Genomic DNA, 108,401 nt, shown 5'->3' with positions numbered 1-108,401 from the left:
CTGCCGGGTGCGAAGGGCAGGGCGCTTTTCGATCCGGTAGAGCGGGTTCTCGGCGGTGCGCCGGAAGACCGAGAAGATCGCGACATCGGACAGTGACGAGATCCCGTAGTCCCGCCATTCCCCCGCCGCGACCATGCGGCCGTAGAGCGAGAGGATCACCGAGAGTTCCGTGCGGTGGAACGCGACGCAGTCCTGCGAGGATTTCGGAAACGGGGTCGGTGGATGAACCGTCATATCATCAGAGTTGCGCCGATCGACCATGAAATCAAGCGTCTTCGGCATTGCCGGACCGCATCGCGGAATGCACTTCCGCGTGACTTGACCGCGCGTTCGGTTCGTCGCAGGTTGCCGGAGCATCAGAACCGGGAGGATCCAAGGATGACCGAAGCTTACCTTTGCGATGGCCTGCGCACGCCGATCGGGCGCTATGGCGGGGCGCTTTCGGCGGTCCGTCCCGACGACATGCTGGCCCATGTGATGCGCGACCTGATGGCCCGGAACGAGGGTCTGAAGGTCGACGAGGTCATGATGGGCTGCGCCAACCAGGCGGGAGAAGACAATCGCAACGTCGCACGGATGGCCACGCTGCTCGCGGGTCTCGGCGAGGACGTTCCGGGGATGACGATCAACCGGCTCTGCGGGTCCGGTCTGGACGCGGTCGGCACGGCGGCGCGGGCGATCAGGACAGGCGAGGCCGAGGTGGTGATCGCGGGCGGCGTGGAATCGATGAGCCGCGCGCCCCTGGTGATGCCCAAGGCCGAGACCGCCTTTTCGCGCAGGGCCGAGATCTATGACACGACCATCGGCTGGCGGTTCGTGAACAAGGAGATGCACAAGCACTTCGGCACCGATTCCATGCCCGAGACCGCCGAGAACGTGGCCGAGCAGTTCCAGGTCGGTCGCGAAGCTCAGGACGCCTTTGCCCTGCGGTCCCAGCAGCGCGCCATCGCGGCCATCGAGGGCGGCCGCCTGGCCGAGGAGATCACGCCGGTCACCATTCCGCAGCGCAAGGGAGACCCGATCGTCGTGGACCGCGACGAGCACCCGCGCGACACCACGCTGGAAAAGCTGGCCAAGCTGCCGACGCCCTTCCGCGAGGGCGGGACGGTCACCGCGGGCAACGCCTCGGGCGTGAACGACGGGGCCTGCGCGGTCATCGTCGCCTCGGCGGCCGCGGTCGAGAAATACGGGCTGACGCCGCGGGCGCGGATCGTCGCCATGGCCACCGCCGGGGTTCCGCCCCGGATCATGGGGATCGGTCCCGCACCGGCGACCGAGAAACTGCTGGCCATGACCGGCACCTCGATCGGCGAGGTGGATCTGATCGAGTTGAACGAGGCCTTCGCCGCGCAGGGGCTGGCGGTGACGCGGCAGCTGGGCCTGCCGGATGACGCGGATCATGTGAACCCGAACGGCGGGGCGATCGCGCTCGGCCATCCGCTCGGCATGTCCGGGGCCCGGCTGGCGCTGACGGCGGGGCTTTCTCTGGGTCACATGGGCGGTAAGCGCGCGATCTGCACCATGTGCATCGGCGTCGGCCAGGGCATCGCGCTGATGCTCGAGGCGGCCTGATCGACGCGGCGGGCCGGTCCCGAAGGGCGGTGCATCCTCGGGCCTGACCCAAGGAACTCCCGGCCCCGCCGCCAGACCGGCGACAGGAGAGGCCGGGTCCGGACCGAGGATCGTGCCGGCGCGGTGACGGCCGGACCTTGCCCGGCGGGGCGAAGGTTGGTGACAACCGCGCTGCGGGTGCCGTCATCGGACCGTCGGCGCATGCGGGCAGCAAGTGCAGCCCGACCGCCTCAGGCGTAGGTCGGGTGGAAGGTTCCGGCGGGCGACAGGGTAAAGATGTCGACGCCATCGCGGGTCACGCCGACGGAGTGTTCGAACTGGGCCGACAGCGACTTGTCCCGCGTCACGGCGGTCCAGTCGTCGGCCAGCACCTTGGTCTCGGGGCGGCCGAGGTTCACCATCGGCTCGATGGTGAAGAACATGCCCTCTTCGAGCACGGGGCCGGTCTTTTCCCGGCCGTAATGCAGCACGTTGGGCGGGGCGTGAAAGACGCGGCCCAGTCCGTGGCCGCAGAAATCGCGGACAACGGACATGCGGTTCGCCTCGACATAGCTCTGGATGGCATGGCCGATATCGCCGAAGGTGGCGCCGGGGCGGACGACCTCGATCCCCTTCATCAGGGCGTCGTGCGTCACCTGGATCAGCCGCTCGGCCTTGCGCGAGAGCTTGCCCGCCACGAACATGCGGCTGGTGTCGCCGAACCAGCCGTCGACGATGACGGTGACGTCGATGTTCAGGATGTCGCCGTCCTTGAGGCGCTTGTCACCGGGAATGCCGTGACAGACCACGTGGTTGATCGAGATGCAGGAGGCGTGTTCATACCCCTTGTAGCCGATCGTCGCCGAAGTTGCGCCGGCCGCCGCGACCTTGGCCTCGATGAGGCGGTCGATCTCGGCCGTGGTCTGGCCGGGAAAGACATGTTCGGCGATCTCGTCCAGAATGCGGGCAGCCAGTGCGCCGGCTTCGTGCATGCCGGCAAAGTCCGCCTCTTCGTAGATGCGGATTCCGTCGCGGGTGATCTGGCGTTTCTGGTCCAACAAGCGGCCTCTCGTCGTTCAGGGTCTAGATAGGTCAATTCCTGCGCATGTTCAACGTGAAGCGGCCCGGTTCGCGCCGGAGTCAAGTGGTTTAGCCCCGGGGCGCGGCGGTTTCGGCAAGGCTCTTCCGACCGGTTCACCGGGGCGTGAGGGCCTCGCCGACCGGCAGGGCCGGTCCCACCCCGACGGCTTCGGGCGAGAGGCGGGTGGAGAAGGCCATCGCCTCGACGCCGGCCCGTCGCGCCGCATCGAACGCGGCGGCATAGACCGGGTCGATGTCGGCGGCGACGCTCACCCGCGCCGCATCCGTCCGCTGAACGAGATAGAGGAGAACGGCGCGATGTCCCGCGGCGGCCATCGCGGCCAGTTCGCGCAGGTGGCGGGCGCCCCGGGCGGTGACGCTGTCGGGAAATTCGGCCAGCCCCTCGCGGCGCGTCAGTGTCACCGACTTCACCTCGATATAGCAGTCGGCCCGGCCGGGGCCGCGCAGCAGAAAGTCGATCCGGCTGTTGCTGCCGTATTTCTGTTCGGGACGGATGTCGGGATAGGCCGTGAACTCGGCAAGGTCCCCGGCCAGCAGCGCCTCTTTCAGGGCGCGGTTCGCCACCGACGTATCGACGCAGGTCATGTGGCCGTTTTCGTGATCGACCAGCCGCCATCCGAACTTCAGTTTCTTCCTCGGATCCGCGTTCGGTTCGACCCATATGCGCGTTCCGGGATCGGCGAGGCCCGTCATGGCGCCCGGATTGGCGCAATGGGCCGTCGCCTCGGTGCCGTCCCCCAGCCGGATGTCGGCGAGAAACCGTTTATACCGGCGGATCAGCCGGGCTGGCACGAGAGGGGTTTGAAAGCGCATGGGGCGGGCCTATACCCTTGATCAGCCAAAAGACAAGCCGGAGGCCTCATGCCCAACCCAACCGCCGCGATGCTGGTCATCGGGGACGAAATCCTCTCGGGCCGGACCCGGGATTCCAACATGCACCACCTGGCGGGGGAACTGGTGAAGGTGGGCATCGACCTGAAGGAGGTCCGGGTGGTGCCGGACGAGGCCCCGGCGATCGTCTCGGCCCTCCGGGCGTTGTCCGAGGCCCATGACAACGTCTTTACCTCCGGCGGAATCGGGCCAACCCATGATGACATCACGGCGGACTGCGTGGCCGAGGCCTTCGGACGGAATATCGACGTGCGGCCCGATGCGCGGAAGCTGCTCGAGGACGCCTACGGCGCGCGCGGCGTCGAGGTGACCGAGGCGCGGCTGCGCATGGCGCGGATCCCCGACGACGCGGTGCTGATCGAGAACCCGGTATCGACGGCGCCGGGCTTCACCCTGGAGAACGTCCATGTCATGGCCGGGGTCCCCGCCGTATTCGAGGCGATGGTCGCCTCGGTCCTGCCGGGGCTGACCGGAGGAACGCCGCTGCTGAGCCAGACCTGGCGCGTCATGCGGCCCGAAGGGGACATCGCGGGGCCGCTGCGGGCCCTGTCCGAGGCGTACACGGACCTGTCCTTCGGCTCGTATCCATTTCAGATGAACGGGGTCTTCGGCTCGAATGTCGTGGTTCGGGGCACCGATGGCGCGCGTGTGGACGCGGCGATGACCGAACTGCAGGAGGTCTTTCCCGATGCCGGAGCTTGAGGCCCATTTCGCCGCGGCCGAGGCCACCTGGCCGCCGGCGGAGACGGTCGCCTGCGGCCCGTTCATGCTGCGCCGGTCCCCGGGGGGCGGCAAGCGGGTCACGGCCGCGACCGCCCGGGGTGCGGTGGCCTCGACCGATATCCTGGCCGCCGAGGCGCAGATGCGCGAGATGGGGCAGGTGCCGCTGTTCTCGCTTCGTCCGGGGGATGCGGCGCTGGACGACATGCTGGCGGCGCAAGGGTACGCCATCGTGGATCCGACAGACGTCATGACGATTCCCGTGAACGAACTGACCGGCTTGCCGACCGACCCGGAACAGGCGAGTCTCGCCGTATGGGAGCCCCTGGCCATCCAGCTGGAATTCTGGGCCGAGGGCGGCGTCGGAGCCGACCGCATCGCCGTGATGGAGCGGGCGGAGTGTGCCAAGACCGCGCTGATCGGTCGTCACGAGAATTCGCCGGGGGGCACCTGCTTTGTCGGCGTCAGCGGCGGGATCGGCATGATGCACGCGCTCGAGATCGTCCCGGCCGCCCGCCGGGCCGGGATGGGCCGGGCCATGACGATTCAGGCCGCGCAATGGGCGGCGCAGCAGGGGGCCGAGCAGTTCTCGGTCCTCTGCGTGCAATCGAACGAGGCGGCCAGCGCCCTCTATGCTAGATTGGGGCTGGCGACGATCGGACAGTATCACTACCGGATCAAGGAGAGCTGAGATGAGCACCCGCGACCTGCCGACCGCACTGGATCTTCCGATGGTTGATCCGTTGCCGGAGAAGACGCAGAAATATTTCAATGTCTGTCAGGACAAGCTTGGAATGGTGCCGAACGTGCTGAGAGCGCACGCCTTCGACATCGACAAGCTGAACGCCTTTTCGGCGCTCTACAACGATCTGATGCTGGCCGACAGCGGCCTGACCAAGCTCGAGCGCGAGATGATCGCGGTGGTGGTCTCGTCCATCAACGGGTGTTTCTACTGCCTGACGGCGCATGGGGCCGCAGTGCGTGAATTGTCGGGCGATCCGAAACTGGGCGAGATGATGGTGATGAACTACCGCGTCGCCGATCTCGAACCGCGCCAGCGCGCGATGCTGGATTTCGCCGCCAAGGTGACGAGCGACAGCCGCAGCATCGAAGAGCCGGACCGGCAGGCGCTACGCGACCATGGGTTCACCGACCGCGACATCTGGGACATCGCCAATGTCGCCGGCTTCTTCAACATGACCAACCGGGTGGCCAGTGCGACGGACATGCGCCCGAACGACGAGTATCACGCGCAGGCGCGGTGAGGCATGTGGCGGATCGGGGCCCTCTGCATCGCGTGGCTGCTGGCGGCTCCGGCCCACGCATTCGACCCGCAGAGCCTCCCGGCCGGCGCCGAGCAGACTTATGACCAGACCGAAGAGGCGGGGTCGGTCTTCCTTCCGGTCGGCACGATCACCGCTGCCAGCCCGTTCGAGCGGGTCGAGGGGAGCATCCGCTGGCGCGCCTGGCGCATCTCTTCGCCCGGCTTCTCGACGCTGACGCTCCTGCGGCAGCTGAGGGAGGACCTGGCCGAGGCCGGTTACGAGACAGTGCTCGATTGTGCCACGGCGGAATGCGGCGGGTTCGATTTTCGATACGGGCTGCCGGTCCTGCCGGCGCCCGAGATGAATGTCGACCTGTTCGATTTCCGCGTCATCACGGCACGGAACGGCGATGCGCAGGTCTTTCTCCTGGTCAGCCGGGGGCGGCTGCACGGCTATCTCCAGCTGATCGAGGTGCAGGGCGGTGGCGCGCCGGTGGAACCGGAGGCCACGGGCGACGCGACCGGGCCGGACGCGCCGGAGGAGCCGGAGGCGGATGCCGAGTTGATCGACGTGCTCCGGACGGCCGGTCACGTCGTTCTGGACGATCTGGATTTTCAGTCGGGCGCGGCCGCGCTGGCCGACCGGGAGTACACCTCGCTCGCGGAACTCGCGGTCTACATCAAGGGTGATCCCGCCCGCATCGTCGCGCTGGTCGGGCACACGGACGCCGTCGGGGCGCATGATGCGAATGTCGCTCTGTCGCGGCGGCGGGCCGAGGCGGTGCGCCAGCGACTGATCGACCGGCACGGGGTGGCCGGCAGTCAGGTGTCGGCGCGCGGGGCCGGGTTCCTCGCCCCGGTGGCCAGCAACCTCACCGCCCTGGGGCGGGAGCGGAACCGGCGGGTCGAAGCGGTCCTGCTGGCGGCGGAATAGGAGGCGCCGGAATGGCACATGAAAACAGGGTGATCCGATCGGTCAACTTCGACGGCGAGACGCTTTGCGTCGATATATTCCAGCGCCCGGACGGGAGCTACGGCTTCGACGAATATCGACGCGATCCCGAGGACGGGCGCGGCTGGTACAGCATCGGCCTTCAGGGGGACCGCCGGTTCTCAAGCTGTTCCGACGCGATGGAAGAAGCCCTCTCGGTCGTGGGCTGGCTCGCCGACGCGATCACGGATCGGCGCTGAGCGACGGCCGCGGCCGCACCCGTCCGTCAGCAAAGAAACGCCCGGCGGAACCGCCGGGCGAGGTGGCCTGAGACCAGGCTGGGGAAGGAAACCTATCCGGTGGTCACCACCTGTCCGGGCCTTTCTCGGCGAAGGAGCGAACGAGGAAGTCGATGAAGGCGCGCACCTTGGGCTGGGTGAACCGGCCCGGCGGGTAGACGGCGTAGATGCCCTGCGTCTCGGTGGGCAGTTCGGGCATGGCGTCCATGACCTGGCCCGTTTCCAGCGCTTCCGCGTAGAGGAACGAGGGCAGGTAGGCGATGCCGAGACCCGCGATGGCCGCGTTCAGCAGCGACTGCCCGTCGTTCACCGACAACCAGCCGGCGGTGCGGACCTGGCGCTTTTCGCCCGAGGGGGCGGTCAGCTTCCAGACATTGCCCGAGGCCTGCGAGGAATAGTGCAGGAGCTTGTGTTCGTTCAGATCGTCGATCTTGGTGGGCCGGCCATATTTCTCGAAATAGGTGGGCGCCGCGATCATGCGCTTGGAGGTCTCGGTCAGCTTTCTGGCGCGCAGCGTGCTGTCCTCGAGTTCGCCGATGCGGATGGCCATGTCGAAGCCTTCCGAGATCAGTTCCACGTAGCGGTTGTTCAGCACCATGTTCACGGTGATGTCCGGGAACTCGGCCAGGAATTCGCCCAGCACGGGACTGAGGTGGTTCACGCCGAAATCCGTCGCCACCGAGATGCGGAGCAGGCCCGATGGCGCGGATTGCATGGAGGTGACAAGGGCGTCGGCCTCGCCGGCGTCGTTGAGCACCCGGCGGGCACGGTCATAGTAGGCCAGCCCGATCTCGGTCGGGGACACGCGACGCGTGGTCCGGTTCAGAAGACGTGCGCCCAGTCGCGCCTCGAGCGAGGAGACGTGCTTGGACACGGCGGATTTCGAGATCCCCATCTTCTTGGCCGCGTCGGTGAAACCACCTTGATCCACGACCGTCGCGAAAGCTTCCATCTCTGTCAGACGGTCCATTGAACTAACCTTTCTGCCTGTAGCTTCTGTCTGCCTTGGCATCGGGTTATCGGGGGGAAATTGGGCGCAATCCGGGCGCGCCATCGTCAATTGAGGGGTAAAGTCAGGATCGTTTAGCGACCGGAAACAGGGAAACACCCCGTTTCCCGCCATATTGTGGAGAATTCAGGCGGTTTCGACGCAATGTCGCCGGAAAGCCCGCTTGAGCAGGTCCAGTTCTTCACGCAGTAGGTCGATCTCGGCCTGCATTGTTTCATTGGCGGGCTCTCCCGCGATTATGGCAAGACTGTCCAGAACCTCGCCGGTATTCGCCTCGACCACCGCGATTGTCTGGATCCCGTCGCTGATCGCCGAGGCCGGAACGTCGAAGATCAGCCGCCAGGTGCCGTCGCCCATGGGCGTGACCGAAAGATCCTCGACCGCCCGGTCGCGGACCCTTGCCGCAACGCCAGGGCGGATGCCCTCGGGCACGTCCGAGATGACGCCCTCGTAGCGGCCGTTGACGAGGCGGGTCTTGGTGACGGTCAGAACGCTCATCCGGGGGTCCTTCAGAATTCCGCGCGAGGGCAGCGCGCCAGTGTCAGGTCGCGGATCTCGATCTGGTTCATATCCGGCCTCTCGAAGATCAGGTCGATCCAGGCCTTTTCAAGCCGCTTCTCGTTGAGCTCGGAGTAGGCGAGGTCGAATTCCACCATCTTCTCCTCTCCCTCGGCCGGCAGCTCCCGCACGATCTGTTCGGTGTTGGGTCCATGCAGGATGTTGAGCCGCGCGAAGATCTCGAGCGGCTTTTCCAGCGCGACCGAGAGGGACAAGCGGATCAGATGACGTCTTTCGAGCCCCTTCAGCGCCTCGGGTGGGAGTTCGGCGACGAGCGAGAGGAACGAGCCTTCGAAGGAAAAGACCTCGAGGCGCAGGCCGAATGGCGCGAGATCCGCCTCGCGCGTGTTGCGCACCTGCCGCAGCGAAAGTTCGGACCGGATGCAGTCGTGATGCACCGAAACCTGATCGTCGATCTGCGACGTGCCGTCGACCGAGGCCATGCCGCGGCGTGCGAGCGGAGCGCGCCAGAGCGAAGGCCGCCATGACCAATCCGTGCCGTGGGGGACGGGGAAGACGTCCGAACCGATTGCCGGCAGGGCCAGCCGGGCTTCGGCTTCGCGCAGGGCCTCGTCTATGCGGCTCCGGAGGGCGTGGGCCCGGGTGCGCCTTGCGCGGAGTTGGGCGAAACTCATGGTCCTGGCATTCCGGGCCTCGGCCGACCAGCGACGCAGCTCGCGATGCGCGATCAGCCGCTCCAGAAGTGAGGAAATGACATTTGCCATCGCTGCCTGTGTCGTCTTGCGTGCTGCCGGTCTTGTCGCCGTTGCCGAGTGTATGACACGGAACCTGTTCGATCCATAACGTGAATGAGACCCGGGCGGTGATTTTGGGCGCCTGACCCCTATTCGCTGGCGCTGCGGATGTTCCGGGCCAGCGCAAGCAGCAGATCGCGCCCCTCACGTCCCGCACCAGATCCGTCCTGCATGCTGTATGCGGCCAGCCCGACGGCGTGGCCCTTGAGGTGCATGACGCCCCGCCAATGCACCGGATCGGCCTGCTTGGTCGCGGTTTCGCCGCCACGCGACAGCTGAACCACCCGGATCCCGTCGATCATGGAATCATAAAGCAGCGTCGCGGGGCCGAAGGTCGATGCGATCTGCCCGCCCGTGGGAAGCTGCGCATCGGGCGTCGTCCGCACGACCGTGACCGTCAGGAAGGACAGGGACGATATGCCCGCGATCGCATCGCGCCGCAGCAAGTCGCATTGCGCGACGAGCGCGAAGTGCCTCTCGCCCCGGACGCGGAGCGAGGTCCGGTCGATGCAGAAACCCGCCGGGCCCTGTACCACGATCTCGCCGTCGTCGAAGGCCACGGCTTCGAGCGCGGAGGCCGCGGGCGGACCGAAGAGACCGGGGGCGCCGGTCTCGTCGCACGCCGCAAGCAGCAGCATTGCCAGGCCGCCGAGCAGGGCCGGGAGCGCCCTGGCTCTGCGCCCGGCCTCGGTTCGATCAGAGATCGGCATAGATATGTTTCTCGGCCTTGCCGCCGGGATGGGTGACAGCGCCGAGATAGGTCTTGCCGACCAGCTGCGCATATTTCCAGAGCGCGCCCGAGGCGTAGATCGTCTCGCGAGGGCCCGTCCAGTCGGCCTTGCGCGCCTCGAGTTCGGCCTCGGAGAGGTCGACCTCGATCGAACCCTCGATGGCGTCGATGGTGATCATGTCGCCGTTCTTGAGCATCGCGATCGGGCCGCCATGCGCTGCCTCGGGGCCGACATGGCCAACGCAGAAGCCGCGCGTCGCGCCGGAAAAGCGGCCGTCGGTGATCAGCGCGACCTTCTTGCCCATGCCCTGGCCGGACAGGGCGGCGGTGGTGGCCAGCATCTCGCGCATGCCGGGACCGCCCGCGGGGCCCTCGTTGCGGATGACGATGACCTCGCCTTCCTCGTATTCCCGTTTCTGCACGGCGGCAAAGGCGTCTTCCTCGCATTCGAAGACCCGGGCGGGGCCGGTGAACTTCTGATCCTCGGCCGAAATGCCCGCGACCTTCACGATGGCGCCTTCGGGGGCGAGGTTGCCCTTGAGGCCCACCACGCCGCCGGTCTTGGTGATCGGCGTCTCGATCGGATAGATCACCTTGCCGTCGGCCTTGCGGGTGACGGTGTCGAGTTCCTCGCCGATGGTCTTGCCCGAGGCCGTGACGCAGTCCTCGTGGATCAGGCCGGCCTTGCGCAGTTCGTTCATCACCACCGGGATGCCGCCGACGTCGAACAGGTCCTTGGCCACGTGGTCGCCGCCCGGCTTGAGGTTCACGAAATAGGGTGTGTCGCGGAAGATCTCGCAGACGTCATCAAGGTGAAAGTCGATGCCGGCCTCGTGCGCGATCGCGGGCAGGTGCAGGCCGGCGTTGGTCGAGCCGCCGGTGCAGGCCACGACGCGCGCGGCGTTTTCCAGCGACTTGCGGGTGACGACATCGCGGGCGCGGATGTTCTTCTCGATCAGGTTCATGACCGCGCGGCCCGAGGCCTCGCCGTACTGGTCGCGGCTCTCGTAGGGCGCAGGCATGCCGGAGGAGTTGAGCAGCGCCAGCCCGATCGCCTCGGAGACGCAGGCCATGGTATTGGCGGTGAACTGGCCGCCGCAGGCGCCGGAGGAGGGGCAGGCCACCCGTTCCAGCATGTCGAGCGCAGCGTCCGACAACTCCTTGTTCTGGTGACGGCCGACCGCTTCGAACATGTCCTGCACGGTCAGGTCGCGGGTGCGGAAGTCCTCGGGGATCTCGTCGACCTGCGGTGCCTTGCCGGGCAGGATCGAACCGCCGTAGATGAAGACCGAGGGCACGTTCAGACGTACCATGGCCATCATCATGCCGGGCAGGGACTTGTCGCAGCCCGCCAGTCCGACGATCGCGTCGTAGCAGTGGCCGCGCATGGTCAGCTCCACCGTGTCGGCGATGGCCTCGCGCGAGGCGAGGGAGGATCGCATCCCCTCGTGGCCCATGGCGATGCCGTCGGTGACGGTGATGGTGGTGAATTCGCGCGGCGTGCCTTCGCGCGCCTTCACGCCCAGCTTGACGGCCTGCGCCTGGCGGTTCAGCGCGATGTTGCAGGGCGCGGCCTCGTTCCAGCAGGTCGCCACGCCGACGAGCGGCTGGTGGATCTCTTCTTCGGAAATCCCCATGGCATAGAGGTAGGAGCGGTGCGGCGCGCGCTCGGGTCCTTCGGTGACGTATCGGCTGGGCAGCCGGGATTTGTCGAATTTCGTCATCTATGCCTCCCCGGAATGACTGGCTGGAACGGGGATAAATGACGCCACGGGGGCAGACAAGGCCGATTGCGGTGCGGTGCGGGCGCGGATAGCGTCGCCGCCATGCAGTACGACGGGCAGCAGAACCTCTCCGACCGGGCGCGGCCGAGCGCCGAGATCTGGCGCACCGTCATGGGAACCGCGCTGATCGTCGCGCTCAGTTTCGTGATGATGACCCTGTGGATCATGATCCAGGGGGCGCTGTCCGACCGGTACGGCATTGCGGCGTTCCAGCCCGGGGCCACGCCGACGGGGCTGATCTGGACGCTGTCGACCTTTCTTTGCCCGCTGCTGGCCATGGCGCTGGTGATGCACGGGGCGCACAGGCGGAGCCTCTGGTCGCTCTTCGGACCGGCCGACATGCTGCGGCGCCAGTTTCCGCGTATTCTCGGGGTGCAGACGCTGGTCGTCGCGCTCGCCCTGTTGCTGCCGGCACCGGACGGGCTCCGGGTGGAACAGCACCTGGCGCTCGCGCGCTGGCTGTCCTGGCTGCCGCTGGCGCTGCTCATGCTGGCCGTCCAGGTCGCGGCCGAAGAGGTGGTGTTCCGCGGCTATCTGCAATCGCAACTGGCCGCGCGGTTCCGGTCGCCGCTGATCTGGATCGTGATGCCGGCGGCGCTGTTTGCGGTGCTGCACCTCGATCCGACGGCCGATGGCAACCGCTGGCCGATCGTCGGCGTCACCTTCCTCTTTGCCCTGGCGGCCGGCGATCTGACGGCACGGGCCGGAACGCTCGCGCCCGCGCTGGCCCTGCATTTCGTCAACAACTTCGCCTCGCTGATGGTCGTGGGGGCGGCCGGGCAGATGGAGGGGATGGCGCTGTATGTCTTTCCCGTGGACATGTCCGATCCCGCGCTCCGGCCGAGCTTCGTGCTCGAGGCGCTGCTGATCCTGATCGCCTGGCTGGCCGCGCGGATCGTGCTGAGGCGCTAGGGTGGCGGCTTACGATCCGCACGAGGGTTTCGTCGCACCGGCCCGGCCCGCATCGGCGCTGATCCAGACGGCGGCGGGGTTTCTTGCCATCGAGTTTCTCTTCGGCCTGGGACGCAGCGGTCTGGTCTGGATTGCCGCCGGGATCTCGCCCGGGTTCGCACAGGTGCTGGTCGCGCGGGCCACGGGCGCAGCGATCCTGATCGACCTCTTCAGCTTTGCCCTGCTGGCGGCGCTGGTCATCTGGGTGGCGCGGCGCAATCACGACAGGGGGGCGCGCAGCCTGATCGGACCGTCGGCGCTGGCGCGGCAGGATTTCCCCCGCGCGCTCGGCGGCGCGCTTCTAATTCTGCTCGCCATCGAACTCGTTCTGTTCGCCCCGGCCGAGAGCGGCGCGGACATGCAATCGCTGCCCGGCTGGCTTCTGCTGCTTCCGGTCTCGGCGGCCGCCCTCCTGGTCCAGACCGGGGCGGAAGAGCTGTTCTATCGCGGCTATCTCCAGCAGCAGCTGGCGGCGCGGTTTTCCCAGCGGTGGATATGGCTGGTGGTGCCGAACCTGATCTTCGCTTCGGTTCACTGGTACGCCGACCAGGGTCATGCCGCCTCGGTCCGCTATGTCGTCTGGGCCTTCTTCTTCGGGCTTGCGGCCAGCGATCTCGTGGCGCGCAGCGGCAGTCTGGGCGCAGCGGTCGGGTTCCACATGGCGAACAACATCTTCGCCTTCCTGGTGGTGGGCGAGGCCGGGGCGCCGGACAGCGGCCTGGCGCTCTTTCTCTTGCCGCCGCGCGTCGTGCCGGGCGAGGGTGCCGCCGCACCGGCCGAGCCGATCCTCGGGCTCGCGATCGGGGTGGATCTCTTTCTGGTCCTGCTGCTCTGGCTGGCGGTGCGGGTGGCGATCAGGCGCTGATTGCATTTCGCCGGCCCACGCCCTATCTGGAGGGCCAGCGCAACCGCCCGGAAAGCGACATGAACTGGATCAACAACTACGTCCGGCCCCGGATCAACTCGATCTTTTCCCGCCGCGAAGTTCCCGAGAACCTCTGGTCCAAATGCAGCGAATGCGGGACGATGCTGTTCCACCGCGAGTTGTCGGATAACCTGAATGTCTGCACCTCGTGCGGGCATCACATGGCCATTTCGCCGCGTAACCGCTTCAAGGCGCTGTTCGACGGCGGTGTCTTCATCGAGGTAAAGGTGCCCGAGCCGGTGCACGACCCGCTGCATTTCCGCGACCAGAAACGCTATCCCGACCGGATGAAGGCGGCGCAGCGCGACACCGGGGAGCACGAGGCGATGCTGGTGGCCGAGGGCGAGATCGGCCAGACGCCGGTCGTCGCGGCCGCCCAGGACTTTGCCTTCATGGGCGGGTCGATGGGGATGTATGTCGGCAATGCCATTATCGCGGCGGCGGAACGGGCGGTCGCGATGAAACGGCCGCTGATCCTGTTCTCCGCGGCCGGTGGCGCGCGGATGCAGGAGGGGATCCTGTCGCTGATGCAGATGCCGCGTACCACCGTGGCGGTACAGATGCTGAAAGAGGCGGGCCTGCCCTATATCGTCGTGCTGACACATCCGACCACCGGCGGTGTCACGGCGTCCTACGCCATGCTCGGCGATGTGCATATCGCCGAACCCAATGCGCTGATCTGCTTTGCCGGCCCGCGCGTGATCGAACAAACCATCCGCGAGAAACTGCCGGAAGGGTTCCAGCGGGCTGAATACCTGCTGGACCACGGGATGCTGGACCGGGTGACGCCCCGCACCGAGTTGCGGGAAGAGCTGATCACCATCACCCGTATGCTCCTGGGGCTGCCTCCGGCGGTGAAGGGCAGCCTGCCCCGGCCCGATCCCGAGCCCGAGGCGCTGCCCGATCCGGCCGCGCCCGATCCGGAGGCCAAGGAGTGACCAAGCCGGGGTCGGACCTCATCCTGGACAGGATGATGGCGCTGCATCCCAAGGTGATCGACCTGGTGCTCGACCGCGTCTGGCGGCTGCTCGCGGCGCTGGACGATCCGCAGGATCGCCTGCCGCCGGTCATCCACGTCGCGGGAACGAACGGCAAGGGGTCGACCCTCGCCATGATCCGCGCGGGGCTCGAAGGGGCCGGGGGCCGCGTCCATGCCTACACCTCGCCGCATCTGGCCCGTTTTCACGAACGCATCCGCCTGGCGGGAGAGCTGATCTCGGAGCCCGACCTGCAGGCCGTTCTGGACGAATGCCTGGCGGCCAATGGGGATCACCCGATCACCTATTTCGAGATCACGACCTGCGCGGCGCTGCTGGCCTTTTCCCGGGTGCCGGCGGAGTACACGCTGCTCGAGGTCGGACTGGGCGGGCGGCTGGACGCAACCAATGTGGTCGCGGCGCCGGCGGTGACGGTGATCACGCCTATCTCGATCGACCATACCCAGTTTCTCGGTGACACGGTCGAGGCGATTGCCGGGGAAAAGGCCGGGATCATCAAGCGGGGCGTCCCCTGCGTGGTCGGACCCCAGACCGAGGCCGCGCTCGCCGTGATCGAGGCGCGGGCCGCGCGGCTCGGCGCGCCGCTCCTGGTGCAGGGGCAGCATTGGCATGTCTGGACCGAACGCGGCCGCCTGATCTTTCAGGACGAGACCGGTCTGCTGGACCTTCCGATGCCGGTGCTGCCGGGTGCGCACCAGATCGAGAACGCCGGCGCCGCTCTGGCCGTGCTGCGCCTTTTGCAAAAGGACGAAACCGCCTGCGAGGCGGCGATGACCGGCGCCAACTGGCCGGCGCGGATGCAGAGGCTGGTGAGGGGGCCGCTGATCGAGACTGCGCCGCAGGCCGAGCTCTGGCTCGACGGGGGGCACAACCCTTCGGCGGGCGAGGCGCTTGGCCGCCATCTGGCCGATCTGCCACAGCGACCAACCTATCTGGTCTGCGGCATGCTCAATACCAAGGACGTGCGCGGCTATCTGCGCCCGCTCGCGCCGCATGTGACACAACTGAGCGCCGTGACCATCCGGGATGAGCCGAACACGCTGCCCGCGGCCGAGACCGCCGCGGCGGCGCGGGATGTCGGCATGGCAGCGCGAGAGTGCGAGAGCGTCGAAGCCGCCCTGGCCGAGATCGTGGCGCGCGAGCCCCGGGCGCGCGTATTGATCTGCGGGTCGCTCTATCTGGCGGGGCAGGTGCTGCGCGAGAACGGGTGAAACCGGGAAGCTGATTCGCGGAACGATGCAGCGAACCGCGAGCGTGACGAAAATCTTACAGAAGCGAATCACTTTGGGTTGACTGATTCGCGGCGATTCGCCTAATGTGAATGCAGCAGCACAGGCAGTTCAGCCACTCCAATTCTTACCTAATTCAGTCGGTTCAGGGCCGGTCGCGCCGGTTTCTGACGGACACAGGTGGCGGGCAAGAGATCTGCGGGCAGTAAAAATCGGGGGCCGGTCAACGGCCCCCTTTCACGTGGCCCGACCCCATCCCCGTAACCTTTTCCGCACTCCGCCACCAAGCGGATCACCCGTCCGAGGCCGCGCCCTTGCCCCAGTCCGCATCCTGCATCTCGCGCAGGCGGCTGGCGGTCCGTTCGAATTCGAAGACGCCTTCCCCCTCGACGTAGAGCGACTCGGGCTGGTCCGCGGCCGAACAGATCAGACGCACCCGCGCCTCGTAGAGCGCGTCGATCAGGGTGACGAAACGCTTGGCCTCGTTGAAGTTCGAACGGCCGAGGCAGGGGATGTTCTCGAGGATCAGCACCCGCACCGCCTCGGCAATGGCGAGATAGTCGCCCGGGCCCAGCATCTGGCCGCAGATGTCGTGGAACGACGCCCGTCCGACGCCGTTGCGAAAGGCGGGTATCTCGACCTTGCGGCCCTTGACGGTGAGGACCAGCGGTTCGGCCGAGCCGCCGGTCAGGTCCTGCCAGATCGCCTCGATCGCCTCGCGCGCCTCGGCGTCGGCGGGGGTGAAATAGACCTGCCCGCCGGAAAGCCGGTTCTGGCGATAATCCGTCTCGCTCGCCAGTTCATGCACCACCATCCGCTGCTTGATGAGGTCGATGAAAGGCAGGAAAAGCTGGCGGTTCAGCCCGTTCTTGTAGAGATCGTCCGGCACGCGGTTCGACGTGGTCACGATCACCACGCCCCGATCCATCAGGGCCTCGAACAGCCGGCCGACGATCATCGCGTCGGCGATGTCGGTAATATGCATCTCGTCGAAGGCGAGCACGCGCAGACCTTCGGCCACCTCTTCGACCACGGGGGCGAGGCTGTCTTCGATGCCGGCCTTGCGGGCCTCGTGCAGACCGTTCTGCACCTCTTGCATGAAGGCATGGAAATGCACGCGCCGGACGGGCACCTCGAGGCTCTCGACGAAGAGGTCCATCAGCATGGACTTGCCGCGCCCGACGCCACCCCAGATGTACAGCCCCTTGGGCGGTTCGGGGGATTTGCGGAAGAAGCCGCGCTTCTCCGACATGGCCTCGATCCCGGTCAGGATGCGGTCGAATTCGGGCAGGACGGCTTCCTGCGCCGGGTCGGGGTGCAGGTCGCCGCTGGCGATGCGGGCGTCGTAGAGGTCGCGCATGACGTTGCTCATGACGCCTGTTACCCCGCCGCCCCGACGGGGAAAAGAGCAGCGGTGCAAATGCGGGCCTTCACAAAGACTGATTTGCTCCCCGGGCAATAATTGGAGAATGTGCCGCGTGTCTTCCGGAGCCGCCGCCATGATCCAGTCCGCCCGCCTGATGAATCCGGTCCTGCTGGTCGGCTGCATCATCATCCTCGTGAGCTTTGCGATCCGCGCCTCGTTCGGCGTGTTCCAGATCCCTATCGCGGACGAGTTCGGCTGGGCGCGGGCCGAGTTCTCGCTGGCCATCGCGATCCAGAACCTCGCCTGGGGGATCGGCCAGCCGATATTCGGCGCCTTCGCCGAGAAGCTGGGCGACCGGCGGGCCATCGTTCTGGGTGCGATCGTCTATGCCGCTGGGCTCGTGGCTTCGTCCTTCGCGGTCACGCCGGGGGCGCATCACCTGCTCGAGATCCTCGTCGGGTTCGGCATCGCCGGCACCGGGTTCGGCGTGATCCTGGCCGTGGTGGGGCGGGCCGCCTCGGACGAGAACCGGTCGATGTCGCTGGCCATCGCCACGGCCGCGGGCAGCGCCGGCCAGGTCTTCGGCGCACCGCTGGCCGAATGGCTGCTGACCCGGATGCCCTGGCAGGGTGTCTTCGTGGTCTTCGCGGTGATGATCCTCTCGGTCATCCTGCTGCTGCCCTTCATGCGGGCCCCGGTGACGGCCGGCCGGACGGAACTGGAGGAGAGCCTGGGGCAGATCCTGCTCCGCGCCGCCAGGGACCCGTCGTTCACGCTGATCTTCCTGGGCTTCTTTTCCTGCGGGTATCAGCTGGGCTTCATCACCGCGCATTTTCCCGCCTTCGTGACCGAGATGTGCGGGCCGATCCTGCCGGGGGGCGTGCTGCACAACATCGGCATCACCACGACCTCGGCGCTCGGCGCGGTGGCGATCTCGCTGATCGGCCTCGCCAATATCGCCGGGACGCTCGCGGCGGGGTGGCTGGGCAACCGCTATGCCAAGAAATACCTGCTCGCCGGGATCTACACCCTGCGCACGATCACCGCGGCGGCCTTCATCCTGATGCCCATCACGCCGGTCAGCGTGATCGTCTTCTCGCTGGTCATGGGCGGGCTGTGGCTGGCGACGGTGCCGCTGACCTCGGGCCTCGTCGCGCATATCTACGGGCTGCGCTACATGGGAACGCTCTACGGCATCGTCTTCTTCTCGCACCAGCTTGGCAGTTTCCTGGGCGTTTGGCTGGGCGGGCGGCTCTACGATACGCACGGCGATTACACGCTCGTGTGGTGGATCGGGGTCGGGATCGGAGCCTTTTCGGCGCTGGTGCATCTGCCGGTCCGGGAGAACCGGGCGCCGGCTGCCGTCATGGCGGCGTGATCATTCCATCCCGTCCTTGAATGCGTCGACGATCTCGTCCGGATGGGTAAGCGGCAGCCAGTGGTTGGCGCCCGCGACCTGGGTCTGGACGGCCGCACGGTTCCATTGCGTCAGCCGGCCCATGCCCGACAGGGGGATCACGTCGTCCTCGGTCGCCCAGATGGCAAGGATGTGCAGGTCCTCGCGGGCCAGCTTGCGATGTTCGCGCTCGAGATCGTCCCGCAGCATGTGCCGCAGCGACGAAAGGACAGCCGGGATGAACCCCTTCCAGTCAAGCTGCGCGGCCTGACCGTGTGCCGCCTCGGCCTGAAGCGGGTTCGTGCGCGCCAGCGCTGTGGCCGCCTGCCTGTGGCGGCGGGGGAAGAGCGTCAGGGCCAGCCAGTCGCCGACGGGGGAATGGTCGCGGATCGTCCGGACAAAGCCGGTCGGGAAGCCGCCGAAGCCGGCCGGGGCGATCAGGACAAGCTGGCGCAGGCGTTCGGGATGCCGGGCGGCAAAGGCGGCCGCGATGGCGCCGCCCATGGAATAGCCGAAGAGGGTGATGTCGTCGGTCAGCCGCTGATCGGCCAGCAGGTCTTCGAGCTGCCGGACGAAGAAGGCGTCCTCCTGTTCGCCCGCCGGACGGTCCGAATACCCCCGCCCGAAGAGATCGTAGACGAGTACCCGAAAGCCTATCAGGGCGAGACGGCGGGCCAGGGGATCCCAGACGAACGAGGGGGTGGTCAGGCCGTGGACGCAGACCACGACCGGACCCGTCTCGCCCCCGTACCAGCGGTAATGGGTGATGCCCTGGCTCAGTTCCGCAAAATGTCCCGGGGCCTCGACGCGCGCCTGGTCGTCCATTTTCGGGCGCCGGTGCTCGACCCAGAACGGCAGCAGGACCACCGCCGCCAGCGCGAGACCCGCGACGACCAGCACGGTGTCGATCATCGCGCGGCCTGCCAGGCCGACAGGATATGCCGCGCCGTCATCAGGTCGAGATGCGCGCCGCCGCCGTTCTTGAACAGGGTGATCTCGTCCGGGCCGCGCCGGAAGTCGGAGAGTTGGTAATAGTCGGCAAGGATGTCGTCCTCGGAGATGACGCCCCGTTCCAGCGGGATCGCGATCTCGCCGATGTGGTGGAGGGTCGTGTCCCGGCTGTCGACGAAGATCCGCGCGCGCTTCAGAGTCTCGTCGTCGGCTTCGCGCATGTCGGGCTTGAACGCGCCGATCAGGTCGACGTGCTGGCCGGGCCTCAGCCACTCGCCTCTCAGGACGGAAACGCCGCCGGAGGTGGCGCAGGCGACGATATCGGCCTCGCCGACCGCCCGGGCCAGATCGGTCACGGCCCGCGTGTTCGCGTGGTGGGAGGCAAGATGCTCGGCCCGGGACGTCGTCCGGTTCCAGATGGAAAACTCCGCTCCGGGGAACACCGCACCATAGGCCTCGCGCAGGCTCTGCGCGACGGTGCCTGCTCCGATGATCAGGATACGGGCGCTGTCGGGCCGGGCCAGACGCCGCGCGGCCAGCAGGCTGTCGGCGGCCGTCTTCCACTTGGTGACGAGGTGGAAGTCGATCATCGCCTCGAGCGTGCCGTCGGTGTCCGACAGAAGGCTCATCATGCCGTTGACCGTCTCGTGCCCCCGGTCGGGGTTGCCGGGGAAGATGGTCGCCGCCTTGATCGCGATTCCCAGCCCGTCGATCCAGGCGGATCGGGTCAACAGCGTGTCGCCGCCGCGATAGAGAAAGCTGTCCGCGACCTCGGCCCGGGGCAGGTCGTGGCCGGCGGCAAGGGCATCGGTCAGCGCGATCCAGTCCAGGACGGCCTCGCCCGCGTCAAAACTGATGACCGGCGCGCTCATGCGGCCTGCTCGCGCGCGAGAAGCCCCTCGGACACCAGCCGGTCGGCCCAGCCCTGCGGCCCCCGGAACAGGTGGGTCTGCCACCCGCGGGAGGACGCCATGGCGATGTTGTCGGCGCGGTCGTCGGTGAAGAGCAACGCCTCGGGCGGAAGGCCGCAATCCTCCTCGACCATGCGGTAGAATGCGGGATCCGGCTTGATGACGCCCTTGTGGCCCGAGATGTAGCGGCGATCGAATTCGCCCAGGAAGTCGTAGGCCGTCTCGGCTTGTGCGAAGGTGTCGATGCCGAAATTGCTCAGCGCGAAGACGGGGACGCCATTCGCGCGGAGCCTCCGCAACAGGCGGACCGACTGGTCGATCGCCGGCGAGGCCATTTCGATCCAGCGGTCGTGCCAGAGCCGGATAGCCTCGCCATGATCGGGATGCGCCTCTGCCGTGTCATGGACCGTCCGGCGGAAATCCTCGCCCCGGTCCACGCGGTCGTTCATGCCGTGCAGGTCGACCTGCTCGAACAGCGCCTTGCGGCGCTCCTCTCCGATCTCGGCGTCGTAGAACTGCTCGGGGTTCCATTCGATGAGGACGTTCCCGATGTCGAAGATGACCGCCTGGATACCCATTCACCTGCCCTGACTGTCCCGCCTTGCCGCCCGGATCTCACGTTCGAGCGCGTCCAGAAAACGGGAGCGGTCGGTTTTTGTAAAGCCCTTGCCAGCCCCGCGCGCAAACGGATCGGCGGCGCGGATGTCGGTCATCAGGTCCCGCATGGCGAGCTGCGCGCCGATGTTGACCGCTGTCAATTTTTCCCCGTTGTGACGCAGGACCCGCGCCCCCGCCTCGACGCAGCGCGCGGCCAGCGGCATGTCCGAGGTCACGACCACATCGCCCCGCCCCGCCGTCTCCGCGATCCACTTGTCGGCCTCGTCCGGGCCCTCGGCGACGATCACCACCTCGACCAGGGGGTTGGCCGAGGGGCGCAGACCGCCGTTGCACACCAGCTTCATCGGCACCTTGTTGCGGGACGCGACCCGCTCGGCCTCGGCCTTGACGGGGCAGGCGTCGGCGTCGATGAAGAGCGTGGTCACGCGTAGAGCGCCTCGGCATGGAAGGCGACGTGCTCCTCCATGAAGCTCGAGACGAAGAAGTAGCTGTGGTCGTAACCCGGCTGCATCCGGAAGGTGATAGGCTGGCGGCGTTTCGCGGCTGCTTCGGCCAGTGTCTCGGGGCGCAGCAGGTCGAGGAAATTGTCGGCCGTGCCGGTGTCGGTCAGCACGGGGCCGTCGAACCCCTTCTCGGCCATCAGGACCGAGGCGTCATGGGCCCGCCAGGCAGTTTCGTCGTCCCCGAGGTAGGCGGTGAACTGGGCGCGGCCCCAATCTCCGCCCGTCGGGTTGCAGATCGGCGAGAAGGCCGAGACCGAGCGGTAGCGGCCCGGCAGCGACATGGCGAGGGTCAGGGCGCCGTGGCCGCCCATGGAATGGCCGGTGATCGACTGCCGGTCGGGGTCGATGGCGAATTCCGAGGTCAGCAGCGCGGGAAGCTCATCGGCCACGTAATCCCACATGCGGAAATGTGGCGCCCAGGGGTCTTGGGTGGCGTTGACGTAGAAGCCCGCGCCCTTGCCGAGGTCGAAGGCCTTGTCATCGGCCACGTCCTCGCCGCGCGGCGAGGTGTCGGGAAAGCAGAGCGCGATCCCCTGTTCGGCGGCCCATTGCTGGGCGCCGGCCTTGGTCATGGCGTTCTCATGCGTGCAGGTCAGCCCCGAGAGGTACCACAGGATCGGCACCGGGCCCTCGCGCGCCTCCTCCGGCAGGAACAGGCCGAAGGTCATGTCGCAGGCGGTCGAGGTGGCGGCATGCCTGTAGACGCCCTGGGTGCCGCCGAAGCAGCGGTTTTCAGAAAGGGTCTCCATTCAACGGCCCTCCGGGTTGACGGTCAGGATTTCCGACAGCGGTTTCTTGCGCTTCGCCGCGGCGGGAACGGTCGCCCCGGCGGCCGCGTGGCCGACGGCGAGGATCATGAGGGGTTTCTCGTGATCCGGCCGGCCGCAGATTTCCGTGAGGAACCTCATCGGGTTGGGCGTGTGCGTGAGGCAGTAGAGGCCGGCGTGATGCAGCGCCGCGATCAGAAACCCGGTGGCAATACCCGTGCTTTCAGGCACGTAGTAGTTCTTGTAGCGCTCTCCGTCCGGGTTCACCCCGTAGCGCTGTGCGAAGATCACGATCAGCCAGGGTGCGATTTCGAGGTGCGGCTTCGAGATGCCGGTCCCGATCGGCTCGAGCGCCTGAAGCCACGCGTCGCTGGCGCCGCCGGAATAGAACCGTGCTTCCTCGTCCTCGGCGGCCGCGCGGATGCGGGCCTTGAGACCGGGATCGGAAATCGCCACGAAATGCCAGGGCTGGTGGTTGGCGCCCGAAGGCGCCAGTCCGGCGGTCGCGATCGCGGCCTCGATGACCTCGCGGTCGACCGGGCGGTCGGAGAAGTCGCGTAGGGTGTGGCGGGTCTTCATGCGATCGCGAAAGGCCTGTGCCCCTGACAGGCACTCGGCCTGCGTGACCTCCTGCCGGTCGGGGAGGGGGAGCGGCTGGTAGGCGATCCTGTCCTTGGAATACATGGGCTGTCTCCTCGCCTCGCTTGTCCCTGACATGGCGCTGGCGGTCAAGGCCGGGCAGGGGGGCTTCGCCCCCGCCGCCTGCGGCGTCTCCCCCAGGATATTTGCAAGACCAAAGAAGGATGGCGCGCGCATGATCTTCTTTGGTCCCGAAAATATCCCGGGGGGAGTCCGAAGGACGGGGGGCAGCGCCCCCCTGCCGCGGGCTGGTTGTTGCCGACGTTTGGTGCCCCAGCCCGCATGATCGCGGCTGAAGAGAGGCCCCTGCCTTTCAAGATGACGGTTTCGTGCGCATCTCGCTCCGCCCGTTTCCCTTGCGCGCGTGCAGTCCGGACACCAGGTCGGACGCATCGTGTCCGGCCAGGCCTTTGCTTGCCGGATGTGAACCGTGCGGTCTAGACTGTCAGGACCTGTCAGGGAGGAGGGGTCATGGGTGTCACTCGCCCCATCATGCGGAACGGGCGCAAATTCGCGCAGGTGCTCGACGGGGCTCGGGCGGTGTTTCTCTCCGAGGGGTTCGAGGGGGCGAATGTCGACGACATCGCGCGCGCCGCCGGGGTCTCGAAGGCGACGCTCTACAGCTATTTTCCCGACAAGCGGGTGTTGTTCATGGAAGTCGCCCGTGGCGAATGCCAGCGGCAGGCCGAGGCCGCGATGCAGCTCGTGCGGCCCGATCTGCCGCCGCGTGACCTGCTGCTGTCCGGCGCCCGGCAGATCGTCGACTTCTTCAATTCGCCCATGTCGTTGTCGATCTTCCGGATGTGCGTCGCCGAATCCGAACGGTTCCCGGAGATGGCCCGCGAATTCTACCGCAACGGGCCGATGATCGCGCGGGACATGCTTGCGGATTACCTGCGCTGCGCCACCCAGAGCGGCGTCCTGAAGGTCGAGGACCCGGTGCTGGCGGCGGATCAGTTCGCCGAACTTTGCAAGGCCGGGATCTTCACCCAGAGACTGTTCGGCGTCGCCGAGGAGCTTTCCGAGGACTGGTGCGAGACCGTCGCGCGGTCGGCCGTGGACATGTTCCTGGCTCGGTACGGTGTCGCGGACTAGTCCAGTCGGCGGACCATGAGCTGGTTGCCGGGGCCGCGCCGGGTCTCGAGCACCTTCAGGTCCGCGACGAGATCGGAGAGCTTGCGCTTGCCATAGGAGCGGGTGTCGAAATCCGGGCTTTCCGCGGTGAGATACTGGCCGAGCTGCCCCATGGTGACCCATTCGTCGTCGGTGTCGATCTTGTCCATCGCGCGCAGGATCAGGGGCTGGGCCTCGACCGGCTTCATCTTGTCGGCGGGCTTGGCCTTGTCCTTCTGGCCGGCGGGCTCCTCGACGATGTTCTCGATCAGGATGAAGCGGTTGCAGACGTTGCGCAGGCTTTCGGGGGCCTTGGATTCGCCGATGCCGATGACGTCGAGACCCTGTTCCCGCACGCGGTTGGCGAGCGCCGTGAAATCGCTGTCGGAAGAGACCAGGACGAAGCCGTCGAAGCGGCCGGTGTGCAGGATGTCCATGGCGTCGATCACCAGGCCGATGTCGCTGGCGTTCTTGCCCTTGGTGTTGGCGGTTTCCTGATGTGCGACCAGCCCCAGTTCGCGGACCTGTTCGGTCCAGGGGCGCAGACGCTCGGCGCCCCAGTCGCCATAGACGCGGCGCAGGGCCGGTTCGCCGAAGCTGGTGATCTCCTTCAGGATGGCCTGGGCGAAGCGGGCGGGAATGTTGTCGGCGTCGATGAGTACGGCGTAGAGCGGTCTGGTTTCGGGCATGGGGCCTCCTGTCGGGCGCAGTTACCGCGATTCCGGGTGCGGCGAAAGGGTCAGCCTGCGGGGCTGCGCGCCTCGATGCGGCGCAGGTGGGTCGTGATCGCCTGGGCCAGGTGGTCATAGACGACGCGTATGCGGCGCGCGCTGTGCAGTTCGCGATGGGTGACCAGCCAGATCGGGTAGCGGAAGGCCACCTCGCGCGGGAAGAGCAGTTCGACGTCCGGCGTGGTGAGGCCGAGGTCGGCCGTCATCACTCCGATCCCCAACCCCGCGCGCACCATCTCCCACATGGCCAGCCCGTTGTCGGTGCGGTAGCGGATATTCCGTGCGGCGACGGGGATGCCGAATTCGCCCAGCGTCCGGCCCATCCGGTTGACGTCGAGAAAGCCGACGAAGTCGTGGGTCGCCAGGTCGCTGCGGGAGGCCGGACGGCCCCTGCGGTCGAGATAGGCGGGTGCGGCGTAGAGATGTCCCGTACCTTCGCCCAGCAGGCGGGCGGTCAGGGCGGGCTCGGTCGGGCGGACGTGGCGGATTGCTATGTCGGCCTCGCGACGTGACAGGTCCCGCAGGTCGTTCGAGGCGACCACTTCGATCTCGATCTCGGGGGCGATGCGGGACAGTTCGGCGATGATCGGCGGCAGGAGCGTGACCGAGAAGACGTCGCTGGCCGTGATGCCGACCGTGCCGCGCAGGGCCTGGCTCTGGCCGCTGGCGGTCAGGGGGACGCGGGCGGCCGCCTCGGCCATCTCGCGCACGTGGGAGAGCAGTTCCCGGCCCGCCTCGGTCAGGATCAGGCCGCGGCCCGCCCGGTCGAAGAGGGCCACGCCCAGCTGGTCCTCGAGGGCGGCGACCTGGCGTCCGAGGGTCGGCTGCGTCTGGCCCAGTTCGCGCGCCGCCGCCGATAGGGATCCCAACTCCGCCGTCGCCAGAAAGGCGCGGGCCTGGTTCCAGTCGAAGGATGCGGCGGGCCAATTCATGCGTTTTCGTATATCATCGTTGCAATTTGCGGCAATTCCTATGTGATGCGGGCATGGGTATGGTCTGCCAGTAGGATGACCTTTTGCGGATTGGATGACCGATGAATGCCGAAGCCTTCTGGGATGGCGTGGCCAAGAGCTATGCCGAGCGGCCGATACAGAACACCGACCAGCACGAGAGGACCGTGGCGCGCGCCGCCTCGTATCTCGGGCCCGACGCGCGGGTGCTGGAGGTCGGCTGCGGCACGGGCACCATCGCGCTGAAGCTCGCCCCCCATGCGGCCGTGGTGCTTGCCACCGACCTGAGCGGCGCGTTGCTGGACATCGCGCGCCAGCGGGCAGCCGACGCCGGCGTGGAGAACGTGGGTTTCGCCCGGCACGCGGTCGACGATCTGCCGGAAGGCGGGTTCGACGCGGTGATGTCGTTCAACGTGGTGCATCTGATCGAGGACATGGATGGCGCGCTCGGGGCGATGGCATCGCGTGTCCGGCCGGGCGGTGTGCTGGTGCTCAAGACCGGCTGCCTTGCCGAGAACTGGACGGGGCGTCTGTTGCGGCCGGTGATCGGCGCGATGCGCCTGGTGGGGAAGGCGCCCTTCGTCGCGTTTCGCCGGGTGGCCGAGGTCGAGGCGGCGGTCGAGCGGCAGGGGCTGCGGATCGTCGAGGCCGAGAACATGGGCGGCGCGGTGGTGACCCGGTTCCTCGTCGCGGAAAAGCCGGCCTGAGATACAAAAAGGGGGGCGGCGGAGCGCCCCCCTTCCCACATCTTCCGTCGCCCGGATTTACCCCGCCTCAAGCGGTGCGAAGTAACGGTAGTAGACGACCGGCGGCGTCCGGCTGCCTGCCGTGCCGCGGTTGCCCTCGGTCTGGTTGTCCGCCTCGGAGGTGCGGGTCGACGTGCCCGAGGTCTCCTGAGCGCTGCTGGTCGTCCCGCTCTGCCGGGTCGCGTTGCGAATCGCTTCGCGCGCGGCGTCCCAGTCGTTCGTGCCGGCGTCCGAGAATTCCTGCCGGTTGACCGTGCCGGAGGCATCGGCATCGAGCCGGTCGTATTCCATGTTCAGCACGTCGGAGATATCGTTCTGCATGGTCGAGGCCTCTGACCACTCCCGCTCGGAGATGTCGCCGCTGCGGTCTGCGTCGAACCTCTGGAACTGGCGTGCCGCACGGGCCGCGGTTTCCTCTTCGCCCATGTCGCGTACGTCCGCGTCGGTATAGCCGACCGGTGCGACGATGTAGCGGCGCAGGAGAAGCACGGCGCCATCGTCGGTGCCGGCCGAGGCCTGCTGCTGCGCGTCATGGGTGGCGCTCATGTATTCGTCCGTATCGACCGTGCCGCTGCCGTCGCGGTCGGCGGTCGCCAGATCCGGCAAGTCGGTGTTCTTGCCACCGGATTTCGCCGCGGTATCGCCGACGGCGCTGCGGGCGCTCTGGTTCATGCAGTCGACGTATTCGGCGCGGGACAACTCACCGTCGCCGTCGCTGTCGAGGGCGCCGAACATCTGTTCGCGCGCGGTGTTCAGTTCGTCGCGGGAAACCGTGCCATCGCTGTTGCTGTCGGATGACGCGAAGCCGCTCTTGCAAAGATTGTCGATGCCGGCCGTCGCCTGGACGGATGCGGAATTGCCTGCGGACGCGCTGGACGAACCTTCGGTCGCGGCGGCCACCGGACCGGCAAGCACGATCGAGGCGAGCGCGATTGCGGTTTGCGTGGTGCGGATCATGTGACTGTCCTCCTCTCGAGTCGGGTCGGGAATATCCCGGCCCTCGCCCCCTCAACAGGGACGGGCAGGCGTTGTTCCAATCTTGAAAACAAGGTGTTTCCGGTCAACTTTGCCGGACCGATCCCCTTGGCTGCGCGTTGAGGTGGACGGGCTGAGGAAACATGAATGCCGCGGCGGCAGGACCGGCGACGGGCAGGCGCATGGCCTGCCCGAGGGGCTCAGTAGGTGACGACCGAGCGGATCGATTCCCCCGCGTGCATGAGGTCGAACCCCTTGTTGATGTCGTCCAGCGACAGGGTGTGGGTGATCATCGGGTCGATCTCGATCTTGCCGTCCATGTACCAGTCGACGATCTTCGGCACGTCCGTGCGGCCGCGCGCGCCACCGAAGGCGGTGCCTTTCCAGACCCGTCCCGTGACCAGCTGGAAGGGGCGGGTGGCGATCTCGGCCCCGGCGGGCGCCACTCCGATGATGATCGATTCGCCCCAGCCCCGGTGCGCGCATTCCAGCGCCTGACGCATCACCGAGACGTTGCCGGTGCAGTCGAAGGTATAGTCCGCCCCGCCGATCAGGTCGCCGCGCCGCTTGGTGAGGTTCACGAGATAGGGAACGATGTCCTCGTCCAGTTCCTTCGGATTGACGAAGTGGGTCATGCCGAAGCGCTCGGCCATTTCCTTCTTCGAAGGGTTGATGTCGACGCCGATGATCATGTCGGCCCCCGCCAGCCGCAGGCCCTGGATCACGTTCAGACCGATGCCGCCCAGACCGAAGACCACGGCCGTCGAGCCGATTTCCACCTTGGCGGTGTTGATCACCGCACCGATGCCGGTGGTCACGCCGCAGCCGATATAGCAGATCTTGTCGAAGGGCGCGTCCTCGCGCACCTTGGCCAGCGCGATCTCGGGCAGGACGGTGTGGTTCGAGAAGGTCGAGCAACCCATGTAGTGCAGGATCGGGTCGCCATCGAGCGTGGTGAAGCGCGAGGTGCCGTCGGGCATCACGCCCTGGCCTTGCGTCGCGCGGATCGAGGTGCAGAGGTTGGTCTTCTGCGAGGTGCAGGAATAGCATTCGCGGCATTCAGGCGTGTAGAGCGGGATCACGTGGTCGCCCGGCTTGACACTGGTCACGCCCGCGCCGACCTCCATCACCACGCCCGCGCCCTCGTGGCCGAGGATGGCGGGGAACAGCCCCTCGGGATCGGCGCCGGACAGGGTGAATTCGTCGGTGTGGCAGATGCCGGTGGCCTTCACCTCGACCAGGACCTCTCCGGCCTTCGGCCCGTCGAGGTTCACCTCCATGACTCCCAGCGGTTTTCCGGCTTGAGTGGCGACGGCGGCCTTGGTGCGCATCGGATGCTCCCTTGTTCGGTTTCGGGCAGCTTGGGCGACTTTCCGCGAAGGATCAACGGACAAGCTTGCAGTTGCGTGTGCGGCCCCTACCTCGGGGGCATGAAAAGGTTTCTGCTTCTCCCTGCGCTCATCCTGCCTCTCGCCGCCTGCCAGATGGCGGACGAAGGCGCTTCTTCCGGGGCCGAAAACGACCTCTGTTCCGCCTCGGCCCACCAGGATCTCGTGGGTGCGGATCGTGCTGCCGTCGCGGCGGCCGGGCTGGAACCGGGGCCGAAGACGCGGATCATCGGTCCGGGCCATGCCGTGACGATGGATTTCCGCGTAGACCGGATCAATGTCGAACTGGACGAGAACGACCGCGTCATCCGCGTCTATTGCGGATAGGCCATCGCCGCCCGGGCGGTCAGAGGCGGTAGGGCCTGTGGCACCCGCGGCAGGCCGCGCCGATCTCCTGCAGGCCGCGCTGAACACCTTCTGCCGACGCCGGGTCCAGTTGCCGGGCCGCGTCTTCCAGGGCCGAGGCGCGGGCGGTGAAGTCCTCCCAGTCGTCCCAGATCTCGCGTCTGGATTCGGACTTCGGATCGTCGGCGGGATCGCGGAAGGCATCGGGAATATCGCCGGAAAGGGCGATCAGCCTGTTGCGCGCCGCTTCGGCCTGTTCGGGAGAGTGGCTTCCGGGCTGGCGGGCCATGCCGCCGAGGATCCCGGTGGCCTGCTTGATCTCCTCCATCAGCGACATGCGGGCCATGACCTGCGGGTCCTGGACACCTTGGTGGGCAAGTGCCGCCGAGGCGGTCAGGCACAGGATCAGTGCGAAATGGCGGGCGGTCATCGGTGCTCCTTGTCTTGGCTGTGTCTCATGTCTTGGCTTCTCCCTTAGACACGAAACGGGGGAGGGACTCGACTCCGGTTCACGGAAATTTATACTGGAACGTAAAAGGAACATTTATCCCGCCATGCCATCCTCTTCCTCCTCCCGCCGGTTCCTGTCGCTGTGGTTCCCCCGCCTGGGGGCCGAACGGCTGCTGCGTCGGACGGGCGGCGATCCGGCGCGGCCCTTCGCGGTGATCGAGACGGCCGGCCCGGCGCAGCGGCTGCATTCGCTCTCGGCCGGCGCCACGGCGGCGGGGCTGGTGCGGGGCCAGCCGCTGCGCGATGCGCTGGCCATGTGCCCCGAACTGACCACCCGTCTGCGCAATCCTCAGGCCGAGGCCGCGTTCCTGGCCGTGCTGCGCAGGTGGGCGGGGAAATACTCGCCCTGGGTCGGGACGAGCGGCGAAGAGGGCCTGAGCCTGGACATCACCGGCTGCGCCCATCTCTTCGGCGGTGAAGAGGGGCTGCTGGCGGCGATCGACGGGGATTGCGCGGGCGCCCGGCTGAGCCTGCGCGCCGGTGTGGCCGACACGCCCGGCGCGGCCTGGGGGCTGGCGCGTTTCGCGGGGCAGGATGCCGGGCATCACCGCAGCGGCGACGCGGTGGACCAGGAGGCGCGGGCGACCCGGTCCCGGGCGGCGAAACGGCGCCACTGGGAGCGGGGCGGCGCGGCGCCGGGCGCGCGGATGGCGGGGGTCGAGGCACAGCGGATCGCGCCGCCGGGGCAGACGCGGTCGGCCATCGCGGGGCTGCCGCTGGCGGCGCTGCGGCTCGACGGAGAGTCGCTGGCCCAGCTCTCCCGCCTCGGGCTGCGCCGGGTGTCGGACCTGATCGACCAGCCGCGCGCGCCGCTGGCGCGCCGCTTCGGGCCGCAGGTGGTGCTGCGCATCGACCAGGCGCTCGGCCAGGTGCCCGAGCCGGTCTCGCCGGTGGCCGAGGCGCGGCCCTTCGCGGTGCGGATGACGCTGCCCGATCCCATCGGGCTGGAATCGGACATGCTGGCGGGGCTCGACCGGCTGCTGCCGCGTCTCTGCGAGACGCTGGAGCGCGCCGGGCGCGGGGTGCGGCTGATCCGGCTGCAGGCCTTCCGGACGGATCACACGATGCAATGGGTCGCGGCCGGGCTGGCACGGCCAAGCGCCGATCCCGACCGCATCCGCCCTCTTCTGGCGATGAAGATCGAGGAGATCGAGGCCGGCCACGGGATCGACATGCTGCGGCTCGAGGCGGTGCAGACCGAACCGCTTCCGGCGCGGCAGGCGGTCGGGCACCTGGCGGCAGGCCGGGTGATCGCCGACCGGCTGGCCGACACCACCGCCCATGACGACCTGGTTGCGCGGATCGGGGCGCGCGTCGGAATGGAGGCGATCACCCGCTGGCATCCGGCCTCGTCCAATATCCCGGAAAAGACGGCCCTGACCCTCGCCGCCGCCTGGTCCGAGCCGGCCTCCGACTGGCCCGCGCCCCCCGCGCCGCGCCCGCTCCTGCTCTGGCGCCCCGAACCGGTGACCGCGCCCGGGGCGTCCCCTCCGCCCGGGCGCTTCCGCTGGCGCGGCCGCGACCTGACGCTGGCCGAGGCGGCGGGGCCGGAACGGATCGCCCCGGAATGGTGGCTGGACGAGCCGGACTGGCGCAGCGGCATCCGCGACTACTGGCGGATCACGACCGGGACCGGCGACCGGCTGTGGCTCTTCTTTGCTCATGGGGCCGCGCTGTCGCCGGGCTGGTTCTGTCACGGGCAGTTCGCCTGACATCCCGCGCCGCGCCCCTGCTTCTTTGGTCCGGAAAATATCCCCGCCGGAGGCTCCCGCCCTCACCGCCCGCGCCGACCGGCACGGCCCCGCGCGCCGCCATTCTCGGGCTCGACCCGAGGATCTCGCGCCGACCGCCGGCGCGTCTTGGCCGGGGGCCCGTGCAACCACCTCACCCCCGCAACAGGGTAATCACCGTGTCGCCATAGCGCTTGTGTTCCAGCGGCGAAAAGCCCTCGGGGGCCTCCTGGGGGCCCCGTTCCTCCCAGACGACAAGGGCGCCGGGCGCGATCCAGCCGCGGGTCCGGGCGACGCCCAGGGCCCGGCCGCCCAGGTCCTTGCCGTAGGGCGGATCGAGAAAGACCAGCCCGGCCGGTGCCGACGCTTCGGGCAGGCGGAGGGCGGATGTGCGGAGCAGGCGGGCGCGATCGGCCAGGTCCAGGGCGCCGATGTTCTCCGACAGGAGCTTCTGCGCCACGCGGCCGTCGTCGACGAAGACGGCATGCGCGGCGCCGCGCGACAGGGCCTCGAGCCCCAGGGCCCCGGTGCCGGCAAAAAGGTCCAGGACTTGAACACCGGACACGGGGTCTCCGAACCGGCCGCCCGCCAGCATCGAGAAGAGGCTCTCGCGGACACGATCCGCGGTCGGCCGCAGATGAGCGCCCGCATCCCCCTTGCCGAGCGTGGCCAAGCGCCGGCCGCGGAACGCGCCTCCGACGATCCGCATCTCAGCGCATCAGGCTCTTGAGGTCCACGGCGGGATCGGCCACCTGCTCGGGATCCGGGGACCTGCCCGAGGCCAGAAGGCGCTTGCCCACCATGAAGGCCCGCGGGTCGTTCATCGCATCGACGGCCAGCAGCCGGTCGCCGGCGTAATACCAGTGGGAGAGGGCCTCGCCGCTGCCGCGCGCGACGACACGGTCGAAGCCGCGGTTCAGCCCGGCGATCTGCAGCTTGATGTCGAACTGATCGGACCAGAACCACGGCTCGGGCACATAGATCTGGTCGCCGCCCATCATGTTGCGCGCCACGCAGTCGGCCATGTCGATGGCATTGGGCACGCTTTCAAGGCGTTGGCGGACGCCGTTCACCGGAAAGCTGGCGCAGTCGCCCGCCGCCCAGATGCCGGGGGCCGAGGTGCGGCCGTATTCATCCGTGGCGATGCCGTCGTCGCAGGTCAGCCCGGCGGCCTCGGCAAGCCGGGTGTCGGGCAGGATGCCGGTGCCGGCGATGGCGAAATCCGCCCCGATCGTCGTGCCGTCCGACAGTTTCGCGCCGCTCACCCGGTCCTCTCCGGTCAGATGCGCCAGCCCGATGCCTTCGCGGATGACCACACCATGTCCGGCATGGAGGGTGCGGAAATATTCCGATGTCTCGGGGGCGGCGACCCGTTGCAGGATGCGGTCGGCCAGTTCGACGAGCGTGACCTCCAGGCCCTGCTTGGCGGCGACGGCGGCGGCCTCCAGCCCGATATAGCCGCCCCCCACGATGAGGACGCGGCGGCCGGGACGGAATTCCTCGGCCATGGCATCCACGTCGGCGAGGGTGCGGACATAGTAGAGCCCGTTCAGCGCCCCGCCGATCGCTTCGGGCAGGCGTCGCGGCACCGATCCCGTGGTCAGGGCAAGCTGGTCATAGTCCAGCGTCTCCCCATCCAGGGTGACGGTCCGGGCCTCGGGGTCGATGGCGGTGACCGGGCTGCCGGTGCGCAGGGTGATGTCGCGGTCCGCGTAATAGGCCTCGGGGCGGAGGAACAGGCGGTCCCGGGCCAGCTCGCCCAGCAGGTAGCCCTTGGAGAGCGGCGGGCGCTGGTAGGGCGGGGCCGGCTCGTCGCCGATCAGGGTGATCCGGCCGTCGAACCCGTCCTCGCGCAGCCTGGCGACGAGCGACGCTCCGGCCTGTCCGGCCCCGACGACCACGAAATGTGTCATGCCAAATCTCTCTTTTCAGTTGGCCGGCCCCGCGACTGACCTTATCTCCGGTGACAGGCTCACATGGATACTAGGAGGGACCTTCAATGGCAATTTCCAAAGGCGACACGTTGCCGGACGCCACATTGGTAGAATTTACGGCCGAGGGGCCGAAGGAAGTTTCGCTTTCCGAGCGGCTGGCCGGACGGAATGTCGTGATCTTTGCCTTGCCGGGGGCCTATACGGGCACCTGCACCACCGCGCATGTCCCCAGCTTCATCCGCACAGTCGACCAGTTCCGGGACAAGGGCGTGGACGAGGTCATCTGCCTGTCGGTCAACGATCCCTTCGTCATGGCCGCCTGGGGCAAGGACACGGGCGCCGCCGATGCCGGCATCGCGATGCTGGGTGATCCGCGGGCCGAGTTTACCAAGGCCGTCGGCATGGATTTCACCGCGCCACCGGTCGGATTGATCGACCGGTCGAAACGCTACGCCATGTACGTTAAGGACGGCGTCGTGACGGTCCTGCATGCCGAGGAAAATCCGGGCCAGTGCGACGTATCCGGTGGCGAGTCGATGCTCGAGGCGATCTGATTTCGTCACGAGGCCCGCAGGTCTTCTGTCCTGCGGGCCTCAGGTCACTCTGGAAGCGACTATCCGCCTTCCTGAAACTGCTTTGCCGTCCGGCACCTTCTGGTGCGTCGCGGCCAGTTCCGGTCGATCTGGACCCGCTGCGCCGATGATCGCGACGCAACGTAGCGCGTTTATGCGAATCATTCTTTCGGCCGTCAAGCTGGGCCGATTCGTCCTTTAACCGGACGGAAATCTTTTCCGCGCAAACCCGCTGATTTCCGGTCGGGGGGCCTCTAGAGCCGCCCCTGGCGGAAGCAATGCCGGCTGCAATGGCACCAGCTCCTGTATGACGATTTTGGCGGCCGGCATCGGGCCGCCATGCGAAAGATGCAAACCCGCGAATGTCGGAAAAAGCCTGCGGCGAGGGCGTCAACCGGTGTCAGCGGCTCGTACTGATGCCGTGCGGTCCCTTGCGGCTGATGGCGAGACGCTGGCGAGATCCATCGCGTCCGCACCCTTTGGCGCGGAACCGAGACCAGGCGCAGAGGGAGCGTTTCTTCTGTCAGGGCAGGAGGATGAAGCTCTTCGGTCCCGCCGGGACACGAACCTGCTTTGACGCTCGGGATCGCCCGATGCGAGAATTGGCGAGCGGCCCAAATGTGAATTGCCGGCCGGGGGTCAAATCAATGCTCGCCTGCCCTTTTCGGTACGGAGAAGGATCATCCCGCTTAATCGGGGCGGGCGCCGTCCCCGACGTCAGCCCAGTTCCCGATTGATTCATCTCCGACGCTGCATACTGTGGGGCCTGGTGACACCGCTATGCGTCACGTCGCGCGCTCGTCGCCCGTTGGGAATTGCCGGCGGGGCTTTGAAACGAATGCAGGATCGGAAATGCTTTATCGACGGGATGGTCATGAGATCGCGGCCGAATTGCGGCAACGAATTTGCATGATGCAATCCGTTTCGGAGGAAATGATCCTGCACGAAGGGGCGCTGGCCAGCGAATTCGGCGTCTCGCGCACGCCGATCCGGCAGGTGCTGCAAAAGCTGGCACACGAGCGGCTGGTCGAGACGCGGTCGGGCGTGGGCACGATCGTGTCGCCGCTGGACCCGGACAAGCGGGATCGGGACGTGCAGGTTCTGCGGGCCCTGTTCGTGGCTGCGGCGAGCTGCAGCGTCGAAGCGGGCGTTCCGGCACAGATGCCCGAGAGGCTGGTGGCCGCCGCCGCAGTGGCCGAGGTCTCCTCGCCCGGTAAGCAGAGTTACCTCGACAGCCGGACCGAACTGCTGGACATCACGGCCCGGGCCGCGCCGGACGATATCCTGGCGGATTCGCTTCGCACGGCGCATTGGCGGCACATTCGCTGGTCCATGGCCGAGAGGGTCTGGGACCGGCCCGGAGCACCCGAGAGGCTGATCGGCACCTTGCGTGGCTGTGCCGAGGCGGCGCAGCGGGACAGTCTGAGCGAGGTCTATACCCATCTCGCCGAACAGGTCGCCTGATCTCAGGCCAGTTCATCCATCTTCTTCGCCAGCTTGACATCGAGATCGGACAGCCCGCCGATGTCATGCGTGCTGAGTTGCACGGCGACGGTGTTGTAGGTGTTCGACCAGTCTGGGTGATGATCCCATTTCTCGGCATAGAGCGCGGCCCGGGTCATGAAGCCGAAGGCCATCGGGAAGGTCTTGAACTTGTAGGTCTTGGCGATCGACGCGCCGTCCTCGGCGACGGTCCATCCCGCGGCTTCCAGTTCCGGCAGATGGCGGTCGCGTTCTTGCGTGGTCAAGGCTGGCATCAGTCCTGTTCCTCCTGAGTGTCGCGGCGGAAGGGGCCATAGGCCGTCAGGATCTCGATCTCCTCTTCCACCGCCTCTGCTTCGGCTTCGAGATAGTGTTCGATCGCGCGGGCAAAACCCGGGTCCGCCATCCAGTGAAGGGAATGGGTGGGGCAGGGAAGGTAGCCGCGGGCCAGCTTGTGGTCGCCCTGCGCGCCGGCCTCGACACGGGATTGTCCGCGCGCGATGGCGGCGTCGATCGCCTGATAGTAACAGAGTTCGAAATGCAGGAAGGGGTGGTGCTCGGTACAGCCCCAGTAGCGGCCGAACAGCGTGTCGCGCCCGATGAAATTCAGGGCCCCCGCGATCGGCCGCCCCTCGCGCAGGGCGAGGACGAGCAGCACGTCGTCGCGCATGCTGGCCTGCACCTCGTGAAAGAAGTCGCGCGTCAGGTAGGGACTGCCCCATTTGCGACTGCCGGTGTCCTGGTAGAAGCGCCAGAAGCAATCCCAGTGCTCGTCCCGCAGGTCGTCGCCGGTCAGGGCGACGATTTCTCCGCCGAAGTCTTGGGCCTGCCGCCGTTCCTTGCGGATGCTCTTGCGTTTTCGGGAACTGAGCGTGGCCAGAAAATCGTCGAAATCGGCATAGCCCCGGTTCTCCCAGTGGAACTGCTGCGTGCGACGGTGCATCAGGCCGAGCGCCTCGCCCGCCTCGGCCTCGTCGTCGGTGCAGAAGGTGACGTGCAGGCTCGACACGCCATGGGTTTGTGCCAGCTGCAACGCGCCCTGAACCAGCGCGGCGCGGCCCTCGGCGGCGTGGCCGGGCCTGACCAGAAAGCGGCGGCCCGTCGCGGGGGTGAAGGGCACCGCGATCTGCAGCTTGGGATAGTACCGGCCGCCCGCCCCCTCGTAGGCGTGGGCCCAGTTGAAATCGAAGATGTATTCGCCCTGGCTGTGCGACTTGGCGTAGAGGGGCGCGGCTGCGATCATCTCGTCGCCCTTGTGGGCGGTCAGGTAGCTGGGTTGCCAGCCGGTGCCCGGCCCGACCGAGCCGCTGGTCTCGAGCGCCACGAGAAACCGGTGCGTGGTGAAGGGGTCGTTCGGCGGGCCGCCGTCCGCGGTCTCGGGACAGGCGCAGGCATCCCAGTCCTGCGGCGCGATCTGCCTCAGGCTGTCATGTGCGCGCACCTCGATGACGGTGCCGGCGTCCTGTTCCTGTCCGTCCATGATCCAAATCTGATGCGTCCCGGCCCGCGATCAAGCCGGGATCACGGCGTTGTATCCTTCGAAGGTGACATTGTCCGCGATCCGCCGCGCTTCTGCCTCGGCTTCCGGCGACCGGATGGTCCAGGCCAGCACCGGCATGCCGCGGGATTTCAGTTCGGCTATACGCGGATTTGCCAGATCGCGCGCGTCGTGACTGACGAAACAGGCGCGCGATGCCTTGATGTCGGGGATGTCCCGCAGCCGTTCGCGCCGTTGTGCGGGGATCAGCTGCCAGTCTGCCTTGGCGAAGGCACAGGTCGTCAGTCCCACCGGGACGGCCGGGGCGAGGCCGCCGAAGATGCGCACCGCGTTCGGATTGAAGGACATCACCGCAACGGGGCCAACGTAGCCTTCGAGGGCCCGCGCCGCGGCTTCTTCCAGCCGGCCGACGGCGGGCCCGAGGGCACCGTCCTGATCCTTGATCTCGACCAGCAGAGGGACCCTGCCGGCCACTTCCGCAAGGATCGTCCCGAAGGTCGGAATGCCCGTCGCGCCCCCCAGGAGAGGGATGCCGGTCAGTTCCTCGGCGGTCTTCCTCTGAAGGGGGCCGGACCGGCCGGTCAGACGGGCCAGGTCGTAGTCGTGAAAGACCATCGCCTGCCCGTCCGCCGAGAGTTGAAGGTCGATCTCGATTGCATAGCCGGCCGCGACGGCGGCGCGGACGGCCTCGACCGAGTTCTCGGGCCGGCCGTCGGTGACGTCGTGCAGCGCGCGGTGCGCCACGGGGAGGCGCAGGAACCCCTCGGGCAGGGTCATGCGACGATTTCGAAGATGCCTTCGATCTCGACGGCGACACCGAAGGGCAGCGCGCCGGCCGAGACGGCCGAGCGGCTGTGACGCCCCGCATCGCCGAGGATCTCGACCAGGAGATCGGAACAGCCGTTCACGACCTTGGGCTGGTCGCCGAACTCCTTGGTGGAATTCACGAAGGCGGTCAGCTTGACCACGCGCTTGAGCCGGGAGAGGTCGCCGCCGCAGGCCGCCTTGGCCTGGGCCAGCAGGGCGAGGCCGCAGAGGCGCGCTGCCGCCGCGCCTTCTTCGACGTTCATCGTGTCGCCCAGCACGCCCTTGACGAAACCGTCGGCGTCCATGGAGACCTGACCGGAGACGAAGACGAGATTGCCGGAGACCACATAGGGCACGTAGTTCGCCTGCGGCGCGGGCGTGTCGGGCAGGGCCAGGCCCAGTTCGGCGAGGCGGGTTTCGATGGCATTGGTCATGGCCGCTCCTTTCGTTTCGCCGCGACGCTATAGGGCGCGGCGGCGAATGCAAGCAAAAGGGCGGGATCACGCCTCGCGGAAGGCTTTCGCGAAATAGTCCATGAAGGGCTGCATGAAATAGGCCATGGGCGTACGGTCGCGGGTCTTGATGAAGGCCTCGACCGGCATGCCGGGGATCAGGTGCGACCCCTCGGGAAGCTTGTCCTGTTCGCCTTCCGACAGTTCGATCTCGGTCCGGTAGAAGGACCGGCCGGTCGAGTCGTCGGTGAAGGCGTCCGCCGAGATTTGCACCACCCGCCCTTCGAGTTCCGGTGTGTTGCGCTGGTCGAAGGCCGAGAAACGCAGGGTCACGGGCTGATCGATGCGCAGTTGGTCGATATGGATCGGCTCGACCCGCGCCGCGATCACCAGCGGGCGATCCTGCGGCACGAGGTACAGCACGGGATCGGCGGGTCTGAGGACGGAACGTTCGGCATAGACCTGCAGGCCATAGACGATGCCGGCCACCGGCGCGGTGATTTCGAGGCGGTTGAGCTGTTCGATCAGGGCGCGGCGCTGCTCCTTGAGCTCCAGTTCGCGGTACTGAAGGTCGCGGAGGCGGGTGATCGCCTCTTCCCGGCGGGTGGTGTCGAGCTTGAGGATCTCGATGTCGATCTCGGTCATCCGGCCCTCGGCCTGGGCGCGCTGCGCCGTCAGCTCGCCGACGGTGCCGCTGAGCTGGGCGTTCTCGCGCCGCAGGGCCGAGACGCGGGAGGCCTGGGCGAGGCCGCGGTCCAGCAGGGACTGCTGATCCTCGAGTTCGTCCTGGATCAGTTCGATCTGTTCCGAAAATGCCGCCAACTGGGCGTCGATGCCCTCGATCTGGTTGTCGATCTGGCTGCGCCGTTTCTCGAGTTGCTCGATCTCCTTCTCGACCGAAGCGAGGCGGGCCTCGGCCAGGCGGGTCTGGCCTTCCATCAGTTCGCGTGCCTCGGCCTTGGTCTGCGCGGCCTCGAGCAGCAGGGGATCGAAGTCGAGATCCTCGCGGCCGTCACGCTCGGCCTCGAGCCGGCCGCGGCGGGCCATCAGTTCGAAGAGCTGGCCTTCGATGATCGCGAGCTGCGACCGAAGCTGGGTATCGTCGAGCCGCACCAGGAGCTGTCCGCTCTCGACAAGGTCGCCCTCGTCGACCAGGATTTCGGTGACCACCCCGCCGTCGAGGTGCTGGACCACCTGGCGGTTGCGGTCGACCTCGAGTTGTCCGCCGGCGATGACGGCGCCCGAGATCTGGGTGAAGACGGACCACGATCCGAAGCCGCCGACCAGCAGCAGCAGGGTGATCAGGCCGATCGTCAGCGGTCGGCGCGCCGACCAGGTCTTTTCCGTGTTGTCGCTCATCTCAATCCACCCTGTCCGCCGGCGCGGACCTGCTCATGGTTCTGAAGGACCTGTTTCAGGACTTCGTCGCGCGGTCCGAAGGCGACGCGGCTGCCGCCGTCCAGCATCAGCAGCATCTCGCATTCCTGGATGGCGGCGGGACGGTGCGCCATGATGAGGCAGGACTTGCCATCCTGTTTCATGGCGCGGATGGCCTTGTTCAGCGCCTGGCTTCCCTCGTTGTCGAGGTTGGAGTTCGGTTCGTCCAACACGAGGATCACCGGATTGCCGTACATCGCGCGGGCCAGGCCGATGCGCTGGATCTGGCCGCCGGAGAGCCGGCCGCCGGTGGCGTCGATGCGCGTGTCGTAGCCGTCGGGCATCTTGAGGATCATATCGTGGGCATCGGCCTTCTTGGCGGCCTCGACCACGGCCGAGGCGTCGGGATTGTCCGCCAGCCGGGCGATGTTGTCCGCAATCGTGCCCTCGAACAGCTGCACGCGCTGCGGGAGATAGCCGATGTACTTGCCGAGAACGGACGGATCGTAATTGTCCAGCGCCGCCCCGTCGAGACGGACCTTGCCCCCTGCGGGCCGCCAGACGCCGGTGATCGCACGGGCCAGCGTCGACTTGCCGGCCCCGGAGGCGCCGATGACGCCGAGCGCCTGGCCCGGTTCGACCGAGAAGGTCAGCATGCGCAGCGAGGCGACGCTTTCGCCCGGCGGCACGACGGTAAGCTGAACGGCGTCGAGTTTGGCCCGGGGCTGCGGCAGCGGCGTGCGCGGGGCCTCGGGCGGGGTGTCGCCCAGCAGGATGGCAAGCGAATGCCAGCCGCGCGATGCGCGCTGCACGACCGGCCACTGACCGATGGCCAGTTCGATCGGGGCGAGGGCGCGGCCCAGCAGGATTGAGCCGGCGATCATGGCGCCCGCGGTCAGTTCGCCGCGCAGCACCAGATAGGCGCCGAGGCCCAGCATTGCGGATTGCAGGAACAGGCGGAACGTCTTGGTGGTCGAGCTGAAGCCGCCGGTCAGGTCCGAAGCGCCGATCTGCGTATGCAGCGCCTTGTTGCGCAGCTTCTGCCAGCGGTTGAACGCGGCCTCGCGCATGCCCATCGAGGATACCATCTCGGATTCCGTCCGGATCTGCTCGGCCATCTTCTCCGACGCGATCATGGCGTGCATGGCGGCGTTCTGGGGGGTCTTGGTCGTGACCTGGTTCATCACGGTGATGATCACGAGGATGCCGCCCCCGGTCAGGGCGAGAATGCCGAGCCAGGGGTGGAAGAGCGCGATGCCGGCCAGGAAGATCGGCGTCCAGGGGATGTCGAACATCGCGATCAGCGCGGGCGAGGACATCAGTTTCTGCACCGCCTCGAGATCGCGCAGGCCGGTCTGCGCCACCTCGTCCTGCTTGATCGCGGAGCGGCGGATCACCGCATCGAAGACCCGACGGTCGAGCCGGGCCTGGAACCGCGCGGCGGCACGCGACATGATCCGGCTGCGCACCAGTTCCAGAAGGCCCATCATGAGGAAGAGGAAGGCGACGATGATCGAAAGGCCGATGAGGGTTTCCACCGATCCGGACCCGAGCACCCTGTCGTAGACCTGGAGCATGTAGATCGGGCCGGTCAGCATGAGCAGGTTGGCGAAGACGCTGAACAGCCCCACCGACCAGTACAGGGGCCGGTTGGCGCGGCGCGCCTCGCGCAGCTCGCGGTATCCGTTCTCGGTTTTCTGATTAATCATTGTCGGGTTGATCCCCAGGATCGGTGGTTGGCCTGGGCTGTTCCATAGCGCGCCGCCGCACTTCTGTACATCTTTCGATTCTGAAATGGCGTCACAGTTCCGCGCGAAGCGCGGGGCGCGGGCTGGAAACCCGCGTGTCGCGATGCTAATTGCGGAAAGAGGCAGGGGAGCGTTTTTTGCGCGTCATGAGTACATCCATCAAGTCATATGCCGCGCGCTTCGTCCTGCTGGGCGCGGTGGGCGCGATGACGGCATGTTCCCCCGCGCCGCCCGCCACCGGGATCAACGATCCGTGGGAGGCCTCGAACCGCCGGATGCATGCCTTCAACAAGTCGGTCGATCGCAACATCCTGGGCCCGGCCGGCGGCTCCTACGTCACTGTTCTGCCGGAGCCGGTGGTGACGACCGTCGGCAATTTCGCCGGTAATCTGGCCACGCCCTCGGTCGTGGTGAACAACGTGCTTCAGGCGGATGCCCGGGGCGCGTTCACCAACTCCTTCCGCTTCGTGCTGAACACGACGCTCGGCATGGGCGGGCTGTTCGACGTGGCGACCATGGCCGGGATCAACGAGGTCGAGACCGACTTTGGCGAGACCCTGCATGTCTGGGGGGCAGGTGAAGGCAATTACGTGGAGCTTCCCGTCCTCGGACCCTCGACCGAGCGCGACGCCGTCGGGCGCATCGTCGATCTGTTCACCAACCCCCTTGGGTACGTGCTTTCCGAGCCCGAGAAATATGCCGGGCCGGTGGCCAGCGTGGCCAAGCGCCTGGGCGACCGCGGCCGGTATTCGCAGACCGTCGGCAGCGTCCTGCACGAGAGCGCCGACAGCTACGCCCAGGGGCGTTCGACCTATCTGCAGAACCGCCGCTATCAGCTTGGCGGCGGTGCTGCGGCGACCGGCGACCCCTATGATGACCCTTATGCCGCCACAGGTGATCCCTATGACGACCCGTATCTCCAATGAACTGACGCGCCGCGCCCTGCTGATGACGGGCTCGGCCTTCGCGCTGCTGAGCCCGGCACCGGCCGTCGCGCTGACGAATGCCGCGGCGCGGGGGCTGGTCGACGATCTGGTCGGCGAGATCAACCGCGTCATCGCGCGCGGCGGCTCGCTGCCGGGCATGATCCGCGACTTCGAGAAGATCTTCGCCCGCTATGCCGATGTCGCGATCATCGCGCGGTCGACCCTCGGGCCCGACGCGCGGCGCGCTTCTCCGGCGCAGATGCGCGCCTTCGTCGAAGCCTTCCGCGGCTATATCGCCCGCAAGTACGGCAAGCGGTTCCAGGAATTCGTCGGGGGCCGGATCGAGGTCCAGGGCGTGCGGCAGGTCAAGACCTGGCACGAAGTGATCTCGACCGCGTATCTGCGGGGCGAGGCGCCCTTCGAGGTCAAGTTCCTCGTCTCGGACCGGTCGGGTCGGAACCTGTTCTTCGACATGGTGATCGAGGGGATCTCGATGCGGCTTTCGGAGAAGACCGAGATCGGCGCCATGCTCGACGCCAATCGCGGCGATATCGACCGGCTCATCGCGGACCTGCGCAGGGCCGGCTGAACCGCCGGCGGATCAGTTCCGGATGCCGAAGATGTTCCTGAGAAGCTGACCGATGGGATCCGGCCGTGCGGGCTGGGTCCGCTGCCGGTTGTCTTCGGCCACGCGCGGTTCGGGTTCCGGTTCGGGGCGGGCCATGGGAAGATCGCGCGGCGGCAGGCCTTCGTGAACCCGCGCCATCACCTCGTGCCAGATCTCGGCGGGCAGGCCCGAACCGGTGACGCCGGTGAGGGGCGTGTTGTCATCATAGCCCATCCAGACGCCCGCGACGTAATCGGCGGTGAAACCGACGAACCAGGCGTCCCGGGCTGCCGAGGTCGTGCCGGTCTTTCCGGCGGCCTGGCGGTCGGGCAGGCCGGCGCGGCCGCCGGTGCCCTGGGTGACGACGTTGTGCATCATCCAGATCAATTCGCGGGCGGCGGATTCGCGGATCACCCTCTCGCCGATGCCGCCGGTGGCGTCCATCAGCGGTTCCGACTGCCCCTGCAGGCGCAATTCCACAAGGCCATAGGGGATCACCGATGAGCCGCCGTTGAGGATCCCGGCATAGGCGCCGGTCATCTCGATCAGGGTGGATTCCGAGGCGCCGAGCGCCAGCGCCGGGCCTTCTGCCAGGTCCGACTCGATCCCGAAGTCGCTGGCGATGCGGCGCACGCGGTCTAGCCCGACGTTCTGCGCGACCTTCACGGCCGGAATGTTCAGCGAATGCTGAAGCGCCTGCCCCAGGGTGACGGTGCCGCGAAAGCGCCGGTCGTAATTCTCGGGCGACCAGGGGCCGGAGCCGGGGATATCGATTGTCAGCGGCGTGTCCTCGACCGTATCGTACCAGTGGTAGCCCAGTTCCAGCGCCGTGGCATAGACGAAGGGCTTGAAGGCCGAGCCGGTCTGCCGGCGGGCCTGGGTGGCGCGATTGAATACGCCCGAAACCTGGGTCCGGCGGCCCCCGACCATCGCCCGGACAGCGCCGTCCGCGCTCATCACGACGACGGCCGCCTGCGCCTTGGAGCCTTCCTTGACCTTGGTTTCGAACACGGACTTCATGCCTTCTTCGGCCGCGCGCTGGATGCGCTGGTCCAGCGTCGTGCGGATGACCACGTCCTCGGTCGTCTTCCGGGTCAGGAACTCGGGACCCGAGGACATGACCCAGTCGGCGAAGTACCCGCCCGCCTCAGCCTCGGCGGCTTCGGACAGTTCGGCGGGATTTTCCAGGGCGGTCCGGGCCTCCTGCTCCGAGAGATAGCCCTGTTCCTCCATCAGGGCGACGATCACGGCGGCCCGGTTCTGCGACCGGGCCAGGTCGGCGGTCGGGGCATAGCGGGTCGGTGCGACCAGCAGGCCGGCCAGCATCGCAGCCTCGGCGGCGTTCACATCGGCGGCGGACTTGCCGAAATAGCGCTGACTTGCGGCTTCGAAGCCCCGGGCCCCCGCGCCGAGGAAGGCCCGGTTCATGTAGATCGTCAGGATCTCGTCCTTGGTGTAGGTCGCCTCGAGCCCCATGGCATAGATCGCCTCGCGGATCTTCCGCCACAGCGTGGTCTCGCGGCAGTCGGCCTCGTAGGCGGCCTCGCTCTCCCAGAGGTCCGGATCGTAGGGGTCGCCCAGGCAGAGCAGTTTGGCCGTCTGCTGGGTGATGGTGGACCCGCCGTGGCCCGAGAGCGGCCCCCGCCCCTCGCGCAGGTTGATGCGGATCGCCGAGGCGATGCCGCGCGGCGAGATGCCGAAATGGCGGTAGAAGCGCTTGTCCTCGGTCGCGACGATGGCATTCCTGAGATGGGGAGAGACGGTATCGGTGGTGACGACGCCGCCGAACTGATCGCCCCGCCAGGCAAAGACCTGACCCTCGTTGTCCAGCATGGTGACCGACCCGCGCGCCCGCCCGTCGAGCTGGGCCTCGAGCGGAGGAAGCTGCGAGGCGTTGTAGGCGACCGCGATGCCGATGATCAGCAGGATCACGAGCGACAGGCGCCACGTCATGCCCCAGACGAGCCGGATGATCCAGGCGAGGAAAGCCCGCAGATAACCGATCGGACCGCGCCGGACCGGCCGTTTCGCCGGAGTTTTCCGCCGAGAGGTCTTGGCGGTGCGTTTCGATCCGCTCTTGCCATCGGCCTTTTTCCGGCTGCCGGATCCGCCATGCCGGCGGTCCGCCACGAGGGGCGGCTTGCGACGTCCTGAATCACTCATCTGGTCCTGCCCGGTCCGATTGTTTTGCCCAACATATACGTCTTCGGAGCCGGGATGTTGAGCCGTAAGCAGGGGATTGCCCGTTTCAATTCCGCACAAAAATTAATCGACGTACGTGTTGTGCCCAATAATTGTGCAGCTGCGAGAGTTTTCGGCAGTGGTACTGGCCCGTCGGCTTCCGGTCGTGACGGTCCGCCGGATTAGGTTGGCCGTGCCAAAGGCGGGGTTCGCGCCCCGAGATACGGAAGGGAAAATCAGTGAAACTCATCATTGCGACAATCAAGCCGTTCAAGCTCGAGGAGGTCCGCGAGGCGCTGACCGAAATCGGCGTGCGCGGCATGATGGTGACCGAAATCAAGGGGTTCGGCTCCCAGTCGGGACATACCGAGATCTATCGCGGCGCGGAATACGCTGTGAATTTCGTGCCGAAGATCAAGCTCGAGATCGCCGTGGCGGCGGAAATGGCCGACCAGGTCGTCGAGACGATCACCAACACCGCCAAGACCGGGAAAATCGGCGACGGCAAGATCTTCGTGCTGGATGTCCAGCAGGCGGTTCGCGTGCGGACCGGGGAAACCAACGCGGACGCGCTGTAAGCGACGGACAGGGAAAGGAAAACTGACAATGAAACTCCTCAATACACTCCTGCCGGCGGCGGCACTGATCGCTCTGCCCAGCCTGGGGTTTGCGCAGGATGCCGAGGCCGCAGCGCCCGGGTTCGACGAAATCGGCCCCTACATCATGACCACCCTGCTGTTCTGCATGGCGGGCTTCCTGGTGTTCTTCATGGCCGCGGGCTTTGCCATGCTCGAGGGCGGGCTCGTCCGGTCCAAGAACGTGACGATGCAGATGACCAAGAACATCGCGCTCTACTCGGTTGCGGCGATCATGTACTGGTTCATCGGCTTCAACCTGATGTATCCGGGTGACTTCAACGGCTATGTCGGCAGCTTCTTCGTGCCGACGGAGCTGGATCCGGTCGGCGTTTCCGCAGCCGATGCCGCGCTCGATTATGCCTCGATCGGCTCGGACTTCTTCTTCCAGCTGGTCTTTGTCGCCGCGACCGCGTCGATCGTGTCCGGTGCCCTGGCGGAACGGATCAAGCTGTGGCCGTTCCTGGTCTTCGTGGTCCTGCTGACCGGTGTCATGTACCCGATCTCGGGCTCCTGGCAGTGGGGCGGCGGATGGCTGTCGGAGATGGGCTTCTCGGATTTCGCCGGCTCGACCGTCGTGCACTCCGTCGGCGGCTGGGCCGCTCTGGCCGGTGCCATCGTTCTGGGCCCGCGTCTGGGCAAGTACGGCAAGGACGGCAAGGTCACCCCGATGCCCGGGTCCAACCTGGCGCTCGCCACTCTGGGTACGTTCATCCTGTGGCTGGGCTGGTTCGGCTTCAACGGCGGCTCGCAGCTGGCCATGGGGACCGTGGGCGACGTGTCGGACGTGTCGCGCATCTTCGCCAACACCAACATGGCCGCGGCGGCGGGTGCCGTGACGGCGCTGATCCTGACGCAGGTCATGTACAGCAAGCCGGACCTCACCATGGTGCTGAACGGTGCGCTGGCCGGTCTCGTCTCGATCACGGCCGAACCGCTGGCCCCCTCGCTCTTCGGGGCGCTCTGGATCGGTGCCATCGGTGGCGTGATCGTCGTGCTGACGGTTCCGATGCTCGACAAGCTGAAGATCGACGACGTGGTCGGCGCCATCCCGGTCCACCTCTTCGCAGGTATCTGGGGCACGATCGCCGTGGTCTTCTACAACAGCGACGCCAACCTGGTGACGCAGATCACCGGCATCATCGCCTACGGTGTCTTCACCTTCATCGCCTCGTTCGTCGTGTGGTTCATCCTCAAGATGGTGATGGGTATCCGGGTCTCGGAAGAGGACGAGATCGCGGGCCTCGACATGGCGGAATTGGGCATGGAAGCCTATCCGGAATTTTCCAAGGGCTGATACCCCTCCCATTAGTCGGAAACCTGGCCCGGGCGTTCGCGCCCGGGCTTTCTCGTGTCCGGGGATATGCCCGCCGGACAGCCGATCCCGCGCGATGTTTGCGGGGCGCGCGGTGCGCCGGCCAGCGGTCGCGGTCAAGCGGAGGGGTCAGGTCTTGTCCGTGACGTTCTCGCGAAAGGCCGTGTCGAAGGCCTGCCGTTGCTCGGGCGAGGCTTCGGTCTGGTTCTGCGCCTTCCAGTCGTCGTAGGGCATGCCGTAGAAGGCCTCGCGCGCCTGGTCCTTGGTCATCTCGATGCCGCGGTCGTTCGCGGCTTCCTGCATCCAGCGGCTCAGGCAGTTGCGGCAGAAACCGGCGAGGTTCATCATGTCGATGTTCTGGACCTCGGGCCTCTCGACCATCAGGTGGTTGCGGAGCTTGCGGAAGGCGGCGGCCTCGATTTCGATCTGTGTCTGGCGATCCATGGTCCGATCTTTCCTGTAATACGGAATGCGGGGCACGCTGACAGGATGAGCGAAAATGGTCAATCGCCCGGTGCCCCGTCATCAGCCTGTCACTTCGGGTGGCAAAACATCGGGGCGATTGATAGCGTTCACATGAAGCCCGGGCGGGCGGTGAAGAAAGGACCTCCGATGAGACGGCAGCGCAGCACCAAGATCGTGGCGACCCTGGGTCCCTCGTCTTCGGATTACGAGATGATCCGCCGGCTTCACGAAAGCGGCGCGGATGTCTTTCGGCTGAACATGAGCCACGGCAGCCATGACGAGATCCGCGAACGACACCGCATCATCCGCGAGGTCGAGCGCGATCTCGACAGCACCATCGGCATCCTTGCGGACCTGCAGGGGCCCAAGCTGCGCGTCGGTGTCTTCGCCCGCGGCGAGGAGGACCTGGCCGAAGGGGCACGGTTCCGGCTCGACCTGAAGGATGCGGAGGGGGATGCGACACGGGTGACGCTGCCGCATCCCGAGATCTTCGAGGTGCTGGAGGCGGGGGCGGAGCTGCTGGTCAATGACGGCAAGATCCGGCTGAAGGTGGTGGAATGCGGCGCCGATTTCGCGGATTGCGAGGTGATGGCCGGCGGCACGATCTCGAACCGGAAGGGGGTGAACGTGCCGGACGTGGTGCTGCCGCTCGCCGCGCTTTCGGAGAAGGACCGCTCGGACCTGGAGTTCGTCTGCCAACTGGGCGTCGACTGGCTGGCGCTGAGCTTCGTCCAGCGGCCCGAGGACGTGACCGAGGCGCGGGAACTCGCGGCGGGACGCGCGGCGATCCTGTCGAAGATCGAGAAACCGGCGGCGGTGAAGGCCTTCGATGCGATCCTGGACGTGTCCGACGGGATCATGGTGGCGCGCGGCGATCTGGGGGTGGAGCTGCCGGTGCAGAACGTGCCGCCGATCCAGAAACGGCTGGTGCGCCGCTGCCGGGCGGTGGCCAAACCCGTGATCGTGGCGACGCAGATGCTGGAAAGCATGATCGAGAGCCCGATGCCGACCCGGGCCGAGGTCTCGGACGTGGCGGCGGCGATCTACGAGGGGACGGACGCCGTCATGCTCTCGGCGGAATCGGCTGCCGGCCAGTACCCGGCCGAGGCGGTGACGACCATGGACCGCGTCGCCCGAGAGGTGGAAAGCGATCCCACCTACCGCGAGATCATCGAGGCGTCGCGCCGGACCGTGCGCGGCTCGGTCGCGGACGGGATCGTCGTCGCGGCCCGCGAGATCGCCGAGACGACCGACATCCGCGTGATCTGCTGTTTCACCCATGGCGGAACCACGGCGCTGCTGACGGCGCGGGAGCGTCCGCATGTGCCGATCCTCGCGCTCACGCCGCTTCGGGGGACCGCTCGCAAGCTGACGCTGAGCTGGGGGGTCAACTGCGTCATGACCAACGAGTTGAGCCGCTTCAAACAGGCGGTGGTCAACGGGGCCCGGGCCGCGCGAAGCCGGGGCTTCGCCACCGAGGCCGACCAGATCGTGGTGACCGCCGGTGTCCCCTTCAACCAGCCGGGGACGACGAACATCCTGCGGGTCGCCCCCTGCGAAGAACGTCTGATCTTCGCCTCGGACCCGGAATAGGCGGACCGCAAGAGGGGCTATGGACAACGATCTGATCCTCGTGGCCGGCCTGGTCGTGCTGATGCTGGCGATCCCGTCGGCTGTCTCGGCCTTTGCCGACCGCCGCCCGCCCTGGACGGCCCTGGTGGTCATCATCCTCGGCGCCGGGGTCGTGGCTTTCGCCTGGCAGGGCCATCCGGCGGGCATGACGCTGGCCGAGGTGCCGCAGGCGATCTTCCGGGTGCTCGCGCGGGTCATTCCCTGAGAGGGGCCGGCCCGGGGCCGGCGGGGCGATTTTCTCTTGCCATGCAGGCGCGCCGGTCCTATACGGCGCCTTCATCCGCGCGGCCGGTCGGAGTGGCATACCGAGTCGCGCACAAGACCGTTCAAGACCAAGGAGACGGAAATGCCCAAGATGAAGACGAAATCGAGCTGCAAGAAGCGGTTCAAGATTTCGGCCAAGGGTAAGGTGATCGCCGCCCAGGCCGGAAAGCGCCATGGCATGATCAAGCGCACGAACAAGTTCATCCGCGACGCCCGCGGCACGACGACCCTGTCGGAGCCCGATGCGAAAATCATCAAGTCGATGATGCCCTACGATCGCTGATAGGAGGATAGAACATGTCTCGCGTTAAAGGCGGTACCGTCACCCATGCACGTCACAAGAAGGTCCTGAAGGCAGCGAAAGGCTATTACGGCCGCCGCTCCACGACCTTCAAGGTCGCGACCCAGGCGGTCGACAAGGCCAACCAGTACGCCACCCGCGACCGGAAGGCGCGCAAGCGCAATTTCCGCGCGCTCTGGATCCAGCGGATCAATGCCGCGGTCCGCAGCCATGACGAGGCGCTGACCTATTCGCGCTTCATCAACGGCCTGTCGCTGGCCGGGATCGAGGTCGACCGCAAGGTCCTGGCCGATCTCGCCGTGCACGAGCCCGATGCGTTCGGCGCCATCGTCGACAAGGCGAAGGCCGCGCTGGCCTGATCCGGCAATACATTCGAATGCCAGAGGGGCCATCCGATCGGGTGGCCCCTCTCGCTTTTGGCTACGGTGGAGGCGACAGGCGGAACGTCGCGGTCCGCTTCCGCACGCGGACCTGAAGCGATGAAAGCGATGCGCAGGTGCCCGCCGCACCCTCGGGGCCTGCGACGGGCGACCGTATTGCCGCCTCGGTCCGGGCATGCGACAGTGCGGCACGCATTACATGAGGAAAGCAGGAGATGAGCGACGAGTTGCTGCGGCGCGCTGTCATTCAGGACCATGCCGCCTTCCTGGCCGGAAGCCACGACTTCCAGGCCGATATCGAGATGCTTGCTGCCAGCGATCTCGTGGGAACCATCCTCGAGACCGTCATGCTCGCCACCAACATGCGCTTTGCCGCCGTCGCGCGGGTAACGGCGGATCGCTGGGTCGCGTGCCGCACGGTGGACGAAGTCAATTTCAACCTGGCCGAGGGCGACGAGATCGAGATCCAGTCGACCTTCTGCCAATCGGTCCGGGAAACCTCGCAGAAGGTCATGTTCGACGATGTGGCCACGGACGAGGTCTATGGCAACCATCCGATCGCCGCCAAGTTCGGCATCGTCAGCTACGCCTCGATTCCGATCCATCGCAGCGACGGCAGCTTCTTCGGTACCCTGTGCGCGATCGACACCGAACCGCGCAACGTCAAGCACCCGCGCGCCGTCGCGATGCTCGAGATGTTCGCGGATGTCATCGGCCGCAGCCTCGAAACGGAAGAGCGGCTGGAAGAGCAGGAGAAGCTCGTGGCGCAGGAACGCGAACTGGCCCGCATCCAGGAAGAGTTCGTCGCCGTTCTGGGGCACGATCTGCGCAATCCGGTGGCCGCGCTGCATGCGGGGCTTCGGCAGCTGGACAAGGAGCCGCTGACTGACAAGGCGCGCAAGTTGCTGCCCTTCATGCGGTCCTCTGTGCATCGCATGAACGACCTGATCGACAACATCATGCTGCACGCCAAGGCCCGGCTGGGCGGCGGCATCCGGGTCAGCGCGACGCCCGACGCGCCGCTGAACGACGCCATCACCCAGGTCATAGACGAGATCCGGGCCGCTTCGCCGGAGCAGGAGATTCAGCTGGATCTGGCCTTCGACCGACCCGTCAGCTGCGACGCCCCCCGCGTGGCGCAGGCGATTTCGAACCTGGTCTCCAATGCGGTGCGCCATGGCACAACCGGTGCCCCCATTGCGGTCTACGGGGCGGCGAGCGGCGGCGAGATCACGATCTCCGTGGCCAACCGGGGAAATCCCGTTCCCGAAGAGGTGCGCCGACGCCTGTTCCAGCCGTTTCAGAGAGGGCCGCAGCCGGAAGGCGAAGGATTGGGCCTCGGGCTTTATATCGCCTTCTCGATCGCCGCTGCGCACGGCGGCCATGTGGAGATCGAATCCGATGACGGGTTGACGACCTTCACGCTCAAGCTGCCGTCTCTTTCGACGGAGGCCTGAGCGGAAAAGGCCGGCCCGCCGGTCGCAATGTCGACCTCGGTCGCTCCGGCCCGCTGGGCGGGGGCTTGCCGGCTATTCCGAGACCATGGCCCCCTGCAGCCCGATAGAGACCGTCCGGCCGGCGGCGAGTTCCTCGGCGAAGGGTTCCGCGAGGGTGTGCAGGATGCGGGCCTCGGTCCAACGACCGCCCCAGACATCGGGCATCACCGGGCCGAGGGCATGGCGGGCAAGGTCGTAGAACAGGGCGCGCATCTCGTGCCGGATGCCGCGCACGGCTCTCGGTTCGCGCCGGTCGATGCCGGAGGGGGCTAGACTGACCTCCCACAGAAGCCGGAGAACCGCGTTGCAGGTGAGGTCGGGGTCTTCGCCCAGCTGCATCATGTCGATCAGACCCTCGCGAAAGACCGCCAGGTCGAGTGTCAAAGCCGTCTCCAGGTCGCTTTCGAGCGCAGCGAGGTAGACGGCCGCGTAGGCCGCCGCGCCCATGTTCTCGTGCGTCTTGGCCCAGGACTTGTCCGCAAAGGCGCGAAGCGACCCCTCGGTGCCATACCAGCGCGGCAGAAGGTGCAGCCCATGCAGCGCATAGGGGGCGAGCGCGGTGGTATCGGTCCGCGACCAACGGATGGCGGCTTGGGTCAGCTCTTCTTCGGTCGTTCCCTCGGCGGCGCGGACACGGTAGTCGAGTTCGGCGAAGTGACTGGAATGCGGTGCGCGCGGGGCAATGCGGTCGAGCACGGTCCTGGCCACCCGGAACCGGGCCTGTGCCGCACTTAGAGCCTCGTCCAGGGCGAAATCGGCATAGTCGTCGCCGCGCCGCGCCCAGCCCAGTTCTAGCTGAACTTGTGCCGCCAGGAAATGAAGCGCGGGATCGGTCTCCTGCTGGCCGAGGATGCGCTGCAGCGGGGCGAAGAGATCCTCGGGGAGATCGGTACTGGGAACGCTGCGGCCCCGATCGATCAAGGTGCAGGCCGCCGGACCCGCAATATGGCGAAAGAGGGCGCGGCTCAGCGCCGGTGCGATCCGTTCTCCAGAGGGCAGGGCGGCGCGACAGCGGTCGAACCGGGCCAGGCGCGGACCGAGCCGGTCCCAGTCCTGCGCCTGCCAGTCGGCGACGGCCTCGCTCAGGTGGGGCCGCAGCGCCCTGGCATCCGGATGCCCGACCACCACGGTGAGACCCAGCCGGTCCCCGAGCTGTTGCGTCGACAATCGTGCGACCGTGCGCAGGTCCGCCCTGCCGGTGTCCCGGCTCAGGCCGACCCGCCCTCGGACACTCCGGAGCAGGCTCCTGAGCGCATGGGGCAGCCGGGCAAATCCGGCGAGGGGGGGCGCGAGCAGTCGCATGAGCCGAATCCATGGTGGTGAGGCCACAGTCAACCATCCGAAGCTGGCCGTTTTGCGGCGGGGATGGGGCAGGGTGCGCCACATATGCGGGCGGGAGGGAGAGCCGTGGAACCCTGCCGCAGGTGCCACCGTTGACTCCCAAACCCGGGAGAGCGCCATGTCACATGCCGCAAATGCAACGACGGACCACAGTCTCGGAACGGCCGGGGAGGGCACCGCCAAGCGCGCCGTGCTCTTTCGCATGGCCATGCCCGACCATCTTTGCCCCTACGGGCAGAAATCCAAGGCCTTCCTGAAACGTGCAGGCTACGAGGTCGAGGATCACCTGCTGACCACCCGCGAGGAAACCGATGCCTTCATGGAAAAGGAAGGCGTGAGCACCACGCCCCAGACCTATATCGGCGGGGAGCGGATCGGCGGGTACGAAGAGGTGCGGGCTTTTCTCGACATGCCCCTGCGGGACGAGGACGAAACCACCTATCAGCCGGTGATCGCGCTCTTCGGGACGGCCGCGCTCATGGCCGTGGCGCTGGCTGTCGGGTCGGCGATGCCGCTGTGGTCGGCGCGGACGCTCGAACTCTTCATCGCCTTTTCGATGACGCTGCTCGCGCTGCAGAAGCTCCGGGACATCGAGAGCTTCTCGACCATGTTCCTGAATTACGACCTGCTGGCGCGGAGATGGGTCTGGTACGGTTACATCTATCCCGTGGGCGAGGCGCTGGCCGGTCTTTTCATGCTTGCCGTGATCCCGTGGGTTGCCGCGCCCATCGCGATCTTCATAGGCGCCGTCGGCGCGGTGTCGGTCTTCAAGGCGGTCTATATCGACAAGCGCGAGTTGAAATGCGCCTGCATGGGCGGGTCGTCGAACGTCCCGCTGGGTTTCGTCTCCCTGACCGAGAACCTGATGATGCTGGGCGCCGGCATCTGGATGATGTTCTGATCCAGCCGGGGCCGGCCTGTCTCTGGGTCCCTGCCGTCCTCAGTCCCGCAACAACGGCGCGCAGCGCTTATGGGCATCGGGTTGACCGATGTGGTGCGGATTGAGGATGAGCACCCATTGCACCGGGTACCCGGGGGCTTGAGTTCTGGAATAGGAACAGCCGTCCGGGGTGGTGATCCACTGGCTGCCCGTCGTGTAGATGTTGGTCGGAACACGCGGCGGCTGATGGGTGCCGACGGCCTGCGCTCCGGCGGCCGCAAGGGCGAAGGTCGCTGCGGTTACCGCGAGGTGTCTCTTGTTCATGTGTTCTCCGATCCTGCCTAGAGTGTGTGTGGCCGTTCCGATCTGTCCGGTCTGACCCGAGGGCGTGACCGGATCGGGGCCGGAACCATGGCCCCGAGGCGGCTTTTCTCGCGAATTTTCGAAAAATGACGCGGTGCCTCCGTGTCACGGGCGCAGGCGCCGTCGGCCCGCCCCGGCATCCCCGGCTTGCCCTTTCGCCCCGGTCTTTGTAGCAGATGCGGCGAAGGACAAGGGAGCGTCGCATGGACGATCTGAAAGCCAAGTACCTGGGCGCGATTGCCGAAGCTGCGGACGAGAGCGCGCTGGAGGCGCTGCGCGTGCAGGCCGTGGGCAAGAAGGGCGAGATCAGCCTCAAGATGCGCGAGCTGGGCAAGATGACACCCGAGGAGCGCCAGGTTGCCGGTCCGGCGCTGAACGCGCTCAAGGACGAGATCAACACCGCGCTCACCGCGAAGAAGGCGGCGCTGGCCGATGCCGCGCTGGACGAGAGGCTGCGGACCGAGTGGCTGGACGTGACGCTGCCGGCGCGCGATCGCCGGACGGGTTCGGTGCATCCGGTCAGCCAGGTCTGGGAGGAATGCACCGCGATCTTTGCCGACATGGGCTTTTCCGTGGCCGAAGGACCCCAGATCGAAGAGGACTGGTACAACTTCGATGCACTGAACATCCCCTCGCATCATCCGGCCCGGGCCGAGATGGACACGTTCTACATGCATCGCGAGCCGGGTGACGAGCGTCCGCCGCATGTGCTGCGCACGCACACCTCTCCGGTGCAGATCCGGTCGATGCAGGCGCAGGGGGCGCCGATCCGGGTCATCGCGCCGGGGCGGGTCTATCGTTCGGACTACGACCAGACGCATACGCCGATGTTCCACCAGATCGAGGGGCTGGCGATCGACCGCGATATCTCGATGGCGAACCTGAAATGGGTGCTGGAGGAGTTCTTCACCGCCTATTTCGGCACGCCGGTGAAGACCCGCTTCCGCGCCTCGCATTTCCCGTTCACCGAGCCCTCGGCCGAGATCGACATCCAGTGTTCCTTCGAAGGCGGAACGGTCAAGGTCGGCGAGGGCGAAGACTGGCTCGAGGTGCTGGGGTCTGGCATGGTGCACCCCAAGGTGCTGTCGGCGGCGGGTGTGGACCCGGCGGAATGGCAGGGCTTTGCCTTCGGCATGGGGATCGACCGGATCGCCATGCTGAAATACGGCATCCCCGACCTGCGGGCGTTCTTCGACAGCGACCTGCGCTGGCTGCGGCACTACGGGTTCAGCGCGCTCCAGGTGCCGACGATCCGGGGCGGGGTGTAGGACGATGTCCAGTCGTCCCGTTCCGGCGTCACACCGGCGCCCGGACGCCGGGGCGTTTTGGCGCAGAGGCAATGGGGCCTGTTCCGCGGTTGCAATGGTGGGCTGGAATCCCACCCGACGCGGTGACAGGGAAACCCGCCCTGCGAGGTGAACCGGAAGATCGGAAAAGGAGAAGACATGAGCCAGACCCGTCTGTTCCGCCACGAGAACCGCGACCGCAACCACGAGACCCGCCGGGTCTATGCGCTGTTCGAGCTGACCTATACACTGGTCGACTTCTGCGCCGCCTTCTGCTTCATCATCGGTTCGGTCTGCTTCTTCTACGACAGCCTCATGAACGCGGGGACCTGGCTGTTCCTCCTGGGCTCGGTCCTGTTCGCGGTCAAGCCGACGCTGCGCCTGATCCGCGAGATCAAACTGATATCCATGGGCGACCCCGATGACGTCGCCCGCCGTCTGGAGACCTGACATGAAATTCACCCTGTCCTGGCTGAAGGATCACCTCGAAACGAGTGCGTCGCTGGACGAGATCGCCGAGACGCTGACCGACCTCGGGCTCGAGGTCGAGGGGATCGAGGATCCCGCGGCGGCGCTGAAGGGCTTCACCATCGCCAAGGTGAACTCGGCCGAACAGCATCCCGACGCGGACAAGCTGCGGGTCTGCATGGTTCAGACCGACGAGGGCGAAAAGCAGATCGTCTGCGGCGCCCCGAACGCACGCGAGGGGATCACCGTGGTCCTGGCGAAGCCGGGCATGTACATTCCCGGTCTGGACATCACCATTTCGGTGGGAAAGATCCGCGGGGTCGAGAGCCATGGAATGATGGCCTCGGAACGCGAGATGGGCCTGTCGGAGGAGCACGAGGGGATCATCGAACTGCCCTCGGGCGAGATCGGCGAGGAGTTCGCGCATTGGCTCGAGGTGAACCGTCCCGAGGCGGTGGACCCGGTGATCGAGATCGCGATCACGCCGAACCGGCCGGATGCTCTCGGTGTGCGGGGGATCGCGCGGGATCTCGCGGCGCGGGGGCTGGGCAGCCTCAAGCCGCTTCCGGAGCCCACGCTGGACGTGAACGGCGGCCCCTGCCCGGTGGAGCTGGACATCGAGGAGAGCGCGCGGGACGGCTGCCACGTCTTCGCCGGTCGGCTGATCCGCGGCGTGAAGAACGGCCCCTCGCCCGAGTGGCTGCAGGCCAGGCTGCGCAGCATCGGTCTGCGTCCGATCTCGGCGCTCGTCGACGTGACCAACCTGTTCACCCATGACCTGAACCGGCCGCTGCACGTCTTCGACGCAGACAAGGTGCGGGGCCGGCTGCGGGTTCACCGGGCCGAGGGCGGCGAGGCCTTCACCGGGCTGGACGAGAAGGATTACGTCGTGCCCGCCGGGGCGCTGGTGATCTCGGACGACAACGGCGTCGAAAGCATCGGCGGCATCATGGGCGGGCTGGCCACCGGCTGCGTGCCCGAGACGGTGGATGTCTTTGTCGAGGCCGCGGTCTGGGATCACGTCTCGATCGCCCATGCGGGGCGCGCGCTGAAGATCAATTCGGACGCGCGGTACCGCAACGAGCGCGGCATCGACCCGGCCTTCAACATGGAGGGGCTCGACCGCGCCTGCGCGCTGATCGCCGAGTTGTGCGGCGGCGAAGTCACCGAGGCGGTCGTCGCCGGCGAGGTGCCGGACGTCAGCCGGGCCTACCGGCTGAATACCGAGCGATGTTCCTCTCTGGTCGGGATGGAGATCCCGGCGGAGGACCAGCGCGCGACGCTGGAGCGGCTCGGTTTCGTGATGGAGGGCGACATGGCGCATGTGCCGTCCTGGCGGCCCGACGTGCTGGGCGAGGCGGACCTCGTCGAGGAGGTCGCGCGGATCGCCTCGCTGACCCGGCTCGAGGCGAAGCCGCTGGCGCGGGTGCGGGCCGGCGTGCCCGAACCGATCCTGACGGTGAACCAGCGGCGCGAGCAGATGGTGCGGCGGACGGCGGCGGCGCTCGGGTACAACGAATGCGTCACGTATTCGTTCATCGACCGCGAGTCGGGCCGGCTGTTCGGCGGCGGAACGGAGGCCACCCAGGTCGCCAATCCGATCAGCCAGGAAATGAGCCACATGCGGCCCTCGCTGCTGCCGGGTCTTTTGCAGGCGGCGGCGCGGAACCAGGCGCGGGGCATGGCGGACATGGCGCTGTTCGAGATCGGCGCCACATGGACCGGCGGCGAGCCCGGCGACCAGATCGAGGCGGTGGCCGGGATCCTCGTCGGCCGCACCGGTCCCAAGGACGTGCACGGGGTATCGCGTCCGGTCGACCTCTACGATGCCAAGGCGGATATCGAGGCGCTGCTGGCCGCGATCGGGGCCCCGGCGAAGGTGCAGATCCAGCGCAGCGGCGGTGCTTTCTGGCACCCGGGCCGGCACGGGGTGATCTGCCTCGGGCCGAAGAAGGTGCTGGGCGCCTTCGGTGAACTGCATCCCGGGGTGCTGCAGGCGATGGATGTGAAGGGGCCGGTCACGGGCTTTGTCCTGTGGCCCGCCGAGGTGCCGCAGCCGCGGAATGCGGGCGGATCGCGCGGGGCGGTGGAGATGCGCGACCTGCAGCCGGTCGAGCGCGATTTCGCCTTCGTGGTGGATGCGCAGGTCGAGGCGCTGGCGCTGGTGAACGCGGCGGCGGGGGCGGACAAGGCGATGATCTCGGATGTGCGGGTCTTCGACGAGTTCATCGGCGGCTCGCTGGGCGAGGGCAAGAAGTCCATCGCCCTGACCGTGACCATCCAGCCGCAGGAGAAGACCCTGAAGGAGGCCGAGATCGAGGGGATCGCCGCGAAGGTGGTCGACAAGGTCGCTAAGGCCACGGGCGGCGTGCTGCGCGGCTGAGCCGAACCCGGAGGCGCGCCTGCGGCGCACGCGATCTCGGGCGGCCATTCCGGGGAATGGCCGCGGTGCCTCCGGCGGGGATATTTGCCCGCAAGAAGAAAAGGGGGCGCGGGGCCCCTTGAAGGAATCGTGGCGGGGGATTATGTCCGGTCGTGAGAGGTTGGCGCGGGCGAGCGCCTCGCCAACCCGGTCAGGTCCGGAAGGAAGCAGCCGTAACGAGCCCCGCTTGGGTCGTTGTCCAGCCTCTCACCCCCCTCCCCACAGACAACCCGCCCTTTGGGCGTCATCGGTGCTGCACCTTGCTCCGCGCGGTGCTGTCGCTCCTGTTGTCGGGCCGGCATCTGCGCTCGTCGGTGAAGCGCGGGCCGGTGCTGCGGAACTTCCAGGTCCTTTAGAGCGGCGGTTCAGCCGTGTGCGACGCGCGACCACAGGATGAGCCCGGCGATGGCGAGCAGGAGCAGCGCGGCCAGCGCCGCGGGTATCAATGCGATCCAGCGCAGACGTCCCTGGGAGGGCCGGACCGCCAGAACGGCGACCGCGATCAGCCCCGCTCCGAACTGAAGGCCGAGGAAGGTCATGACCCGGTTGATGCCGCGGGTGAATCCGTCGCCCTCGGCGGCGAGCGTGGGGGGATAGACGAGGGAGGCCAGGTAGGTCACCAGCCAGAGCGCGAGCAGGCCGAGGAGAATGCCCCGTCGTGTCATCGCCGGTTCACAACCTGTCCGCCGCGAAGGTGTCGCAGGCACCGATCTCGCCCGTGTCGTAGCCGTTTTCGAACCAGCGGGCGCGCTGGTCCGAGGTGCCGTGGGTGAAGGTGTGCGGCTGCGGGACGCGGCCGGCCTGTCGCTGCAGGTGGTCGTCGCCGATCATCCGGGCAGCATTCAGCGCCTCTTCGATGTCGCCGGGTTCGAGCAGCCCGTCGACGTGGGCGGCCCAGACACCGGAGAGACAGTCGGCCTGGAGTTCCAGCCGCACCGTCAGGGCGTTGGCCCGGGTCTGGTCGGACTGCCGGCGCGCCTCGTGGACGCGGGCGAGGATGCCGAGTTCGTTCTGGACATGATGCGCCACCTCGTGGGCGATGACATAGGCGGCGGCGAAATCGCCCCCGGCGCCGAGCCGTTCCGAGAGGGTCGCGAAGAACTGGGTGTCGAGATAGGCCTTGCGGTCGGCGGGACAGTAGAAGGGCCCGGTGGCCCCGGAGGCGCCGCCGCAGGGGCTTTCGGTCCGGCCGGAGAAGAGCACGAGGACGGGCGGGGCGTATTCGGTGCCCACCTGTGCGGGAAACAGCCGGCTCCAGACGTCCTCGGTCGTGGCGAGGACGGAGGCGCTGAAATCCGCCGCGCGCTCTTCGGCCGGGGTCAGGGCGCGCGGGGCGGAGGACTGCTGCGGTGCGCCGTCGAGCAGCGGCCTGACGTCGATGCCGGTGAAATAGCCGATGGCCAGAACCACCAGGACACCGCCGATGCCCAGCCCGCCGATGGCGCCGCCGCGCCCGCGGCTGCGCCGGCGGTCCTCGATGTTGCGGCTGCGACGGACACCTCTGAGACGCATGTTCTTCCTCCGCTCTATGCCTGAATAAATCCTAGACCAGCCTTCGGTTCCGGGAAAGCTCGGTGGACGATGCCGGCGCGGCCCCTTAGGTTCGGATATCGAGTGAGTCCCGAGGCATCCATGAGCGAATCCAAACCCGCCTACCAGGTGCTGGCGCGCAAGTACCGGCCCGAAACCTTCGCCGATCTCGTCGGACAGGACGCGATGGTGCGCACGCTGCGCAATGCCTTCGCCGCCGACCGGATCGCGCAGGCGTTCATCATGACGGGGATCCGGGGCACCGGCAAGACGACCACGGCGCGGATCATCGCCAAGGGGATGAACTGCATCGGGCCGGACGGGCAGGGCGGGCCGACGACCGACCCCTGTGGCAAATGCGAACACTGCGTCGCGATCATGGAAGGCCGCCATGTCGACGTGATGGAGATGGACGCCGCCTCGAACACCTCCGTCAACGACATCCGCGAGATCATCGACAGCGTGCATTACCGGGCGGCCTCGGCGCGGTACAAGATCTACATCATCGACGAGGTTCACATGCTATCGACCAGCGCGTTCAACGCGCTGCTCAAGACGCTGGAGGAACCGCCGGAGCATGTGAAGTTCATCTTCGCCACGACGGAGATCCGGAAGGTCCCGGTCACGGTGCTGTCGCGCTGTCAGCGGTTCGACCTGCGGCGGATCGAGCCGGAGGTGATGATCGACCTGCTGCGGGAGATCGCCGACCGCGAAGGGGCCGAGATCGCCGACGACGCGCTGGCGCTGATCACCCGGGCGGCGGAGGGGTCGGCGCGGGATGCGACCTCGCTCCTGGACCAGGCGATCTCGCACGGGGCGGGAGAGACCACGGCCGATCAGGTGCGGGCGATGCTTGGCCTCGCGGACCGAGGCCGGGTGATGGACCTGTTCGAGATGGTGATGCGCGGCGATGCGGCGGCGGCCCTGACCGAGCTGAGCGCGCAATACGCGGACGGGGCGGACCCGCTGGCCGTGCTGCGGGACCTTGCCGAGATCACGCACTGGATCTCGGTCGTGAAGATCACGCCGGACGCGGCGGAGGACCCGACCATCGGACCGGAAGAGCGGTCGCGCGGAGCCGACCTCGCCGGGCGCCTGCCGATGCGGGCGATGACGCGCATGTGGCAGATGCTGCTGAAGGCGCTGGAGGAAATCGCCGCCGCGCCGAACGCGATGATGGCGGCCGAAATGGCGGTGATCCGGCTGACCCATGTGGCCGAGCTGCCCTCGCCCGAGGAACTTGTGCGGAAGCTCAGAGATCAGCCGCCGCCCCCCGGCCCGCCCGGCGGGGGCGCCGCGTCGCACGGGCCGACCACCGGCGCGACCAGCCTCCAGGGCAGCCCGGCGGGATCGGGCGGGGCGCGTGTGCACGGTCCGGTCGCCCAGGCCGCCGAGGACGTGGACCAGGCGCTGGCGCGGTATCCCAGCTTCGATCACGTGGTCGAGCTGATCCGGGCGAACCGGGACGTGAAGCTTCTGGTCGAGGTCGAGACCTGCGTGCGGCTGGTGGGGTATCGTCCCGGCCGGATCGAGTTCGTGCCGACCGGGGATGCGCCGCGGGACCTGGCGCAGAAGCTGGGGGCGCGGCTGCAGGGCTGGACCGGCAACAGATGGGCGGTGATCGTCGCCAACGAGGGCGGTGGCGAGACGATCGCCGAGACCCGCGACGCCAAGGCGCTGGCCCTGCGGGAGGAAGCGGGTGCGCATCCGCTGGTCCAGGCGGTCCTGGCGGCCTTTCCCAAGGCGGCGATCACGGCGATCCGGACGGCCGAGGATGTGGCCGCCGAGGCCGCGACCGAGGCGCTGGCCGAGGTCGAGGACGAGTGGGACCCGTTCGAAGAGGATTGAGACGGGGTTGCACTCGGACCGTCGGATCGCGATATCGGCAGTCGACGGAGCTGCGCCTCCGGGCGCGTCAGGATGCAGGATCAGGAGACAGAGATGTTCAAGGGAATCGGCCAGATGGGCGACATGGCGAAGATGCTGAAGTCGGCCCAGGAGCTGCAGACCAAGGTGGTGGCGCTGCAGGAAGAGATGAACCACATGACCGTCGAGGGGCGGTCGGGGGCCGGTCTGGTCAAGGCCGTGGCCACCTACAAGGGCGAGCTGAAGTCGCTGGACATCGACCCGTCGATCTTCAATCCGGACGAGAAGGAAGTGGTGGAGGACCTGATCCTGGCGGCGATCAAGGATGCGCAGCAGAAGGCGCAGGAGAAGCACCAGGAAGAGATGGGCAAGCTGACCGAGGGGCTCGGGCTGCCGGCCGATTTCAAGATGCCGTTCTGAGGCATGAGCGCCGGCGGCGACATCGAGGCGCTGATCGACATGATGGCGCGGCTGCCGGGGCTGGGGCCGCGGTCGGCGCGGCGCGCGGTGCTGCAGATGATCCGCAAGAAGGAACTGCTGCTGACGCCGCTGGCGGATCTGATGCATCATGTGGCCGCGACGGTGCGGGAATGCGCGACCTGCGGCAATATCGGGGCCGGGCAGATCTGCGACATCTGCGCCAGCGAGAAGCGGGCGACCGGCGAGATCTGCGTGGTCGAGGATGTGGCCGATCTCTGGGCGATGGAGCGGTCCGCGGTCTTCGGAGGGCGGTATCATGTGCTGGGCGGAACGCTCTCGGCGCTGGACGCGGTCGGTCCGGAGGAGCTGCGGATCCCGAAACTGGTGCAGCGCGTGACGGACGAGCGGGTGACAGAGGTCATCCTGGCGCTGAACGCCACGGTGGACGGGCAGACGACCGCGCATTACATCGCCGATCAGCTCGAGGGGCGGGTGCGGCTGACCTCGCTCGCCCAGGGGGTGCCGATCGGCGGAGAGCTGGACTATCTCGACGACGGCACGATCACCGCGGCCTTGCGCGCGCGCAAGGCGTTCTGATCCGAATGCGCGCCTGCGGCGCACGCGATTCCAGGCTTTCATCCGGGGGATGAAAGCGGGCCTCCGGCGGGGATATTTTCCGGACCAAAGAAGCAGGGGGCTATCGGGCCCAGTCGGGAAGCGGCTGATCCGTCAGGCGCAACGCGCCGAGGCGACCGAGTTCGTCGGAGTTCTTGGCGGCGCGGCCGCAGCCGCCGATGGCCGTGAAGACGCGATCCGACAGGGCCGTGATGTGGGGATGCTCGTCCGGCGTGTAGGTGGTGACGCAGGACATGGTCGCGCTGCGTTCGATCCGCAGGCCGGGCATGCGGTCGCGGATCATCGCCTCGATCGCCGCGCCGACCCCGGGCGTGCCGGGCGAGCGGAACCAGTCGGCGAGTTCCTGGCGGGTCGTGAGGACCACGTCCTCGGGGTCGCCGCCCATCTTCAGGTATGTGCGCCCGTCCGGATAGCGGATCGGCGGCAGGAGATAGGGGTTCTCGCCCTCCGGGTCCAGATAGATGAGCGATGGCATTCCGGCCAGGCGCCGGGTCTCGACGGCGTCGATCTCGAAGAGGGCCACGGTGCGGGCGTAGACCTCGATCGGGAGACGGTCCTGCAGCAGGAGGCGGGAGAAGCCGCCGGTGGCGAGGAGGATGCGGTCGAAGGTCAGGGTCTCTGCGGCGGTCGTCACCCTGACGCCTCCGGCGGTTTCGTCGAAGCCGGTGACTTCCGCCGCGATGTGGCGGGCGCCGGCGCGGGTGGCGGCGACGATCTGCGCCCGCGTCAGGGCACGGGGCGAGATGTGGCCGGCGTCTTTGGCCTCGAACAGGGCGGCGGTGTCGGGCGGGAAGGCGAAACAGGGGAAGCGGCCGGAGAGGGAGGCGTCGTCGTGTTCCTCGCAGGGGATGGCGTCGCGTGCGGCCACGGCGCGCATGTTCTCGACCTGCGGTGACCCTTCGGGCCCGGCCATCAGGCAGCCGACCTCGCTGTAGAACCGGATGCCCGACGCCTCTTCGATCTCGGCATAGCGGGCGATGGCGGCGCGGGAGGCGCGGGACCAGAAGGGCATCGGGTCGAGGCCCCGGGTGATCCGGCCCTCGTCGTAATGCGAGGCGAACACGCCGTCATGGGCCGTCTTGTCGGCCGGCTCGCCCGGGCCGATCAGCGTGACGTCGCGGCCCTGGCGGGCGAGGTGACGGGCGGCGGCGGAGCCGATCAGGCCGGCGCCGATGACGGCGAGTTTCATGCTGTGATCCCGGGACGGAGGCGTGTCGGGATCATTCTGCCGCAGAGGCGCGGAAAGGCCAATGGGGTGCGGAACGGCGGGACGGTGCAGCCCGGGACGCGCCTGTGCGCCGCGTCTCGGGTGCCCGTCCGCGGACGGCCCGGATCAGGGCTGCTCATCCTCGTCGTCGTCGCCCTTGTCGGGCAGGTTGAAGAAGCTGTCGGCGTCCACGAGGTTGTCGGACTTGTCGTCGTCGCCGTCGTCATCGTCGGAGAGCGAGAAGGTCTCGAGCCCCTCGATGGCGGTCGGAATGCGCGGCTCGGCTTCCATGTCCAGCGACTGTTCGGTCGAGAGCAGCTTGCGGCGTTCGTCGTCCGACAGCGCCTCGCCCTCGGCGGCCTTCTTGGCGGCGGCCTTCTGGACCGCGGCGTCGAGTTCGGACTGCTTGCAGAGGCCGAGCGCGACCGGGTCGATCGGCTGCATGTTCGAGATGTTCCAGTGGGTGCGTTCGCGGATCGACTGGATCGTCGGCTTGGTGGTGCCCACGAGCTTGGAGATCTGGCCGTCGGTCAGTTCGGGGTGGAACTTGACCAGCCAGAGGATCGAGTTCGGTCGGTCCTGGCGCTTGGACAGAGGGGTGTAGCGTGGGCCGCGGCGCTTTTCCTCGCCGACGGCGGCGGGATTGAACTTGAGCTTGAGCCTGTAGAGCGGGTCGGCCTCGGCCTTGTCGATCTCGTCTTGGGTCAGCTGGTTGTTGGCGATCGGGTCGAACCCCTTGACACCCGCGGCGACGTCGCCGTCGGCGATGCCCTGGACCTCGAGTTCGTGCATGCCGGTGAAATCGGCGATCTGCTTGAAGGTGATGGTCGTGTTGTCCACCAGCCAGACGGCGGTGGCCTTGGCCATGATCGGTTTGCCCATGTCGGTCACTCCTTGCGAATCCGTTGGCCCCGAATACAGGAACTCCGTCGCCTGCCGGGACAGGCGGCACCTCGCGGTGCGGGTTTCCGTTGTCGGGGAACTTGCGGGCTATATAGTCGCGGCGGTCGGATATTGAAAGAGAGAATGATGCGGTGTCTTGCGGCGGTCCTCCTTGCGATCCTGTCTTCGCTGCCCCTCAGGGCGGAAGGCGAGCGGCCGGGGGAGTTCGACTATTACCTGCTGTCGCTGAGCTGGTCGCCGACGTGGTGCGCGCTGGAGGGGGATGCGCGCCGGTCGCCGCAATGTGCGGACGGCACGGGCTTCGGTTGGGTCCTGCACGGTCTCTGGCCGCAGAACGAGGCGGGCTATCCCTCGTATTGCGCGAGCGCCGAGCGTCCGCCATCTCGGAAGATGACGGCGGGAATGGCGGACATCATGGGAGCGCCCGGCGCGGCCTGGCACCAGTGGAAGAAGCACGGGACCTGTGCCGGGGTCGAGGCGGACGCGTATTTCGATCTGATGCGCCGGGCCTACGGCCGGATCGAGCGCCCGCAGGTGCTGCGGGACCTGCGCCGCAATGTGCGGCTGCCGGCCGCGGTCGTGGAGGCGGCGTTCCTAGAGGCCAATCCGGGGCTGGCGGCGGATCAGATCACGATCACCTGCCGCGCGGAGCGCATTCGCGAGGCGCGCATCTGCCTGGACCTCGAGCTGAACCCGCGGCGCTGCGGCGGTGACGTGATCCGGGATTGCCGGATGACCGACGCGCTGCTGGAGAGCGTTCGGTGACACAGGTGCGCCTGCGGCGCGTTCGATGAGTCTTGCTCGGGCCGCAAGGGCCCCGGAGGGCGCCGCCCTCCGGACCTCCCGGGATATTTCCGGGCAAGAAGAAAGGGGGCGGGCGCGCGGGTCGCCTCTGGCCGTGCCCCGCCTCAGGAGACCTTGAGGACGATCTTGCCGATGTGTTCGGAGGACTCCATGCGGGCATGGGCCTTGGCGGCATCCTCGAGCGCGAATTCGCTGTCCATCACGGGGGCGACGCTGCCGGCCTCCAGCAGGGGCCAGACGTTCTGCCGCAGGCCCTCGGCGATCTCGGCCTTGGCGGCGTCGGATTGCGGGCGGAGGGTCGAGCCGGTAAGCGTCAGGCGCCGGGCCATGACCTGGGCGAAGTTCAGTTCCGCCTTGGGACCGCCGAGGAAGGCGATGAAGACCAGGCGGCCTTCGGTGGCGAGGCTGGACACGTTGCGGGGAATGTAGTCGCCGCCCACCATGTCGAGGATCAGGTCGGCGCCGCCCTCGGCCTTGAGGACCTTGGTGAAATCCTCTTCGCGGTAGTTGATGGCGCGTTCGGCGCCGAGTTCTTCGCATCTGGCGCATTTCCCGGGCGAGCCGGCGGTGGCGAAGACGCGGGCGCCGAAGTGTTTCGCCAGCTGGATGGCGGTGGTGCCGATGCCGGAGGAGCCGCCGTGCACGAGAAACTTCTCGCCCGCCTTCAGACCGCCGCGCATGAAGACGTTGGTCCAGACGGTGTAGCAGGTTTCGGGCAGGCAGGCGGCCTCTTTCAGGGTCATTCCCTGCGGGACGGGCAGGCAGTGAGCGGCCGGGGTGGCGACATATTCCGCATAGCCGCCGCCGGGCAGGAGGGCGCAGACCTCGTCGCCGACGGCCGGCCAGCTGACGCCCGCGCCGATGGCGACCACCTCGCCCGAGGCTTCGAGGCCGGGCAGGTCCGAGGCGTCGGGGGGCGGGGCGTAGTTGCCGGCCCGCTGCAGGGCGTCGGGGCGGTTCACCCCCGCGTAGGCCACCCTGATGACGACCTGGCCTGCCTGCGGTTCGGGGCGCGGGCGGCGGACGGGTTTCAGAACCTCCGGTCCGCCGGGTTCCGAGATCTCGATGGCGCGCATGTCGGTCATGGGGTCCTCTCCGCTGTTGCCGGGGGACTATCCCTGCGGCGGGTCGCAATGTCCATCCGCGGGCGAAGCCTAGCGGCGGGCGCCGGGCAGGTCGTCACGGCGGCGCGGGGCACGGATCATGCCGAGGAGCGAGCCGGGCGCCGTCAGGGCGCGGCCGAGCGGGCCGGAGGTGACCCGCGCCTTCGCCTTCTCGAACTGCATGACGTCGCCGATGCGCCGGTCGAGGAAATCCCAGGTGGCCTGGTTCCCGTACGATTCGTCACCGAGCCAGAAGAGCAGGGTCGAGCCGATCACGCCGGAGAGGGTCATCCGCTTGGTGTACCAGTTGTAATCCTCGGAGGTGTCGCCGAGCGCGCGCCAGACATGGTCGGCGGTCTGCCAGAGCATCCGCGCGCCATCGGGGGCGTTGAGGGGCAGGACGTTCTGGACCATCGCGCGGCGCAGCGCCTCCTTGTCCTCGATCGCCTCGATGCGCAGCCGGACCGCATGGGCCACCTTTTCGCTGTAACGCAGGTGCGACAGGTCGGCCTGTGCCATCGCCCCGGTCATCTTCGCGTCGCCGCGGTCGTGCCAGGCGCGGGCGACATCGCGGGCGCCCCGGGGAAAGAGGCCACGGGCGACGGTCGGATTGACGTCGGTGTCGCGGATCGCGGCGCGAAAGGCGGTGTCCGACCAGCCGTCGAAGGGGACGTGGGTCAGCATGGCGTCGATCAGCTTGTCCTCGGTTTCGGTCATTCCGGCCTCCGCTTGGTTCCGATGCTGGACAAATAGGGCAAATGCGCGTATACGGCCACCTCCTGCAACTTACGCAACTCAAACTAGGAAGGTGGTGACAACCACATGCAGGTTAGTGTTCGCGACAACAATGTCGATCAGGCGCTCCGCGCCCTGAAGAAAAAGCTCCAGCGCGAAGGCGTTTTCCGCGAGATGAAGCTCAAGCAGCATTTCGAGAAACCGTCCGTCAAGAAAGCGCGCGAGAAAGCCGAAGCGATCCGCCGTGCCCGCAAGCTGGCACGCAAGAAAGCGCAACGCGAAGGTCTTCTCTGAGGACTTTGACCGAACTCGTGTTCAAGCGACCCCCGTGGCCCTGGCCCGGGGGTTTGTTTTTTCGGACCGCAACAGTTCCCTCCTCTCGGCAAGGATAGTTTCCCGAGTCGCGACAATGCGGGCGGGGACGGATGTTGCCAGAAACCGCCGGCGCCTTTGACGGCCCCTGCGCATTAACCATTTGCTCCGCCAGTTCTTGACGAATTTGAGTAAAAACCGGCTAAAACTAGGGGTTTTTGGCGAGTTCTCGACGCGCAAGGTTAACGCGCTTTTGAGGCTAGGAGGTCCCCGTGCGGGCAATCAGACTATCGGCACTAATCTTGACTGTTCTTGGTGTTCCTGGGGGTGGGGCGCTGGCGGCCACGGTCAACGACATCCACCAGGCCGTGGCCGGTTCCGAGAACATGACCGGCTTCGACCAGACGGATATCGCCCAGAGCTATACGGCGGTATCCGGCAATTCCGTCGGCGCGGGGATCCGTCTCGGTGCGGGCTCGGCCGAGGTGACGGCCACCCTTTCGCTCTGGTCCGGCCTGCCCGGGGCGGGGGGGCAAAAACTGGCGGAGGGCCAGGGTCGGGGCGGCGCCCGAGACTGGCTCGACGTGTTCTGGGCACCGGTGGTGACCGAGATCGGCGGAACCTTCGTCATCCTCATGACCGGAGACGCATCGGGCGATATCGCTGGCAGCCCTTCGAACGTCTATGCGGGCGGCCACCTGTTTTCCAACGCGGGGTTCCAGCGCTTCCCGTCCTATGACTTCGCCTTCCGGACCTTCACCGACCCCGATTTCAAGGCGGTGCCGGCGGTGCCGGCCGCGCCATCGGGGCTGTTGCTGCTCAGCGGCGTCCTGGCGGGCTTCTCAACCCGGGTGCGCCGAGGCGCGCGGTGAACGATGGGGGGGCTAGCGATGGTCCCCCAGGATCATGTCGGCGGCCTTTTCGGCGATCATGATCGTGGGGGCGTTGGTGTTCCCGCTGGTGATGCGGGGCATGACCGAGGCATCGACGACGCGCAGCCCCTCCAAGCCGCGCATCCTGAGGCGGTGGTCCAGGGGCGCGGCATCGTCGCTGCCCATGCGCACGGTTCCGACCGGGTGGAAGATCGTGGTGCCGATGGCGCCTGCGGCCTCGGCCAGTTCCTCGTCCGTATCGTAGGCGGTCCCGGGTTTGACCTCTTGCGGGTCGTAATGCGCCATTGCCGGCTGCTGCATGATGCGGCGGGTGGTGCGGATGGCCGCCACGGCCGTCCGCCGGTCGCCTTCGGTCGACAGGTAGTTCGGCGCGATGCGGGGCGGCGCCACGGGGTCTGGCGAAACGATCTCGACCCGGCCCCGGCTTTCGGGGCGCAGGTGGCAGACCGAAGCGGTGATGGCGGGGTAGTCGTGCAGCGGCTGGCCGAAGGCATCCAGCGAGAGGGGCTGGACGTGGTATTCGAGGTCCGGGGTCGCGACCTCGGGACGCGAGCGGGTAAAGGCCCCGAGTTGCGACGGCGCCATGGTCATCGGGCCCCGGCGGCGCAGGGCATAGTCCATTCCGATCGCCATCTTGCCCCATAGCGATGCGGCCAGGGTGTTCAGCGTCTTCGCTCCGGTCAGGCGCCATGAGCAGCGCAGCTGCAAATGATCCTGCAGGTTGCCGCCGATTTCCGGCTGATCGTGGATCACCTCGATCCCGTGCCGTCGCAGCAGGTCGGCCGGACCGATCCCCGACAGCTGGAGCAGTTGGGGCGAATTCACCGCACCGGCGGAGAGGATGACCTCGCGCCGGGCGTGGGCGATGTGGGTCTGGCCGTTGCGACGGTATTCGACGCCCGTCACCTGCCGGCCCCGGGTGATCAGCCGGGTGGTGTGGGCTTGGGTCTCGACGCGCAGGTCGGGGCCCGAGGCGGTGCGCAGAAAGGCCTTGGCGGTGTTCATGCGCCAGCCGTTGCGCTGATTGACGCGGAAATACCCGACGCCCTCGTTGTCGCCGGTGTTGAAATCGTCCGTGCGGGGGATGCCCGCGGCTTCGGCGGCGGCGATCCAGTCGTCCAGAAGGTCCCAGTGCAGGCGCTGGTTCTCGACCCGCCATTCGCCCCCGGCGCCGTGCGTCTCCGAGGGGCCGTCGACGTAATCCTCGGACTTGCGGAAATAGGGCAGCACGTCGTCCCAGCCCCAGCCCGGCAGGCCCATCTGCCGCCAGTCGTCGTAATCCGCCGCCTGCCCCCGCAGGTAGAGCATGCCGTTGATCGAGGAACAGCCGCCCAGGATCTTGCCCCGCGGGTAGAGCACCGAACGCCCGCCCAGCCCCGGCTCTTCCGCCGTCCTGTACATCCAGTCGGTGCGGGGATTGCCGATGCAGTAGAGATACCCCATCGGGATATGCACCCAATGATATGAGTCGCGCGCCCCTGCCTCCAGGATCAGTGTGCGAAAGCCGGCTTCGCTCAGCCGCTTGGCCAGCACGCAGCCGGCGCTGCCCGCGCCGACGATGATGAAATCCCAGTCCATGAAAATCCTCCCCCGGACAGCTTAGACCGGAAGCGCGGTCGTCTTGAAGACCGTGCGGAGTGCAAAGCTCGATTGCATCTGCTGCACGCCGGGCAGGCGCGACAGGTGCTGCCGGTGGATGCGGGCGAAATCCTCGGTGCTGCCGACCACGACCTTGAGGACGTAATCCGCCGTGCCCGCCATCAGGTGGCACTCCAGCACCTCCGGCACGAGCTTCACCTCGGCCTCGAACGCGTCGAGGATTTCGTCGGCCTGTCCCTGCAACTTGATCTCGACGAAGACGGTCGTGGGCAGCCCGATCTGCCGCGCGTCCAGCAGCGCCACGTAGTCCCGGACGATGCCCCCGGCCTCCAGCCGCTGCACCCGGCGGTGGCAGGCGGAGGGCGAGAGGCCGACCTTTTCCGACAGGTCGGCATTAGAAATCCGTCCCTGTTTCTGAAGCACCCGCAGGATCCTGCGGTCGATATCGTCAAGCTGCATAGGTGTCATCCGGCCGTGGTTCGGCCGGACGATATTCGATCATCGCCGGAAATGGCGAGAGATCATTCGGAGAAAGCCGTCCTCAAGCGCTCTTTCTCAGCGAATCCCTGATCTCCAGCAGGACATCCAGTTCGGTCGGGCCGGCGGGCTGCGCCTCGGCCGGGGCCTCGGGTTTGCGCTCCATCGCGTCCTTCACCCTGTTCACGTAGCGCACCAGCATGAACACGACGAAGGCGATGATGAGAAAGTTGAAGACCGCCATGAGAAAGGCTCCGTAGGCGAAGACGGCGGCGCCCGCCTCGCGCGCGGCCTCGAGGCTGGCATAATCGCCGTCGCCCGAGAGGATGACGAAGTTGTTGGTAAAGTCGATCCCTCCGGTGAAAAGCCCGATGATCGGGTTCAGAAGGTCGTCGACCATGGATTTGACGATGGCGGTGAAGGCCGCGCCGATGATGATCCCCACGGCCATGTCCATGACATTGCCCTTAGCGATGAATGCCTTGAATTCGTTCAGCATGTTCTGGACGTCCCTTGCTTGGTCCCTTCCGGTGCCCTGTGCACCTGCGCAAGGAGACTAGCACCGAAACGCACAGTGCCGTCCCTGTTAACTTCGCTCCCGGGCAGATAATTTGCCGATAGTGCAAAAAGGAGTCTGCGATGTTCCCCGACGATTTCCCGATCACGAAACGCTGGCCGCCCAAGGACCCCTCGGTCATCCAGCTCTACGCCTTCCCGACACCGAACGGGGTCAAGGCCTCTATCATGCTCGAGGAAACGGGCCTGCCCTACGAGGCGCATCTCGTCACGTTGTCGGACGCGGACGTGAAGAGCCCCGAATTCCTGTCGCTCAATCCCAACAACAAGATCCCCGCGATCATCGATCCGGACGGGCCGGACGGAGCGCCGCTGGGCCTCTTCGAAAGCGGGGCGATCCTGATCTATCTCGCCGAGAAGTCCGGCAAATTCATCGGCAGCACCGCCAGTCAAAGGGCACAGATCATCCAGTGGCTGATGTTCCAGATGGGTGGCGTGGGCCCGATGTTCGGCCAGTTGGGGTACTTCTACAAGTTCGCCGGCGCCGATATCGACGACCCGCGCCCCCGGCAGCGCTACATCAACGAGGCCAAACGGCTTCTGGCGGTGCTCGAAGGCCAGCTCGAGGGCAGGGACTGGATCGCCGGCGACTATTCGATCGCCGACATCGCGCTGGTACCCTGGGTCAAGGCGCTGGATTTCTACGACGCGAAGGAGGTCGTCGGCTGGGAGAGCCACCGGAACCTGATCGCCTGGGTGGCCCGGTTCGACGAACGGCCCGCCGTGCAGGTCGGCTCCGACACGCCGCCGCGCCCCTGAGCCCTCAGCCGGGCAGGCGGCCGGTCAGGACATAGCGCAGGATATCGGCCACCTGTCGCGGCGTTTCCGTGACCGCGAGCGCCGCGGCATCGACCTCCTTCAGCGCGTGCTGGTGGTCGGGGCCGTGCATCACGATCAGCGACTTGCCGAGCGCGGCGGCGTATCCCGCGTCGAAGGCCGCGTTCCACTGCCGGTATTTCTCGCCGAACCGGACGACGACCACATCCGCCGCCTCTATGGCGTTGCGGGTCCGGATGGAGTTCAGCTTGGCGCCCTTGTGATCGTGCCAGAACTTGTCCGGCTCCGCGCCAAGGATCGCTGCGCCGCAGTCGTCGCTCGCGCCATGGTCCGTGACGGGGGCGGTGAAGGTGACGTCCAGCCCCTCGCAGGCCGCCTCGACCTCGCTGCGCCAGTCGGTGTGGATCTCGCCGGACAGATAAACCTTCATGATCGTCCCTTTCCCCGAAACGAAGGGGGCGACGCGCGCCCCCATCTTCATCTTGCCGAAAATACTCCCGCCGGAGGCGAAGGCAACCACTCGCCCCGGTCAGAGGGTGATGCGATAGAGCGCGAACCCGTCTTCGCCCTCGCCCGCCGGTTCGATCGTCACGCCCGGCACGCTGTCGGCGTATTTCTTGCCGGCGGGGCCGGTCTCGAACAGGACGGTGGTGCCGTCCATCGGCGCGAAGGTCCAGTTGCCATCCGCCCTGGGGCTGATCGTGCCCTTCTCGACGATGTACCGCACGATGATGTCGCGGTTGGTATCGGGGCCCTCGAAAATCACCGTGTCCCCCTTGGCCCCCGGAAAGGCGCCGCCGCCCGAGGCGCGGTAATTGTTGGTGGCGACGACGAATTCCATCTCGTCGGTGACCGGACGGCCCTCGTGCATGAGGTCAGAGATGCGCGTCGTGCCGGGTTCGATCTCCACGCCGTCTCCGTCGAACCGCGCGGGCCGGCTCAGGTCGATCCGGTAGGTCACCCCGTCCATCACGTCGAAATTGTAGGACGGGAAGGAGGGGTTCAGGAGGGGCTGATCGGCCGATCCCGGCTCGATCCGGTTGAATATCCCCGCCGAACGGTCGAGCCAGCCACGCAGTTGCGCGCCGTTGATCTTCACCGCGCGGATGGTGTTCGGGTAAAGATAGAGATCGGCCACGTTCTTGATCGCCACATCGCCGACGGGCACATCGGTGTAATAGTCCGGCCCGCCCCGGCCGCCGGCCTTGAAGGGAGCGCCGGCCGACAGGATCGGCAGGCCCTCCCATTCGGTGCCCTTCATCATCTCCTCGATGTACCACTTCTGGGCGTTGGTCACGACCTGGACCGAGGGGTCGTCGGCCACCAGCGCAAAGTAGGAATGCAGCGGCGTGTCGGTCTTGCCGACAGCCCGGCGCACATAGTCCAACGTCTCGTCATGTTCGGCCTGGACCGAAGCGAGGACGGTATCGACGCTCTCGACCAGCGGCGTGATCGACCGGTCCTCGTTGCGTTCCGAAATCGGGCGGGTGGCGACTTCGGACATGAGGACGCGCCAAGCGCTTCCGTCCTTTTCCAGCATCAGGTCGATCACGCCGAGATGCGAGCCCCAGAAGCCGCCCATGACGGCGGGCTTGCCGTGGATCGTGCCCTTGTCGATGTCGACCCCGGCAAAGCCGGCGTATTTCGGCGACGGGAAGACGAGATGCGAATGGCCCGTCATCAGCGCGTCGATACCGTCCACTTCGGCCAGCGGAACCGAGGCGTTCTCCATCCCCTCCTCGTGATCGGCCGAGCCGATACCGGAATGGCTGAGCGCGATGATCACGTCGGCGCCCTCTTCCTTCATCTGCGGCACCCAGGCTTTCGCCGTCTCGACGATGTCGCGCGCCTCTACCTTGCCTTCCAGGTGCTTGCGGTCCCAGTTCATCACCTGCGGCGGGACGAAGCCGATCAGGCCGATCTTGATAGGATGGTCGACGCCCGCGCCGTCCGTCACGGTCCGGTCGAGGATGACATAGGGCGGAATCAGCGTGTCGTCCTTCGTGGGATCGGAGCCCCGGGTCTTGGCGATGTTCGCGGTGACGACGGGGAAATTCGCCCCGGCGAGGGACTTCGCCAGAAAGTCGAGACCGTAGTTGAACTCGTGGTTGCCGAGGGTCGAGGCGTCGAAGCCCAGCGTGTTCATCGCCTGGATGACCGGGTGCATGTCCCCCTCCTTCATGCCCCGTTCATAGGCGATGTAGTCCCCCATCGGGTTCCCCTGCAGGAAGTCGCCGTTGTCTACGAGCATCGAGTTCGTCGCCTCGGCCCGGATCCCAGCGATATGCGCCGCCGTACGCGCCAGGCCGACCGTGTCGTCCGGGCGGTCTGCGTAATAGTTGTAGGGAAAGACGTGAACGTGAAGGTCGGTCGTCTCCATGACACGAAGATGAACCTGCGATCCGGCGGCGCGCACCGAATAGGGGTGCAAAGCGATCAGCGATGCTCCGGCGGCGGTCCCGGCCAGGAAGGTCCGGCGGGAGAGGGCGGTCGAGGTTCTGTAGGTCATGGCGGGCTCCTGATTCTGTCGGGCGGACTGTGTCGATCTTACGTGACACAACCGCGACACGACGAGCCTGATCGATGTGAAGACCGCCGATGCGGGGTTTCGACCAGCCGATGTCGTCACGCCGCTTCGGGCAACGCATCACCGTCGGCGCGCGCGTCGCCCTGCCGTCGCGCCCCATTGCGCTGCTTGTCGGCGCAGGGCAGGGTTCGCGCGCAACGGGACAGGAGATACGGCATGCGGCATGCGGAAGAGGTGACCTTTGGCGGATCGGGACTGGACCGCGCGGCGGAACTGCGCGGCCGGGACGAGACGCTCGAGGCCGCGCGGCGTGCGCCGGGCAGCACGTGCATCCTCTTCTGGAGGGGCTTTCCGCTGCTCGCGGGCGAAAGCGCCCTGGCGCGTCTGCCGATGGATTATCCGGTGCTGCGCGACCGCGAGAAGCTTCCGGTGCTGCTGGGCCGCGAGGACGGGGGCCTTGTCTTCGCCCAGGACATCTCGGAATGGTCCCCGCCCGACGCGCCCGCCGATCTCGGTCCCGGGCGCCCGCAGCAGGCGCCGCTCCCCAGTCACCCCGAGATCGAGGACGGCTATCATTTCGGCGATCTGCGCGGCGTGATGGGGCGGCTGAACCGGCGCGATGCCGAACTGGCCGCGACCGGGCGTGCGCTCTACAGCTGGCACGCGACCCACGGGTTCTGCGCGCGGTGCGGCCGGCCCAGCCGGGTGACCATGGCGGGCTGGCAACGCAGCTGCGACAGCTGCGGCGGCCAGCATTTCCCACGCACCGATCCGGTGGTGATCATGCTCATCACGCATGGCAACGACCTTCTGCTGGGGCGGTCGCCGGGCTGGCCCGACCGGATGTGGTCGCTGCTGGCCGGGTTCGTCGAGCCGGGCGAAACGATCGAGGCCGCCGTGCGGCGCGAGGTGATGGAGGAGGCGCGGATACCGGTCGGCCCTGTCACCTATCTTTCCAGCCAGCCCTGGGCATTTCCGAATTCGCTGATGTTCGGATGCCACGGCGAGGCGACAGGACGCGAGATCACGCTAGATCCCGTCGAGCTGGAGGACGCGTGCTGGGTCCCGCGGGAAGAGATGGTGGATGTGCTGGCCGGGACGCACACGGCGATCCGGCCGTTGCGGCAGGGCGCCATCGCGGAATTTCTTATCCGGAACTGGGTTGCGGATACCTTGGATTGACGGATCTGGTATAGGCTGTACCGGATCATCGGGGACGGCCTTTCAGGGTGCCGGCGGAAAAGCAAAAAAGGCGACGAGCATGAAATTCAGCACGCGAGAGGATATAGACGCACCGATCGGGCACGTGTTTGCCGAGGTGTCCGATTTCCAGGTCTTCGAACGCGCCGCGATGCGGCGGGGGGCCAGGGTCAAACGGATCGACGGACAGGACCTGCGCGGGCCGGGCATGGCCTGGCAGGCCGATTTCGAGTTTCGCGGCAAGGCGCGGTCGGTCGAGATCGTGCTCGAGGATTACGAAGAGCCGACCAACCTCGAATTCCTGGCCAAGTCGGCGGGCCTCAGCGGCGCGTGCGAGGTGGAATTGATCGCGCTGTCGCCGAACAAGACGCGGATGCGCCTTTCCGTCGATCTCAAGCCGCTGACCCTGTCTGCGCGCCTGCTCGTGCAGTCGATGAAGCTGACGAAGGGCAATATCGACAAGCGCTTCCGGACCCGCGTCGCGGAATTCGGCACCGACATCGCGGCGCGCCATCGCAGGACGGCCTGACCGGTCTCAGTGGCGCTGGAGGTCGGCGGGATAGACGCCCAGGATTTCCAGCATCTGGGTGAAATACTTCAGCTCGTCCAGCGCCAGCCTGACGTTCGCATCCTCGGGGTGCCCCTCGATATCCACGTAGAACTGGGTGGCGGTGAACGACCCGCCGACCATGTAGCTTTCCAGCTTGGTCAGGTTGATGCCGTTCGTGGCGAAACCGCCCATGGCCTTGTAGAGCGCGGCGGGAATGTTCCGGACCTCGAAGACGAAGGTCGTGATCATGCCATGGGCGCCGCGGCGGGCATAGTTCGGCTCACGCGACATCACCAGAAAACGGGTGGTGTTGTGACCGTGATCCTCGATGTCGCTGGCCAGGATCTCGAGCCCGTGTATCTCTGCCGCCAGTTCGCTGGCGAGAACCGCCTCGCCCGGGTCGCCCGCGCGGGCGAGCTCGGCCGCCGCGCCGGCGCTGTCGGCCGCTGCTTCCGCCCGGATCCCGTGCTGGCGGAGGAACGAGCGGGCCTGCGGCAGAAGAACCAGATGCGCGCGGACGGACTTCACGTCCTCAAGCCGGGTTCCCGGGCGGGCCATCAGGCTGATCCGCACGCGGACAAAGGCTTCGTCGACGATGTGCAACCCGCTTTTCGGCAGGAGGGAATGGATGTCGGCGACCCGTCCGTAGGTCGAATTCTCGACAGGCAGCATGGCCAGATCCGCCGTGCCGTCCAGCACCGCGTCGATGCATTCCTCGAAGGTCCGGCAGGGCAGGGGGTCGTGATCGGGCCGCGCGGACTGGCAGGCTTCGTGCGAATAGGCGCCGAGCGCGCCCTGGAATGCAATCAGGGGTTTGGTCATTCGATCGTCCTCTCGCGCCCGCGACCCCGGGCGATTGGTCGCGGTAAGTACACCTTGCGTCATGGGAGTGGAAGCATATAGATACGCGCCGGAAACGTGACGAAACATCAGGGACGCGGCATCAATGTTCGACACCATGACACTGACCAAGGCCGGCGGCGCTTTTTGCGGTGCCTTGCTGGTTTTCCTGCTGGGCAAGTGGGCCGCAGAGATTGTCTATGCGACCGAGGCGGGCGGCCATGGCGAGGAACATGCGCAGGCCTATGTGATCGAGACCGATGAAGACGAAGGCGGCGCGGCGGAAGAGGAAGAGGGCCCCGATTTCGCGACGCTTCTCGCCTCGGCCGACGTGGACAGCGGCGCGCGCGTCTTCGGCAAGTGCAAGGCATGCCACAAGATCGACGGCTCGAACGCGACCGGTCCCTATCTGGACGGCGTCGTCGGCCGTGCCGTGGGCGGCGTCGATGGCTACAGCTATTCCGGCGCCCTGGTCGAGGTTGCCGAGACCTGGACCCCCGAAAACCTGAATGCGTTCATCGAAGATCCCAAAGGGTTCGCGCCGGGCACCAAGATGTCCTTTGCCGGGATCCGGAAGGCCGGGGATCGCGCCGACCTCGTGGCCTATCTGCAGTCGATCTCGGAATAACCCGCCCGTCGATCGGGAAAATTACGGACGCGGAGGCCCCGGGCTTCCGCGTTTTTTCGTGCTCGGTCCCTGGCAGCGGCGATGGCGGTGGCATCAGGCCCCGCGGGCGGGGCTCGCGGCCGCGACGCGTGCCGCGGCGGCGGAGATGAGGGCCGTCGTCAGCACGAAATAGGCTGCGATCAGCAGGAACTGCCGCTCGAGCCCCAGGCCGAGGTCGATCAGCGCCCCCGTCAGACCCGGGCCGATCGCCGAGCCCAGAACCATGGTTGCCGCGACCGCCGCCTTGATCGAGCCGATATGCGCCGTGCCGAAAATGTCGGCCCAGAAGGCATTGGGCAGCGTGGCGTTGGCCCCGGTCGTCAGCGCGAGAAAGAGGAAGCCCAGGGCCATGGCCACCGGCCCGTCCGCCCAGGCGAAGATCGCGAAGGCCGCCACCATCGGCAGCTGGAAGAACGGGATCAGCCGAACGGTGCCAAGCCGGTCCTGCAGCCAGCCCACGCCCAGCATCGAGAGGATCGACAGTGCCGTGTACAGCGGGAAGAAGGCGACCAGTTCCACGTGGGTCCAGCCCTTGATCTCGGCGAAATGGACCTGGTGAAAGAAGAACGCGGTGTTGAAGGCGCCGGGGCCGAGCATCGCGGGCACCATGAGCCAGAAGACCGGATGACGCAGCGCCTCGCCCCGGGTCCAGTGCCGGGCCAGCATGCCCAGGCTGTGATCGGTCGCGGCATGGGACTGCGGCGTTCTCTCCCTGCCCAGCAGGCCCGCCAGGACCGCCGCACCGACAAGGCAGACGCCCGCGCCGGCCACCCACAGAAGATGCCAGTCGATGCGCGTCATCAGCGAGGCGAAGAGGATCGGGAGCAGCGCCTCGCCCGCTGAAAATCCGAGCGCCGCGAGCGACAGGGCCCGACCCCGCGCCGCGACGAACCAGCGCGCCATGGCCACGACGGCGATGTGGCTCGTCATGCCCTGCCCGAAGAACCGCAGCATCAGGATGATGAACGGGAGGAGGACCGCACTGCGATTGTAGGCCATGCAGAGGCAGGCGACGGCCAGCCCCCCGATGATCATCGGGCCCAGCCGGCGGACGCGGAACAGGTCGGTCAGGCCGCCCGCCCAGACCATGATCACGGCCGAGGCCCCGGTCCCGAGCATGTAGATCCCGCCCCATTCCCCGTGGCTCAGACCAAAGCCTTCGCGGATTTCACCGGAGAAGATCGAGATGAAGAAGGTCTGCCCGAAGCTCGACAGGAAGGTCAGCAGGGCGCCGGCCGCGAGAAACGGAAAGTTGTCGAGGATGAAGCGCGGATTTTTCACCCGTCCGACGTGCCGCAACGGACCGGGGAGCGCAAGCGCGCGTTTCTCCGCCTTCCGGATGCGCACCGGCGGAGTGGCATCACGGCGCTCTCACGGATTCTCAACTTGAATGTGGCCGCGCGGCGCAAGTAGCTTATCTCGACACGTACGACCTGTGTCCCAGACCCTAGGAGCCTCCGAATGCGCCACAGACCGTCCCCAAGCCAGACCGACACCATGCGCGACCCGCTGCGGAAGGCGGGGTTGCTGGCCCTGACGGCACTGGGCGCGGCGATTCTCGCCACCGGCGTGCGGTCGGAAAGCCACTCTGCCGAGACGGGCGCCGATGGCGAGGTCGTGATCGAGGCGCATGGCTACAACTACTACGGTGAGCTGCAGTATCCGCCGGATTTCGAGCATTTCAACTATGTGAATCCCGATGCGCCCAAGGGCGGCGAATTCGCGATCGACGCCTCGGGCACGTTCGACAGCATGAATCCCTATTCCCGCAAGGGCCGGGCCGGGGCCCTGGCCTCGATGATGTACGAAACCCTGCTGGACGGGAACGCACCGGCCGACGAATACGCGACCTCGTACTGCCTGCTCTGCGAAAGCCTGGAATATGACCAGGGCAAGAATTGGGTGATCTTCCACCTGCGGCCCGAGGCGCGGTTTTCGGACGGAACGCCTCTGACGGCCGAGGACGTGGTCTTTTCGCACAACCTCTTTCTCGAACAGGGGCTTCCCTCCTACGCCAATGCGGTCAAGCAGCGCGTGACCGGGGCCGAGGTGATCGACGAACACACGGTCAGGTTCACCTTCGCCCCGGACATTTCGCGCCGGTCGCTGATCAGCCAGGTCGGGGCGGTCGACATCTTCTCGAAGAAGTGGTTCGAAGAGACGGGCGCCCGGCTCGACGAGCCACGGATGGAGACCTCGCCGGGGTCGGGCCCCTACATGGTCGACAGCTACGACATCAACCGGCGGATCGTCTACAAGCGCAATCCCGACTACTGGGGCAAGGACCTTCCGATCAACGTCGGCCGGCACAATTACGACACGATCCGGGTCGAGTATTTCGCTGACGAGACCGCCGCCTTCGAGGCGTTCAAGGCGGGCGAATACACCTTCCGGAACGAGACCAACTCCAAGCAATGGGCCACCGGGTACAACTTTCCCGCGGTCGAGAAGGGCTGGGTCGTGCAGGAAGAGATCCCCGACGGCAATCCGCCGACGAACGTGGGCTTCGTCTTCAACCTGGACCGCGAAAAGTTCGCCGACAAGCGCATCCGCGAGGCGCTGGCGCTCGGCTTCAACTTCGAATGGACGAACGAGAGCCTGCAGTACGGCCTGTTCGACCAGCGCGAATCCTTCTTTCAGGACACGGTGCAGCATGCGCGGGACGTCCCCGAGGGGGCGGAACTGGAACTGCTGCGGTCGCTCGGCGACATCGTGCCCGAAGAGATGATCACGGAACCGGTTCGCGTGCCGCATACCTCCTCTCCGACGCGGGTCGTGGACCGGCGCAACCTGCGCCAGGCCATGCGCCTGCTGGATGAGGCGGGCTATGCGGTCGGCTCGGACGGCGTGCGCCGCAACGCCGAGGGCGAGACGCTGGACATCGTGATCCCCATAAACTCGTCCGGATCGCCGACCATGGAAAGCCTGATCGGCACCTATGTGCAGAACCTGCAGCAGATGGGCGTGAATGCCGAGGTTCAGAAGGTCGATCCCAGCCAGTACACGCTGCGCCGGCGGGAGCGTGACTACGACATGATCTTTGACGGCTACCGCACCTTCATCGGCGCCGGCACCGGGCTGATGCAGCTCTATGGGTCCGAACAGGCGGCGATCAGCGTCTTCAACCCGGCGGGCATCTCGAGCCCGCTGATCGACAAGCTGATCGACACGGCCCTCTTCGCCGAGACCAAGGAGGAAGAGACCACCGCCCTCACCGCGCTGGACCGCGCCCTGCGGCACGAATTCTTCGTGGTCCCGGCCTATTACAAGTCGGACCACTGGCTGGCCTATTTCGACATGTACGAGCATCCCGAGGAAATGCCGCCCTTCGCCGTCGGCGAAATGGATTTCTGGTGGGTCGATCCCGAAAAGGCCGAAGCATTGAAAGCCGCCGGGGCCTTGAGGTAAGCCGCCCCCATGGGAGCCTACATCCTTCGACGCCTCCTGCTGGTGATCCCGACCCTGTTGGGGATCATGGTGATCAATTTCGTCCTGGTGCAGTTCGTGCCGGGCGGACCGATCGAACAGATCATCGCCCAGCAGCAGGGGCAGGGCGACGTGTTCGGAAGCTTTTCCGGGTCCGGCACCGACGTGGGCATGGAGGATACCTCCTCGGCCTACGAAGGAGACTATGCCGGCGCGCGCGGGCTGCCGCCCGAGTTCATCGCGCAACTCGAAAAGGAATTCGGGTTCGACCAGCCGCCGGTCCAGCGGTTCTTCAACATGATGTGGAACTACCTGCAGCTCGACTTCGGCGAGAGCTATTTCCGCAAGGCGGACGTGATCGACCTGGTGATCGACCGCCTGCCGGTGTCGATCTCGCTCGGGCTCTGGTCGACGCTCATCGCCTATCTGATCTCGATCCCGCTCGGGATCCGCAAGGCGGTGCGTGACGGGTCGCGGTTCGACACCTGGACCTCGGGCCTGATCATCGCGGCCTATGCCATTCCGGGCTTTCTTTTCGCGATCCTGCTTCTCGTGCTCTTCGCTGGCGGGTCGTACTATCGCATCTTCCCGCTGCGCGGCCTGACCTCGGACAATTTCGACCAGCTGACGCTCTGGGGCCAGATCGTCGACTACGCCTGGCACATCACCCTGCCGGTGCTGGCCTCCACCATCTCGAGCTTTGCGACGCTGACGCTGCTGACCAAGAACTCGTTCCTCGACGAGATCAAGAAACACTATGTCATGACCGCCCGCGCCAAGGGCCTGTCCGAGCGGCGGGTGCTTTATGGCCACGTCTTCCGCAACGCCATGCTGATCGTCATCGCGGGCTTTCCGGCGGTCTTCATCGGGGTGTTCTTCGGCGGGTCGATCATCATCGAGACGCTGTTCTCTCTCGAAGGGCTGGGGCGGCTCGGCTACGAGGCGGCGGTGGCGCGCGACTATCCGATCATCTTCGGGTCGCTCTTCGTCTTCGGCCTGATCGGTCTGATCGTCGGGATCCTGTCGGATCTCATGTACGTCTTCGTCGATCCGCGTATCGACTTCGAGCGGCGGGAGGGCTGAGCCATGGTCCATTGCGCCACCGATCCACTGCCCGGCCGCATGCCGGGGCAGGACGGGCCGCCGCCCGTCGCGCCGCCCGAGAAACAGGGCCGGTTCGAACTGTCGCCGCTCAACAAGCGGCGGTGGCGGAACTTCCGCCGCAACGGCCGGGCCTTCTGGTCGCTGATCATCTTCGGCATTCTCTTCGGCCTGTCGCTCTTCGCCGAGTTCATCGCGAACGACAAACCCTTCCTCGTGCAGTACCGGGGCGAATACTATTTCCCTGTCTTCCAGTTCTATCCCGAGACGGCCTTCGGCGGCGATTTCCAGACCGAAGCGATCTATCGCGACCCCGAAGTGCAGTGCCTGATCGAGACCGGCGGTCTGGACCTCTGCTTCGACGATCCCGAGGGCTATATCGAGGATGCGCAGGACGGCGTGATCGAGGGCGAGGAGATCGAGAAGGGCTGGGCGCTCTGGCCGATCATCCCCTATTCCTTCGATACGCCGGTCGAACGCTCCGGTGCGGCGCCGCTGCCCCCGAACGTGATCGGCAGCTACACCGGCGACGACGGCGAAAGCCACTTCGGCTTCCTTCCCGCAGATCAGCGCGGCAACAACCTGCTCGGGACCGACGACACCAAGCGCGACGTGCTGGCGCGGGCGATCTACGGTTTCCGGCTGTCGATCCTCTTCACCATCATCGTGACGACCTGCGCCTCGCTCATCGGGATCTTCGCCGGGGCGATCCAGGGTTTCTTCGGCGGCCTGCTCGACCTGATCTTCCAGCGGATCATCGAGATCTGGCAGGGCGTGCCGCAACTCTACGTGATCATCATCCTCTTCGCGATCCTCGGGCGCGGCTTCTGGCTGCTGGTCTTCCTTATGGTGGCCTTCGGCTGGACGGCGCTCGTCGGCGTGGTGCGGGCGGAATTCCTGCGGGCGCGGAACCTCGAATACGTGCGCGCGGCCCGGGCGCTCGGCGTGTCGAACATGACCATCATGTTCCGACACATGCTGCCCAATGCCATGGTGGCCACGCTCACCATGCTGCCGTTCATCGTGACGGGGACCATCGGCGCGCTCGCCTCGCTCGACTTCCTGGGCTACGGCCTGCCCTCCTCGGCCCCGTCTCTGGGCGAGATGACGCTGCAGGCGAAGCAGAACCTCCAGGCGCCATGGCTCGGCTTCACGGCCTTCTTCGTCTTCGCCCTGATGCTGTCGCTGCTTGTCTTCATCTTCGAAGGCGTGCGCGATGCCTTCGACCCGAGAAAGACCTTCCAATGATGCTCGACGTCAAAGACCTCAAGGTCTCCTTCAAGCAGGACGGCCGGCTGATCCCGGCGGTCAAGGGCGTCTCCTTCCAGGTCGACAAGGGCGAGACCGTGGCGCTCGTGGGTGAATCCGGGTCGGGCAAGTCCGTCTCGGCCCTCTCGACCGTGCAGCTCCTGGGTGACAATGCCCATGTCGAGGGTTCTGTCACCTTCAAGGGCGAAGAGATGATCGGCGTCTCGCGGGCCAAGCTGATGCAGGTACGCGGCAACGACATCTCTTTCATCTTCCAGGAGCCGATGACCTCGCTCAACCCGCTGCACACGCTCGAGAAGCAACTCGCGGAGTCGATCGAACTGCACCAGGGCCTGCGCGGCGAGGCAGTGCGCGACAGGATCGTGGAACTGCTGGAAAAGGTCGGCATCCGCGACGCGGCCAGCCGGCTCGGCTCCTACCCGCACCAGTTGTCGGGAGGGCAACGGCAGCGGGTGATGATCGCCATGGCGCTGGCCAACCGGCCCGAGCTGCTGATCGCCGATGAACCCACCACCGCCCTCGACGTGACGATCCAGGCCCAGATCCTCGAGTTGCTGGCCGAGCTGAAGGCCGAAGAGGGGATGGGAATGCTCTTCATCACCCACGACCTGAACATCGTGCGCCGCATCGCCGACCGGGTCTGCGTCATGAAGGACGGCGAAATCGTCGAGACCGGCGACACCGATACGATCTTCGATGCGCCGCAGCATCCCTATACGCAAAAGCTGTTGGCCGCCCATGCCGCCGGATCGCCCGAACCCGCCGCCGGCGACGCCCCGGTGATCGCTGAAACCGACCGCCTCCGGATCTGGTTCCCCATCCAGCGGGGCCTGTTCAAACGGACGGTCGGCCACGTCAAGGCGGTCAACGAGGCGACGATCGAGGTGCGCGCCGGCGAAACGCTGGGCATTGTCGGTGAATCCGGTTCGGGCAAGACCACGCTGGCGCTGGCGATCATGCGGCTGATCCAGTCGGAGGGCGTGGTGCGGTTCGACGGCGAGGACGTGCATGCCTGGTCCACGCGCGAACTCCGCAACAAGCGGTCCGAGATGCAGATCGTCTTCCAGGATCCCTTCGGCTCGCTCTCGCCGCGCATGACCTGCGCCCAGATCATCGCCGAGGGGCTCTCGGTGCACAAGATGGCGACGGAGAGGCCGGTCCGCGACCTCGTGGCCGAGGTCATGGGCGAGGTCGGCCTGAACCCCGAAACGATGGACCGCTATCCGCACGAATTCTCGGGCGGCCAGCGCCAGCGCATCGCCATCGCCCGCGCGATGATCCTGCGGCCCAAGCTCGTGGTGCTCGACGAACCGACCTCGGCGCTGGACAGGACGGTGCAGGTGCAGATCGTCGACCTGCTGCGCGAGCTGCAGCGGAAATACGGGCTGGCCTATCTCTTCATCTCGCACGACCTGAACGTCGTCCGCGCCATGTCGCACCGGGTCATGGTGATGAAACAGGGCGACGTGGTCGAGGTCGGGACGGCGCAGCAGGTCTTCGACAACCCGCGCCACGCCTACACGCGACAGCTCCTCGCCGCGGCGACGATGGACGCCTGACCGACCGCCGCCATCCGTCGCGCCCCGCCGCGACCACCCCGCTTCGCGTCCCCGAAACCGCTTCGAACCGCTGAAGCGCGCGCTCCCGCCAGCAGGGCACCGGCCGCAAATGCCCGTTGCCGCCCCGCGCCCCGTTCCGGGGGCGGAGTACGCCGCCCCTGCTTCATCTTGCCGGAAATACTCTCGCCGAAGGCGGCGCGACCTCGGCCAGCCGCGCCGCCGCCCGGAGTATCAGAAAAACGCCTGCAACCCGGTCTGGGCCCGTCCGAGGATCAGCGCATGCACGTCATGCGTCCCCTCGTAGGTGTTCACCGTCTCGAGGTTGGCGGCGTGCCGCATCACCTTGTACTCGATCTGGATGCCGTTGCCGCCGTGCATGTCGCGGGCCGTGCGCGCGATGTCCAGCGCCTTGCCGCAGTTGTTGCGCTTGATCAGCGACACCATTTCGGGTGCGGCGCGCGCCTCGTCGAAGAGCCGCCCGACCCGCAGCGCGGCCTGCAGGCCGAGGGTGATCTCGGTCTGCATGTCCGCCAGTTTCTTCTGGTAGAGCTGCGTGCCCGCCAGCGGCTTGTTGAACTGCTTGCGGTCGAGGCCATACTGCCGGGCCTGGAACCAGCAGTCCTCGGCCGCGCCCATCACGCCCCAGGCGATGCCATAGCGCGCGCGGTTGAGACAGCCGAAGGGCCCCTTCAGCCCCGAGACATGGGGCAGCAGCGCCTCCTCGCCCACTTCCACGTCGTCCAGCACGATCTCGCCGGTGATCGAGGCCCGCAGCGACAGCTTGCCGCCGATCTTGGGCGCGCTCAGCCCCTTCATCCCCTTGTCCAGCACGAAGCCGCGGATCGCGCCGTCATGCGCGTCGGACTTGGCCCAGACCACGAAGACATCCGCGATCGGCGCATTCGAGATCCACATCTTCGCGCCGTTGAGCACATAGCCTCCCTCGGTCTTCCTGGCGCGGGTCTTCATGCCGGCCGGGTCCGATCCGGCATCGGGTTCGGTCAGGCCGAAACAGCCGATCCATTCGCCGCTCGCCAGTTTGGGCAGGTACTTCTTGCGCTGCTCTTCCGAGCCATAGGCATAGATCGGGTACATCACGAGGCTCGACTGGACCGAGCACATCGAGCGGAAGCCGCTGTCGATCCGCTCCACCTCGCGCGCGACGAGACCGTAGGAGACATAGCCGGAGCCCAGCCCGCCATACTGCTCCGGCACGGTGACGCCCAGCATCCCGGCCTCGCCCATCTCGGCGAAAATCTCGGGGTCCACGCCCTCCTCCATGTACATCTTCTCGACCCGACCGGCGAGCCGGTCCTGGGAAAAGGCGCGGGCGGACTCGCCGATCATGCGCTCGTCTTCCTCGAGCTGATCGTTCAGAAGGAACGGGTCCTCCCACGAAAAGCCCGACATGTTCGGGCGGTCCTTGTCCTTGATGAGCGGGCGGTTCTCGGCATCCATGTCGTATCTCCTATGAGTTTGGTTGCGAATGTAGCGGAACGCGGCGCGACATGATAACGAGTTCTGGTCCTCACTTGATGACCATTGCTCATAGATCGCCCGCCATGCGCCATGCCTATACTCCGACCGTCGCCGAACTCGAGGCCTTCTGCGCCTGCGCGCGCGGCGGCACGACCATCCAGGCCGCGCGTCAGCTCGGCCTCACGCAGAGCGCGGTCAGCCGGTCGATCACCGGCCTCGAGGCACGGCTCGGCGTGGCGCTCTTCAGCCGCGCGCGGCAGCGGCTGACCCTCTCGGATGCCGGGCGCGCCTTCCTGCGCGAGGCCGAGCCGCTGCTCGACCGGCTCAACGACGCGGCGATGACGGTGATGGCCTTCGGCGGGCAAGCGCGGGTGCTGCGGCTCGCGGTGCTGCCGACCTTCGCGCGGCTCTGGCTGATCCCCCGCCTGCGCGGCTTCCAGGCGACGATGCCCGACCTGACCATCGACATGGCCGCGCGCCTCGCCCCGGTGGATTTCGAGACGGAACCCTTCGATCTCGCCATACAGCGGACCCAGCACCGCAGTGCCGGCGCGCGGCACATCCACCTCCTCGACGAAGAGCTCTGCGTCGTCGCCGCCCCCGCGCTTGCGCCGGGGTCCCTGTCACCACGGGCCGTCCTGCGGCTGCCGCTGCTGCAGCAGTCCACCCGGCCGACGCTCTGGCCCGACTGGTGCCGCGCCGTCGGCCTCGATCCCCGGCCGGCCCTGCGCGGCGCGCGTTTCGATCACTTCGACATGGTCCTGGATGCGGCCGTGGCGGGCCTCGGCGTGGCGCTCATCCCCGAGATCCTCGCGCGCTCGGCGCTCGACCGTCAGGCTCTGCTCCGGGTCGTGCCCGGCGATTTCCGCACCGGGCAGGCCTATACGCTGATCTACCCCGACCGCAGTGCCGATCTGCCGCATTTCGCCCGGTTCCGCGGCTGGCTGCAGGCCGAGATCGAAGACATCTGGGCCTGACGCCCCTGCTTCTTTGGTCCCCAAGTATCCCGGGGGAGTCGCCCGGCACGGGCGACGGGGGCAGCGCCCCCGCGCACGTCGTCCGGGGGAACCGACTTGTGATTTGTGCGCCTTGCGGGCAAGTCGTACCACAACAGACAGGAGTGGCCATGACCCCGGACGAGATCGCGAAACTGCCCTACCGGCCCTGCGTCGGTGTCATGCTCGCCAATGCGGCGGGCGAGGTCTTCGTCGGCCAGCGGATCGACAACCCCGGGCCGGCCTGGCAGATGCCTCAGGGCGGCGTCGACCAAGGCGAGGAGCCGCGCGCCGCTGCCCTGCGCGAGCTTCGCGAGGAAACCGGCGTGACGGCGGACAAGGTCGAGATCGTCGCCGAGACCGAGGCCTGGGTGCCCTACGACCTGCCGCACGACCTCGTGCCGAAGCTCTGGAAGGGCCGGTTCCGCGGGCAGGAGCAGAAATGGTTCCTGATGCGTTTCACCGGCACGGATGCGGATATCGACATCGCGACCGACCACCCCGAGTTCTCGCGCTGGCGCTGGCTGCCGCCCTCGCAGCTCGTCGATGCGATCGTGCCCTTCAAGCGCGATGTCTATCGCGCCGTGCTCGCCGAACTGAAGGGCCATATATGACCCGTTTCATCGCCCTCATGCTGTCGGTCGCGATGCTCGCCGGACCGGCATACGCCCTGTCCTGCCTGCGCCCCGATGTCGCGACCGCCTATACCCGCGCGGCCGAGGCCGAAGACGGTTATCTCGTCGTGCGCGGCACGCTGAGCCATGACCGTCTTGCGGATGAGGGGACGATGCGCAGCCCCGATCAGGCCGACGGGCCGCCCGAGACCTTCGAGGCCACGATCGAGGGGCGTTTCCTCAGGGGCGACGCCTTCGCCGGAGAGATCGCCGCCCCCGTGACGGTGGTGCTGGAATGCGTCTCGGTCTGGTGTGCCGCTCCGCCGCCGGCCGGGGCCGAGGTCCTGGCCTTCGTCCGCCAGACCGAGACCACGCTCTTTCTCGAGACCGGCCCGTGCGGCGGAACGATCTTCGTCGACCCGGGCGAAGACCAGATCGACCGGGTGCTCGCCTGCCATTCCGGCGGCGACTGCGCACCGGACTAGGACCTAGCCGCGGAAATCGAAAAAGCCGTCGCCCGCCTGCGCGAGCAGCGCGGCCCCCATCTCGCGGCCGAGTTTCGCGCCGTCCTCGACCGGGGCGGAACGGTCGTCCTTCAGCGCCTCGCTTCCATCGGGGCGCAGGATCTCGCCGCGTAGCCTGAGCGTCCCGCCCTCGAGGTCCGCCAGCCCCGCGATGGGCGTCTCGCAGGAGCCATCCAGGGCGGCGAGAAAGGCGCGCTCCGCGGCCAGCTGTCGTGCCGTCTCGGGGTCGTGGATCGCCTCGAGCAGGGCCGCGGTCGCGTGGTCGTCCTCGCGCCGTTCGATGCCGATGGCGCCCTGGGCCACGGCGGGCAGCATCTCGTCGGTCGCAAGGGCCGAGCGTGCGATCGACGCCCGGTCGAGACGGTTCAGCCCCGCCATGGCGAGGAAGGTGGCCGAAGCCACGCCGTCGGCCAGCTTGCGCAGCCGCGTCTGGACGTTGCCGCGGAACTCCACCACCTCGAGATCGGGACGGCGCACCAGCACCTGCGCCCGGCGGCGCAGCGACGACGTGCCCACCCGGGCCCCCGCCGGGATCTGGTCCAGCCGCTCGTAGAGATTCGACACGAAGGCGTCGCGCGGATCCTCCCGCGGAAGGTAGCAATCCAGCAGCAGCCCCTCGGGTTGAAGCACCGGCATGTCCTTCATGGAATGCACGGCGATGTCGATCCCGCCGGTCAGCAGCGCATGTTCGATCTCGCGGGTGAAGAGTCCCTTGCCGCCGATCTCCTTGAGCGGGCGATCCTGCACCCGGTCGCCCGTGGTCTGGATGACGCAGACCTCGAAGGCTTCGGGGGGCAGATCGAAGGCATGGGCCAGCCGGTCGCGGGCTTCATGGGCCTGCGCGAGGGCGAGCGGTGAGCCCCTCGTGCCGATCTTGAGCGGGCGGGCCGGAGACGGGAAATCGCGTGTCATGAGCCTCGTCTAGTCGCGGCATCCCGCCCCTGCAAGAGGGCCCGGCTTGACTTCGTCGCGCCACGCGGCGACGAGGGGCGGACGGAGGGCGACATGAGCGACAAGACGATCCTGAAGGCGCTGCGCGGCGAGGTGCAGAAGGTGCCGCCGATCTGGATGATGCGGCAGGCCGGCCGCTACCTGCCGGAATACCGCGCCACGCGCGAGAAGGCCGGGGACTTCCTGTCGCTCTGCTACAATCCCGACCTCGCCGCCGAGGTCACGTTGCAGCCGATCCGCCGCTACGGGTTCGACGGCGCCATCCTCTTTGCCGACATCCTGCTGCTGCCGCAGGCGCTCGGGGCGGATCTGTGGTTCGTCACGGGCGAGGGGCCGCGGCTTTCGACCGTCACCTCGCAGGCGGACTTCGACGCCCTGAAGCCCGCCGCCGACGTGCACGAGGTGCTGTCGCCCATCTACGAGACGGTGTCGATCCTGTCGCAGGAGCTTCCCCCCGAGACGACGCTTATCGGGTTTGCCGGGGCGCCCTGGACCGTGGCGACCTACATGGTGGCGGGGCGGGGCACCCCGGACCAGGGTCCCGCCCATGCGCTCAAGGCCGAGAACCGGGCGCTCTTCTCGGCGCTGATCGATCTTCTGACCGAGGGCACGATCGCCTATCTGTCGCGTCAGATCGACGCCGGCGCCGAGGTGGTCAAGCTGTTCGACAGCTGGGCCGGATCGCTCTCGGGCCGCGACTTCGACGATTTCGCGCTGGCCCCCGCGAAACGGATCATCGCGGAACTCAAGGCCCGGCATCCCGGCATTCCCGTCATCGCCTTCCCGCGTCAGGCCGGGGACCGCTATGTGGGGTTCGCCGGGGACACCGGGGCGGACTGCGTCGCGGTGGACGATTCCGTCTCGGCGGAATGGGCCGCCACGCATGTCCAGGTTGACGGCTGCGTTCAGGGCAACCTCGCGTCGCGGCACATGGTGACGGGCGGACAGGAACTGGTCGAGGCCACACGCGGGATCGTCCGCGCCTTTTCCGGCGGGCCGCACATCTTCAACCTCGGCCACGGGATCACGCCGGATGCGGACCCGGACAACGTCCAGCTGATGATCGACACGGTCCGGGGCGGCTGAGGGGCCCGACCTTCATGCCTCTTCCAGGCCCGGGGTGGGCCCCGGTGCCGTGGTGGTTCTGAGTTCCAGGTTCACCACGGCGCCGAGAAGGACCAGAAAGGCGCTGATGAACAGCCACATCAGCATCGCCACGGCCGCCCCGATCGAGCCGTAGACCTCGTTGTAGTTCGCGAAATTGGCAAGGTAGAGCGAGAAGCCGTAGGAGGCCACCGCCCAGAGGGCGACCGCCATGACCGCCCCCGGCGTCACCCATTTCATCCGCTCTCCGCGGTTGTTGGGCCCGAAGCGGTATACCACGGCAAGCCCCGCCATCAGGACGAAGATCGCCGCAACCCACCGGAAGGCCTCGACCAGGATCGCGGTGACGGGACCGAGCGGGATGAAGGCGAAGATGATGGGCGCGATGACCACGGCCGAAAGCGTCACCACCGAGACGCCCAGCAGGGCCAGGGTCAGCACCAGCGCGGTGAGGTAGTGGCGCAGGCTTCCCCGGTTCGCGCGGCCATGGATGGCGTTGAGGCCCAGCATGAGCGCCGCGACCCCGGAGCGGGCAGACCAGATCGCCACCATCATCGACACGAGGCCCGCCCACCCGAGCTTGTCTCCGCTGGCCGTCGACAGGGCGTTTATCTGGTTCTCGATGATCCGGGTCACCTCGACGGGCAGAATGTTGCGGATAAGTTCAAGCTGTTCGACAAGGACGTTGGGATCCGAGAGCAGCCCCCAGATCGCGATGATCGCGGCCATGGCGGGGAAGAGCGCCAGCATTCCGTAGAAGGCGACACCGGCGGCGATCAGGAACAGATTCTTTTCGGCGATGGCGGCGACGATGCCCTGCCCGATGCCGATAATCTTCTGAACTTTCACGGAGCGCGTCCCTCTGGTTTCCCGATAAGCTATCGGGAATTGCCCCCCGGTCAACGGCACCAACGGAAAAGGCCGCCCGGGCGGGGCGGCCTTGTCGTCGCGTTGCTTGGGGCCTCTCAGGCCATGCCGCTGCGATTGCGCGGACCGGCGATGAGCCAGATGATGAAGCCGAGGATCGGCAGGATGAGGACGAGAAGCACCCAGAGAACCTTCTTGCCCGTCGATGCGGATGATCCGATGATCGACACGATGGCCCAGATATCGAGCGCCAGTACGATGAGGCCGCCAAGGCCGGTAATTTCCAACATAGCGATTTCCTTTCCTGAACCCTCAACGCCGGCGCGAGGGAAGGGTTCCGGTACAAGCAGTTGCGCGGTGGCGGGGGGTTAAGACTGGCGGGGAGAGGTAAATCGGGGAAGTCCCCGCCAGTCTTCGAGGGACAGGCGCTTGGGGGCACCTGGTATCGTAACGCCGTCCCGCGCAGCCGGTTCCCGAGAAAAGTGAAAAAAATTCTCCGGCCCTCGCGGCGACGCGATCCGGCGCCCGCCAGGTGCCGGATCGGGAACCTTTCGGCCGGACAGGGTGTTGACAGGTCAGAACGCAACCTTGCGTAACATCTATGAAATGGAAGGAAAAACAATGCTTTATTGGGCACTAGCTTTCTTTATCATAGCGATCATCGCCGCAGTTTTCGGTTTTGGCGGCATCGCTAGCGCATCGGCCGGGGTCGCACAGATCCTGTTCGTCGTCTTCCTCGTGCTCTTCGTCATCGCGATGGTGGCACGGGCCTTGCGCGGACGCACTCCGTGACGGTGCGACCAAGACGTCAAGGGCGGCCTCGGGGCCGCCCTTTGCGGACCATGATCAGTGATGCAGCGTTTCGGTGGACGAAAAGAACATCGCCTGGCTCGCCGCGAGGCGCACCTGCTCTTCGGTGTAGGGCTTGGTGATCAGGAAGGCGGGTTCGGCCTTTTCGCCGGTCAGCAGCCGTTCGGGATAGGCCGTGATGAAGATCACCGGCACGTCGCCCAGGGCGTTCAGAAGATCGTTGACGGCATCGATGCCCGAGGAGTTGTCCGCCAGCTGGATGTCGGCGAAGATCAGGTCCGGCCTTTCGGTCTTGCCGAGCGACACGGCCTCGTCCCGCGTGCGGGCCACGCCGGTCACCGCGTGACCCATTTCGGTGACGATGGATTGCAGGTCCATGGCGATGATCGCCTCGTCCTCGATGATCATCACACGCCCGGTCACGCTCTCGGCCAGTTCGCGCTGCGCGATCCTCACCAGATCCTCGCCCTCGGCGACGCCGATCTTCATGATTTCGGCCACCTGTTCGGACGAGAATTCCTCGATGGTGGCCAGCAGCAGCGCCTCGCGCGTGTTGGGCGTCAGGCGGCTGAGATGGTCCTGCGCCCTCGCGGCGATCCCCGTCTCGTCGACGGCGACCGGCGCGCCCGAGCTGTTCCAGATGGCGTGGAACGCACTGAAGAGGGCGACGCGGGTCGAGCGGTTGCCTTCGACGAGCCCGGGGTCTTCCAGGATGGCTTCGAGCGTTGCCGCCGCGTAGTTGTCGCCAGAGGTCTGGCTTCCCGTGAGCGCGCGCGCATAGCGCCGGAGGTAAGGAAGCTCCGTCGCCACGTTCATCGCAAAATCTTCGGACCCCACCGTTTGATTCATTTTGTCGCTTACCTTTTCAACTTTTCTTGGAACTAAACGTCGATTCTGGCGTTCGGTTCCAGTACAACGGAAAAAAAATGGCAACGGTTCCACGAATTCATGGCGCACGATAGTGAAAACGAGCACGTTCTGAGGCAGATCGACGAGAATCTAAAACGTGTCTACCAGCAGAAACTGGACGAGGATCTTCCCGACCGGTTCAAGAGTCTCATCGAACAGCTCAAAACGCAGAGCCAGGGCGGGGGGGCGCCCAGATGAGCGCGGATCCCCGTGAGGAACTCGTCGAGCACCTGCCATCCCTTCGCGCCTTCGCCATGAGCCTTTGCCGGAATTCGGCCCAAGCCGACGACCTTGTCCAGGACACGATCGTTAAGGCATGGACGAACATGGACAAGTTCAAGGCGGGCACGAACCTGCGTGCCTGGCTGTTCACGATCCTGCGCAACACCTTCTATTCGGCCCGCCGCCGTTCCGGGCGCGAGGTCGCCGATGTGGACGGTGCCTTTTCCAGCAACCTCGCGACCAAGCCGGATCACGACGGCCGGCTGGCGATGAAGGACTTCGAAAAGGCATTCGCGACCCTGCCCGACGAACAGCGCGAGGCGCTGCTGCTGGTCGGGGCCTCGGGATTTTCCTACGAAGAGGCGGCCGACATGTGCGGATGCGCCGTCGGCACCATCAAGAGCCGCGCCAACCGCGGTCGCGCCCGCCTGAGCGAACTGCTCAGCATGGGCGAGAACGACACGATGGAACTGACCGACCAGTCGACCATGGCGGTGATGTCTGCGACGCAAATGAAGTCCATGTAGCGGAGGCCTCTTTTTGAGACTCCCCTTCATCGACAAGCTGGGTGTGCGCGTGGTGGCGATGCTGTCCATCGCGCTGCTGCCCATTGGCTTGATCTCGCTCTACCAGACGCGGTCGGTCGTGGACAAAGCCGAGGCGCTGACGCGGTCGGCGTATCTGGGCCAGACCGTCTCGGCCACGGAACGCCAGAGCGATTTGATCCACGAAGGGTTCGCCTCGGCGCGGGTGCTGGGGGGCGCCGTGATAACGATGCGGGACGACATCGATGCCTGCTCGGCGCTGATGTCGGGGTTCATCCGGTCGCATCCCGCCTTCTCGCTCGCGCTGTTCGTCGAACCCTCTGGGGTGACGCGGTGCAATTCGCGGGACACCCCGCTCGACGTGCGCAGCACCGCCACGTTCCGCCAGATCGATTCCGATCCTCGGCCCCTGATGAACGCGACCGAGGAGGGGAGGGTGACGGGGCAGTCGGTGATGGTGATCGCCCAGCCCGTCTACGACGAGGGCGAATACGCCGGCTTCGTGACCCTGTCGCTGCCGCGCGCGAATGCGCGGTTCGAACCCGAATTCGACGGTCCCACGAAACCCTTGGAACTGATCACCGTGAACCAGCGGGGCGAGGTGCTGCTCTCCATGGGGGACCTCGACGCGGCGCCCGGCCTGTTGCCGGCGTTCCGGGATCTGAACTCGCAGCTCTACAAGCAGTTCAGTTCCTTCTGGGCGCTGGACCGCAACGGGGTGCCCCGGGTCTATTCGACCACGCCGATCATCCCGGGCGAGGTTCTGGCCGTGTCCGTCTGGCCGGTGGATTCGGTTTCGGGCGAGACAGGATTCATCGAACGCTCGGCCATGCTGTTTCCGCTGCTGATGTGGCTGGTGTCGCTGGTGGTGGCGTATTTCGCGGTGCACCGGCTGGTGATCCGGCACGTCCGGCAGCTGCGGCGCAAGGTGCGCGGCTTCGGCACCACGCAGGCCTATCCGCCCCCCGGCCTTCTCGCCGGGGGCCACGCCCCGGTCGAACTGGTGCAGATGGAGGAAACCTTCGACGCCATGGTCGAGCGGATCACCCGCGACACGGCCGAACTCGAGAACAACCTGCATGAAAAGAACGTGCTGCTGAAGGAAGTCCACCACCGGGTGAAGAACAACCTTCAGCTCATCGCCTCGATCATCAACATGGAGGTGCGCAAGGCACCGCGCCCCGAGACCAAGTCCACCCTGCGCCGCATCCAGGACCGGGTACTCGGGCTGGCGACGGTGCATTCGAACCTCTATCACACCGCGCGGCTGGCCAACCTGCGCGCGGACGGCCTTCTCGAGGACATTCTCGACCAGGTGGTGAAAAGCGCGTTGCCGCAGGGGTCCCCGGTCCAGGTCTCGGTCGGGATCGAAGAGGTCGTCCTGTCCCCGGACAAGGCGGTTCCCCTGTCCTTGCTGGCCACCGAGACGGTCATCAACGCGATCAAGTACGTCGGACGGCCCGGGGACGGCGCGGCGCCCTGGATCAAGATCACGCTCGAGGATCTGGATGGCCGGTCCTGCCGGTTCTGCGTGACCAATTCCAGGGGCGACAAGCTGCGTGACAGCGAAGACCCTGCCGAGGGATCGGGTCTGGGGCGCCAGCTGATCGACGCCTTCGCCTCGCAGCTCGGAACCCGGCCCGAAGTCACCGAGACGGACGAGACCTATCGCATGTGCGTGGATATCGCCCTGTCGTGACCGCTCAGATCCACTTGGCCATGGGCGGCAGGCTCATCAGCACGGCATTGGCGTCATGGCCCGTGGCCAGCCCGAACTTCGTGCCGCGGTCGTAGACGAGGTTGTACTCGGCATAGAGGCCCCGGTGGACGAGTTGGACCTCCTTGTCGGCATCGCTCCACGGGCTCCGGCGCCGTTTTTCGACCAGCGGCAGGTAGGCGGGCAGAAAGGCGCGGCCGATATCCCGGATGAAGGCGAAATCGGCCTCCCAGTCGCCCGAGCAGTGATCGTCGAGAAATATGCCGCCGACCCCGCGCGCGCGGCCCCGGTGCGGGATGTAGAAATACTCGTCGGCCCAGGCCTTGAGGCGGTCGTATTGCCCCGCGCCGTGCGGATCGCAATGGTCTTCGAGCACACGGTGGAAATGCGCCGTGTCCTCGTCATATTCGATGCAGGGGTTCAGGTCGGCGCCGCCGCCGAACCACCACCCATGCGGCGTCCAGAACATGCGCGTGTTCATGTGCACGGCCGGGCAGTGCGGGTTCTGCATATGGGCGACGAGGCTGATACCGCTGGCCCAGAAGCGGGGATCCTCCTGCATTCCCGGCAGGCCCTTGCGCGCGGCCATGGCCGCCTGCGCCTCGGGGCCCAGTTCGCCGTAGACCGTCGAGACGTTGACGCCGACCTTCTCGAAGACGCGGCCCCCGCGCATGACGCTCATCAGGCCGCCGCCCGCATCGCTGCCATCGGGCGTGGCGCGCCGCGTCTCGGTCACGTCGAAGCGGCCCGGCTCCCGGTCGGAGAGGGGGCCCTCCGCCTGCGCGTCCTCGAGCCCTTCGAAGGCCGCGACGATCTCGTCCCGCAGGCCGCGGAACCAGTCGGCGGCGCGTGTTCTCTCGGCTGTGAGTTCCTCGGTCACCGCGTTCCCTCCGGGATCAGTGGGCCGGGGCCGCCACGGGGTCCAGCAAGGTGCGGCCCCCGTCCACGGTGATGACCTGCCCGGTCATGAAGCTCGAGGCGTCGCAGGCCAGGTACTGTGCCGCCTCGGCCAGTTCCGCGGCGGGCGCGATCCGGTTCAGCGGCGTGTGATCCTCGATGTCGGAGCGGAATTCGCTGTTGTCCTTCAGCGTGGTCTTGAGACTCTCGCTCATCACCGACCCGAAGGCGAGCGCGTTCACCCGGATCCGGTGCGGCGCGAGGGCCACGGCGAGCGATCGGGTCATCTGGTCCAGAGCCGCGCTGGAGACCGAGAACGCCATCAGGTCGGGATGGGTGCGTCGGGCGGCGATCGACGACAGGTTCACGATCGACCCGGCGGGACCGTCCTGCTGCCCCTCGGACTGCTTGATCATGCGCTTCGCGATGGTCTGGCTCAGGCGCAGCGAGGTCATCAGGTTCTGCTGCAACAGCGTCTCGACCGCATCGTCGTCGGGGTTCAGCGGGTCCGAGGCGATCACCTGCCGCGACCCGTTCACCAGGATATCCACCCGCTCGAAAGCGTCGATCGTGGCGGAAAGCAGGTTCGCGATGGTCAGCTTCTCGCGCAGGTCGCCGGCAAAGTACCGGATGTTCTCGGCTTCCGGAGAGGGGCCGAATTCGCGGGTCAGGGCGGCTTCGTCGAGATCGGCGAACATGACGTTCGCACCGCGATCCGCGAAATGCTTGCCGACGGCCAGACCGATGCCGTTTGCGGCGCCGGTCACGATGGCCGTCTTGCCGGCGATGGAAAAGGACATGGGTTCGCTCCTTCGGGCGGTCGGCCCGGATCAGACTAGAGAATTGTGGCGGCGGTGGCGAGACGGCCCGTCCGCACGCGGCCCGGACGCCCGGATGACCTTGAAGGCGCCGGTGCCCGCGACCTCCCTGTGATCGTCGAAAAGATCCGCGATCACCCGCTCGTAGGGCAGGTGCCGGTTCGCGACGAGCCAGAGCTGCCCGCGCGGGGTCAGCATCGCGGCGGCGCTCCGGATGAAGGCACGGCCGAGCTCGGGATCGGCCTTGCGGTCGGTATGGAAGGGCGGGTTGGTGACGACCGCGTCGACCCGCGCTTCCGGGCGCCATGTGGTGGCGTCGGCCCAGTGGAACACGGCGCGCGGATCGGTGATGTTGCGGCGGGCGCAGTCCAGGGCGGCGCGCTCGGCCTCCACCAGTTCCACCGCCTTCACCCCCTTGCGCTCCAGCGCCGCGGCGGAGAGATAGCCCCAGCCGGCCCCGAGGTCGACGATCCGCGCGCCCAGCGTCTCGGGCAGGGACGCGGCCAACAGCGCCGAGGCGGGATCGATACCGTCGGCCGAGAAGGTCCCGGGCGCGGTGACGAAGCCGTCGACCCGGTTGGCCGGGCCCGGCAGCCAGTCGGCGAAATCGCCGCCCTCGAACCAGAAGAGCTTGCCATGGGCCTTGTTGATCCGCCCCTCGACCTCGACGCGCCGGCGGCAGTCGCGCAGCAGCGATTCCACCCCGGTCTCCTTCGCGCCGTCGACCAGCACGGGTCCGTTGGCCGCGGCCGCAGCCATCGCCACCCAGGACCGGGCCAGTGCCTTGGCGCGGGGAAGCACCACCAGGGCGGCCGCATAGAAGCCCTCCGGCTCGAACCGGCAGCTGTAGCCTCGGCCTTCGAAATGGGCGTGGTCGGGAAAAAAGCCTGTGATTACCTCGACCCGGTCCATCGGCAGCCCCTCCAGGGACTGGCCCGCACGGGGTCCGAAGACGGCGATCCGGCCTTCCGGGATAGACACGCCCCCGGGCGCCAGCGCCAGGCCAAGCCGGGTGTCGAGGGTCAAGGCCCCGTCATTCCTTTTCCATGGTGCACTGCAGCGGGTGCTGGTGCTGGCGGGCGAAATCCATCACCTGCGCGACCTTGGTCTCGGCGATCTCGTGGCTGAAGACGCCGACCACCGCGACACCCTTCTTGTGCACCGTCAGCATGATCTCGAACGCCTGGGCGTGGTTCATGCCGAAGAACCGTTCGAGCACGGCGACGACGAACTCCATCGGCGTATAGTCGTCGTTCAGCAGCAGCACCTTGTAGAGAGGTGGCCGCTTGGTCTTGGGGCGCGTCTCGACAACGACCGAGCTGTCGCCATCATCGTCATCGGACGACGACATGACCAATGCCGCCGATAGGTCACGCGAATTTTTCTGCGCCTGGCTCATCGAATTTCCGTCAGAGCGACTCTCAAAGGGTTCCGGGATTTGGCCTTTCTATATAACGTCCGTGTCGAAGTTTGAAAGGGGGCGGTTCGACCGTGCGACGAAAAGCAGGACAGGCATGCCACGAAATCTGACGACAATCGGATTCGATGCGGATGACACGCTCTGGCAAAACGAGCGGTTCTTTCACATTACGCAGGAGCGTTTCACCGAACTGCTGGCGGACCACGCCGACCCCCGCCACCTCGCCGAGCGCCTGCTCGAGGCCGAGCGGCGCAATATCGGGCACTACGGATTCGGCATCAAGGGCTTCGTGCTGTCGATGATCGAGACCGCCCTCGAAGTGACCGGGAACCGCGTCCCGGGCGAGGTGATCTCGGAACTGATCCGCGCCGGGCAGGAGATGCTTGCCCACCCGATCGAGCTGTTGCCCCATGCGCAGGCCGCCGTCGAGAGCGCCGCGGCGGACTACCGCGTCCTGCTGATCACCAAGGGGGACCTGCTGGACCAGGAACGCAAGCTGGCGCAGTCCGGACTGGGCGATCTTTTCGACGGGGTCGAGATCGTTTCGGACAAGACGCGCCGGGTCTACGAAGGCATCTTCGACCGGCATGGGGACGGTGCGGGGCGCGGGATGATGGTGGGAAATTCAATGAAATCGGACGTGGTGCCGATGATCGACGCGGGCGGGTGGGGGGTCTTCGTTCCGGGGCAGCTTTCCTGGGCGCTGGAACATGCCGAGGCCCCCGAAGAAAGCCCGCGTTTCCGCGAGATCTCAGATCTCTCCCGTCTGCCGGAGATTTTCGAGGCTGCGGGCTGAGCCGCCGCGAATCCGCCGCTATCACGGTGCAGGCCGTCGGATCGAAGCCATGAATGCCTGTTTGGTAGGCGCGCTTCTTCATGCCACCACATGAGCCTGTCAATTACGTGAAAATGCGTGAAACCCCTTTGAATTAGGTGTTTCGCGATCACCGTACGCTGTGATAGGGTTCCATTAACGACAAATTGGTCAGTTGGGAAAACCAACGACAGAGGCAGTGAAAGTGAGAGGCAAGATGGAGCGGCAGCATAAGCCGACCCGTGGGCGGGCACTCGTATTCCTATTTTTCAGCGCAATCATGGTCTTCGTGGCCAACCCGGCCATGCGGGAGGCACAGGCCGCACCTTACGCGGCCATGGTGATGGACGCCCGGAGCGGCGAGGTCCTGCATTCCTCGAATGCCGACGCCCGGTTGCACCCGGCCTCCCTGACCAAGATGATGACGCTCTACATCGCGTTCGAGGCGGTGAGGAATGGTGAGATCACCCTCGATACGCCGGTCCGCATCTCGCGCAACGCCGCGGCGGAACCGCCGTCCAAGCTGGGGCTGGCCGCCGGATCGAAGATCAAGCTGCGCTACCTGATTCGCGCCTCGGCGGTGAAATCCGCGAACGATGCGGCAACGGCGATCGGCGAGGCCATCGAGGGGTCCGAGGCGCGGTTCGCCCGCCGGATGACCCGCACGGCCAAGGCGCTCGGCATGACGCGGACGACCTTCAAGAACGCCCATGGCCTGACCGAGAGCGGCCACCTCTCGACGGCGCGCGACATGACGATCCTCGGCCGGCACCTGCTGTTCGACTATCCCGAGTACTACAACCTGTTCTCGCGGGTGCAGACCCATGCGGGGATCAAGAAGGTCTCGAACACCAACCGCCGCCTGCTCGGCAGCTATCGCGGCGCCGACGGGATCAAGACCGGCTATACCCGCGCCGCCGGTTTCAATCTCGTCGCCTCGGCCGAGCGCGGCAATGAACGGATCATCGCGACGGTCTTCGGCGGCCGCTCCTCGGCCTCGCGGAACGCCAAGGTCGCGGAGCTTCTGGACCTGGGCTTCAAGCGCGCGCCCTCGAACGCGCCGCGGATCGCGCCCGCCGCACCGGTCTATGCCGCGGTCAAGACGCTGGACCATGCCGACGGCAAGGTGCGGGCGGCCGGCAAGGTGATCCGGCTGAACACCGCCGTCACCCGCAGCTTGCGGCCGCAGGCGCGCCCCGGCAGCACGACCGCGCCGGTGCTTGTCGCGATGGACGACACGATCGAAAGCGTCGTGGCCGAGGTGGCGCAGAAGGCCAGCCTGATGCCCGTCGCCGCAAAACCCGCCGCCCGCGCCGAAGGGTCCGACGAGGTAATGGACGCCTCGGCCGCCTCGGCGGCGAACGGCGTGATCACCCCGATGGCGCGGCCCGTGGGGCTTTTCAACCGGGCGTTGGCCGCCGCGGTCGAACAGGCCCCCGAGGTGCCGCGTGTGGTGACCCGCGTCTCGACATCGGGCGGGCGCCACTGGGGCATCAACATCGGGCGCTACAAGTCGCACAACGCGGCCGAGCGGGTGCTTTTGCAGACCGCGCTCAAGGAGACGGACACGCTGGACGGGGCGCTGCGCAAGGTGGTGCGCCGGCCGACCGGGTTCGACGCGAATTTCCTCGGGATGGAGCGCGAGAGGGCCGACCTCGCCTGCCGCCGTCTCCAGGCGCGCAACCAGACCTGCTTCATGATCGGGCCGAGCTGAAGCCCGGCCCCGGTCGCCGCCGAACCAGGAGCCGCCGGTCCAGCCGGCGGTTCCTTTCGTTTCGGAGCGGGCCGGTGCCGGGGTCGGGCGGGTGGCGCATCCGCCCGGGTGCATGCGCTGTCCGTTCGGGGCTGCGCCTCAGACCCCGGCGTGGCTCAGGCCGTTCCGTCGGCGCCCTCGGCGGTCTCCGCCAGGCCGAGGCCGCCGGACGTCTCGCGCTGTTCGGCATAGGCGCGGCCTTCGGACCGCAGCCAGCGATAGAGCGCCCGCGCCCCGCTGCGCTGCACGCCGGGCCGTGTCACCAGGAAATAGCCCTTCTTGCGCCGGTCCTCGAACAGCAGGCGGAGGCGGCCGCTGGCGAGGTCCTGCTCGACGAAGGCCCCGGCCGTGACGGCAATGCCCTGCCCGGCGCGGGCGGCGTCGGCCATCAGGTTCCCGGGCAGCGAGGTGAGCCCCCTGGCCTGGTCGAGGACCGTTCCGAAATGGGCGAGGTAATCCGAGGCCTCGTTGGTGCCGAGCTCCTGCAGCCAGTGGAACTTCGTCAGTTCGGCCGGGCTGTCGTAGACCGTATCGCCCACGAGTTCGGGGGCGGCGACGATGACGATGGGCGTCTCGACGATCAGTTCGGCCTCGAGCCCGGGCCAGACCCCGCTGCCGTAGCGCACCGCCATGTCGAGCCCGCCGGGGGCGAGGTCGCGCAGCTCGGGCGAGGGGTCGATCATCAGCGAGATACCGGGGTGCTTCTGCCGGAACCGGGCGAGGCGCGGCATCATCCAGCCCGACGCGAAGGCCGGGGTGGTGGAGATCTGCACGGGGCGGTCGGCGTCGCGGCCGGTCAGCTCCTCGACCAGCCGGACGATGTCGGCAAAGCCGTCCAACGTGGTCCGGGCCAGCGTCCGGCCCTCGGCCGTCAGGGCGCCCGGGCCGCCCTTGCGGTCCAGCAGCGTCACGCCCAGCCGTTCCTCGAGCTGCCGGATCTGCTGGCTGATCGCGGCATGGCTGACATTGAGCCGCGCGCCGGCTTCGGCCATCGAACCGGTCTCGGCATAGGCGGCCAGGGCGCGCAGGGCCGTCAGCGGCGGTAGACTGCTCCAGTTCATTGTAAGATCACCTTACATCCGGTTCATATTCCTGATTGGCCTAAAAGCGCCTGAACCGCCATGTATAGCGCATCAGGAAACGCCATAGCAGGAGGCCGTCATGCTCAACATCTACGCAAATTCTTTCCTCGCCGCTACCCGTCTCGGCGATACCCGCACCTTCCCCGGTCACGAGGAACGCCGCTTTCGTCCCGCGACCCGCCACGGCGAGGCGCGTCACCGGCATCGGGGTTAGCGCAGGGCGCGCCCCTTGAGGATCGCGTCGGGGCCGAACCGCCTGCGGATCTCGTCCGTGGCGCGTTCGGCCTGACCCCGGCGTGTGGCATCCGGATCGAGCAGGTCGCCCGGCGCGCCCCCGTCGTGTTCGGGCACGAGGTCCGCGATGCCCACGCCGATCAGGCGATAGGGGCCTTCGGGTCCCACGCCGTCGAAGAGGCCCCGCGCGGTGCGGTAGATCGTGTCTGCCAGCTGCGCGGGGTCGCGCAGCGAGACACGGCGCGACAGGGACGAGTGATCGGCCCGTTTCAGCTTCAGCGTCACGACCCGTCCTGCCAGCCCCTTGGCCTTGGCGCGGTCGGCGACCTTTTCCGCCAGGCGCCAGAGGTGACCGTCCAGCAGGTCGGCATCGCCCGTGTCCTCGTGAAAGGTCGTCTCGTTCGAGATCGACTTCATCGGCGCATGGGCCGAGACGCGGCGGCGGTCCTGCCCGCGCGCCAGATGCCAGAGCCGGTCGCCCATGGATCCGAAGCGCGCGACCAGATCGGTCCTTTCCCATCTGAGCAGGTCGGTGAAGGTCCGGATGCCCGCCTTGTCGAGCGACGCCTGCGCCGCCGCGCCCACCCCCCAGATCAGCCGGACCGGCTTGTCCCGCAGGAAATCGGCGGTCTCGGCCGCGCCGATCACCGAGAACCCGTGCGGCTTGTCGAGGTCCGAGGCGACCTTGGCCAGGAACTTGTTGTGGGACAGGCCGACGGAGCCCGTCAGCCCGAGTTCGTCCCGCATCCGTTTCACCAGCCGCGCCAGCATCCAGGCGGGCGGGTGGCCGTGCAGGCGCTGCGTGCCCGTGAGGTCGAGAAAGGCCTCGTCAAGCGACAGCGGCTCGACCCCCGGCGTCATCTCTTCCATCATGTCGCGGATCGCGCGCGAGGCTTCGGCGTAGGCTTCCATGCGCGGCTTGATCACCACGGCCTCGGGACAGAGTTTCAGCGCCTGGAACATCGGCATGGCCGACCGCACGCCCCGGATCCGGGCGACGTAGCAGGCCGTCGACACCACGCCGCGCCGCCCGCCGCCGATGATGACCGGTTTGCCTGCGAGGTCGGGATTGTCGCGTTTCTCGACCGAGGCATAGAAGGCGTCGCAGTCCATGTGCGCGATGGACAGGCTGAACAATTCGTCATGGGCGGTGCAGCGCGGGCTGCGGCACGACGGGCAGCGCAGCCCGGTTCGCGCCGGCGCGTCGAAGGTGGTCAGGCAGTCGCGGCAGAGGGCGTCCATGGGCGTCGTCGGATTGGTGTGACGGCAGTATAGGAGAGCGCCCCGGGACACGCCACAGGCCGTTGCGGCTGAGCGAGCGGACCGCGTGCGCAGCCGCCGGTCCCGGTGTACGGCGGAGGTGCGCGGGCGACGGAGTATCCCCGGGGCACGCCCGAGGAAGAAGGTCGTGGGGGTCGAGTCCGGGCGGGCGTTCGGGGCCAGCGTTCGGGGCGGGCGGCTTCGACCTCAGGGTTCTGGCCACCGACACCCGCGCGGTCTGGTGTGCCTCCTCGGCTGATCGGTGTCGTCGTCCGCCCGTGGCATTGCGGGGTAGCGCCGAACGGCCACGGAAATGGTCCCGCGCCGCTTTCGAACACCGCTTCTGCACGTTCTGCGGCCCGCGCGGACGCCGAGCGGCTCAATCTCCGAGCCCTCTTGCACATGTGCACGAAAGACGGTTGTCTCACAGCGGTCTGTTCTTTCACGCACCGGAAGGGGGCGTCATGGACAATTGGGATGAGATTCGCACGGCCTTTCAGGTCGCGCGCCTGGGCACCGTGTCGGGCGCGGCCGATGTGCTGGGCGTGCACCATGCGACGGTGATCCGCCATATCGACGCGCTCGAAGGGCGGCTGGGGGTCAAGCTGTTCCAGCGGCACGCGCGCGGCTACACCCCGACCGAGGCGGGCCAGGACCTGTTGCGTGTGGCCCAGGCGACGGACGATCAGTTCAGCCAACTCGCCGGGCGGATCAAGGGCCGGGGCAGCGATGTCTCGGGCGAACTGGTGGTGACCACCATCGGCGGGATCTCGGAATTCCTCGTGCCGGTGATGGCGCGATTCCAGAAGGACTACCCGGAGGTGATCCTGCGCTACCTGACGAGCGCCCGGCTCTTTCGCCTCGAATACGGCGAGGCGCATGTGGCGATCCGCGCAGGCAGCCCGCCCAGCCAGCCCGACAATGTGGTGCAGCCCTTCATGCACCTTCAGTTCGGCATCTACGCCAGCAGGGATTACATCGCGCGGCACGGCACGCCTTCGATCCCCGACGCCATGGAGGGCCACCGCTTCGTCGGGCAGGACGATGCCGCCAGCCGGGCGCCCTTCGCACGGTGGATGCGCGACAACATACCCGAACGGCAGGTCGTCTTCCGCTCGGGCGACAGCGAGGCGACGCGGCAGGCCATCGTGCAGGGGGTGGGCATGGGGTTCATGCGGACCTTCGAATGCGACAGCCGCGATCTCGTCCAGGTGCATCCGCCGCTCGAGGAATGGGACAGCCGGCTGTGGCTGGTGACGCACATGGACCTGCACCGGACGAACAAGGTGCAGACCTTCCTGAAGTACCTCAAGGACCACACCCGGCACATGGGATGCGAAGAGGTCGCCGAGGCATGAGCCCGTCGCAAAGCGGTCATCTCGCGATGCTGGCATTCTCGGCGCTGGTGGCCGGGTCGTTCTCGCTCGGCGTGCTGGCGGCGCCGCATATCGCGCCCGCCGCGCTGAACGCCGTGCGGTTCCTGATCGCGGCGGTGATCGTCGGCGTGGCCGCCACGGCGACGACCGGCCTTCCGGCCTCGGCGTTCCGCGCGCCCTGGCGGTATCTGCTGATGGGCGGGGTCTTCGGCACCTATTTCGTGCTGATGTTCGAGGGTCTGAAGACGGCGGACCCGGTGGCGGCCTCGGCCGTCTTCACGCTGGTGCCGGTCATGGCGGCCGGGTTCGGCTGGGTCCTGCTGCGGCAGGTGACGACGACGCGGATGGCCCTGGCGCTGGCGATCGGCGCGGCGGGGGCGGTCTGGGTGATCTTCCGCGCGGATCCGGCGGCGCTGATCCGGTTCGAGGTGGGCCGCGGCGAATGGATCTATTTCTGGGGCTGCGTGGCCCACGCGATATACACGCCGCTGGTGCCCAAACTGAACCGCGGCGAGCCGGCGGTCGTCTTCACCTTCGGGATGCTCTGCGGGGCCTGCATCATGGTGGGCGGCTACGGCGCGCGCGACATCCTGGCGACGGACTGGGCGGCCCTGCCGGCGATCGTCTGGATCACGATCCTCTATGTGGCGGTCTTCGCCTCGGCGATGACCTTCGTGCTGATGCAGTTCGCCTCGCTGCGGCTGCCCTCGGCAAAGGTCATGGCCTATACCTACCTCGTGCCGAGCTGGGTGATCCTGTGGGAGATCGCGAAGGGCAGCGGCCTGCCGCCGGTGGCGACCCTGGCGGGCGTGGCGCTGACCGTGCTGTCGCTGGCGATGCTGCTGAAGGACTAGGTCACTCTTCCTCGGAGGGAAGTTCCTGCGCCAGGAACCGTTCGAAGGCGTCGAGGTTGACGGGATCGAACTGGCCGAAGCCCTGCATCCAGACGCTGGCATCCCTCAGCGCATCCGGTTCGAGCTTGCACCACTTGACGCGGCCCCGCTTCTCCTGGCTGATCAACCCCGCGCGGCTCAGAATGACGAGATGCTTGGAGATCGCGGCCAGGGACATCTCGAAGGGTTCGGCCACGTCCGTCACGGCCATGTCGTCCTCGAGCAGCATGGACAGGATCGTCCGGCGGGTCGGATCGGCCAGGGCGGCGAAGACGGTATCGAGATGCGGGGACATGAGGCGGTTTTCGCGGGGTTCGGGGCGGGACGGTCAACTGACCGGTTGAGCGTTAATGCCCCCGCCGGGCGGCAGACTCAACCAGATCGTTGAATATGCGTCCGGGGCCGGATCCGGCGCGGCAGGGCCTGCGGTGCGCCGGCGCCCGGTCTTCATCTTGCCAAAAATACTCATAAAAACAACAGGCTGCGCCCTTCGCCGCGGTCCGACGCTTCGCCTTGACTAAAACCCGCCCCCCGCATAGCAAAGCAGCAACTTTTCTCTGGGGGCAGTCGTGTCCGATCCCGACCCGAAGCGGCAGATGAGCGATCTCGAACAGCGGATCGCGGCTGCGAAGAAGGGGCAGGGACCGAAACCCCGGGGGGACGAGCACTATTCGGCGGCGAACCTCGCCTGGCGCATGGTGATCGAGCTTGTGGCCGGTCTGGGGATCGGCTTCGGCATGGGATACGGGCTGGACGCCCTGTTCGGCACCACGCCGTTCCTCATGCTGGTCTTTACATTGCTGGGCCTCGCCGCGGGCATCAAGACGATGATGCGCACCTCGGCCGAGTTCGGCGGGAACACTGCGGCCGGGGATGCCCCGGCGGATCGCGAAGGGGGTCGAGATGGCGACTGAGACGGCAGCGGCACATGGCGACGAAGGCGGGCTGGTCTTCCACCCGATGGACCAGTTCATCGTGACACCGCTGTTCGGTGACGGCCCCGTTCACTGGTACACGATCACCAACGTCACTCTCTGGATGGCGCTGGCCATCGTGGCCGTGATCGTGCTGATGGTGCTGGCCACCTCGCGCCGGGCGACGATCCCGAGCCGCGGCCAGTCGATCGCCGAGCTCGCCTACGGTTTCGTCTACAAGATGGTCGAGGATGTCGCAGGCAAGGATGCCGTCGGCTTCTTCCCCTACATCATGACGCTGTTCCTGTTCATCGTCTCGGCCAACTTCCTTGGCCTGATCCCGATGTCCTTCACCACGACCTCGCATTTCGCGGTGACGGTGGTGCTGGCGCTGGCGGTATTCCTGACCGTCACCATCTACGGCTTCATGAAGAACGGGTCCAAGTTCCTCGGGCTGTTCTGGGTCGCTTCGGCGCCGCTGGCGCTGCGTCCGATCCTGGCGATCATCGAAGTGATTTCCTACTTCGTCCGTCCGGTCAGCCACTCCATTCGTCTCGCGGGCAACGTCATGGCCGGCCACGCGGTGATCAAGGTGTTCGCGGGTTTCGCCGCCATCGCCGTGATCAGCCCGGTCTCGGTCGTCGCGATCACCGCGATGTACGGGCTCGAAGTGCTCGTGGCCTTCATCCAGGCCTACGTGTTCACCATCCTGACCTGTGTCTATCTGAAGGACGCCCTTCACCCGGGTCACTGAAACGGCGGTGCGTGATACCACGCACCCTACGCATCGAAACTTCCAACACATCGTAAGGAGATACATCATGGAAGGCGATCTCGCACATATCGGCGCAGGCCTGGCAGCAATCGGTTCCGGCGCAGCCGCGATCGGTGTGGGCAACGTGGCCGGCAACTTCCTGTCCGGCGCCCTGCGCAACCCCTCCGCCGCTGGCGGCCAGACCGCGACGCTCTTCATCGGCATCGCATTTGCAGAAGCCCTGGGCATCTTTGCCTTCCTCGTGGCTCTGCTGCTGATGTTCGCCGTCTGATCCGGGTCTGAAA

At 67.0% G+C, this 108,401-nt stretch carries 117 protein-coding genes and 1 other RNA gene (1 of these 118 only partly in view); 61 read left to right on the top strand and 57 right to left on the bottom strand.

The genetic code is table 11. The features are described from left to right. Window positions 1-234: the 5' portion of a DUF2794 domain-containing protein gene (locus OB2597_RS14810; protein WP_040609821.1), read on the bottom strand. The gene continues 108 nt to the left of window position 1, outside the view; 234 of the gene's 342 nt are visible here — the first part of the coding sequence; it begins with the start codon at window positions 232-234; its stop codon lies beyond the left edge, outside the window. A 144-nt stretch (window positions 235-378) separates the two neighbouring features. Here OB2597_RS14810 and pcaF point away from each other — a divergent pair, with 144 nt between their 5' ends. Further along, window positions 379-1,572, top strand: a complete 1,194-nt coding sequence (gene pcaF, locus OB2597_RS14805) for a 3-oxoadipyl-CoA thiolase (RefSeq protein ID WP_009806406.1) — start codon at window positions 379-381, stop codon at window positions 1,570-1,572. A 230-nt stretch (window positions 1,573-1,802) separates the two neighbouring features. Here pcaF and map read toward each other — a convergent pair whose 3' ends face one another. Together map and sfsA are read right to left on the bottom strand one after the other, a co-directional pair. Beyond that, window positions 1,803-2,609, bottom strand: a complete 807-nt coding sequence (gene map / locus OB2597_RS14800; RefSeq protein ID WP_009806405.1) for a type I methionyl aminopeptidase — start codon at window positions 2,607-2,609, stop codon at window positions 1,803-1,805. A gap of 136 nt (window positions 2,610-2,745) precedes the next feature. Next, entirely contained in the window at window positions 2,746-3,465 is a 720-nt protein-coding gene (sfsA, locus tag OB2597_RS14795; RefSeq protein WP_009806404.1) for a DNA/RNA nuclease SfsA, read from the bottom strand. Window positions 3,466-3,513: 48 nt separating this feature from the next. Here sfsA and OB2597_RS14790 point away from each other — a divergent pair, with 48 nt between their 5' ends. From OB2597_RS14790 to OB2597_RS14770, 5 genes are read left to right on the top strand one after another with little or no spacing between them, the layout of a single operon-like run. Then, the gene (locus OB2597_RS14790; RefSeq protein WP_009806403.1) at window positions 3,514-4,245 is read left to right on the top strand and encodes a competence/damage-inducible protein A; all 732 of its coding nucleotides are present in this window, start codon (window positions 3,514-3,516) and stop codon (window positions 4,243-4,245) included. Further along, a complete protein-coding gene (locus OB2597_RS14785; RefSeq protein WP_009806402.1) occupies window positions 4,232-4,954 on the top strand; it encodes a GNAT family N-acetyltransferase in 723 nt (240 codons plus the stop codon). The genes OB2597_RS14790 and OB2597_RS14785 overlap by 14 nt, the downstream gene beginning before the upstream one ends. A 1-nt stretch (window position 4,955) precedes the next feature. Continuing rightward, window positions 4,956-5,528, top strand: coding sequence for a peroxidase-related enzyme (locus OB2597_RS14780; protein WP_009806401.1), 573 nt, complete (start codon window positions 4,956-4,958; stop codon window positions 5,526-5,528). A 3-nt stretch (window positions 5,529-5,531) separates the two neighbouring features. Further along, window positions 5,532-6,461 (top strand): OmpA family protein, encoded by a 930-nt coding sequence (locus OB2597_RS14775; protein ID WP_009806400.1) that lies wholly within the window; start codon window positions 5,532-5,534, stop codon window positions 6,459-6,461. Between the two features lie 11 nt (window positions 6,462-6,472). After that, window positions 6,473-6,718, top strand: coding sequence for a hypothetical protein (locus OB2597_RS14770; protein WP_009806399.1), 246 nt, complete (start codon window positions 6,473-6,475; stop codon window positions 6,716-6,718). Between the two features lie 103 nt (window positions 6,719-6,821). Here OB2597_RS14770 and OB2597_RS14765 read toward each other — a convergent pair whose 3' ends face one another. The 5 genes from OB2597_RS14765 to ilvD all read right to left on the bottom strand — a co-directional run bounded on the left by OB2597_RS14765 (window position 6,822) and on the right by ilvD (window position 11,533). Further along, window positions 6,822-7,727, bottom strand: coding sequence for a LysR family transcriptional regulator (locus tag OB2597_RS14765; RefSeq protein WP_009806398.1), 906 nt, complete (start codon window positions 7,725-7,727; stop codon window positions 6,822-6,824). Window positions 7,728-7,892: 165 nt separating this feature from the next. Continuing rightward, complete coding sequence (locus OB2597_RS14760; protein ID WP_009806397.1) at window positions 7,893-8,264, bottom strand: hypothetical protein; 372 nt, start codon at window positions 8,262-8,264, stop codon at window positions 7,893-7,895. Window positions 8,265-8,275: 11 nt separating this feature from the next. Continuing rightward, entirely contained in the window at window positions 8,276-9,049 is a 774-nt protein-coding gene (locus OB2597_RS14755; RefSeq protein ID WP_009806396.1) for a DUF6478 family protein, read from the bottom strand. A gap of 119 nt (window positions 9,050-9,168) precedes the next feature. After that, window positions 9,169-9,789: a hypothetical protein gene (locus OB2597_RS14750; protein ID WP_009806395.1), complete on the bottom strand. Its 621-nt coding sequence runs from the start codon at window positions 9,787-9,789 to the stop codon at window positions 9,169-9,171. Then, the gene (gene ilvD, locus OB2597_RS14745; protein WP_009806394.1) at window positions 9,776-11,533 is read right to left on the bottom strand and encodes a dihydroxy-acid dehydratase; all 1,758 of its coding nucleotides are present in this window, start codon (window positions 11,531-11,533) and stop codon (window positions 9,776-9,778) included. The genes OB2597_RS14750 and ilvD overlap by 14 nt, the downstream gene beginning before the upstream one ends. 102 nt (window positions 11,534-11,635) lie before the next feature. Here ilvD and OB2597_RS14740 point away from each other — a divergent pair, with 102 nt between their 5' ends. From OB2597_RS14740 to OB2597_RS14725, 4 genes are read left to right on the top strand one after another with little or no spacing between them, the layout of a single operon-like run. Beyond that, on the top strand, window positions 11,636-12,505 hold the full coding sequence (locus OB2597_RS14740; protein WP_009806393.1) for a CPBP family intramembrane glutamic endopeptidase: 870 nt from the start codon (window positions 11,636-11,638) through the stop codon (window positions 12,503-12,505). A 1-nt stretch (window position 12,506) separates the two neighbouring features. After that, window positions 12,507-13,409 (top strand): CPBP family intramembrane glutamic endopeptidase, encoded by a 903-nt coding sequence (locus OB2597_RS14735; protein WP_009806392.1) that lies wholly within the window; start codon window positions 12,507-12,509, stop codon window positions 13,407-13,409. 59 nt (window positions 13,410-13,468) lie between these two features. After that, window positions 13,469-14,407: an acetyl-CoA carboxylase, carboxyltransferase subunit beta gene (gene accD, locus OB2597_RS14730; protein WP_009806391.1), complete on the top strand. Its 939-nt coding sequence runs from the start codon at window positions 13,469-13,471 to the stop codon at window positions 14,405-14,407. Continuing rightward, a complete protein-coding gene (locus OB2597_RS14725) occupies window positions 14,404-15,678 on the top strand; it encodes a bifunctional folylpolyglutamate synthase/dihydrofolate synthase (protein ID WP_009806390.1) in 1,275 nt (424 codons plus the stop codon). The genes accD and OB2597_RS14725 overlap by 4 nt, the downstream gene beginning before the upstream one ends. A 310-nt stretch (window positions 15,679-15,988) precedes the next feature. Here the strand turns inward: OB2597_RS14725 and zapE are convergent, their stop codons facing one another. After that, window positions 15,989-17,068: a cell division protein ZapE gene (zapE, locus tag OB2597_RS14720; RefSeq protein WP_009806389.1), complete on the bottom strand. Its 1,080-nt coding sequence runs from the start codon at window positions 17,066-17,068 to the stop codon at window positions 15,989-15,991. A 127-nt stretch (window positions 17,069-17,195) separates the two neighbouring features. Between zapE and OB2597_RS14715 the strand changes: the two genes are divergently transcribed. After that, window positions 17,196-18,440 carry an MFS transporter gene (locus OB2597_RS14715; protein WP_009806388.1) on the top strand — a complete coding sequence of 415 codons (1,245 nt, stop codon included), beginning with the start codon at window positions 17,196-17,198 and terminating at the stop codon, window positions 18,438-18,440. On the opposite strand, the gene OB2597_RS14710 is transcribed toward OB2597_RS14715, so the two are convergent. The 6 genes from OB2597_RS14710 to OB2597_RS14685 are packed head-to-tail and all read right to left on the bottom strand — an operon-like array spanning window position 18,441 to window position 22,892. Beyond that, window positions 18,441-19,370 (bottom strand): alpha/beta fold hydrolase, encoded by a 930-nt coding sequence (locus tag OB2597_RS14710; RefSeq protein ID WP_009806387.1) that lies wholly within the window; start codon window positions 19,368-19,370, stop codon window positions 18,441-18,443. Further along, window positions 19,367-20,281, bottom strand: coding sequence for an ornithine cyclodeaminase family protein (locus OB2597_RS14705; protein ID WP_009806386.1), 915 nt, complete (start codon window positions 20,279-20,281; stop codon window positions 19,367-19,369). The genes OB2597_RS14710 and OB2597_RS14705 overlap by 4 nt, the downstream gene beginning before the upstream one ends. Then, complete coding sequence (locus OB2597_RS14700) at window positions 20,278-20,898, bottom strand: HAD family hydrolase (protein ID WP_009806385.1); 621 nt, start codon at window positions 20,896-20,898, stop codon at window positions 20,278-20,280. Before OB2597_RS14700 ends, OB2597_RS14705 begins: the two co-directional genes overlap by 4 nt. Continuing rightward, window positions 20,899-21,363, bottom strand: a complete 465-nt coding sequence (locus OB2597_RS14695; RefSeq protein WP_009806384.1) for a YaiI/YqxD family protein — start codon at window positions 21,361-21,363, stop codon at window positions 20,899-20,901. After that, window positions 21,360-22,190 (bottom strand): S-formylglutathione hydrolase, encoded by an 831-nt coding sequence (gene fghA, locus OB2597_RS14690; protein WP_009806383.1) that lies wholly within the window; start codon window positions 22,188-22,190, stop codon window positions 21,360-21,362. The genes OB2597_RS14695 and fghA overlap by 4 nt, the downstream gene beginning before the upstream one ends. Next, window positions 22,191-22,892: a nitroreductase family protein gene (locus OB2597_RS14685; RefSeq protein ID WP_009806382.1), complete on the bottom strand. Its 702-nt coding sequence runs from the start codon at window positions 22,890-22,892 to the stop codon at window positions 22,191-22,193. 426 nt (window positions 22,893-23,318) lie between these two features. On the opposite strand from OB2597_RS14685, the gene OB2597_RS14680 reads away from it, so the two are divergent. Further along, complete coding sequence (locus tag OB2597_RS14680) at window positions 23,319-23,942, top strand: TetR/AcrR family transcriptional regulator (RefSeq protein ID WP_040609367.1); 624 nt, start codon at window positions 23,319-23,321, stop codon at window positions 23,940-23,942. Here OB2597_RS14680 and OB2597_RS14675 read toward each other — a convergent pair. Together OB2597_RS14675 and OB2597_RS14670 are read right to left on the bottom strand one after the other, a co-directional pair. Then, window positions 23,939-24,649, bottom strand: coding sequence for an NYN domain-containing protein (locus OB2597_RS14675; protein ID WP_009806380.1), 711 nt, complete (start codon window positions 24,647-24,649; stop codon window positions 23,939-23,941). The two genes, OB2597_RS14680 and OB2597_RS14675, sit on opposite strands and share 4 nt — an antisense overlap. A gap of 50 nt (window positions 24,650-24,699) precedes the next feature. After that, window positions 24,700-25,623: a LysR family transcriptional regulator gene (locus tag OB2597_RS14670; protein ID WP_009806379.1), complete on the bottom strand. Its 924-nt coding sequence runs from the start codon at window positions 25,621-25,623 to the stop codon at window positions 24,700-24,702. 101 nt (window positions 25,624-25,724) lie between these two features. Here OB2597_RS14670 and OB2597_RS14665 point away from each other — a divergent pair, with 101 nt between their 5' ends. Beyond that, the gene (locus tag OB2597_RS14665) at window positions 25,725-26,348 is read left to right on the top strand and encodes a class I SAM-dependent methyltransferase (protein WP_009806378.1); all 624 of its coding nucleotides are present in this window, start codon (window positions 25,725-25,727) and stop codon (window positions 26,346-26,348) included. A gap of 57 nt (window positions 26,349-26,405) precedes the next feature. Here OB2597_RS14665 and OB2597_RS14660 read toward each other — a convergent pair whose 3' ends face one another. After that, entirely contained in the window at window positions 26,406-27,344 is a 939-nt protein-coding gene (locus tag OB2597_RS14660; protein WP_009806377.1) for an EF-hand domain-containing protein, read from the bottom strand. 218 nt (window positions 27,345-27,562) lie between these two features. Further along, window positions 27,563-28,693 carry an S-(hydroxymethyl)glutathione dehydrogenase/class III alcohol dehydrogenase gene (locus OB2597_RS14655; protein ID WP_009806376.1) on the bottom strand — a complete coding sequence of 377 codons (1,131 nt, stop codon included), beginning with the start codon at window positions 28,691-28,693 and terminating at the stop codon, window positions 27,563-27,565. A gap of 99 nt (window positions 28,694-28,792) precedes the next feature. Between OB2597_RS14655 and OB2597_RS14650 the strand changes: the two genes are divergently transcribed. Continuing rightward, window positions 28,793-29,077, top strand: a complete 285-nt coding sequence (locus OB2597_RS14650) for an I78 family peptidase inhibitor (RefSeq protein WP_009806375.1) — start codon at window positions 28,793-28,795, stop codon at window positions 29,075-29,077. A gap of 19 nt (window positions 29,078-29,096) precedes the next feature. On the opposite strand, the gene OB2597_RS21030 is transcribed toward OB2597_RS14650, so the two are convergent. After that, window positions 29,097-29,525: a c-type cytochrome gene (locus tag OB2597_RS21030; protein ID WP_009806374.1), complete on the bottom strand. Its 429-nt coding sequence runs from the start codon at window positions 29,523-29,525 to the stop codon at window positions 29,097-29,099. Between the two features lie 124 nt (window positions 29,526-29,649). On the opposite strand from OB2597_RS21030, the gene OB2597_RS14640 reads away from it, so the two are divergent. Further along, a complete protein-coding gene (locus OB2597_RS14640; protein ID WP_009806373.1) occupies window positions 29,650-31,317 on the top strand; it encodes a Y-family DNA polymerase in 1,668 nt (555 codons plus the stop codon). A 172-nt stretch (window positions 31,318-31,489) separates the two neighbouring features. Here OB2597_RS14640 and rsmD read toward each other — a convergent pair whose 3' ends face one another. Together rsmD and OB2597_RS14630 are read right to left on the bottom strand one after the other, a co-directional pair. Continuing rightward, window positions 31,490-32,044: a 16S rRNA (guanine(966)-N(2))-methyltransferase RsmD gene (gene rsmD / locus OB2597_RS14635; RefSeq protein ID WP_009806372.1), complete on the bottom strand. Its 555-nt coding sequence runs from the start codon at window positions 32,042-32,044 to the stop codon at window positions 31,490-31,492. A 1-nt stretch (window position 32,045) separates the two neighbouring features. Next, window positions 32,046-33,248, bottom strand: a complete 1,203-nt coding sequence (locus OB2597_RS14630) for an NAD(P)/FAD-dependent oxidoreductase (RefSeq protein ID WP_009806371.1) — start codon at window positions 33,246-33,248, stop codon at window positions 32,046-32,048. 86 nt (window positions 33,249-33,334) lie between these two features. Here OB2597_RS14630 and OB2597_RS14625 point away from each other — a divergent pair, with 86 nt between their 5' ends. Continuing rightward, a complete protein-coding gene (locus OB2597_RS14625; RefSeq protein WP_009806370.1) occupies window positions 33,335-33,823 on the top strand; it encodes a peroxiredoxin in 489 nt (162 codons plus the stop codon). Between the two features lie 798 nt (window positions 33,824-34,621). Continuing rightward, the gene (locus tag OB2597_RS21025) at window positions 34,622-35,305 is read left to right on the top strand and encodes a GntR family transcriptional regulator (RefSeq protein WP_084658811.1); all 684 of its coding nucleotides are present in this window, start codon (window positions 34,622-34,624) and stop codon (window positions 35,303-35,305) included. Between the two features lie 2 nt (window positions 35,306-35,307). Here the strand turns inward: OB2597_RS21025 and OB2597_RS14615 are convergent, their stop codons facing one another. From OB2597_RS14615 to OB2597_RS14590, 6 genes are all read right to left on the bottom strand, one after another. Further along, a complete protein-coding gene (locus OB2597_RS14615; protein ID WP_009806368.1) occupies window positions 35,308-35,598 on the bottom strand; it encodes a 4a-hydroxytetrahydrobiopterin dehydratase in 291 nt (96 codons plus the stop codon). Continuing rightward, a complete protein-coding gene (locus OB2597_RS14610; RefSeq protein ID WP_009806367.1) occupies window positions 35,598-36,803 on the bottom strand; it encodes a GNAT family N-acetyltransferase in 1,206 nt (401 codons plus the stop codon). Before OB2597_RS14610 ends, OB2597_RS14615 begins: the two co-directional genes overlap by 1 nt. A 30-nt stretch (window positions 36,804-36,833) precedes the next feature. Continuing rightward, window positions 36,834-37,598 (bottom strand): glycerophosphodiester phosphodiesterase family protein, encoded by a 765-nt coding sequence (locus OB2597_RS14605; protein ID WP_009806366.1) that lies wholly within the window; start codon window positions 37,596-37,598, stop codon window positions 36,834-36,836. After that, window positions 37,595-38,062, bottom strand: a complete 468-nt coding sequence (locus OB2597_RS14600; RefSeq protein ID WP_009806365.1) for a RidA family protein — start codon at window positions 38,060-38,062, stop codon at window positions 37,595-37,597. Before OB2597_RS14600 ends, OB2597_RS14605 begins: the two co-directional genes overlap by 4 nt. 66 nt (window positions 38,063-38,128) lie before the next feature. After that, on the bottom strand, window positions 38,129-39,439 hold the full coding sequence (locus OB2597_RS14595) for an HlyD family type I secretion periplasmic adaptor subunit (protein ID WP_009806364.1): 1,311 nt from the start codon (window positions 39,437-39,439) through the stop codon (window positions 38,129-38,131). Beyond that, the gene (locus OB2597_RS14590; RefSeq protein WP_009806363.1) at window positions 39,436-41,166 is read right to left on the bottom strand and encodes a type I secretion system permease/ATPase; all 1,731 of its coding nucleotides are present in this window, start codon (window positions 41,164-41,166) and stop codon (window positions 39,436-39,438) included. Before OB2597_RS14590 ends, OB2597_RS14595 begins: the two co-directional genes overlap by 4 nt. Before the next feature lie 185 nt (window positions 41,167-41,351). On the opposite strand from OB2597_RS14590, the gene OB2597_RS14585 reads away from it, so the two are divergent. Both OB2597_RS14585 and OB2597_RS14580 read left to right on the top strand, forming a co-directional pair. After that, window positions 41,352-42,131 carry an MlaA family lipoprotein gene (locus OB2597_RS14585; RefSeq protein ID WP_009806362.1) on the top strand — a complete coding sequence of 260 codons (780 nt, stop codon included), beginning with the start codon at window positions 41,352-41,354 and terminating at the stop codon, window positions 42,129-42,131. Further along, a complete protein-coding gene (locus OB2597_RS14580) occupies window positions 42,109-42,720 on the top strand; it encodes an MlaC/ttg2D family ABC transporter substrate-binding protein (protein ID WP_009806361.1) in 612 nt (203 codons plus the stop codon). The genes OB2597_RS14585 and OB2597_RS14580 overlap by 23 nt, the downstream gene beginning before the upstream one ends. A gap of 12 nt (window positions 42,721-42,732) precedes the next feature. On the opposite strand, the gene OB2597_RS14575 is transcribed toward OB2597_RS14580, so the two are convergent. Further along, window positions 42,733-44,901 (bottom strand): transglycosylase domain-containing protein, encoded by a 2,169-nt coding sequence (locus OB2597_RS14575; RefSeq protein WP_040609365.1) that lies wholly within the window; start codon window positions 44,899-44,901, stop codon window positions 42,733-42,735. 257 nt (window positions 44,902-45,158) lie between these two features. Here OB2597_RS14575 and OB2597_RS14570 point away from each other — a divergent pair, with 257 nt between their 5' ends. Both OB2597_RS14570 and OB2597_RS14565 read left to right on the top strand, forming a co-directional pair. Next, window positions 45,159-45,497: a P-II family nitrogen regulator gene (locus OB2597_RS14570; protein WP_009806359.1), complete on the top strand. Its 339-nt coding sequence runs from the start codon at window positions 45,159-45,161 to the stop codon at window positions 45,495-45,497. A 28-nt stretch (window positions 45,498-45,525) separates the two neighbouring features. Further along, window positions 45,526-46,851, top strand: coding sequence for an ammonium transporter (locus tag OB2597_RS14565; protein WP_009806358.1), 1,326 nt, complete (start codon window positions 45,526-45,528; stop codon window positions 46,849-46,851). Between the two features lie 147 nt (window positions 46,852-46,998). Here OB2597_RS14565 and OB2597_RS14560 read toward each other — a convergent pair whose 3' ends face one another. Continuing rightward, window positions 46,999-47,313, bottom strand: coding sequence for a DUF1244 domain-containing protein (locus tag OB2597_RS14560; RefSeq protein WP_009806357.1), 315 nt, complete (start codon window positions 47,311-47,313; stop codon window positions 46,999-47,001). 168 nt (window positions 47,314-47,481) lie between these two features. Between OB2597_RS14560 and pyk the strand changes: the two genes are divergently transcribed. From pyk to OB2597_RS14535, 5 genes are all read left to right on the top strand, one after another. Beyond that, window positions 47,482-48,927 carry a pyruvate kinase gene (gene pyk / locus OB2597_RS14555; protein WP_009806356.1) on the top strand — a complete coding sequence of 482 codons (1,446 nt, stop codon included), beginning with the start codon at window positions 47,482-47,484 and terminating at the stop codon, window positions 48,925-48,927. 19 nt (window positions 48,928-48,946) lie between these two features. Continuing rightward, window positions 48,947-49,171: a hypothetical protein gene (locus OB2597_RS14550; RefSeq protein WP_009806355.1), complete on the top strand. Its 225-nt coding sequence runs from the start codon at window positions 48,947-48,949 to the stop codon at window positions 49,169-49,171. 141 nt (window positions 49,172-49,312) lie between these two features. Continuing rightward, entirely contained in the window at window positions 49,313-49,513 is a 201-nt protein-coding gene (gene rpmI, locus OB2597_RS14545) for a 50S ribosomal protein L35 (protein ID WP_009806354.1), read from the top strand. Window positions 49,514-49,527: 14 nt separating this feature from the next. Further along, window positions 49,528-49,890, top strand: coding sequence for a 50S ribosomal protein L20 (rplT, locus tag OB2597_RS14540; protein ID WP_009806353.1), 363 nt, complete (start codon window positions 49,528-49,530; stop codon window positions 49,888-49,890). 236 nt (window positions 49,891-50,126) lie between these two features. Further along, entirely contained in the window at window positions 50,127-51,368 is a 1,242-nt protein-coding gene (locus OB2597_RS14535; RefSeq protein ID WP_009806352.1) for a GAF domain-containing sensor histidine kinase, read from the top strand. Window positions 51,369-51,440: 72 nt separating this feature from the next. Here the strand turns inward: OB2597_RS14535 and OB2597_RS14530 are convergent, their stop codons facing one another. Continuing rightward, window positions 51,441-52,709 carry a hypothetical protein gene (locus tag OB2597_RS14530; protein ID WP_148234741.1) on the bottom strand — a complete coding sequence of 423 codons (1,269 nt, stop codon included), beginning with the start codon at window positions 52,707-52,709 and terminating at the stop codon, window positions 51,441-51,443. Between the two features lie 157 nt (window positions 52,710-52,866). Here OB2597_RS14530 and OB2597_RS14525 point away from each other — a divergent pair, with 157 nt between their 5' ends. Further along, window positions 52,867-53,649 (top strand): glutaredoxin family protein, encoded by a 783-nt coding sequence (locus OB2597_RS14525; protein WP_009806350.1) that lies wholly within the window; start codon window positions 52,867-52,869, stop codon window positions 53,647-53,649. A 39-nt stretch (window positions 53,650-53,688) separates the two neighbouring features. Here OB2597_RS14525 and OB2597_RS14520 read toward each other — a convergent pair whose 3' ends face one another. Continuing rightward, window positions 53,689-53,952 (bottom strand): hypothetical protein, encoded by a 264-nt coding sequence (locus tag OB2597_RS14520; RefSeq protein ID WP_009806349.1) that lies wholly within the window; start codon window positions 53,950-53,952, stop codon window positions 53,689-53,691. Window positions 53,953-54,194: 242 nt separating this feature from the next. Between OB2597_RS14520 and pheS the strand changes: the two genes are divergently transcribed. The 4 genes from pheS to ffs all read left to right on the top strand — a co-directional run bounded on the left by pheS (window position 54,195) and on the right by ffs (window position 58,379). Continuing rightward, complete coding sequence (gene pheS, locus OB2597_RS14515) at window positions 54,195-55,259, top strand: phenylalanine--tRNA ligase subunit alpha (RefSeq protein ID WP_009806348.1); 1,065 nt, start codon at window positions 54,195-54,197, stop codon at window positions 55,257-55,259. Between the two features lie 177 nt (window positions 55,260-55,436). Continuing rightward, window positions 55,437-55,727: a YrhK family protein gene (locus OB2597_RS14510; protein WP_009806347.1), complete on the top strand. Its 291-nt coding sequence runs from the start codon at window positions 55,437-55,439 to the stop codon at window positions 55,725-55,727. A gap of 1 nt (window position 55,728) precedes the next feature. Then, window positions 55,729-58,128 (top strand): phenylalanine--tRNA ligase subunit beta, encoded by a 2,400-nt coding sequence (gene pheT, locus OB2597_RS14505; RefSeq protein ID WP_009806346.1) that lies wholly within the window; start codon window positions 55,729-55,731, stop codon window positions 58,126-58,128. A 154-nt stretch (window positions 58,129-58,282) separates the two neighbouring features. Then, an RNA gene (gene ffs / locus OB2597_RS21115) (signal recognition particle sRNA small type) lies at window positions 58,283-58,379 on the top strand. 153 nt (window positions 58,380-58,532) lie between these two features. On the opposite strand, the gene OB2597_RS14500 is transcribed toward ffs, so the two are convergent. Together OB2597_RS14500 and ypfJ are read right to left on the bottom strand one after the other, a co-directional pair. Further along, the gene (locus tag OB2597_RS14500) at window positions 58,533-58,832 is read right to left on the bottom strand and encodes a hypothetical protein (protein WP_009806345.1); all 300 of its coding nucleotides are present in this window, start codon (window positions 58,830-58,832) and stop codon (window positions 58,533-58,535) included. A gap of 7 nt (window positions 58,833-58,839) precedes the next feature. After that, window positions 58,840-59,679 carry a KPN_02809 family neutral zinc metallopeptidase gene (ypfJ, locus tag OB2597_RS14495; RefSeq protein WP_009806344.1) on the bottom strand — a complete coding sequence of 280 codons (840 nt, stop codon included), beginning with the start codon at window positions 59,677-59,679 and terminating at the stop codon, window positions 58,840-58,842. A 120-nt stretch (window positions 59,680-59,799) separates the two neighbouring features. Between ypfJ and OB2597_RS14490 the strand changes: the two genes are divergently transcribed. The 3 genes from OB2597_RS14490 (at window position 59,800) to recR (ending at window position 62,580) form a co-directional block, all read left to right on the top strand. Then, entirely contained in the window at window positions 59,800-61,545 is a 1,746-nt protein-coding gene (locus OB2597_RS14490) for a DNA polymerase III subunit gamma/tau (RefSeq protein WP_009806343.1), read from the top strand. Between the two features lie 93 nt (window positions 61,546-61,638). Beyond that, the gene (locus OB2597_RS14485) at window positions 61,639-61,983 is read left to right on the top strand and encodes a YbaB/EbfC family nucleoid-associated protein (RefSeq protein WP_040609814.1); all 345 of its coding nucleotides are present in this window, start codon (window positions 61,639-61,641) and stop codon (window positions 61,981-61,983) included. 3 nt (window positions 61,984-61,986) lie between these two features. Next, window positions 61,987-62,580: a recombination mediator RecR gene (gene recR / locus OB2597_RS14480; RefSeq protein ID WP_009806341.1), complete on the top strand. Its 594-nt coding sequence runs from the start codon at window positions 61,987-61,989 to the stop codon at window positions 62,578-62,580. 100 nt (window positions 62,581-62,680) lie between these two features. On the opposite strand, the gene OB2597_RS14475 is transcribed toward recR, so the two are convergent. Next, the gene (locus tag OB2597_RS14475) at window positions 62,681-63,808 is read right to left on the bottom strand and encodes an NAD(P)/FAD-dependent oxidoreductase (RefSeq protein WP_009806340.1); all 1,128 of its coding nucleotides are present in this window, start codon (window positions 63,806-63,808) and stop codon (window positions 62,681-62,683) included. A gap of 144 nt (window positions 63,809-63,952) precedes the next feature. After that, on the bottom strand, window positions 63,953-64,708 hold the full coding sequence (locus tag OB2597_RS14470) for a DUF1013 domain-containing protein (protein ID WP_009806339.1): 756 nt from the start codon (window positions 64,706-64,708) through the stop codon (window positions 63,953-63,955). 147 nt (window positions 64,709-64,855) lie between these two features. On the opposite strand from OB2597_RS14470, the gene OB2597_RS14465 reads away from it, so the two are divergent. After that, on the top strand, window positions 64,856-65,494 hold the full coding sequence (locus OB2597_RS14465; protein WP_009806338.1) for a ribonuclease T2 family protein: 639 nt from the start codon (window positions 64,856-64,858) through the stop codon (window positions 65,492-65,494). Window positions 65,495-65,637: 143 nt separating this feature from the next. On the opposite strand, the gene OB2597_RS14460 is transcribed toward OB2597_RS14465, so the two are convergent. Together OB2597_RS14460 and OB2597_RS14455 are read right to left on the bottom strand one after the other, a co-directional pair. Continuing rightward, window positions 65,638-66,618 (bottom strand): NAD(P)H-quinone oxidoreductase, encoded by a 981-nt coding sequence (locus OB2597_RS14460; protein WP_009806337.1) that lies wholly within the window; start codon window positions 66,616-66,618, stop codon window positions 65,638-65,640. 69 nt (window positions 66,619-66,687) lie between these two features. After that, window positions 66,688-67,353, bottom strand: a complete 666-nt coding sequence (locus OB2597_RS14455; protein WP_009806336.1) for a COQ9 family protein — start codon at window positions 67,351-67,353, stop codon at window positions 66,688-66,690. Window positions 67,354-67,458: 105 nt separating this feature from the next. Here OB2597_RS14455 and rpsU point away from each other — a divergent pair, with 105 nt between their 5' ends. Further along, window positions 67,459-67,665 (top strand): 30S ribosomal protein S21, encoded by a 207-nt coding sequence (rpsU, locus tag OB2597_RS14450; RefSeq protein WP_009806335.1) that lies wholly within the window; start codon window positions 67,459-67,461, stop codon window positions 67,663-67,665. Between the two features lie 320 nt (window positions 67,666-67,985). Next, on the top strand, window positions 67,986-68,555 hold the full coding sequence (locus OB2597_RS14445) for a hypothetical protein (protein WP_148234740.1): 570 nt from the start codon (window positions 67,986-67,988) through the stop codon (window positions 68,553-68,555). Between the two features lie 12 nt (window positions 68,556-68,567). On the opposite strand, the gene OB2597_RS14440 is transcribed toward OB2597_RS14445, so the two are convergent. The 3 genes from OB2597_RS14440 to mscL form a co-directional block, all read right to left on the bottom strand. Then, entirely contained in the window at window positions 68,568-70,154 is a 1,587-nt protein-coding gene (locus tag OB2597_RS14440; RefSeq protein ID WP_009806333.1) for a GMC family oxidoreductase, read from the bottom strand. Window positions 70,155-70,175: 21 nt separating this feature from the next. Beyond that, a complete protein-coding gene (locus tag OB2597_RS14435; protein WP_009806332.1) occupies window positions 70,176-70,634 on the bottom strand; it encodes an Lrp/AsnC family transcriptional regulator in 459 nt (152 codons plus the stop codon). An 82-nt stretch (window positions 70,635-70,716) separates the two neighbouring features. Beyond that, a complete protein-coding gene (gene mscL, locus OB2597_RS14430; RefSeq protein WP_009806331.1) occupies window positions 70,717-71,151 on the bottom strand; it encodes a large conductance mechanosensitive channel protein MscL in 435 nt (144 codons plus the stop codon). Window positions 71,152-71,291: 140 nt separating this feature from the next. Here mscL and OB2597_RS14425 point away from each other — a divergent pair, with 140 nt between their 5' ends. After that, window positions 71,292-71,987: a glutathione S-transferase family protein gene (locus tag OB2597_RS14425; RefSeq protein ID WP_009806330.1), complete on the top strand. Its 696-nt coding sequence runs from the start codon at window positions 71,292-71,294 to the stop codon at window positions 71,985-71,987. A 4-nt stretch (window positions 71,988-71,991) separates the two neighbouring features. Here OB2597_RS14425 and OB2597_RS14420 read toward each other — a convergent pair whose 3' ends face one another. Together OB2597_RS14420 and OB2597_RS14415 are read right to left on the bottom strand one after the other, a co-directional pair. Beyond that, a complete protein-coding gene (locus tag OB2597_RS14420; protein WP_040609813.1) occupies window positions 71,992-72,435 on the bottom strand; it encodes a YtoQ family protein in 444 nt (147 codons plus the stop codon). 99 nt (window positions 72,436-72,534) lie between these two features. Further along, a complete protein-coding gene (locus OB2597_RS14415; RefSeq protein ID WP_009806328.1) occupies window positions 72,535-74,514 on the bottom strand; it encodes a bifunctional 2',3'-cyclic-nucleotide 2'-phosphodiesterase/3'-nucleotidase in 1,980 nt (659 codons plus the stop codon). Between the two features lie 234 nt (window positions 74,515-74,748). On the opposite strand from OB2597_RS14415, the gene nudC reads away from it, so the two are divergent. Next, a complete protein-coding gene (nudC, locus tag OB2597_RS14410) occupies window positions 74,749-75,714 on the top strand; it encodes an NAD(+) diphosphatase (RefSeq protein WP_009806327.1) in 966 nt (321 codons plus the stop codon). A gap of 79 nt (window positions 75,715-75,793) precedes the next feature. Continuing rightward, window positions 75,794-76,261: an SRPBCC family protein gene (locus tag OB2597_RS14405; protein ID WP_009806326.1), complete on the top strand. Its 468-nt coding sequence runs from the start codon at window positions 75,794-75,796 to the stop codon at window positions 76,259-76,261. A 6-nt stretch (window positions 76,262-76,267) separates the two neighbouring features. Here the strand turns inward: OB2597_RS14405 and OB2597_RS14400 are convergent, their stop codons facing one another. Beyond that, window positions 76,268-77,104: a prephenate dehydratase gene (locus OB2597_RS14400; protein ID WP_009806325.1), complete on the bottom strand. Its 837-nt coding sequence runs from the start codon at window positions 77,102-77,104 to the stop codon at window positions 76,268-76,270. Window positions 77,105-77,228: 124 nt separating this feature from the next. Between OB2597_RS14400 and OB2597_RS14395 the strand changes: the two genes are divergently transcribed. Then, window positions 77,229-77,750, top strand: coding sequence for a c-type cytochrome (locus tag OB2597_RS14395; RefSeq protein WP_009806324.1), 522 nt, complete (start codon window positions 77,229-77,231; stop codon window positions 77,748-77,750). Window positions 77,751-77,843: 93 nt separating this feature from the next. On the opposite strand, the gene OB2597_RS14390 is transcribed toward OB2597_RS14395, so the two are convergent. Continuing rightward, a complete protein-coding gene (locus OB2597_RS14390) occupies window positions 77,844-79,070 on the bottom strand; it encodes an MFS transporter (RefSeq protein ID WP_009806323.1) in 1,227 nt (408 codons plus the stop codon). A gap of 180 nt (window positions 79,071-79,250) precedes the next feature. Here OB2597_RS14390 and OB2597_RS14385 point away from each other — a divergent pair, with 180 nt between their 5' ends. The 4 genes from OB2597_RS14385 to OB2597_RS14370 are packed head-to-tail and all read left to right on the top strand — an operon-like array spanning window position 79,251 to window position 85,144. Further along, on the top strand, window positions 79,251-81,197 hold the full coding sequence (locus OB2597_RS14385; protein ID WP_040609362.1) for an extracellular solute-binding protein: 1,947 nt from the start codon (window positions 79,251-79,253) through the stop codon (window positions 81,195-81,197). Between the two features lie 9 nt (window positions 81,198-81,206). Beyond that, window positions 81,207-82,298, top strand: coding sequence for a microcin C ABC transporter permease YejB (locus tag OB2597_RS14380; protein WP_009806321.1), 1,092 nt, complete (start codon window positions 81,207-81,209; stop codon window positions 82,296-82,298). 39 nt (window positions 82,299-82,337) lie between these two features. Further along, on the top strand, window positions 82,338-83,564 hold the full coding sequence (locus OB2597_RS14375; protein ID WP_050759282.1) for an ABC transporter permease: 1,227 nt from the start codon (window positions 82,338-82,340) through the stop codon (window positions 83,562-83,564). Continuing rightward, a complete protein-coding gene (locus OB2597_RS14370; RefSeq protein ID WP_009806319.1) occupies window positions 83,561-85,144 on the top strand; it encodes an ABC transporter ATP-binding protein in 1,584 nt (527 codons plus the stop codon). The genes OB2597_RS14375 and OB2597_RS14370 overlap by 4 nt, the downstream gene beginning before the upstream one ends. 231 nt (window positions 85,145-85,375) lie before the next feature. Here the strand turns inward: OB2597_RS14370 and OB2597_RS14365 are convergent, their stop codons facing one another. Beyond that, window positions 85,376-86,602 (bottom strand): acyl-CoA dehydrogenase, encoded by a 1,227-nt coding sequence (locus tag OB2597_RS14365; protein ID WP_009806318.1) that lies wholly within the window; start codon window positions 86,600-86,602, stop codon window positions 85,376-85,378. Between the two features lie 104 nt (window positions 86,603-86,706). On the opposite strand from OB2597_RS14365, the gene OB2597_RS14360 reads away from it, so the two are divergent. From OB2597_RS14360 to OB2597_RS21020, 3 genes are all read left to right on the top strand, one after another. Beyond that, window positions 86,707-87,600, top strand: coding sequence for a LysR substrate-binding domain-containing protein (locus OB2597_RS14360; protein ID WP_009806317.1), 894 nt, complete (start codon window positions 86,707-86,709; stop codon window positions 87,598-87,600). A 149-nt stretch (window positions 87,601-87,749) separates the two neighbouring features. Next, the gene (locus tag OB2597_RS14355; RefSeq protein ID WP_009806316.1) at window positions 87,750-88,232 is read left to right on the top strand and encodes an RNA pyrophosphohydrolase; all 483 of its coding nucleotides are present in this window, start codon (window positions 87,750-87,752) and stop codon (window positions 88,230-88,232) included. Beyond that, window positions 88,229-88,717 (top strand): hypothetical protein, encoded by a 489-nt coding sequence (locus OB2597_RS21020; RefSeq protein WP_009806315.1) that lies wholly within the window; start codon window positions 88,229-88,231, stop codon window positions 88,715-88,717. The genes OB2597_RS14355 and OB2597_RS21020 overlap by 4 nt, the downstream gene beginning before the upstream one ends. A gap of 3 nt (window positions 88,718-88,720) precedes the next feature. Here the strand turns inward: OB2597_RS21020 and hemC are convergent, their stop codons facing one another. Further along, window positions 88,721-89,668 (bottom strand): hydroxymethylbilane synthase, encoded by a 948-nt coding sequence (hemC, locus tag OB2597_RS14345; protein WP_009806314.1) that lies wholly within the window; start codon window positions 89,666-89,668, stop codon window positions 88,721-88,723. Between the two features lie 93 nt (window positions 89,669-89,761). Between hemC and hemE the strand changes: the two genes are divergently transcribed. Then, entirely contained in the window at window positions 89,762-90,793 is a 1,032-nt protein-coding gene (gene hemE / locus OB2597_RS14340; RefSeq protein WP_009806313.1) for a uroporphyrinogen decarboxylase, read from the top strand. A 12-nt stretch (window positions 90,794-90,805) separates the two neighbouring features. Here hemE and OB2597_RS14335 read toward each other — a convergent pair whose 3' ends face one another. Beyond that, window positions 90,806-91,660 (bottom strand): YihY/virulence factor BrkB family protein, encoded by an 855-nt coding sequence (locus OB2597_RS14335; protein ID WP_009806312.1) that lies wholly within the window; start codon window positions 91,658-91,660, stop codon window positions 90,806-90,808. Between the two features lie 116 nt (window positions 91,661-91,776). Then, window positions 91,777-91,968, bottom strand: a complete 192-nt coding sequence (locus OB2597_RS14330) for a PLDc N-terminal domain-containing protein (RefSeq protein ID WP_009806311.1) — start codon at window positions 91,966-91,968, stop codon at window positions 91,777-91,779. 331 nt (window positions 91,969-92,299) lie between these two features. On the opposite strand from OB2597_RS14330, the gene OB2597_RS21515 reads away from it, so the two are divergent. Further along, complete coding sequence (locus tag OB2597_RS21515; protein ID WP_009806310.1) at window positions 92,300-92,470, top strand: DUF1328 domain-containing protein; 171 nt, start codon at window positions 92,300-92,302, stop codon at window positions 92,468-92,470. A 54-nt stretch (window positions 92,471-92,524) separates the two neighbouring features. Here OB2597_RS21515 and OB2597_RS14320 read toward each other — a convergent pair whose 3' ends face one another. After that, entirely contained in the window at window positions 92,525-93,337 is an 813-nt protein-coding gene (locus tag OB2597_RS14320) for a response regulator (protein ID WP_009806309.1), read from the bottom strand. Window positions 93,338-93,436: 99 nt separating this feature from the next. On the opposite strand from OB2597_RS14320, the gene OB2597_RS14315 reads away from it, so the two are divergent. Genes OB2597_RS14315 through OB2597_RS14305 form a run of 3 tightly spaced genes read left to right on the top strand, consistent with a single transcriptional unit; the run spans window position 93,437 to window position 95,863 of the window. Continuing rightward, on the top strand, window positions 93,437-93,595 hold the full coding sequence (locus tag OB2597_RS14315; protein WP_009806308.1) for a NepR family anti-sigma factor: 159 nt from the start codon (window positions 93,437-93,439) through the stop codon (window positions 93,593-93,595). Next, a complete protein-coding gene (locus OB2597_RS14310) occupies window positions 93,592-94,146 on the top strand; it encodes an RNA polymerase sigma factor (RefSeq protein ID WP_009806307.1) in 555 nt (184 codons plus the stop codon). Before OB2597_RS14315 ends, OB2597_RS14310 begins: the two co-directional genes overlap by 4 nt. Before the next feature lie 13 nt (window positions 94,147-94,159). Continuing rightward, on the top strand, window positions 94,160-95,863 hold the full coding sequence (locus OB2597_RS14305) for a sensor histidine kinase (protein ID WP_009806306.1): 1,704 nt from the start codon (window positions 94,160-94,162) through the stop codon (window positions 95,861-95,863). A 4-nt stretch (window positions 95,864-95,867) separates the two neighbouring features. On the opposite strand, the gene hemF is transcribed toward OB2597_RS14305, so the two are convergent. From hemF to clpS, 4 genes are read right to left on the bottom strand one after another with little or no spacing between them, the layout of a single operon-like run. Continuing rightward, a complete protein-coding gene (hemF, locus tag OB2597_RS14300) occupies window positions 95,868-96,761 on the bottom strand; it encodes an oxygen-dependent coproporphyrinogen oxidase (protein ID WP_009806305.1) in 894 nt (297 codons plus the stop codon). A 16-nt stretch (window positions 96,762-96,777) separates the two neighbouring features. Then, window positions 96,778-97,578: an SDR family NAD(P)-dependent oxidoreductase gene (locus tag OB2597_RS14295; RefSeq protein ID WP_009806304.1), complete on the bottom strand. Its 801-nt coding sequence runs from the start codon at window positions 97,576-97,578 to the stop codon at window positions 96,778-96,780. Between the two features lie 30 nt (window positions 97,579-97,608). Next, window positions 97,609-98,622: a class I SAM-dependent methyltransferase gene (locus OB2597_RS14290; RefSeq protein ID WP_009806303.1), complete on the bottom strand. Its 1,014-nt coding sequence runs from the start codon at window positions 98,620-98,622 to the stop codon at window positions 97,609-97,611. 7 nt (window positions 98,623-98,629) lie between these two features. Next, the gene (gene clpS, locus OB2597_RS14285; RefSeq protein WP_040609809.1) at window positions 98,630-98,947 is read right to left on the bottom strand and encodes an ATP-dependent Clp protease adapter ClpS; all 318 of its coding nucleotides are present in this window, start codon (window positions 98,945-98,947) and stop codon (window positions 98,630-98,632) included. Between the two features lie 163 nt (window positions 98,948-99,110). On the opposite strand from clpS, the gene OB2597_RS14280 reads away from it, so the two are divergent. Further along, on the top strand, window positions 99,111-99,812 hold the full coding sequence (locus tag OB2597_RS14280) for an HAD family hydrolase (protein WP_009806301.1): 702 nt from the start codon (window positions 99,111-99,113) through the stop codon (window positions 99,810-99,812). Window positions 99,813-100,110: 298 nt separating this feature from the next. After that, window positions 100,111-101,544, top strand: a complete 1,434-nt coding sequence (locus OB2597_RS14275) for a D-alanyl-D-alanine carboxypeptidase family protein (protein ID WP_009806300.1) — start codon at window positions 100,111-100,113, stop codon at window positions 101,542-101,544. 155 nt (window positions 101,545-101,699) lie between these two features. Here the strand turns inward: OB2597_RS14275 and OB2597_RS14270 are convergent, their stop codons facing one another. After that, window positions 101,700-102,644 carry a LysR family transcriptional regulator gene (locus tag OB2597_RS14270; protein WP_009806299.1) on the bottom strand — a complete coding sequence of 315 codons (945 nt, stop codon included), beginning with the start codon at window positions 102,642-102,644 and terminating at the stop codon, window positions 101,700-101,702. A gap of 100 nt (window positions 102,645-102,744) precedes the next feature. Here OB2597_RS14270 and OB2597_RS22660 point away from each other — a divergent pair, with 100 nt between their 5' ends. Further along, on the top strand, window positions 102,745-102,879 hold the full coding sequence (locus OB2597_RS22660; RefSeq protein WP_009806298.1) for a hypothetical protein: 135 nt from the start codon (window positions 102,745-102,747) through the stop codon (window positions 102,877-102,879). Here the strand turns inward: OB2597_RS22660 and OB2597_RS14260 are convergent. Beyond that, window positions 102,876-104,141, bottom strand: a complete 1,266-nt coding sequence (locus tag OB2597_RS14260) for a DNA polymerase IV (protein ID WP_009806297.1) — start codon at window positions 104,139-104,141, stop codon at window positions 102,876-102,878. The genes OB2597_RS22660 and OB2597_RS14260 overlap by 4 nt on opposite strands. A gap of 482 nt (window positions 104,142-104,623) precedes the next feature. Between OB2597_RS14260 and OB2597_RS14255 the strand changes: the two genes are divergently transcribed. Together OB2597_RS14255 and OB2597_RS14250 are read left to right on the top strand one after the other, a co-directional pair. Beyond that, window positions 104,624-105,517 (top strand): LysR family transcriptional regulator, encoded by an 894-nt coding sequence (locus OB2597_RS14255; protein WP_009806296.1) that lies wholly within the window; start codon window positions 104,624-104,626, stop codon window positions 105,515-105,517. After that, entirely contained in the window at window positions 105,514-106,389 is an 876-nt protein-coding gene (locus OB2597_RS14250; protein ID WP_009806295.1) for a DMT family transporter, read from the top strand. Before OB2597_RS14255 ends, OB2597_RS14250 begins: the two co-directional genes overlap by 4 nt. A gap of 1 nt (window position 106,390) precedes the next feature. Here OB2597_RS14250 and OB2597_RS14245 read toward each other — a convergent pair whose 3' ends face one another. Then, window positions 106,391-106,723, bottom strand: coding sequence for an ArsR/SmtB family transcription factor (locus OB2597_RS14245; protein ID WP_009806294.1), 333 nt, complete (start codon window positions 106,721-106,723; stop codon window positions 106,391-106,393). 274 nt (window positions 106,724-106,997) lie between these two features. Between OB2597_RS14245 and OB2597_RS14240 the strand changes: the two genes are divergently transcribed. From OB2597_RS14240 to OB2597_RS14230, 3 genes are all read left to right on the top strand, one after another. Then, window positions 106,998-107,342 carry an AtpZ/AtpI family protein gene (locus OB2597_RS14240; protein WP_009806293.1) on the top strand — a complete coding sequence of 115 codons (345 nt, stop codon included), beginning with the start codon at window positions 106,998-107,000 and terminating at the stop codon, window positions 107,340-107,342. Continuing rightward, on the top strand, window positions 107,332-108,096 hold the full coding sequence (locus OB2597_RS14235) for a F0F1 ATP synthase subunit A (protein ID WP_040609807.1): 765 nt from the start codon (window positions 107,332-107,334) through the stop codon (window positions 108,094-108,096). The genes OB2597_RS14240 and OB2597_RS14235 overlap by 11 nt, the downstream gene beginning before the upstream one ends. Window positions 108,097-108,163: 67 nt before the next feature. After that, on the top strand, window positions 108,164-108,388 hold the full coding sequence (locus OB2597_RS14230; RefSeq protein WP_009806291.1) for a F0F1 ATP synthase subunit C: 225 nt from the start codon (window positions 108,164-108,166) through the stop codon (window positions 108,386-108,388). Window positions 108,389-108,401 lie beyond the last annotated feature (13 nt).

Source organism: Pseudooceanicola batsensis HTCC2597, assembly GCF_000152725.1.
GTDB classification, from domain to species: domain Bacteria; phylum Pseudomonadota; class Alphaproteobacteria; order Rhodobacterales; family Rhodobacteraceae; genus Pseudooceanicola; species Pseudooceanicola batsensis.
Note: the sequence above shows the minus strand (reverse complement) of the source record. Positions and strands in the feature narration are given on the sequence as shown.

Bases quoted from the DNA above. Each gene is read 5' to 3' on its own strand.
- OB2597_RS14235 (WP_040609807.1), top strand. From the start codon at position 107,332: ATGGCGACTGAGACGGCAGCGGCACATGGCGACGAAGGCGGGCTGGTC.
- OB2597_RS21030 (WP_009806374.1), bottom strand. From the start codon at position 29,525: ATGACCGCCCGCCATTTCGCACTGATCCTGTGCCTGACCGCCTCGGCG.
- OB2597_RS14660 (WP_009806377.1), bottom strand. From the start codon at position 27,344: ATGATCCGCACCACGCAAACCGCAATCGCGCTCGCCTCGATCGTGCTT.
- OB2597_RS14790 (WP_009806403.1), top strand. From the start codon at position 3,514: ATGCCCAACCCAACCGCCGCGATGCTGGTCATCGGGGACGAAATCCTC.
- OB2597_RS14600 (WP_009806365.1), bottom strand. From the start codon at position 38,062: ATGACCAATGCCATCGAAACCCGCCTCGCCGAACTGGGCCTGGCCCTG.
- OB2597_RS14385 (WP_040609362.1), top strand. From the start codon at position 79,251: ATGCGCCACAGACCGTCCCCAAGCCAGACCGACACCATGCGCGACCCG.
- OB2597_RS14295 (WP_009806304.1), bottom strand. From the start codon at position 97,578: ATGTCCTTTTCCATCGCCGGCAAGACGGCCATCGTGACCGGCGCCGCA.
- OB2597_RS14755 (WP_009806396.1), bottom strand. From the start codon at position 9,049: ATGGCAAATGTCATTTCCTCACTTCTGGAGCGGCTGATCGCGCATCGC.
- OB2597_RS21025 (WP_084658811.1), top strand. From the start codon at position 34,622: ATGCGTCACGTCGCGCGCTCGTCGCCCGTTGGGAATTGCCGGCGGGGC.
- OB2597_RS14470 (WP_009806339.1), bottom strand. From the start codon at position 64,708: ATGGGCAAACCGATCATGGCCAAGGCCACCGCCGTCTGGCTGGTGGAC.
- OB2597_RS14775 (WP_009806400.1), top strand. From the start codon at position 5,532: ATGTGGCGGATCGGGGCCCTCTGCATCGCGTGGCTGCTGGCGGCTCCG.
- pyk (WP_009806356.1), top strand. From the start codon at position 47,482: ATGAGACGGCAGCGCAGCACCAAGATCGTGGCGACCCTGGGTCCCTCG.
- OB2597_RS14460 (WP_009806337.1), bottom strand. From the start codon at position 66,618: ATGACCGACATGCGCGCCATCGAGATCTCGGAACCCGGCGGACCGGAG.
- hemE (WP_009806313.1), top strand. From the start codon at position 89,762: ATGAGCGACAAGACGATCCTGAAGGCGCTGCGCGGCGAGGTGCAGAAG.
- OB2597_RS14675 (WP_009806380.1), bottom strand. From the start codon at position 24,649: ATGCCCGAAACCAGACCGCTCTACGCCGTACTCATCGACGCCGACAAC.
- OB2597_RS14465 (WP_009806338.1), top strand. From the start codon at position 64,856: ATGCGGTGTCTTGCGGCGGTCCTCCTTGCGATCCTGTCTTCGCTGCCC.
- OB2597_RS14230 (WP_009806291.1), top strand. From the start codon at position 108,164: ATGGAAGGCGATCTCGCACATATCGGCGCAGGCCTGGCAGCAATCGGT.
- OB2597_RS21515 (WP_009806310.1), top strand. From the start codon at position 92,300: ATGCTTTATTGGGCACTAGCTTTCTTTATCATAGCGATCATCGCCGCA.
- OB2597_RS14250 (WP_009806295.1), top strand. From the start codon at position 105,514: ATGAGCCCGTCGCAAAGCGGTCATCTCGCGATGCTGGCATTCTCGGCG.
- OB2597_RS14680 (WP_040609367.1), top strand. From the start codon at position 23,319: ATGGGTGTCACTCGCCCCATCATGCGGAACGGGCGCAAATTCGCGCAG.
- OB2597_RS14590 (WP_009806363.1), bottom strand. From the start codon at position 41,166: ATGATTAATCAGAAAACCGAGAACGGATACCGCGAGCTGCGCGAGGCG.
- OB2597_RS14665 (WP_009806378.1), top strand. From the start codon at position 25,725: ATGAATGCCGAAGCCTTCTGGGATGGCGTGGCCAAGAGCTATGCCGAG.
- OB2597_RS14310 (WP_009806307.1), top strand. From the start codon at position 93,592: ATGAGCGCGGATCCCCGTGAGGAACTCGTCGAGCACCTGCCATCCCTT.
- OB2597_RS14260 (WP_009806297.1), bottom strand. From the start codon at position 104,141: ATGGACGCCCTCTGCCGCGACTGCCTGACCACCTTCGACGCGCCGGCG.
- clpS (WP_040609809.1), bottom strand. From the start codon at position 98,947: ATGTCGTCGTCCGATGACGATGATGGCGACAGCTCGGTCGTTGTCGAG.
- pcaF (WP_009806406.1), top strand. From the start codon at position 379: ATGACCGAAGCTTACCTTTGCGATGGCCTGCGCACGCCGATCGGGCGC.
- OB2597_RS14780 (WP_009806401.1), top strand. From the start codon at position 4,956: ATGAGCACCCGCGACCTGCCGACCGCACTGGATCTTCCGATGGTTGAT.
- OB2597_RS14510 (WP_009806347.1), top strand. From the start codon at position 55,437: ATGAGCCAGACCCGTCTGTTCCGCCACGAGAACCGCGACCGCAACCAC.
- OB2597_RS14365 (WP_009806318.1), bottom strand. From the start codon at position 86,602: ATGGATGCCGAGAACCGCCCGCTCATCAAGGACAAGGACCGCCCGAAC.
- OB2597_RS14440 (WP_009806333.1), bottom strand. From the start codon at position 70,154: ATGGACTGGGATTTCATCATCGTCGGCGCGGGCAGCGCCGGCTGCGTG.
- OB2597_RS14685 (WP_009806382.1), bottom strand. From the start codon at position 22,892: ATGTATTCCAAGGACAGGATCGCCTACCAGCCGCTCCCCCTCCCCGAC.
- OB2597_RS14710 (WP_009806387.1), bottom strand. From the start codon at position 19,370: ATGATCGACACCGTGCTGGTCGTCGCGGGTCTCGCGCTGGCGGCGGTG.
- OB2597_RS14750 (WP_009806395.1), bottom strand. From the start codon at position 9,789: ATGCCGATCTCTGATCGAACCGAGGCCGGGCGCAGAGCCAGGGCGCTC.
- mscL (WP_009806331.1), bottom strand. From the start codon at position 71,151: ATGCTGAACGAATTCAAGGCATTCATCGCTAAGGGCAATGTCATGGAC.
- OB2597_RS14670 (WP_009806379.1), bottom strand. From the start codon at position 25,623: ATGAATTGGCCCGCCGCATCCTTCGACTGGAACCAGGCCCGCGCCTTT.
- accD (WP_009806391.1), top strand. From the start codon at position 13,469: ATGAACTGGATCAACAACTACGTCCGGCCCCGGATCAACTCGATCTTT.
- OB2597_RS14785 (WP_009806402.1), top strand. From the start codon at position 4,232: ATGCCGGAGCTTGAGGCCCATTTCGCCGCGGCCGAGGCCACCTGGCCG.
- rpsU (WP_009806335.1), top strand. From the start codon at position 67,459: ATGCAGGTTAGTGTTCGCGACAACAATGTCGATCAGGCGCTCCGCGCC.
- OB2597_RS14740 (WP_009806393.1), top strand. From the start codon at position 11,636: ATGCAGTACGACGGGCAGCAGAACCTCTCCGACCGGGCGCGGCCGAGC.
- OB2597_RS14435 (WP_009806332.1), bottom strand. From the start codon at position 70,634: ATGCAGCTTGACGATATCGACCGCAGGATCCTGCGGGTGCTTCAGAAA.
- OB2597_RS14270 (WP_009806299.1), bottom strand. From the start codon at position 102,644: ATGAACTGGAGCAGTCTACCGCCGCTGACGGCCCTGCGCGCCCTGGCC.
- pheT (WP_009806346.1), top strand. From the start codon at position 55,729: ATGAAATTCACCCTGTCCTGGCTGAAGGATCACCTCGAAACGAGTGCG.
- rsmD (WP_009806372.1), bottom strand. From the start codon at position 32,044: ATGCGGATCGTCGGAGGCGCGTTCCGCGGCCGGCGCTTGGCCACGCTC.
- OB2597_RS14485 (WP_040609814.1), top strand. From the start codon at position 61,639: ATGTTCAAGGGAATCGGCCAGATGGGCGACATGGCGAAGATGCTGAAG.
- OB2597_RS14575 (WP_040609365.1), bottom strand. From the start codon at position 44,901: ATGAGTGATTCAGGACGTCGCAAGCCGCCCCTCGTGGCGGACCGCCGG.
- OB2597_RS14585 (WP_009806362.1), top strand. From the start codon at position 41,352: ATGAGTACATCCATCAAGTCATATGCCGCGCGCTTCGTCCTGCTGGGC.
- nudC (WP_009806327.1), top strand. From the start codon at position 74,749: ATGCGGCATGCGGAAGAGGTGACCTTTGGCGGATCGGGACTGGACCGC.
- recR (WP_009806341.1), top strand. From the start codon at position 61,987: ATGAGCGCCGGCGGCGACATCGAGGCGCTGATCGACATGATGGCGCGG.
- OB2597_RS14525 (WP_009806350.1), top strand. From the start codon at position 52,867: ATGTCACATGCCGCAAATGCAACGACGGACCACAGTCTCGGAACGGCC.
- OB2597_RS14375 (WP_050759282.1), top strand. From the start codon at position 82,338: ATGCCGGGGCAGGACGGGCCGCCGCCCGTCGCGCCGCCCGAGAAACAG.
- rpmI (WP_009806354.1), top strand. From the start codon at position 49,313: ATGCCCAAGATGAAGACGAAATCGAGCTGCAAGAAGCGGTTCAAGATT.
- OB2597_RS14380 (WP_009806321.1), top strand. From the start codon at position 81,207: ATGGGAGCCTACATCCTTCGACGCCTCCTGCTGGTGATCCCGACCCTG.
- OB2597_RS14765 (WP_009806398.1), bottom strand. From the start codon at position 7,727: ATGGACCGTCTGACAGAGATGGAAGCTTTCGCGACGGTCGTGGATCAA.
- OB2597_RS14405 (WP_009806326.1), top strand. From the start codon at position 75,794: ATGAAATTCAGCACGCGAGAGGATATAGACGCACCGATCGGGCACGTG.
- OB2597_RS14605 (WP_009806366.1), bottom strand. From the start codon at position 37,598: ATGACCCTGCCCGAGGGGTTCCTGCGCCTCCCCGTGGCGCACCGCGCG.
- OB2597_RS14630 (WP_009806371.1), bottom strand. From the start codon at position 33,248: ATGACACATTTCGTGGTCGTCGGGGCCGGACAGGCCGGAGCGTCGCTC.
- zapE (WP_009806389.1), bottom strand. From the start codon at position 17,068: ATGAGCAACGTCATGCGCGACCTCTACGACGCCCGCATCGCCAGCGGC.
- OB2597_RS14535 (WP_009806352.1), top strand. From the start codon at position 50,127: ATGAGCGACGAGTTGCTGCGGCGCGCTGTCATTCAGGACCATGCCGCC.
- OB2597_RS14715 (WP_009806388.1), top strand. From the start codon at position 17,196: ATGATCCAGTCCGCCCGCCTGATGAATCCGGTCCTGCTGGTCGGCTGC.
- OB2597_RS14255 (WP_009806296.1), top strand. From the start codon at position 104,624: ATGGACAATTGGGATGAGATTCGCACGGCCTTTCAGGTCGCGCGCCTG.
- OB2597_RS14500 (WP_009806345.1), bottom strand. From the start codon at position 58,832: ATGACACGACGGGGCATTCTCCTCGGCCTGCTCGCGCTCTGGCTGGTG.
- OB2597_RS14770 (WP_009806399.1), top strand. From the start codon at position 6,473: ATGGCACATGAAAACAGGGTGATCCGATCGGTCAACTTCGACGGCGAG.
- pheS (WP_009806348.1), top strand. From the start codon at position 54,195: ATGGACGATCTGAAAGCCAAGTACCTGGGCGCGATTGCCGAAGCTGCG.
- OB2597_RS14360 (WP_009806317.1), top strand. From the start codon at position 86,707: ATGCGCCATGCCTATACTCCGACCGTCGCCGAACTCGAGGCCTTCTGC.
- OB2597_RS14610 (WP_009806367.1), bottom strand. From the start codon at position 36,803: ATGGACGGACAGGAACAGGACGCCGGCACCGTCATCGAGGTGCGCGCA.
- OB2597_RS14580 (WP_009806361.1), top strand. From the start codon at position 42,109: ATGACGACCCGTATCTCCAATGAACTGACGCGCCGCGCCCTGCTGATG.
- OB2597_RS14355 (WP_009806316.1), top strand. From the start codon at position 87,750: ATGACCCCGGACGAGATCGCGAAACTGCCCTACCGGCCCTGCGTCGGT.
- OB2597_RS14475 (WP_009806340.1), bottom strand. From the start codon at position 63,808: ATGAAACTCGCCGTCATCGGCGCCGGCCTGATCGGCTCCGCCGCCGCC.
- OB2597_RS14280 (WP_009806301.1), top strand. From the start codon at position 99,111: ATGCCACGAAATCTGACGACAATCGGATTCGATGCGGATGACACGCTC.
- OB2597_RS14420 (WP_040609813.1), bottom strand. From the start codon at position 72,435: ATGAAGGTTTATCTGTCCGGCGAGATCCACACCGACTGGCGCAGCGAG.
- OB2597_RS14415 (WP_009806328.1), bottom strand. From the start codon at position 74,514: ATGACCTACAGAACCTCGACCGCCCTCTCCCGCCGGACCTTCCTGGCC.
- OB2597_RS14320 (WP_009806309.1), bottom strand. From the start codon at position 93,337: ATGAATCAAACGGTGGGGTCCGAAGATTTTGCGATGAACGTGGCGACG.
- rplT (WP_009806353.1), top strand. From the start codon at position 49,528: ATGTCTCGCGTTAAAGGCGGTACCGTCACCCATGCACGTCACAAGAAG.
- OB2597_RS14490 (WP_009806343.1), top strand. From the start codon at position 59,800: ATGAGCGAATCCAAACCCGCCTACCAGGTGCTGGCGCGCAAGTACCGG.
- OB2597_RS14615 (WP_009806368.1), bottom strand. From the start codon at position 35,598: ATGCCAGCCTTGACCACGCAAGAACGCGACCGCCATCTGCCGGAACTG.
- ypfJ (WP_009806344.1), bottom strand. From the start codon at position 59,679: ATGCGTCTCAGAGGTGTCCGTCGCAGCCGCAACATCGAGGACCGCCGG.
- OB2597_RS14705 (WP_009806386.1), bottom strand. From the start codon at position 20,281: ATGAGCGCGCCGGTCATCAGTTTTGACGCGGGCGAGGCCGTCCTGGAC.
- OB2597_RS14650 (WP_009806375.1), top strand. From the start codon at position 28,793: ATGAAAAGGTTTCTGCTTCTCCCTGCGCTCATCCTGCCTCTCGCCGCC.
- hemC (WP_009806314.1), bottom strand. From the start codon at position 89,668: ATGACACGCGATTTCCCGTCTCCGGCCCGCCCGCTCAAGATCGGCACG.
- OB2597_RS14455 (WP_009806336.1), bottom strand. From the start codon at position 67,353: ATGACCGAAACCGAGGACAAGCTGATCGACGCCATGCTGACCCACGTC.
- OB2597_RS14275 (WP_009806300.1), top strand. From the start codon at position 100,111: ATGGTCTTCGTGGCCAACCCGGCCATGCGGGAGGCACAGGCCGCACCT.
- OB2597_RS14700 (WP_009806385.1), bottom strand. From the start codon at position 20,898: ATGGGTATCCAGGCGGTCATCTTCGACATCGGGAACGTCCTCATCGAA.
- OB2597_RS14565 (WP_009806358.1), top strand. From the start codon at position 45,526: ATGAAACTCCTCAATACACTCCTGCCGGCGGCGGCACTGATCGCTCTG.
- OB2597_RS14625 (WP_009806370.1), top strand. From the start codon at position 33,335: ATGGCAATTTCCAAAGGCGACACGTTGCCGGACGCCACATTGGTAGAA.
- OB2597_RS14330 (WP_009806311.1), bottom strand. From the start codon at position 91,968: ATGTTGGAAATTACCGGCCTTGGCGGCCTCATCGTACTGGCGCTCGAT.
- OB2597_RS14550 (WP_009806355.1), top strand. From the start codon at position 48,947: ATGGACAACGATCTGATCCTCGTGGCCGGCCTGGTCGTGCTGATGCTG.
- OB2597_RS14315 (WP_009806308.1), top strand. From the start codon at position 93,437: ATGGCGCACGATAGTGAAAACGAGCACGTTCTGAGGCAGATCGACGAG.
- OB2597_RS14425 (WP_009806330.1), top strand. From the start codon at position 71,292: ATGTTCCCCGACGATTTCCCGATCACGAAACGCTGGCCGCCCAAGGAC.
- OB2597_RS22660 (WP_009806298.1), top strand. From the start codon at position 102,745: ATGCTCAACATCTACGCAAATTCTTTCCTCGCCGCTACCCGTCTCGGC.
- ilvD (WP_009806394.1), bottom strand. From the start codon at position 11,533: ATGACGAAATTCGACAAATCCCGGCTGCCCAGCCGATACGTCACCGAA.
- OB2597_RS21020 (WP_009806315.1), top strand. From the start codon at position 88,229: ATGACCCGTTTCATCGCCCTCATGCTGTCGGTCGCGATGCTCGCCGGA.
- OB2597_RS14530 (WP_148234741.1), bottom strand. From the start codon at position 52,709: ATGCGACTGCTCGCGCCCCCCCTCGCCGGATTTGCCCGGCTGCCCCAT.
- OB2597_RS14640 (WP_009806373.1), top strand. From the start codon at position 29,650: ATGCCATCCTCTTCCTCCTCCCGCCGGTTCCTGTCGCTGTGGTTCCCC.
- OB2597_RS14395 (WP_009806324.1), top strand. From the start codon at position 77,229: ATGTTCGACACCATGACACTGACCAAGGCCGGCGGCGCTTTTTGCGGT.
- sfsA (WP_009806404.1), bottom strand. From the start codon at position 3,465: ATGCGCTTTCAAACCCCTCTCGTGCCAGCCCGGCTGATCCGCCGGTAT.
- OB2597_RS14760 (WP_009806397.1), bottom strand. From the start codon at position 8,264: ATGAGCGTTCTGACCGTCACCAAGACCCGCCTCGTCAACGGCCGCTAC.
- OB2597_RS14560 (WP_009806357.1), bottom strand. From the start codon at position 47,313: ATGGATCGCCAGACACAGATCGAAATCGAGGCCGCCGCCTTCCGCAAG.
- OB2597_RS14655 (WP_009806376.1), bottom strand. From the start codon at position 28,693: ATGCGCACCAAGGCCGCCGTCGCCACTCAAGCCGGAAAACCGCTGGGA.
- fghA (WP_009806383.1), bottom strand. From the start codon at position 22,190: ATGGAGACCCTTTCTGAAAACCGCTGCTTCGGCGGCACCCAGGGCGTC.
- OB2597_RS14370 (WP_009806319.1), top strand. From the start codon at position 83,561: ATGATGCTCGACGTCAAAGACCTCAAGGTCTCCTTCAAGCAGGACGGC.
- OB2597_RS14400 (WP_009806325.1), bottom strand. From the start codon at position 77,104: ATGACCAAACCCCTGATTGCATTCCAGGGCGCGCTCGGCGCCTATTCG.
- OB2597_RS14520 (WP_009806349.1), bottom strand. From the start codon at position 53,952: ATGAACAAGAGACACCTCGCGGTAACCGCAGCGACCTTCGCCCTTGCG.
- OB2597_RS14245 (WP_009806294.1), bottom strand. From the start codon at position 106,723: ATGTCCCCGCATCTCGATACCGTCTTCGCCGCCCTGGCCGATCCGACC.
- OB2597_RS14595 (WP_009806364.1), bottom strand. From the start codon at position 39,439: ATGAGCGACAACACGGAAAAGACCTGGTCGGCGCGCCGACCGCTGACG.